Here is a 111592-nt window from a genome sequence, read left to right as displayed (position 1 = left end):
CGCGCAGGCGGAGCACCCGGGGCGATTCGTGGTGGTCGACACCGACGAGGAGAGCGTGGCGCTGCTGCCCGCCGCCCTCGCCACCGAGGAGCCCGAACTCGCCCTCCACGCGGGCACGGTGGCCGCTCCTCGGTTCGTCCGGCACCCTGCCGCCGAATCCGCCGCCTCACCCCTCGACCCGAACGGCACCGTCCTCATCACCGGCGGCACCGGCGGCCTCGGCGCGCTCGCGGCCCGCCACCTGGTCACCACGCACGGCGTGCGGCACCTGCTGCTCACCAGCCGCCGGGGCCTCGCCGCCCCCGGTGCGTCCGAACTCCGTGACGAACTGACCTCCCTGGGTGCGAGCGTCACCGTCGCCGCCTGCGACGTCGCCCGGCGCGAGGCGCTCGCCGAGCTGCTCGCCTCGATCCCCTCCGAGCACCCGCTCACCGCCGTCGTCCACGCCGCGGGTGTCGGCGACAACGGCCTGGTCGACGCGCTCGGCCGGAAGCAGTTCGAGGGCGTGCTCGGGGCCAAGGCGGATGCCGCCTGGCACCTGCACGAGCTCACCCTTGACCTGCCGCTGGCCGCGTTCGTCCTGTACTCCTCTGCGGGTGGCATGGTCCTCGCCGCCGGACAGGCCAACTACGCCACCGCCAACGCCTTCCTCGACACCCTCGCCACCCACCGGCGTGCGGCCGGGCTGCCCGCCACGGCGGTCGTGTACGGGCTCTGGGACACCCGGACAGGCCTGAGCGAATGGCTCGCGGAGTCGGACCTGGAGCGCATGCGCCGCCAGGGGCTTCCGCCGCTGACCGCCGAGCAGGGCCTCGCCGCACTGGACACTGCACTCACCGCCGAACGGCCGGTCCTGGTCGCGCTCAAGGTCGACCCGGCGGCGCTGCGGCACCGTACGGACGACCTGCCCGCCCTCCTGCGCGGCCTCGTCGGCCCCCGCCGGGCGGCCACCCGCGAGGCCCGCTCCTCCGTGAACCTGGCCTCCCAGCTCGCCGGCCTCTCCGCTGCTGAGCGGCAGGAGCACCTGCTCAAGCTCGTCCGGGGCCAGGTGGCGACGATCCTCGGGTTCGCGGACGCGTCGGAGATCAACCCGGAGAAGCCCTTCCAGGACTTCGGCTTCGACTCGCTGACGGCGCTGGAGTTCCGCAACCAGCTCACCACCGCGACTTCCCTGCGCCTCCCCGCCACTCTCGTCTTCGACTACCCCACCGCAGCCACCCTGGCCGCTCACCTCGCCACCCGCTTCGGCGACCCCGACGGCCAGCCGGCGGACGGGCTGCGCCTGTTCGCCGACCTCGACCAGCTCCAGCGCTCGCTGGCCGATCTCCCCGCCGACCCGGTCCTGAGGACCCGTCTCACCACCCGCCTCCGCGAGTTGCTGACCACCCTCGATGCCCAGCCCGCCGCCACGGCGGACGTCTCCACGGCGAGCGACGACGAACTCTTCAGCTTCATCGAGGACCTCGGCGTCTGAGCCCCTCGTGCTCGGCGCCAGAAGTCGGTCCCCCCGACTTCTGGCGCCGACCTGCTTGGGCTCCCATCCCGTACGCGCGCAGGAAGTCGGCCCCACCGACTTCCTGCGCGACGCCGCCTGGAGGTTCGGCGGCTCCCAACCAGCGCGCGGGCCTGCCGCGAGCAGCTGATCGTCCCCGTCTGGTCGGCCAACGCTTCCCTGCGGGCTGGCTCTGTGCCCTAACCCGGCCTCCCCACGCGCCCACACCAGGAGAGGTGGTTGCACGCCCCAACCCAGTCGGCCTCCTCAACCCAACACCCCGCACCAACAGCTGCGCTGGCCCGCCACAGCGCTGCTCATCACCCCAACCCAACCAGCCCGAAAGCCCCACGCCCCCACATCTGTCGGCGTACACCTGTGTTTGCCCAGGGTGGTACAGCCAGAGGTGCTCAGCTCCCACACTGGTTCAGGCTCAGCAGAATCAAAGCGGCCCAGCGCAATCGGGTGGCGTCATGGGAGGGCGCTGCGGAACACTGCGTCGGGTGATCGTGATGCAGCCCGTCCTGGAGATCCGCGCCCCTGACGGCTTCGACCTCTGGCCTGTCGCCACGATCGAGTCGACTGGCTTCCTGCCCCTCAGCGGCGGGCTCTCACCCGCGGAGGTCGGGACGGCGGTGATGCGCATCGCCGACTGCAACGACATCGATCCTGACGACGACCGCCCGCCCCGGCCCACCGACCCGCTCGGCTCCTTCCTTCACGGACTGCTGACCTTCGACACCCCTTTCGCAGCCGGCGGCCTGCGGGTCATCGACGACTCCACCGGCATCACGTTCCTGCCCGGCTGCTGCGACGGGTTGGACGAGTGGCGCGACTGGCATCGGCTCGTCGACAGCGGTGGCCTGCTCGGCTTCGGCCACGACCCCGTGGAACCGGTCGCCGAGCGTTTCGGCGATACCGTCCGGCTCACGGTCGACGCCGAGCAGAGCGACAGCCCGGTGATCGAACTGCCCGTCACCGAACTCCGCTGCCTGCTCGCCGGTGCCGAGCGCGACCTGGTCGACTTCCTCACGCTGGCCGCCGACTGGGCCCTTCGGCACCTGCCCGGTTGCCGGGCTCCCGTCATCGGCGCCCTCGCCCGGGTCCTCGACCTGCCCGCGCCGGCCATGCCGCCGGAGCAGTAGAACAGCGGGCACGGTTCCGCCGGCCAACGCGGACCGGACCCGGGACAGCCATCATGCCTGCCGCAATGAGCACGTTCGTGTGTACCCGGCTGGGCACTTCGACCTGTACGCCGACAACACCAACAGCTTCGCCAACCCGGCGCAGAGCTGCTGAGTGCCCCAACTCAGCCCCCAGCGCCCCACACCAAGAAGTGCTCCAGCCCGCCGCAGGCGGATGCGCGCCAGACATCGGCGAAGCCGATGGATGGCGCTGGACTACAGCAACCACCGCCCAGCGCGAGAAGTCGGGCCCTCCGACTTCTCGCGCTCACGCTGCCCACGGGCCTGGTGCCCGCAAGGGCAGCCCGGCTCACTTTGACGGCAGGACGATGCCAGCGATCAGCCTGTCCGATGGCGGCATGTCTGGACCTGCGGACTGCGGATCATCTCCAGCGAAGCGACCTTCAACTGCACTTCCACCTGGAGCTGGTGGAAGTCCCGCTCCCAGGCCCGAGCAGGCTGCTTGTCCCTTGCGAGCAAGCCGCGCAACTAGGTTCTGTCCGGCCGATCTTGAGCTGTGGGAGGATGTCGTCCATGACTTGCATCCGAAGGGGCCGTGCCTCGTAGAACACCAGCTTCACTTCGGCCGCAGGAACGCGGCTGGGGTATGCCCTGGGTGCGGTATCGCGACGTCCCAGGTCTGTCAGGAGCGGCGAATGCCTCTGTCCGTGTGCTCGAACGAGAGCGGTTGTCTCCGGGCATCGTGGCAGTGGCGCTGAGCGTCTGGTCCGTGCGCGTCCACGGCACGAGGCGCCGGTGGAGGCAATGGGAGGCGGAGTTCACTTGCCCCTGCTGCGGCGAGGGTTGGGCCCGGGACACGCTGCAAGACGCTCTGTTCATGCTTCCGCCAAGGGCCGCCGGCGAACTCCGTGTGCAGGTCGAGCGCCTGGACGCGGTGCTCCTCGGACGGACGCATCACGAGCCGACGGAAGACCCGGAGTTGGCGTGGTGGCATCGCAGGTGCTGACCGTAGCCATGTCACCCACTGGTTCGTCGGCTCTTGCGTGACTGGCCGGGGGGATCTGACAGAGGCGGAGTGACGACTCCTGGAGCCGCTCCTACCAACGGGCAACAACCGCTGCGGGCAGTGGCGCGATTTGCTCCGGACGTGATCGGCGGGACAGAACCCAGGTCCTCTCTTTTGGATCTTGTCGGATCAGCGTGCGGCACTCCCGGCTCCTGAGGAGCTGGGCGATCCCCTTTGCCGTGCGTTCTCCGAGTCCTGAAGGTGAAGTCCTGGGGCGTGTCCGGCGGGTAGGAGAGGGCAAATCCGGTGGCCGCATGCTCAGCGGAAGATGGCTGCCCGGATCCGCACGCGGCGCGTCGATGAGGACTTCTCCTGGCGCGCCGTGGCCCAGGCTGCGTCCGACCTGTGGGGCTCCGGCTGGGGCAGTAACCGGCTCTACGGTGAAGACCTCTGCGTGGCCGCGGCGAAGGCGCTGCACGAAAACCCCTACCGCGAGCTGTGGGACTGACGCCCGCCGGGTGGCTTCCCTCTGATCAGCGAGCGGACCGGACAATGCCGCCGGCCATGTGCAGTCCGGCTCGGAAGGCTATGGCGGTCTGCTCGTACAGGGCTGTGAAGACCCGGTCCCACGTTTCGTCGATCACCAAGTTCCGCAAGCTCATGCAAACGCCCTTCCAGGAGCCGTACTCGGCGGGCAGATGCACCCACTGCGAGCCGGTCTGGAACATCCACGCGATCGCGTCGATCACCTGCCGGTGATCCCGCCACCGCCCGCCCGCTTCGGCGTCCGGTCCGGCAAAAGCGGCTCCATCTGCGCCCACTGCGCGTCGGTTAACGGCACGACCGGACCAACGATCCGATGATCGGAAAGAAACGGCCGAGCACTTCGAGTGTGCCAGGAGAAACGCGAAGAAGCAGCGGCGCAGGAAGTCGGCGCGGCCGACTTCCTGCGCCGGGAGCAGCCGCTCAATAGTCCTGGCGTGTGGCAGCTGCATGCATGGCGGGCCACAACAGATCGAGCACGTGAGCCCAGTTGCAAGTGTCACGGCCACCACCGGACTTCGGCTTGTGGGGGACGCAGTCACCGATGAGTACATCCGTCGCCCGGAGCCGAGCCAAGCTCTCGGCACAGGCAGGGTGAGCGGCTTGGGCGGAGTTGAGGTAGGGCTGTACAGCCACCGGGATTCCCAACCCGTACGCCTCGCACAGGATGCCGAGCGCGAGCGTGTCGGAGATTCCGGCGGCCCATTTGTTGATGGTGTTGAACATGGCAGGAGCCACAACAATGGCGTCAGCCCGTGGCGCCGGCTTCGATCCGCTCGGCGTGGTCCACGCCGAGCGGATCGGATGGCCGGTCTGAGACTCGACGGCGTCGTGGTCTACGAAGTCGAGAGCGCTGGGAGTAGCAACCGCGACAACCTCCCAGCCACCCAAGTGGGCGGCTGCGATCAGCTCGCCCACGCCATCGGCGATTCCCGCTGCGCAGACAACGACGTAGAGGGTGGGCGCTTGGCTCTCCATCAAGTCGGGACTCCCAACTCCTGGCAGAAGCAGTGCAATTCCGGAACACAACCGCGCCGATCACGCGTGGCCATGCCACCGGGGAGGTCCCAACCTTCCCTGTAGGGCGGTTTAACCGTGAGGATGCCGCCCGCACGGTCGCGAACAATCACATCCACTGAGACCCGCCCGGCAGGACGGTACCGGCGAACAGCCCGTCCCACAGCGGCTTGTGTGGAGTCGGCCCCCGTCCGGCTGGGCGGGGGCCGACTCCGGACGGCGTGCTCGGCTCAGATCTCGCCGAACTCGCCGTGCTGGACGGCGGCAACGAACGACTTCCAGGCATCGGCCGGGAAGACGAGAGCGGGGCCCTGCGGGTCCTTGGAGTCCCGAACGGGGGCCAGGCCGGGGAAGTTGCGAGCCACCTCGACGCAAGTGCCGCCGTTGTTGCTGTAGCTGGACTTGAACCACGCGGCGCCGGACAGGTCTGCAGGAGGGATCATGACGTTCCTCTCACGCCTTGCGGACCATCTCCGCCGACCATACTCGACTCCGCCTCTCGGCCTGGTCCTCGATGCCATCGAGGACCAGGCCGAACCACCAATGCGAAGAAGCCGCAGCGCAGGAAGTCGGCCCAGCCGACTTCCTGCGCAACGGCGTTCTCCGTGTTCGGGCCCGAGCCATGCGGGGGCGGGTGAACAGGGTGCTGGGGGTATGGATGGTGCAGCGTGGGCATCCGGCTACTCCTCGGGGCCGGACCGCACGAGGAGTTCGCGGGGTCCGGTGGCCATCGTCTGGCGGATGCGGTCGGCATGACGGCGGACGGCGGTGGGTGGGAGGCCGGTTGGGGGTGGGGGCGGGATCGGGGTGCTGCGGCAGGTGCGGCAGAGGCCGCCGAGGAGGGCGGGTGGGCGGCAGGGGGTGCGGCAGTTGGTGCACTCGATGATGCGGGCAGCCGTCACGGGCCGCTCCGGGGGAAGTTTGTCGACCAGGCGCCGCCGGGTGAAGGCCACCGGGCTGTGGACGTCCGGCGGCAGGCCGGACGCGAGGGCCGCGGTGAACAGGGCGGGGGTGGCACCCCGGGCGAACCATGCGGCGGCGAGGGGCTCAAGGGCGGAGCAGTCGGCGGCGGAGAGGGTGAGCCGGGGATCGGCGAGCCCGAGGCCGGCGAGGGCTGCATAGGCGGGGGTTTGCGCGCTCCGTCGCTCTTCAGGGGGATCTGGCGCTTCGGGCGTTGACGCCTCCCCGGTGGCGATGAACCGCGCCCACCAGGCGTCGCTGCGCGGTGTCCGGGAGAAGTAGGTGCGGAACACCCACCGGCAGTCGGTGGAGTCGATGCGCTCGCGCACGCGGCGCAGGTGACCTGCGGCGGAGAGCTTGTTGAGGGCGGTGCGGACGGCCATCTGCCCGAAGAGGGGCTGGTGCGCGGCGAGGGTTTTGACGTCCATCGCCGCGCCGTCCGGGAGGCGGTCGATGAGCGTGGCGAGGTACGCCTCGCGGGTGGGGAGGCCGGAGAAGTCGGCTGCCGAACGCGGAAGTTGCTCCGGGGCGGACCGCTTGCCGTATCCGGGGGCGGCCATGGCGGTAGAGTCGTGGATAGCCATAGATCGAGGTCTTTCGATCGAAGCGGTCAGACCCCCGTTCGGTGTTCGCAGCACCGGCGGGGGTTGTTTCGTTGGTGCGCACGCTACACGGCGCGACCAGCGGTGGAGAAGTCGTGACGATAAGTCATATCGGCTGCCCAGGAGGGCGGTTGGTAGGTGGTTTCCCACCCGTTCAACTAAGGGGTCACTCGACCCGCGTCCCTTGAGCTTCGGGCTTGTCTTCGTTCCCCACACCTCCGCGCCACCCAGCCGGGCGGCGCCGCGCCACCGGCCGGGGTGGGGGGTGGATGGTGGGGAACGGCGGTGGACATTTGCAGCAGAGCGGATGATGCGCGGCACACGAAGGCCCGGCCGCTCCTCGGGGAAGCGGCCGGGCGGTGAAGGCGGGGGTCAGATGTGTTCCGCGACCCGAGATTCGGGGACGGCAGCCCCAGCGGGTCGGGAGCCCAGGAGCAGGACGGCCGCGATCGCCGCGACGGCGCACGCGCACGCGCCGGCGGTGTAGGCGAGGTGGGTGCCGTCCATGAAGAGGGTGCCGACCTTGGGGAGGACGAGGGGGCGGAGTTCGGCGGGGAGTTTGGCGGCGTCGGAGAGGTCGCCGGCGGCGAGCTTGTCGACGGCGGAGGGGGGCAGGGGCAGGCCCGCCAAGGCGGTGCTCGCGGAGGTGGCGAGGTGGTGGCTGACGATGGTGCCGCAGGCCGCGACGCCGAACACCGAGCCGACCTGCCGCGCCGTGTACCCGACGCCCGAGCCCGTGCCGGCGCGTTCCTCCGGTACGGCGCTGAGCAGGGCGGCGGTGACGGGCGGCCCGGCGAGGCCGGCGCCGAGGCCGAGGAGCAGGAACTGCCACCAGTAGGCGCCGAAGCCGTCGTGATAGCTCACCAGCCGCAGGCCGAGGAGGCCGCCGCCCATGGAGAGGGCGCCGGCCAGGGCCGTGATGCGGACGCCGATCCGCTCGGCGACGACGACTCCGACGATGGACGCGATCGTCACCATCGCCGTCATGACGACCGTCCGCACGCCCGCCTGCACCGGGCTGAGCCCGTCGACCTCCTGGAGGGTGAGCATCAGCAGGAACACCGCGCCGAACATGGCCCCGAACACGGTGAAGTTGATGATCGCCCCGGCGCTCACGTGCGGGTGCCGGAAGAAGTCGAGCGGCAGCATCGGCTGCGGGTGCCGCGCCTCCCGGAGGACGAAGAGGACGAGCAGCAGGGCGGCGCCCGCGAAGCAGCCGACGATGCGCGCCGAGCCCCAGCCCGCCGAGTTCCCCTCGATGAGGGCGTAGGTCAGCAGGCCGACGCCCGCGACGAACAGCAGCTGCCCCAGCAGGTCGACGGCCTGGCCCCGGTCGGGCCGGGCGGCGGGCAGCAGCCGGGCGAGGACGGCAACGGCGAGGACGCCGACCGGCAGGTTGACCCAGAACACGCTCTGCCAGCCGTACGCCTCGACCAGCGCGCCGCCGACCAGCGGGCCCGCCGTGAGGGCGAGCCCGGCGACCGCCGACTGGATGCCGACCATCCGCCCGCGCGCCGTCGGGTCGGGGTACAGCTGGGTGATGATCACCATGGAGACGGGCATCAGCGCGGCCCCGGTGACGCCCTGGGCGGCGCGGGCGACGAGCAGCATGCCGACGGAGCCGCTGAGCGCGCACCACACCGAGGTGAGGACGAAGCCGGCCAGCGCGCCGACGAAGAGCCGCTTGGCCCCGATCCGGTCGGCGAGGGCGCCCGCGCCGAGCAGCAGGCAGGAGAAGGTGAGCAGGTAGGAGTCGACGACCCACTGGAGCCCGCTGACGTCGGCGCCGAGCTTCTCCCGCAGGTCGGGCAGGGCGACGTTGACCACCGTCGTGTCGAGGAAGACCAGGAACAGGCCGCTGAACAGGGCGATCAGCAGCAGCGGGCTCACACGGGCGGGCGGCCCCGGTGCCTCAGACACGCTGCTTCGCCCGCTTCCGGTACTCGGTGACGTCGTGGGCGCTGAACACCTCGGCCTCGCCGCTGCGCCGCAGTTCGCGCAGCCGGGCGACGTTGGGCGTGCGGTCGGGGACGGTCTCGACCTTCTGCTGGAAGGCCTTCAGGCCGGGGGTGCACCAGGGCCGGTCGGCGATCTCGCCGTGGAACATGTACGCGTCCCCGGCGTGCAGCAGCCAGTGGTCGCCGGTGTCGACGGCGACGCCGATGTGGCCGCGGGTGTGGCCGGCCAGCGGGACGAGCAGGATCTCGGGCGGCAGGCCGGGTATGTCGCGCACCGACTCGAAGCCGAACCACCGTTCGCCGTCCGCGAGTTCGTGCAGGACCCAGTTCGGCCGGTGGGCCCACTGGCTCTGCCGGTAGCGGTTGCGTTCGAGCTTGGTGGGCGGGTTCATGGCGGCCCGGTGCTCGGGGCCGAAGGCGTGCACCTGAGCCTCGGGGAAGTCGGCGAGGCCGCCGGTGTGGTCGCGGTCGAGGTGGGTGAGCACGATGTGCCGCACGTCGCGGGGGTCGTACCCGAGGGCCTTGACCTGGTGCAGGGCGGTCTCCTCGGGGCGCAGCACGGGCCGGGAGCGCAGCAGGAAGGCGCGGCCGAGGCGGCCGACGGGGTCGGCGATGTCGCGGGTGCCGAAGCCGCTGTCGATCATCACCAGACCCTGGTCGGTCTCCAGCAGCAGGCAGTGGCAGAGCATGTGCGCGGCCTGGAAGTAGCCACCCTCGCCGTTCACCAGTCGGCGCGAAGGCGGCCGGTAGGTGCCGAAGTTGAGGTGCCGGACGAGCATCTGTCACTTTCCTTTCGCTGAACTGAACTGACCTGACACGACGTCAATATGGCTGCTTCCCCGCCTGGTTGGCCAGCACTCTCAGGTATCCGCGGATCAGCGCCCCGGCCGGCCCGTCGACGGGCAGCCAGGGGGCGCGGTCGCGGTGCCAGGGCCGCGGGGGCGGGGCGTCCCCGGTGAGGGCGGCGGCGAGGTGGGCGCCGGTGGCGGTGGCCAGGGCGAGGCCGTGGCCGCAGCAGCCGCCGGCGAACCAGGTGTTCTCGTCGGTGCGGCCGACGACGGGCAGGCCGTCCCCGGTGTAGCCGACGCGCCCGGTCCAGCGGTGGGTGATCCGGGCCCGGACGGGCAGGCGGCGGGCGAGCCAGTCCCAGGCGTGGAGGTGGGAGGAGGGCCTGCTGGTGGGCGGGATGCGGACGGGGCCGCCGCCCATGACCAGCCGCCCGTCGGGGGTGAGCCGGTGGTACGGGGCGAGGGTGGTGGCGTCGATGACGGCTTCCGCCCCCAGGGCGGCGCGGTCGGCGGCGGCCAGTGGCTCGGTGGCGACGGCGTGCAGTTGCAGCGCCGCGACGGTGCCGACGGGCAGCCGCAGGGTGCGGGCCCAGCCGTTGACGGCGAGCACGGTCTGCCGGGCTCGTACGGTGCCGCCGGGGCACTCCAGCAGGCCGCCGCCGGCGCTCAGCACGGGGCTGCGGTCGTGGCGGCGCACGCCGCGCCGGGCGAGGTCGGCGGCGAGGGCGGTGGTGAGCGCCGCCGGGTCGAGGGTGGCGGCGACGGGGTAGCGCAGGGCGGCCCGGTAGCCGTCGGGGTGGGGGACGGGGCGGACGTCGAGGTCGAGGCGGCGGTAGGCCTCGGCGCGGCGGGCGAGGCCAGCGGCGGCCTTGTCCGTCCGGGCGACGACAAGCTGCCCGGCGACGTCGAGGCCGCAGTCCACGCCGGGTTCGGTCTCCAACTCCCGTGCCAGGGCGATGGTCTGGCGCACCCACTCCTCGCTGGCGAGGTGGCAGGCGCGCGCGGTCTGCTCGCCGAAGCGCTTGACGGCGCGGTCGACGGGCGGGCCGATCCGGGGGCCGACGAGGCCGGTGCCCCGGCCGCTGGCGCCTCCGGCGGGGCCGGTCGCGTCGAGGACGACCACCGACAGCGAGGGGTCGCGGCGCAGCAGGTGGTGGGCGGTGGCGAGGCCGGTCAGGCCCGCGCCGACGATCGCCACGTCCGCCCGGACCTCCCCGCGCACGGGCGGCGCGGAGGGCAGGTCGAGGGGCCGCCAGGGCGGGGCTGCCACCACGTGCGTCACGGGGCCTCCCCCTCGGCCAGGGCCCGGAAGCCCCGCTCGAACCACACCAGCGGCGAGCCGGGCGGTTCGTCGGCCGACACCGCGACCACCCGCCCCACCACCACGCTGTGGTCCCCGTACACCCGCTCCTCCACGAGCCTGCACACCGCCCGCCCGAGGGTGCCCTCCAGCACCGGCACCCCGAGCTCCCAGCCGAACGCCAGCCGCGCGAACTTGGCGCTGCCCCCGGGCCCGGCGAAGGTCGTGGCCAGCGCCTCCTGCCCGCCGTGCAGCAGGTGGACGGCGAAGGCCCGGCGGGTGCGGAGCGCGGCGAGCGTCCCGGACCCGCCGGACAGGCAGGCCAGCATCATCGGCGGCCGCAGCGACACCGTGGTGACGGCGGAGGCGGTCAGGCCGAGCGGTTCGCCGTCCGGGCCGCAGGTGGTGACCACGGTGACCGCCCCGGCGAGGCGCCGGTAGAGGTCGAGGCAGTCCTGCGGGTCGGGTTCGGCGGTGCCGGTGCGGGCGAGCGTCAGTTTCACGGCCGCGCGGCTCCGGCGGTCTCGTCGGCGACGATCTCCTGGGCCTCGCCGAGCAGGCCTTCGAGGATCTTGAGGATGTTGGTGCGCAGGGCGCTCTCGGCGACGGGGTCGAGGATCGCGGCGAGGGTGGGGATGCCGAGGTCGAAGTCGGCGACGAAGCGCACCAGGGTGCCCTCGCCGTCCGGCTCGATGCGCCAGTCGCCGCCGAACTCGGCGAAGTCGCCCTTGGTCTGCTCGAAGGAGATGGCCATGTCGGCGGGGTGGAAGGTGTCCCGCTCGGACCACTTGAGCAGGCCGTTGCGGAAGTGGACGGTCCACTCGGACAGCACCGAGCCGTCGGCCTCGGGCTCGTGCACCTCGACGTTCTTGACGGTCTCGGTGAGCTCCGGGTAGCGGGCGAAGTCGCTGATCCGGCGGTAGGCCTCGGCGGGCGCGACGGCCGGGGCGAGCACGTGGATGGTCACGTTGGGCATGGGGTGGTTCCTTTCCGGTACGCGGGAGTGAGAACGGCTCAGGCCCGCTCGGCGACGGCGGTCAGCGCCTCGGCGAGGACGGTCAGGAACAGCTGGACCTCGTCCTCGGTGAGCGTGGCGGGCGGGGTGAAGCGCAGGACCTCGGAGGCGTTCAGCGAGTGGTTGAGCAGCACTCCGCGGTCCATCAGTTCCAGCAGCAGCTCGCCGACGAAGCGCTGTTCGACGGGCTGGATCGCGATCAGCAGGCCGCGCCCCCGGACCTCGGAGATCAGCCAGGGCGCCCGGGCGGCGACGGTGCGCCGCACACCCGCGATCAGCCGCTCGCCGAGGGCGGCGGCACGGGCGACGACATCCTCGTCCCGGATCGCCTCGACGGCGGCGAGGGCCGCCGCGCAGGCCAGCGGGGAGGCGCCGAAGGTGGAGGTGTGCAGGATCGGGTCCCGGCCGAAGGGCTGGTAGACCTCGGGACGGGCGAGCATGGCGGCGGCCGGGACGACCCCGCCGGACAGGCCCTTGCCGACGAGCATGATGTCGGGGACGACGCCCTCGACGTCGCAGCCCCACCAGGTGCCGAGCCGGCCGAGGCCGGTCTGGATCTCGTCGACGATCAGCAGCGCGCCGAACTCCTGGCAGGCGTCGGCGACTTCGCGCAGGTACCCGGGCGGCGGCATGCGCACCCCGCCCTCGCCCTGCACCGGTTCGAGGATGACGCAGCCGCGACCGGGCCGGGCGGCGAGCGCCCGGCGCAGGGTGACGGCGTCGCCGTACGGGACTTGACTGGTGTCGGGCAGCAGCGGCTTGAACGGCTGCTGGTACTGCCGGTTGGCGGTGACGCTGAGCGCGCCGATGGTCTTGCCGTGGTAGCCGCGCTCGGTGGTGATCAGCGCGGTGCGCCCGTGCGCCCGTGCGAGCTTGATGCCCGCCTCGGTGGCCTCGGCGCCGGAGTTGACGAAGTGCACGCAGTCCAGGTCACCGGGGCTGACGGAGGCCAGCGCCTCGGCGGCGGCGGCCGTCACGGGCTCCAGGAAGACGCGGGTGGCCAGCGGGTGCCGGTCGATCTGCCGCTTGACGGCCTCGACGACCCGGGGGTGGCGGTGGCCGAGGATGAACACCCCGTACCCGCCGAAGTCCAGGTAGCGCTTGCCGTCCGCGGCGGTGACCCAGGCGCCCTCGGAGTGGGTCTCGACGACGGCGCCGAGCATCCGCGCCAGCGAGGCCTTGCCGTGGCCGAAGTGCCGCTCGTACCGCTGTCCGATCAGCTCGGCGTCGACGCCCTCCGCAGCCTCGACGTCGGTACTCATGCCGCCGCCTTGCGGGCCGTCATCTTCTCACGCACCCAGTAGTCGGAGCACTTGCCGAAGGCGTCCTTCAGCTTCGCGTGGGTGACCTCCTCGGCCATGCCCAGCTCCCCGAAGGAGGACTCCATCTTGGCGGAGACCTGGAAGAGCATCATCAGCTCGGCGAACACCCGGAAGTTGTGGCGCACCGAGCGCGGCAGGGTGTCCTCCAGGAGCGGCAGCAGCAGCCGGTCCAGCGCCTCGGTGGGCATCAGTCGCGGCGGGTGCTCCGGCGGGAAGCCGGCCCGCTCGGCGGCCAGCATGGCCTGCTCCACGCACTCGAAGAGGGTGAGGGACTGGCGGCCGGCGGTGAGCCAGAACTCGCCGGTGGTGGTGCCGCGCCGGATCAGCCTGCCGACGGCGCGGGCGGCCACGTCCGAGGGGACGGTGTCGATCGGCGCCTCCGGGCCGGCCGGCAGGACCGGGATGATCCCCATGGCGACGCCGCCGATGACCCGGTGCAGGCCCTGGAAGGCCGCGATGTAGCCGGTCTCGGAGTGCCCGCAGACCACCGAGGGGCGCACGATCACGGCGGGCACGCCGCTGTCGCGCACCAGCTGCTCGGCGGCGGCCTTGGAGTCCACGTACGCGGCCGGGCCGACCTCCTTGTGCTCATCGCCCTGCGGGCGGGCCACGAAGGCGGTGCTCACGAAGGTGAACGGCACGTCGGCGCGGCGCACCAGGCCGAGCAGGTGCTCGGTGCCGGTGACGTTGGCGTGGAACAGCTCGTCCCGGGTGGCCTTCCAGCCGGTGTGGGCGGCGGAGTGCAGCACCCCGTCGATCCGGCCGGCGAGGTGCCGCAGGCCGTCCGCGCCGAGGCCGAGGTGCTCGTCGCCCAGGGTGCCCGGCAGCTCCTCGATCCGCGGGTCGTCCACGGGGGTGCGGTGCCGCAGGCACACCAGGTGGTGGTCGTCGGCGAGTTCGTCGATGAAGGCCCGGCCCAGCACACCGGTGGCACCGGTGAGCAGCAGAGTCGGCTTGCTCACGTTCTTCTTCTCCCTAGATGTACGAAGTCAGGCTGGTGGAGGGGCGGTTGGCCTAGACGATGGCCAGCGCGCCGCCGGCGAGGTAGTCGGCGAGCGGCTCGGCCATCCGGCCGCGCGCCGGCGGGTGCAGGCCGAGCCCGTTGACGGCGGCGGCCAGGTAGGCGATGTCGTCGGAGCTCATGAAGTTGAGGCCGCCGAGGAGTTCGACGGCGCGCGGCACGACCCGGGCGATGGTGTCCTGGGCGGCGTAGCGCACGTGCAGCGAGTCGACCAGCAGGCCGGGCTCGCAGCGCTCGGCGCCGGTCTGGCGGGCGATGTTCTCCACCCCGGCCATCGCCGCCTCCAGCTCGGTGACCAGCCGCACCCTGTCCCCGGCGGGGACCTTCGGGCTGGCCAGCAGCCGCTCGACCAGGGCGCTCGCCGCGCCCAGGTAGCTGGCGGTCATCAGCAGTTCGAACCAGACGAAGCCGGTGGTCTGGATGTCGTCCAGCAGCTCGCCCTCGGGCACGTCGGTGCGCACCACCAGGTCCTCGGGGACGAGCACGTCGGTGACGGTGACCTGGTCGCTCTCCGCCCCGGCCAGCGCGAAGCTGCCCCAGAACGGCGCCACGCTCAGGCCCGGGTCGGTGGAGGGGATCAGCACCACGGCGAGCTGCTCGCCGGGGCCGTCGGTGCGGGGCACCATGACGCTGGCGGTCAGCAGGTCCATCGAACGGGCCAGGCTGCAGGGGCGCTTGGCGCCGCTGACCCGCAGGCCCTGCTCGGTGACCTCGGCGGTCATGCTGGGGCTCAGGATGCTGCCGCCGGGCCTGCCCTCGGCGAAGCCGGAGGCGAGCAGCAGCCTGCCGTCCACGATGCCGGTGAGCAGCATCCACTCGAAGCCGTTGCCGGTCTCGCTGAGCACGACCAGGCTGGCCAGCGAGAAGTGGTGCATGGTGGTGGCCACGGCCAGCGAGGGCGAGCGGGCGCCGATGGCCCGCTGGACCCGTACGGCGCTGAGCGCGTCGGCGCCCAGGCCGCCGTGCTGGGCGGGGATCAGCAGCCCGGCGCCGCCCGCCTCGCGGAACAGCTTGACGCCGGGGTTGCCCTGGGCCTCCAGCGCGGCGAGCGGCAGGGCGGCCAACTCGGCGTCCAGGCCCGGCAGCAGTGCTTCCAGGGCGGCGCGTTCCCGGTCCAGGAATCCCATCTGTACAACCCTTCGGTGCGGTTCGGTGCGGTTCGGTGCAGGGCTACGGAGTGCCGGCGGGGCTCAGATCGCGTTGGTGAGCCGCATCAGGCCGAGGATGGCGCCGAGGCTCGCCCCGCCGTCGAAGGCGAGGTACTCGGGCAGCACGGTGTGCGGGTCCCACTTCTCCTTGTAGGCGACCTGCGTCGCGGAGGGGTACACCTTCTCCCCGTGCTCGGCGAGGAAGCGGACGACCTTGGCGACCATGGGGCTGGCCGAGGCCACCTCGTGCTGCGGGTCGAGCCCGGTGAACGGGGTGAACCCCAGGTGCAGCCAGCCGGCGCCGTCCTCGCAGAAGGTCTGCACGGCCTGGGCGTTGATCGCCTCCATCACCCCGGGCGGGGCCTCGCGGCGGCGCCGGGTGAGGTCGTGCAGCCAGCCGGGCCGGGTGCCGTAGACCGGCGAGTACGAGATGTAGCCGATCACCTCGCCCTCGATCCGCCCGACGAACAGCCGCCGCAGCGGGGCGGCCTCGCCGGTGCGCTCGCCGATCAGGAAGGCCAGTTCCTTGGCGAAGCGGCCCTTGCCGCGCAGCCAGTCCCGGTCCAGTTCGGTGAGTTCGGCGTCGACCTCCAGCGGGTCGGCCTCGGCGACGACCAGCCCGCTGCGCTTGGCGCGGGAGATCTTGTTGCGCAGCCGGACGAACTTGGAGCCGCGCAGGGTGAAGCGGGCCAGGTCGATCGCGTAGGAGGCGCCGATCTGGTTCACGGTGAAGCCCTGCGTGGCGTACAACTCGGCGTCCTCGCACTGGAGTTGGACGGCCATCAGCTTGCGCCGGGTGGTGCGGGCGTGCTCCTGGAAGGCGGCGAGCAGCGGGGCGCGGTCCTCCTCGGCGGCGAAGGGGCCGCCGAACTGGACGAGCCGGCGCCCGGCCGTGCGGTAGGCGATGACGCCGTCGAGGCCGTCCGCGCGGAAGTACTCGGTGCGCGTGTTGAGGGCCAGGAAGGCGCTCGGGTTGTCGGCGTGCCGCTCCAGCGCGGAGCGGACGTCCTCAAGCCGAGACGGGGCTGACGGCATCGGCGGCGCTCCTCTCTCCCGTGGAGCCCTCGGCCGAACCCCCGGCCGGACGCGGCGAGGGGGCCGCGGCGTACGCGCCCTCGAACGCGGCGAAGGCCGGGTGCCGGATCGGCTCGAAGGACGTACCCAGCGGCTTGAGCGAGTTGCCGAACAGGCCCCGGTCCCCGAAGAGGTGGACGGGCAGCGCCAGCAGCGCCCACTCGGGCTCGACCAGCCACGCCCACAGGCCGGCGACGACCATCGAGGTCAGCAGGCTGTGCATGACGTTGTAGGCCACGTAGTAGCCCCTGGCGATGTCGCCCCCACCCGCCCGCCGGTACGCGATCGCGCCGGGGATGTATCCGACGAGGTCGATGACCAGGAACAGGGCGATGAAGACCGGCCAGCGGATCTCCCCCAGGTGCGTCAGGGTCAGGAATACCGCGACGCCGAGGCCCGCCAACCATTCCAGGCGGGTCCAGAGGAACGTTTTCTTCGTTTCGAAACGATTCAGTGCATCCATTTCAACCCCACCTCAGTGCCCGTCCGGGCGGCGTGCCGGGAAAAGTCTGCGTCAAGTACGCGGCCCCGGCGGGGGTTGGCGCCCCCCTATCACTCCCCTGTCTTTCGACCCCCCGGGGTAGCGGCGGGGTGGCCGCGGAGTAGGGGTGCACCCGGCCCTCCGGGAGGCCGGCCCACCCCCCGAAACCGGAACGCCACACTCCCGCCGACCCCTCGACATCTCGCCGCCGGAAACCGCCCACACGGGCCGACACGCCCGCCGCACGCCACCCCGGCCGCGATCGAATCGTGACCTTCCGCCGCCGCGCGCTGGCTCGACACGGGGATGGTAGGGGGGCGCACCATCCTCCACCCCTGCTCAGCGGCCCCGGGCCGCCCGCTCCGGCCGGGCTCCAGGGCGCCTCGAGCCTCCGGGCCTACGGGCGGGTAGCGAGAGGTCTGTCACATAAGGAGCACCTAAGCACTCAGATACGCTCCCGTAGCGTATGGAAATCCTCTAAAGTCCGGCTCAGTGCTCGGACCACCCGCCGCACGCGCCCCCGCGGGCGACGGGTGCCCGAGGGGTCCGACCCGGGGGAGCAGTAGGGGTCGGGCCGTCACTGGGTGGCCTGCACGTCGCTTATCGGGGACACGAGTCGACACCGGAAATCGCTGGCTGCGGTCAATATGGGGGAAGAGCGCGATGGCTCTGATTGAAATGGGTGACGCGCTGATCACCCTGAGCGATATCTTTTCCGAGATCAAAGACAGACGGGGACGAACTGTCGTGGTCAGCGGCTCGCTGGCCACCGGCGGAACCGAACTGCTCCATTCCTTCTGCGAACTGGTCCAGGAGTCCGAGGCACTCCTTCTCACCGCCACCGGCTCCTACTCCGAGCGCGACGTCCGGCTGGGCGCCCTCAGCCAACTCGTCCACCACTCCCCCCTGCCCGCCGACGTCCTGCGCCGGCTCGCCGAGGCCGTGGCCGAGCAGCCGCGCGGCGAGGGCGGCGCGCCGGCGGACGTCGCACCCCGCCGGGAGACCGGCATCATCCAGGAGGTCTGCGACGCCGTCCTCAAACTGGCCGAGCAGCGCCGCGTCGTCCTCGCCGTCGAAGACCTGCACTTCGTCGACCAGGCCTCGCTGCGCGCCCTCCTCTACCTACGGCTGCGCATGCGCTCCACCTGCAGCCTGCTCGTCCTCACCGAGTGGACCGAGTCCTTCACCACCCCGCTGTCGCTGCGCGTCGAGCTGACCCGCATGCCGCACCAGCGGATCACCCTCGACTCGCTCTCCACCAGCGGCGTCGCGCGCCACCTCACCGGCCCGCTCGGCGCCCGCGCCGCCGCCCGCATGGCGGGCACCTACCACCGGTTAACGGCCGGGAACCCGATGCTCGTCGACGCCCTCCTGGAGGACAACGCCACCGCCGACGAGAACAACGCCGCCCTGCCCGTCGTCGGCCCCGCCTTCGAACGGGCCGTGCTCACCTGCCTGCACCGCTGGGAGCTGGGCCTGGTCGACATCGCCCGCGGAGTCGCCGTCCTCGGCTCCCACGCCTCCCCCCACCTGATCGGACGGCTGCTGAGCTCTCCCCCGGACGGCGTCGCCCGGGGCCTCACCGTCCTCGCCGAGGCCGGCCTGCTGGAGGACGGGCGCTTCCGCCACCCGGCCGTGGCCGCCCTCGTCCTCAAGAACCTCCCGCCCGAGGAGGCCGGCGGACTGCACTCCCGCGCCGCCGAACTGCTCTACGAGAACGGCGCCGCCGCCGGCGACGTCGCGCACCACCTGATCGCCCTCGACGACGTCCCCGGGCCGTGGGCGGTCACCCTGCTGCGCGAGGTCGCCAAGGAGGCCCTGGTCGTCGCCGACGACGCCCGCCTCGCCACCCAGTGCCTGGGCCTGGCCCTGCGGCACTGCGCCGACGGCCCCCAGCGGATCTCCGTCGCCGCCGAGCTCGCCATGGCCCGCTGGCGCACCAACCCGTCCGCCGCGATCCGCCTGACACCCCTTCACACCGTGCTGGACGAGCGGGAGCTGAACGACCGCGACGCCGCCATGGTGGTGCGCAACCTGCTCTGGCGCGGGGACCACGACCAGGCCGTCAACGCCCTCGACCGCCTCCACGGCAGCGCCACCGCCCCCGAGCCCCAGGCCGCCGCCGAACTCGACCTCACCTACCTGTGGATCTACGGCCCCCGGCTCGTCCGGGCCGGCCGCCAGGACGCCGAGGCCGTCCGCAGCGCCGCGGCCGCCGACAGCGACCCCTGGAGCCGCGCCGCCGCCCTGCTGTACGCGGCCCTGCACGACTGGCAGCGCGACGACCTCGTCGAGAGCTCCTGGCACCTGCTCAGCAGCTCCCGCCTCAGCGAGACCTCCCTCGGCGTGCTCGCCTCCACCCTGCTCTGCCTCACCTACGCCGACGAACTCGAGTGCGCCGCCTCCTGGTGCGACAGCCTCATGGCCGAGGCCGCCCGCCGCCGCGCCCCCGCCTGGCAGGCCATGCTCGGCTGCGTGCGCGCCGACCTCGCCCTCAGGCGCGGCAAGCCCGCCCTGGCCGGCGGCTACGCCCGCGACGCCCTCGACCAGGCCAACGACCAGAGCTGGGGCCTGCTCGCCGGGTACGCGATCTCCACCCTCCTCCTGTCCGCCACCGCCACCGGCGCCTACGAGGAGGCCGAGGCGCTGCTCCAGAAGTCCTCGCCCGGCAACCTGTACGAGACCGTCTTCGGGCTGCGCTACCTGCACGCCCGGGGCCACTTCTACCTGGAGACCAACCGGGTCCTCGCCGCCTTCAGCGACTTCCAGAAGTGCGGCAACCTCACCCGGGAGTGGGGCATCGACATCCCCGCGATCGTGCCCTGGCGCGGCGACCTCGCCCAGGCGCACCTGCGGCTCGGCCACCAGGAGAAGGCCCGCGAGCTGGTCACCGAGCAGCTGGCGCTGCCCGGGGCGATCGGCACCCGGCTGCGCGGCACCTCGCTGCGCGTCCTGGCGGCGAGCAGTCCCCAACCGGACAAGGTGCCCCTCCTGCGCGATGCTGTCCGTCTTCTACGCGCGTCCGGCGATCTCCTGGAGGCCGCCCGGGCCACCGCGGACCTCGCCAACGCCTATCAAGCCGCAGGTGAGACGGGTCGCGCCCGCCGCGTGGCCCAGCGGGCGCAGGAGGAGGCCGAGTCCTGCCAGATCCCGGCCCTCGTCACCGGCCTGCTCGACTACGAGCAGGAGAGCCCCGTCGAACCGGAGCCGCCCCGCCCGGCCGCCGAGCCCGCCCACCCGACCGCCGACACCCGCTTCTCCGACCTCAGCGACGCCGAACTGCGGGTCGCCGCCCAGGCGGCCCTCGGCTACACCAACCGCGAGATCGGCATGCGGCTGTTCATCACCCCCAGCACCGTCGAGCAGCACCTGACCCGCGTCTACCGCAAGCTGCGCATCAACGGCCGCCGGCACCTGCCCCTGGAGCTCCTCCAGACGGCCACCGCCGACGCCCCCCGCAGCCCCGTCCCCGCCGGGGCCGGCGCCGGGGCCACGCCCGCCCAGCGCCAGGCCGTCTAGCGGCAAGCCCGGGAAGCACGACGAAGGCCCGGCCGAGGGTGATCCCCCGGCCGGGCCTTCGTCGTGCGGTGCACTGTGCCCCAGGCAGGATTCGAACCTGCGACACCAGCTTTAGGAGAGCTGTGCTCTATCCCCTGAGCTACTGAGGCCCCGGTGGCCGGCCTCTGGAGGTGGCCACCGAGGGCTCAGTGTAGCGGGTCGGGGACAGCGGAGTCGGGCGGTTGGTGATCTTGCCGTCCGGGCGGGGTCAGTTCTGGTTGTCGTCGCCCTGGTTGTCGTTGTCCTCGGAGAGGGCCCGCGGGTTGATCGACCAGATGCCCCGTCCGAAGGTGGCGGCGTAGAGCCGGCCGTCGGGGCCGGTCTTGAGCTGCTGCACCGAGGTGGTGGGCAGGTTGCGGCCGAGCACCGAGAAGTTCCTCTCGCCCGGGGCGCGGTAGAAGGCGGCGAGGTCGCTGCCGAGGGCCAGGCCGCCGTCGGGGAGGAGCTTGACGGAGGTGGCGGGGACGTCGGGCAGGTTGGCGGAGACGTCCGTCCAGGTGGCGCCGCCGTCACGGGTCTCGAAGAGGTGGCCGATGCCCGCGCCGGGGCCCTCCGTCCAGGTCCGCGAGAAGCCGTTGAAGGCGACGAGGACGTGCTTCGCGTCCTTCTCGTCCACCGCGAAGGAGGAGATGTAGCGGTTCGGCAGGGCGCCGTCCACCGGCAGGTTCAGCTGGTGCCAGCCGGTGCCGTCGGTGTTGCCGACGGCGATGCCGCGGCTGAAGCCCTGGTTGTTGCACGGGCCGCACCAGCCCGCGTACACCGTGCCGTTCACCGTCGCGACGGCGGTGGCGACGTGGCCCGCGCCGAGGTCGTACGCGGAGGTCCACTCGCTGCCGCTGCGGATCGCGTAGCCCTTGTGCTGGACCCAGACGTGCTGGCCGCCGGCGATCCAGGTGTTGCCGTCCTTCGGGTCGGCCGTGATCGGCGCGATGAAGCGGGCGGCGTTGGTGTTCTTGTCCGGCGGGGCGATCTCGAAGGAGGTGGCCTTGCTCGGGTCCTTCGTCCAACTGCCGTCGTTGACGGCGCAGTTCTGGGTCACCCACATGTCCAGGTAGACGTACTCCTGGGCGATGTCGCAGCCGTTGGCCGGGTCGACCAGGGTGTCGGCCCCGTCGCCGCCGAAGTTGGAGCCCATCACCTTGTCGTGGGCGCGCAGGATGGACTGGCCGTTGTCCTGGAGGCCGCCGCTGACGATGACGCCCCGGCCGGACGGGTCGGCGAGGTCCTTGCCGACGCCGACCGAGTAGTACTGCAGGGTGTCGATGGTGCCGTCGGCGAGGGACTTCCAGTCCTTGCCGTGGCCCCACTGGTCCAACTGGCCGTTGGCCGGGCGGCTGTAGATGCCGCCGTCGTTGCCGACGTAGACGTTCGGCTTGCCCTGGTAGCTGCCGAAGGCCACGGCGTGCTGGTCGGAGTGGGTGGTCGGCGAGCAGTCGCCGGTCTGCTTCGCCGGGTCGATGCTCCAGCAGGGGAAGCCGTTGTTCCAGTACGGGCCGACGGTGTTCCAGTCGGCGCCGGCGTCCTTGGTCTCGAATACCTCCTCCAGCCCCATGTACACGTGGTCGGGGTTGGCCGGGTCGACCTGGAGCGACTGGTTGTACCAGGCCTGGATGCCGGGCTGGTAGCCCGGGTCCTGGAGCGCCGAGCCGGAGCCCTTCAGCTTGTCCTTGTCCGCGATCAGCGTCCACGGGCCGGACGGGGAGCCCGACTTGGAGACGTAGACGCCCTTGAGGCCGGTGTCCGGGTTGTGGGCCATGACGTCCGGGGACTGGTCGATCGCGTAGTAGCGCGAGCCGTCCGCCGAGCGGGCGAAGGTGACGTTGCCGACGTTCGCCGCGTCGGTGGGCAGGTCGCCCAGCGAGGCGACGCGCTGCCAACTCCCCCCCGCCGCCTTGCTGTAGAAGCCGTTGTAGGTGTCGCCGCCGCGCCAGCCGACGGCCAGGATCACCTTCGACGGGTCCTTGGGGTCGATCGCGATGTCGTTGGCGATGTTCCTGTACGGCGCGCTCGGGTCCGCCGCCTTCGAACCCCCGGGCAGGTACTCGGGGTTGGGCGCGAACTCCAGCTTCCACGGGCCGGTCAGGTCCGTGGTCGAGTGGCTCCACACCCCGCGGCTGGTCGCCGCCCAGGCCTTGCCGCCGCCGAAGCGCAGCGCGTGGATGATGGTCGACTCCAGCTCGTTGCCGCCGATGCGGTCCCCGGGCTTGAAGCTGCCGTGCTTCGGGTCGGCCAGCACGTACACGCCGGTGCCGACGTACGAGGTGGCGCCGGTGTTGGACTCGCCGGTGGCGTACCAGAGCCGGCCGCCCTCGTCGAGGTCCAGCGTGCCGGTGGACAGGGTGGGCAGCCGGTCGGCGATCGGCTGCCAGTCGCCGCCGCCGGTGCGGGAGCGGAACACGCCGCCGTTGGCGCCGCCCGCGTAGACGTAGCCGTCCTGGTCGGCCGCGATGCCGGTGATGCGGCCGGTGACGAAGCCGGCGCCGCCGCTGGAGTTGGAGTTGACGTCGCGGTAGCGCGGGTCGTCCGAGTTGTACGGCTTGGTGGTGACGTGCTTCCAGGAGCCGTCGGTGTGCGGCATCGACTGGAGCTGCGACCAGGCCGCCCCGTACGCGCCGGGGGCGACGACGCCGGGCGCGGTGCGGGCCTCGGTGTACTGGGCGACGCCCTCGGCGGAGTTCTCCGCCTCCGAGCCGCCGTCACCGGCGCTCTCGGCCTTCGCGGCGAAGGTGTGGGGGGCGGCGGCGGCGCCGAGGACCTGGGCGGCGTGCTTCCGGCCGACCTCGGTCAGGTGGCGGGCCTGCTTGTTGCCGGAGGCCGGGGCGGGCGCGGCCAGGGCCTGGGTGGTGGTCAGTCCGAGCACGGTGAGCGTGACGGCGGGCAGCAGCAGCCGACGGCTTCGCCTGGTGGGCACGGTGTGGGTCCTCCCCTTGCGGACGGGCGGCGCGGTCGCGCGGCCCGGTGGAAAGCCGACCGAAGCCTGTCGTCCCGGAAGGGCCGCTGGATAGGGCAACCGGGTAAGAAAACGTCAAAACCCTTATCGGTGAAAACTGTTGACGTTCAACTGAAAGGCCCCTCCCCTCCGCCGGGGGCGGAAGGGAGGGGCCCGAACCGTTCGGGGCCCGCGGCGCTCAGAGGGTGCGCAGCAGCCGGGACTGGATGGACGGCGGCTTGAGGTCCCCCTGGAGGGCCACCGGCACCTCGGTCTTCGTGTCGCCGGCGCCGACCCGCAGCACGCCGATCTCCTTGCCCGCCGTCATCTGGTGGTCGAGCTTGGACGGGTCCAGGGTGACGGTGCCGGTGATGCCGGGGAAGCCGGCCACCACGAGGTCCTTGGTCGCGACGACCGGGGCCTTCCCGCCGAGGCCGTCGTCGACGGTGCCGACCACGTCGCCCTTCTTGACGAGCGTCTGGCCGGTCACCCCGTTCTGCGCGGCCTGGATCTGCTTGCCGCTGACCTTGAGGACGGTGGGCAGGATGCCGTCGTTGGGCCCGGAGCCGGTGGCCTGCTGGCCGAGGGTGACGCCAAGGATCAGCCGCTTCACTCCCCCGACCTCCTTGTACGCGGCCCACATCAGGCAGCCGCCGGCCGGGGTGCTGGAGCCGGTCTTGACGCCGATCACGCCGGTCTTCGGGTTGATCAGGTTGTTGGTGTTGGGGATCTTCGTGTTGTTGAAGTTCGTCTCCGGCGTGGACACGAGCTGCCGGAAGACCTCGTTCTGCATGACCTGCTCGGCCAGCTTCAGCTGGTCCTTCGCCGTGGACTTCGTCTCCGGCTTGATGCCCGCCGCGTCGGTGTAGGTGGTGTTGGTCATCCCGAGCTTGGCCGCGGTGTCGTTCATCTCCTTGACGAACGCCTCCTCGGAGCCGGAGTGGAAGCGGGCCAGCAGCCGGGCGACGTTGTTGGCGGAGGGCAGCATCAGCAGCTCCAGCGCCTGGTACTCGGTGAGCACCTGGTTCTCGGTCAGCGTCACCCGGGACTCGTCCACGCTCCCGGACTCCTGCGCGGCCGGCTTGTCGACGGTGATCTTCGGGCCGGCCTCCCCCTTCTTCAGGGGGAACTTCTGCAGGATCAGGTAGGCGTTCATCACCTTGGTGACGCTCGCGATCGAGGCGGGCTTCTCCTCCCCGGAGCTGCCCAGGCTGCCGAGGCCGACGACCTCGGCGGCGGACTGGCCCTTGGCCGGCCAGGCGAGGTCCAGCTGCTCGCCGCCGAAGCTGTAGCTGCCGGCCGTGGTCGCCTTCAGCTTCGGGTCCGGCAGCGGGCGCAGCAGCTGCGCGACCACGACGGCGCCGAGGACCACGGCCAGGAAGACCGTCCAGATGGTGATCCGCTTGAGCGCGCGCCGCATCGGCGAGACCGGGCGGGCGTTGAGGGTGGCCAGGACCTCCATCGCCTCGGAGGTGTTCTCCGGCGAGGGCAGCGGCTCGGGCGCCGGGAGCGGCGGCGGTACGGGCAGCGGCGGGAGCGGTGGCACCGGGCGCGGGTCGGGCTCGGGCAGGGGCTCGGGGGCCGGGGTCGGGTCCGGCAGCGGCTTCGGCTGGGGCTTCGGCAGCGGCTCGGGGACGGAGTCCGGCTCCGGCAGCGGCGCGGGGGCCGGCGGCTCGGGGACGGTCCCGGCGGCGGCGAGCGCCGTGCTCCCGGCGGCGGCCGGGCGCAGCGGCGCCGGCTTCTCCAGCTTCTCGGCCTTGTCAGCCGTCTCCGTCGTCTTCGTCTTCTTGGTCAACGCGACGGACGCGGCGGCGGGGGCGACAGCGGGGACGGCGTCACTGCCCCTGTCCCCTTCTACCTTCTCCCCCGCGGTGCTCCCGGCGACGCTCTCCGCGACCGCCGAACCCGTCCGCATGGCGAGACGGGGATCAGCCGCCGGCGGCTTCGCGGGGGCCGTCTCCGACTCCTTCTCCTCCGCCTTCTCCTCCGCCTTCGCCCCGGCCTTCTTCTCCCCGATGGCCTTCACCAGCTCCTCGGGCAGCCGCAGCGCCGTGGTCCGATTGTCGACCGGCATCCGCAGCGAGGTGGTCCGGTTGTCCGCCGGGAGCCGCAGCGAGGTCGTGCGGTCGTCCGCATCCTGGACGCGCAGCTGCACCGTCGAACCGCCCTGCGGGCCCTGGCCGACCGCCTTCGCGGGGGTCGGCAGCGGGCTCTCCGCCGGGGCCTCCACCGGGGTCCGTGACGATTCCGACGCAGGGGCCCCGGCCGTCCCGGCTCCGGTGGCGGCACCGCCCCGTTCGCGCTCGCCGTCACCCTCCCGCTCGCCGTCCCGCAGCACCCTGTCGGCGGACTCGCCCACGTATCCCAGCCTCCTCAACGCCCGGCGGGGCACCGGCAGACCCGATTTCGGGAAGCCGACGCCCCGCCCCGTGTACCCGTACAGTCTCCGCCACCGACGGCCGATCCGGCCGCGCACACCCCGCCCGACCGGCCCGTTTCGCCGTCGCAGGGGCGCACCGCGGCCCGTTCACCGCTCAGACGCCGCGCCCGCGGCCGCCGGTTCCGCCCCGCCGGTCCAAGGTCACGATTCGGAGGCGTACTCGACAAGCCCGTGTGAGAGGCGTCACCCTGTCTCTCATCCACGCGGGGAGGCTTGGATGGGCAAGAGCCGCAGAACTGTTCCCGAGGAACTCTTGCTGCTCGCCTTGGACCCGACCACGGGTACCACGGCGCAGCCGCAGACCCTCGACCTCGGACTCGCCGGGGCACAGCTCGTCGAGCTGTCCCTGGCCGGACGGATCGTACCTGAGGGTGACCGGATCGCCGTCGTGCTCGCACGACCGACCGGTGACCCGACCCTTGACCACGCACTGGAACTGCTGCGCCGTCGCGGCAGCCCGGTCCGCGCGGCGCACTGGATCGGCGGGCCCAGGCTGGGCCTGAGGCAGACGTACCTGGCACACCTGGAACGCTGCGGCATGGTCACGGCCGTGCCGGGCCAGATGTGCGGGGTCCTGCCGACGATCCGCTACCAGGCGTCCGACGACTGCACCAACGCCGCGATCAAGCAGCGGCTGGACACCGCGATCCGCACCGGCGTGCCGCCGGACCCGCGGACGGCCGCGCTCGCGGCCCTCGCCCACGCCGTGGGCCTGGGCAAGCACCTGTACCCGGGCAACGAGGGCCGGTCCTCGCGGTCGCGGCTGCGCGACCTGATCCGGTACGACCCCCTGGGCGGGATGGTCGCGCACGCCGTGATGGACGTGCAGAACGGCCTGCCGGCCCAGCAGAACCGTTCACCCCAGGGCACCGGGCCGGCCCCGAGCCGCTCCGGCGCCCGCGCACCGGGCCGGAGCACGGGCGGGCGGGTCGCCGCCTCCCGGGTGGGCGCCCGCTGACCGGCGCGGCGCCCGCGCCGGGCGCTGTACGGAGGCGCTGAGCGCCCCCTCGCGCACCAGGTTCCGCCGGGGCGCCGACGGAGCCCTCGAAGAGCACCGAGAAGCGCTGAGAAGCACCGAGAAGCACCGAGAAGCACGACGGAACAGCACACCACGCAGCACCGAGGGGCGGTCGCCCGCGACGCGAGTCGCGCGGCGACCGCCCCTCAGGCGTCCCCGGGGACGCCCCCGAGGCGTCCGCGTGCACGTGCCAGGGGCAAGAGCGCCGCCACGGGGTAGAGGCAGGTAGCAACAGGTAGCAACACTGTTCCGTGCAAGCCCAGCCGCATTACCACCACAACGCCCGTGCTGTCCCGCAGAAGCGGTTTTCCGACGATCTGTTCTACCCCGCTCCTGCGAATCCGCGGCACCGGCCCGACCGAGGTGTCATGCTGCTCCGAGTCAGGGGGGTAGGTCCCATTGTCCGAAGTGTCCCGAGGGCTGCCGTTCCAACGTTCAGCAGAGGTACGGCCGGAGGTCGACGTGTCCGCGAACATCAACCCGACGGTGCGCCGCCGTCGCCTCGGATCGGAACTGCGCAGGCTCAGGGAGTCGCGCGGCATGACGGCGGAGGAGGTCGCCGGCCGCCTCATGGTCTCCCAGTCGAAGATCAGCCGCCTGGAGAACGGACGCCGGAGCATCAGCCAGCGGGACGTCCGCGACCTGTGCGACGTCTACGAGGTCGTCGACGACCAGATGCGCACCAGCCTGATGGACATGGCCAAGGAGTCCCGCCAGCGCGGCTGGTGGCACGACTTCAACGACATGCCGACCCCGTACAGCGTCTACATCGGGCTGGAGGCCGAGGCCTCCTCGATCCGCGCCTACGAGTCCTCGTTCGTCCCCGGCCTGCTCCAGACCGAGCAGTACGCGCACGCCGTCGTCGAGGGCACCCAGCCCGACACCGACGCCCTCGCCGTGCAGCGCCGCGTCCAGGTGCGGATGAAGCGCCAGGAGCGCATCAACGGCGAGAACCAGCTGGGCAGTCTGTGGACGGTCATCGACGAGGCCGTGCTGCGCCGCGAGGTCGGCAGCCACGAGGTCATGGCCCAGCAGCTCAAGCACATGCTCGAGTTGAGCCAGCGGCCGAACATCACCATCCAGGTGATCCCGTTCTCGCACGGCGCCCACCCCGGCATGACCGGGACATTCTCCCTGCTGGAGTTCCCCGAGTCAGCCGATTCGACGGTCGTCTACTTCGAAGGTGTGACGAGCGATCTCTACCTCGAGAAAGAGGCCGACGTGCGTCGTTATACCGGTCTCTACGACTACTTGAGGGCCGCGGCCCTCGGGGTCGCGGAGAGCCGGATGCTGATAGCCCGTATTGGAGAGGAATACCGATGAACACCACCCCCGAGTACCAGCCGCGTTGGCGCAAGAGCAGCCACAGCGGCGGCGCCGGAGCCTGTGTGGAGATCGCCGTCCCGTCTGCGGGGGCGGTGGCCGTGCGCGACTCCAAGGACCCGTCCGGTCCGCAGCTGCGCTTCTCCGCCGACGCCTGGCGGGCGTTCGCCTCGGCGGCGGCCGTGGACGGCTTCGAGACCGCCTGAAGGCCGCGGCCTGACGAGGCCCGCCGCTGAGCCCGGTACGACCCCCGTACCGGGCTCAGCCCTTCACCGGTCGGCCCTTCAGCGGCCGACCCTTCACCGGTCTGCCTTTCGCCGGTCAGCCCTCCACCGGGTAGCGCCGCGCCCACACGGCCCCCGCGGCCGTGCGCGGGTCGTGCAGTTCGGAGCCGTGGACCAGCTCCAGCACGAAGTCGTCGGCGAGTTCGAGGATCGCCCCGCGCCCCTCCAGCCCGGCCACCAGGCCCGGCGGCAGCGCGGTGTCCCCGTGCAGCACCCCGAGCAGGCCGCCGCAGACGGCGCCGGTGGAGTCGCTGTCCCCGGAGTGGTTGACGGCCAGCAGCAGCCCCGAGGTCACGTCGTGGGCGACCAGCGCGCAGTACACCGCGATCGCGAGCGCCTCCTCGGCGACCCAGCCCTCCCCCAGCGCCTCGACCCGCTCGGCGGACGGCTCCCCGGCCCGTACGGCGTCCAGCGCGGCCCGCAGCGCGGCCGTGGTCTCCTCGTGCCCCACCCGCTCGGACAGCAGCGCCAGGGCCAGGTGCACGCCCTCCTCCAGGGTCCCGCCGCGGGCCACGGACTGGACGATCACCGCGTAGGCGCCCGCCGCGAGGTAGCCCGTCGGGTGGCCGTGGGTGAGCACCGAGCACTCCACCGCGAGTTGGAACACCAGGTTGGGCTCCCAGGTGGTGAGCAGCCCGAAGGGCGCCGCCCGGACGACCGTGCCGCAGCCCTTGGAGTGCGGGTTCTTGGGGCGCTCCAGCGTTCCGAGCCGCTCGCCGTCCGGGCCGCTGAGGCCGGTCAGGCAGCCCTGGCCGGGGGCGCGCTGGGCGTAGAGCCACTCCTCGCGGCCGAGCCAGCCGAGGTCGGGGCGGCGCTCGTCCGGGCCCCAGTCGCGCTGGGTGGCGGCCCAGCGCAGGTAGGCCAGGTGCAGGTCGGTGGGCGGGTGCCAGGCGCCGGACTCGCGCCGGACGTGGGCCCGGATCAGGCCGTCCACGGTGAAGAGCGTGAGCTGGGTGTCGTCGGTGACGGCCCCGCCCTCGGCGCGCCCGTACGCCGGGAGGTAGCCGGTGACGCCCTGGGGGCCGTGGCGGTCCCGGATCTTGTCCAGCGTCTCGAACTCGACGCCGGCGCCGAGCGCGTCCCCGATGGCTCCGCCGAGCAGACAGCCCCGCACCCTGCTGCGGTAGTCCTGCTGCTGCGCGCGGGACCACAGTGGCATCACGAGGGGCGCCTTTCGTCGGGGGCGGGGGCAGCGCGCGACGCCTCGGCCGCGGCGCGCGCCCTCGCACTGTACTTCGAGGAGTCGAACGGATCGACGGTTCCCTCGGAGTCCCCTCGGAGTCCCCCCGGTGCCTCCTTCGTACCTCCGGCTCAGTCCAGGACGGGCAGCAGCTCCGGCAGGTGCCCGTCCGAGGCCAGCGCGGCGGCCAGCCGCTCGGCCGGCACCTCCCCGTACACGGTGGTGCGCTGGCGGTGCGGACGGCCCGCGGCCTCGGCTATCGCCTGGAGGTCGCGCACGGACTTGTAGCTGCCGTACGAGGAGCCGGCCATCCGGGAGATGGTCTCCTCCATCAGCGTGCCGCCCAGGTCGTTGGCGCCCGAGCGCAGCATCTCGGCGGCGCCCTCCGCGCCGAGCTTGACCCAGCTGGTCTGGATGTTGCGGATGTGCGGGTGCAGCAGCAGCCGGGCCATCGCGATCACCGCGCGGTTGTCCCGGGCGGTGGGGCCGGGGCGGGCGATGCCGGCCAGGTAGACCGGGGCGTTGGTGTGGATGAAGGGGAGCGTCACGAACTCCGTGAACCCGCCGGTGCCGTTTTCAAGAGATCGCTGCTGGATCTCGGCGAGCAGCCGCAGGTGGCCCAGCCAGTGCGCCGGGGTGTCCACGTGCCCGTACATCATGGTGGACGAGGAGCGGATGCCCAGCTCGTGCGCGGTGGTGACGACCTCGACCCAGGTCGCGGCCGGCAGCTTGCCCTTGGTGAGCACCCAGCGGACGTCGTCGTCGAGGATCTCGGCGGCGGTGCCGGGGATGGTGTCCAGGCCCGACTCCTTCGCCTGCTGGAGCCAGTCGCGGATCGAAAGCCCGGTCCTGGTCGCGCCGTTGACGACCTCCATCGGGGAGAAGGCGTGCACGTGGATGCCGGGCACCCGCTCCTTCACCGCGCGGGCGATGTCGAAGTAGGCGCTGCCGGGCAGGTCCGGGTGGATGCCGCCCTGCATGCACACCTCGGTGGCGCCCACCTCCCAGGCCTGGGCGGCCCGTTCGGCGACCTGCTCCAGGGAGAGGGTGTAGGCGTCGGCGTCGGTGCGGCGCTGGGCGAAGGCGCAGAAGCGGCAGCCGGTGTAGCAGACGTTGGTGAAGTTGATGTTCCGGGTGACGCAGTACGTCACCTCCTCGCCGACGGCGTCGCGGCGTACGTCGTCGGCGATCCGGCACAGGGCGTCCAGGGCCGGGCCGTCCGCGTGGAACAGGGCCAGGGCGTGGTCGTCGGTGAGCCTCGTCGGGTCGTCGGCGGCCACGGCCAGGGCCTCGCGCAGGTCCCCCGCCAGGCGTTCGGGGGCGCCCTTGGCGAGCACCTGCTCGCGCAGCACCTCCCAGTCCCCGTACACGTCCTCGAAGTCGGCCCGGCGGTCGCCGGTGCGGCCCTCGGTGTCGATGCTCGCGTGCAGGTCGGTGCGACCGTACGACTCCGGCAGGTCCTCGGGTTCCTGCCAGGGCAGGCCGCGCACCACGGCCCGCGGGTTCGCCAGGCCGGTGGCCGGGTCGGCCAGGGCGCGCACGTGCGGCAGCACCCTCGGGTCCAGCCAGGGCTCGCCGCGCAGCACGTACTCGGGGTAGACGGCCAGGCGCTCGCGCAGCTCGAAGCCGGCGGCGGCGGACCGCTCGGCCAGGCGCTCGATCTGCGGCCAGGGGCGCTCGGGGTTGACGTGGTCGGGCGTCAGCGGGGAGACGCCGCCCCAGTCGTCGATCCCGGCGCCGATCAGGCGCTCGTACTCCCCGTCGACCAGGTTCGGCGGGGCCTGGAGGCAGGCGGAGGGGCCCATCAGGTGCCGGGCGACGGCCACCGTGGCGACCAGCTCGTCCAGTTCGGCGTCGGGCATGCCGCGCATCGCCGTGTCCGGCTTGGCGCGGAAGTTCTGCAGGATCAGCTCCTGGACGCCGTGGTAGGCCCGGGAGACCCTGCGCAGCGCGAACAGCGACTCGGCGCGCTCCTCGTACGTCTCGCCGATGCCGATCAGCAGGCCGCTGGTGAACGGCACCGAGCTGCGGCCCGCGTCCTCCAGCACCCGCAGGCGGACGGCCGGTTCCTTGTCCGGCGAGCCGTGGTGCGGGCCGCCGGGCTCGCTCCACAGCCGGGTGGCGGTGGTCTCCAGCATCATGCCCATGGAGGCGGAGACGGGCTTGAGGCGCTGGAAGTCCGTCCAGCCGAGCACCCCGGGGTTGAGGTGCGGCAGCAGGCCGGTCTCCTCCAGGATGCGGATCGACATCGCCCGCACGTAGGCGATCGTGTCGTCGTAGCCGTGGGCGTCCAGCCACTCGCGGGCCTCGGGCCAGCGGTCCTCGGGCTTGTCCCCGAGGGTGATCAGGGCTTCCTTGCAGCCGAGTTCGGCCCCGCGCCGGGCCACCTCCAGCACCTCGTCCGGGGACATGAACATCCCCTGGCCCTCGCGGCGCAGCTTTCCGGGGACGGTCGCGAAGGTGCAGTAGTGGCACTTGTCGCGGCAGAGCCTGGTCAGCGGGACGAAGACGCTCTTGGAGTAGGTGATGACGCCCGGCCGACCGGCCGCCTCCAGGCCCGCGTCGCGCACCCGGGCCGCGCTCGCGCACAGGTCCGTCAGGTCCTCGCCTCTGGCCTGGAGCAGCACGGCGGCCTCGGCCCGGTCGAGGGCCACGCCGTCCCGGGCGCGGCGCAGGGCGCGCCGCATCGAGTTCGCGGTCGGGGGGTTGGGCGAGGACGGTGCGGGTGCGTCCGGGTCGGTTGCGTCCATGGCGCGACCCTACGCCAGGGGTCGTACCTGCGGAGGTGCCAACCCTGAGACGTCTCAGGGTCGCGGTAGCCGAGAGACCCATCCCGATCTGGCCCCGGGGGGCGATGACGGGGGCCCGGCGGCGGGCTCTAATGGGAGCACAGAACCAATCGCTGGTTTTCGCAGAGGAGTTGAGGACGCCATGACGAACGACACGGCTGCGGTGCACGGCGTGGACGGGGGCGACGGCGCCCCGTACCGCTCGCGCCGCCGCACCCTGGTCCGGGCCGCGGTTCCGCTGGCGATAGCCGCCACCATCGCCGCCGGGGTCGGCCTGGTGCCCGCCCTGGCCGCCGACTCCCCGCCCGACCTGCCCTCGCTGACGGCCGAGCAGCTCGTCGCCAAGGTCCTCGGCTCCGACGCCCAGAGCGTCTCCGGCACCGTCAAGGTCTCCACCGACCTCGGCCTGCCGAGCGGCCTGCTCGGCGCCGCGGGCGGCCTCGGCGCGGCCTCCGGCCACGGCTCGGGCAAGGCCGGCGCCGACCCGCAGGCCAACGTGCTCGGCCTGCTCGGCGGGGACCAGACCCTGCGCGTCGCGGTGGACGGGCCGGACCACCAGCGGGTCGACCTGCTCAAGGACATGGCCGGCTACACCCTCGTCCACAACGGCGACCAGACCTGGGCCTGGGACAGCGCCACCAACACCGCCGTCCACCGCACCGGCAAGCCGGCCGCCGAGCACGCGAAGGCGCCGCTCACCGGGGTCCCGAGCACGCCGCAGGAGGCCGCCAAGCAGTTCCTCGCCGCCGGCGCGGGCACCACCTCCGTGACCGTCACCGGCACCACCACCGTGGCCGGGCAGAACGCGTACAAGCTGAGCGTCAAGCCGACCCAGTCCGGCTCGACGATCTACGAGGTGCGCATCTCGGTGGCCGCCGAGAACGGCGTGCCGCTGGCCGTCCAGGTCCGGGGCGTCGACGGCTCGACCGTCCTGGACGTCCACTTCACGGACGTGTCCTTCGCCAAGCCGGACGCCAAGACCTTCGACTTCACCGCCCCCAAGGGCGCCACGGTGACGGAGGGCAAGGCCAAGGGCGAGCACGCGCAGGGCGCCACCGGCCTCCCGGGCGTCGGCAAGGCCGAGGACCTCAACGTGATCGGCGAGGGCTGGACGACGGTCCTCACCGGCAAGGTGCCGGACGCCCCGGCGCCCTCCGCCTCCTCGAAGGACGGCAAGCACCACGGGCCGACGATCAACCCGCAGGGCCTGATCAAGTCGCTCGGCAAGCCCGTCAAGGGCGGCACCCTGATCAGCACCAAGGTCCTCAACGTCCTGCTCACCGACGACGGCCGGGTCTTCGCCGGCGCCGTCACCCAGAGCGTCCTCGAGCACGCCGCCGGGGTGAACTGACGCATGACCGAAGCACCCGTAACGGGGGACGTTACGGGCCCGGCCGGGGGTACGGGCGCCGCCGGGCGCCCGGCCCCCGGTCCCGCTCCCACTCCCTCTGCCTCTCCCTCCCGCACCTCCCCCTCCGACGACGTGATCCGCACGCGCGGGCTCACCAAGCGCTTCCCCGGCGGCCAACTCGCCGTCGACTCCCTCGACCTGACCGTGCCGCGCGGCTCCGTCTTCGGCTTCCTCGGCCCCAACGGCTCCGGCAAGACCACCACCATCCGGATGCTGATGGGCCTGATCGCCCCCACCTCCGGCGTCGCCGCCGTCCTCGGCTCCCCCATGCCGCAGTCCGTCGCCACCGTGCTGCCCCGCGTCGGCGCGCTCATCGAGGGCCCGGCCCTGTACGGGTTCCTCACCGGCCGCGACAACCTCGTCCGCTTCGACGCCGCCGACCCCACCGCCGACCCGCGCACCCGCCGCGACCGCGTCGAGGCCGCGCTGGAGCGGGTGGGCCTGGGAGCGGCCTCGGGCAAGAAGGCCCGCGCCTACTCGCTGGGCATGAAGCAGCGCCTGGGCCTGGCCTCCGCGCTGCTGCGCCCGCGCGAGCTGCTCGTCCTGGACGAGCCCACCAACGGCCTGGACCCGCAGGGCATGCGGGAGATCCGGGCGCTGGTGCGGGAGGTCGCCGCCGAGGGCACCACCGTCTTCCTCTCCTCGCACCTGCTGGACGAGATCGAGCAGGTCTGCACCCACGCCGCCGTGATGTCCCGGGGCCGGCTCCTCGTCCAGGGCACCGTCGCCGAGCTCGCCGCCCGGGCCCAGGGCCGGTTGGTCGTCCGGACGCCGGACACGGCGCGGGCCGCCGAGGTGCTCGGCGCGTACGAGGTGGGGTCGCTGGTCGTGGAGGAGGACCGGATCGTCGGCGAGCCCGCCGGACTGGCTGAGGACGGGCTGCCCAAGCTGTGCGCCGCCCTGGTCGAGGCCGGGGTGCGGGTGCACGGGTTCGGGCTGGAGCGCGGGACGTTGGAGGACGCCTTCGTGGCGCTGACCGGGGAGGGATTCGATGTCGCGGGCTGAGACCCTGCCGATGCCGACGGCGAGCGCGGGCGGGTTCCTCGCGCTGTTCCGCAACGAACTGCACCTGACCTTCCGGCGGCTGCGCACCCAGGTGCTGCTCGGCATCCTGGCGCTGCTGCCGGTCCTGATCGGCGTGGTGGTCAAGCTCAACACCGACAGCCCCCACGAGGGCGGCGGCGGCCCGAGCTTCATCGCCCAGACCACGCAGAACGGGATCTTCCTGATCTTCACCGCGCTCGCGGTGGCCCTGCCCGTCTTCCTGCCGATGACGGTCGGCGTCGTCGCCGGGGACGCGGTGGCCGGCGAGGCCGCCACCGGCACCCTGCGCTACCTGCTCGTCGCCCCCGCCGGGCGGACCAGACTGCTGGCCGCCAAGTTCACCGCCGGGATGGCGTTCTGCTTCGCCGCCACGGCCGTCGTCACCGCCTCGGCCCTGGCCACCGGCGCCCTGCTCTTCCCGCTCGGGGACGTCACCCTGATCTCCGGGGACACCATCGGCTTCGCCGACGCGCTGCCCCGCGCCCTGCTGGTGGCCGCCGTGGTGGCGCTCTCGCTGGCCGGGCTGGTGGCGATCGGCCTGTTCGTCTCCACCCTCACCGGCAGCGGCATCGCCGCCATGGCGGCAACCGTGGGCCTGGTCATCACCGTCCAGATCCTGGACGCCTTCCCGCAGCTGGACGCCGTGAGGCCGTTCCTCTTCCCGCACTACTGGCTGAGCTTCGCGGACCTGCTGCGCGCCCCGATGTACTGGGACGGCGTGCTCAAGGACCTCGGGCTCCAGGCCGCCTACGTCGCCGTGTTCGGCTCGGCGGCCTGGGCCCGGTTCACCAGCCGGGACATCAGCGCGTGACGGCCGCCGCTTCCTCTGTCCGGACGGGCTGCGCCACGGCTGCGGCCCGTCCGGCGCGGTCCGCCCGCACCTGGCGCAGCGCGTCCCAGGTGAGCAGCGCCAGCGCGACCCACACCAGGGCGAACCCGGCCCAGCGCGCGGGCGGCATCGACTCGTGGAACCAGAGCACGCCGCACAGGAACTGGAACACCGGCGCCAGGTACTGCAGCAGCCCGAGCATGGTCAGCGGCACCCGCACCGCCGCCGCGCCGAAGAACAGCAGCGGGATCGCCGTGACGACGCCGCTGAGCATCAGCAGCCCGGAGTGCCCCCAGCCGTAGCTGCCCGCCACGGTGTGCCCGAAGGTGCCCCGGCCGGAGACCTCCAGGTAGACGAGGTAGGCGAGGGCGAACGGGAACATGAAGGCGCTCTCCGCCGCCAGGCTCTCCAGCCCGCTCAGCCCGACCTTCTTCTTCAGCAGGCCGTACGTGGCGAAGGAGAACGCCAGCACCAGCGCGATCCAGGGCAGCCGCCCGTACGCCACGCTCAGCACCGCGACGGCGGCCGCGCCGATGCCGACCGCCGTCCACTGCACGCCGCGCAGCCGCTCCTTGAGCACCAGGACGCCGAAGGCGATGGTGACGAGCGGGTTGATGAAGTACCCGAGGCTGGTCTCCACGACGTGGCCGGCGTTGACGGCCCAGATGTAGACGCCCCAGTTGACGGAGATCACCGTGGCGGCGCCGGCCAGCATCGCGAGGCGGCGGGGCTGGCGCAGCAGCGGGCGTATCCAGCCCCAGTGCCGCTGCGCCACCAGCAGGAGGACGACGGCGACGAGGGACCAGACCATCCGGTTGGCGAGGATGTCGTCGGCGGCGCCGGGCTCCAGCAGCGGCCAGAAGAGGGGGAAGAGCCCCCAGATCCCGTAGGCCGCGACGCCGTACCAGAGGCCTCTGCCGTTGTCCTGCTCCGTCGTGTCCGGCATGGCCTGCCACCCTCCCGCGCGCGTGTGTCGAGCCGACGGTAGCGGGCGGGAAGGGCGGCTGTCACGTCCGTTTCCGGATTTTGGTCATGACATTGCTTGAATGCTGGACGGTTCGCCCGGTTTCAGCGCCTGTTTCAGCTGTTCAGCGCCGCCTTGACGGACTCGGCCAGCGGGACGGTCGGGCGGCCGATCAGCCGGGCCAGGTCCCCCGGGGTGCCGGCCAGCTCGCCGCGCGCGATGCCCGCGTCCACGTCCACCAGCGCGCCGGCGAAGCCCTCCGGCAGGCCCGCGCCGACCAGCGCCGCCAGGTGCTCGGCCGGGGCCACGTCCTGGTGCTCCACCGGGCGGCCCGAGGCCTGCGCCAGCTCGGCGGCCAGCTCGCGCAGGTGCCAGGCGGCGTCGCCGCTCAGCTCGTACGTCGCGTTCACCTCGTCGCCCAGCAGGGCGGCGACGGCCGCGTCCGCGTAGTCCCGGCGCGGGGCGGTGGCGACCCTGCCCTCGCCCGCGCTGCCCAGCACCACGCCGCGCTCGGCCGTGCCGGCCGCGTCGCCCAGGTAGTTCTCGGTGTACCAGCCGTTGCGCAGGAACACGTACGGGAGGCCGGCGGCGAGGATCATCTCCTCCGTCGCCCGGTGCTCGTCGGCCAGGCCGAAGGTCGCCGAGCCGGGGATGCTCGTGTACGCGAGCAGCGCGACCCCGGCCGCCTTCGCCGCGTCCACGACGGCCCGGTGCTGCGGCAGGCGGCGGCCCACCTCGCTGCCCGAGACGAACAGCACCCGGTCTCCCGCCGCGAAGGCGCCCGCGAGGGACTCCGGGCGGTCGTAGTCCACGACGTGGACGGTCACGCCGCGCGCGGCCAGGTCGGCGGCCTTCTCCGCCGAACGGACGGCGACGGCGACCTCGCTCGCGGGGACCTTGGCGAGCAGGCTCTCGACGGCGAGACGGCCGAGCTGGCCGGTGGCTCCGGTGACGACGTACACGGGGGTGCTCCTCGGGTTGATGGCTTCTGACCTCGTCACTCACTCTAGGGAGGGCACTAACCTTCCGAAAGTACGCACTTCAAAGTAGGGTACTGACATGAAGGTAAGCGAGCTGCCCCCGCCGAACGTCTTCGACCGGATGTGCCCGTCGCGCGGCGTGCTGGAGCACGTCACCAGCCGGTGGGGCGTCCTCGTGCTCGGAGCGCTCGGCGAGCGCGGGTACCGGTTCAGCGAACTGCGGCGCCGGGTGAGCGGCGTCAGCGAGAAGATGCTCGCGCAGACCCTCCAGACCCTCGAACGCGACGGCTTCGTCCTGCGCGAGGCCCACCCGGTGATCCCGCCCCGGGTCGACTACAGCCTCACCCCGCTCGGGCGGGAGGCCGCCGAACTCGTCGCGGCGCTGGCGCACTGGTCGGAGCAGCGCGTCCCGGCCGTCGAGGCGGCGCGGGAGACCTACGACGCGCGTGCGTCGGTGGCCACCGCATGACCGCCCCCGAGCCGCTGCCCGGCACCGACACGCCCGAGGCGCTGCGCCCCCTCGTCACCTGCCGCCGCTGCCACCGCCCCCTCCACGACCCCGAGTCCCGCACCCTCCGCCTCGGCCCCGAATGCCGCGACCCCGACCCCCACACCCGCCGCTACGACGTCCCCCAGGACCCCCTCCCGGGGCTCACGCCGTAGGGCCGGGGGTTCGCGCGGGGCGCAGGGCCTGGCCACCCGGCCCGAGAACCACAGCCCTCGGACCACAGCGGCCAACACCCCGTGCCCGGGCTACAGCGCGGCCAGCCCGCCCGTGGCGGCTCGGGCGGCCACCACCTGTGATCCCCTGCGTGGGCGGGGTCCTGCCATCCCCCTCATCCCCTCCGGAAGAGCCTCCGCAGGAAACCCTTCCGGGGCGCGGGTGCGGCCGCCGGGGGCGGGGTGGGGTCGGTGGGGTGGAGGAGGGTGGTGGCGAGGGTGCGGTCCGGGGCCGGGAGCCAGGGGGCGGCGAGGGCCAGCGCCGCGAAGGAGCGCTGGATGGTGACGACCCGGGTGCGTCGGGCCGCGTCGACGTGGTGCAGGCGCCTGCCCAGCAGGTCGGCGATGTCGGGCCGGGTCTCCGGGTGCGTCCAGCCGATGGCGAGGAGGGCGAAGCCCGCCGCCTCGACCGTCCAGTCCTCCGGCCCGAGCAGCAGGTCGCCCAGCAGCCGCCGCCGGTCGGAGGCGGCCCAGGGCTGGTCCGTCCGGTGGTGCGCGAGCCCGAGGCAGGCGAAGGTCTGCACCGCCCGGACCCACAGTTCGGGCTGGTGCGCGAGGAGCGCCCGCCCGAGGTCGTCCTCGCGCGGGCGCGGCGGGTGGACCAGCACGCCCAGCAGGTCCGCCACCGGCAGCCCGGCGAGCCGGACGGCATGGTCGTACGCGGCGGGGACGGTCGGCCAGACGATCTCCGTCGTGGCCCGTACGAGTTCCGCCCCCTCCACCGAGGGCGGCTCGACGGCGGGCCGCGCCTGCGTCCCGTCCCACGCCCACAGGCACGCGCCCGGGGTGATCGGGACCCGGGGGTCCGGCTCGCCGACGGCACGGTACGACACCGTCGATCGCGGCAGCGCGAGCCTCAACGCCAGCACCGCGCTGGGCGGTTCGAGCGCCGAGGAGCTGCAGTCGATCGCGGTGTCCGGACCGCTGCCCTCCTCCGCGAGGACCTGCCGCATCACGTTGACCGTGGCCTCCGTCGCCCCGGCGACCATGCCCAGCCACGTCTCCCGCCGGCTGAGCCGTTCCAGCAGCTCGTGCGCGTACTCGTGGTCCGGGTGCGCCCGGTGGTGGTCGGCGAGGGCGAGCAGGTGCGCCGGGGAGCCGTCGACGGCGTGCCGCAGGGCGTGCCGGGCGGGCCCGGCCTTGGGGTGCTGCGGTTCGGCGGCGAGGACCCGGTCGAGCCAGGGCAGGCCTTCGGCGGGGCGGCCGAGGGCGCCGTACAGTTCGGCGACGTCGACGGCGAGGTACCCGCTGGAGTCGTCCTCCTCGGGCGGGGTGCGGCCGAGTTCGGCCTCCCAGACGGCGAGGGCCTGTTCGGGGCGGCCGTCGGCGCGCAGGGCGTTGCCGAGCATGACGGACGGCAGGTAGCCGGGGGCGAGCCGGTGGGCGCGTTCGGCGAGTTCGACGGCGCGGGTGGTGGCGCCGAGGCGGCGGGTGAGGCCGGAGGCCATGGCGAGCAGCAGCGGGTGGTGGGCGTGCAGGCCGACGACGGCCTGGACGAAGCTGTGGAACGGCCGTACGGTCTCGGCGAGTTCGCCGGGCAGGGGGTCGGGCAGCGGGCCGGCGGCGCGGGCGACGGCCTGGGCGACGGCGTCGGGGTCGACGAGGGCGGGGAGGTCCTCGCGGGCGAGCCAGGCGGCGTGGGCCCAGGGCTGGGCGGGCTCGTACTGGATGGCGGAGGCGAGCAGGCCGACGGCACTGTTCCAGTCCCCGGCGGCGGCCTCGACGTGGGCGCGGCAGACGACGGTACCCAGGTACACCTGGCCGTCGAGCGGGAACAGGTCGCGGGCGGCGACGGGGCCGCCCGCGGCCGCGCACAACTCGGCGAGGGCCTCGTGGAGTTCGGGCAGCTGCGGGTCGGCCACGATGGCGTCGGCGAGGTGGTCGGCGGCGTGCGTGAGGTCGCCGGAGTCGATGGCGAGCCGGGCGACGGCCACCTCCCCCTCGGCCGCCAGTCTCGGGTCGTCCTCGTCCTCGGCGTGCCCCATGCTCTGTCCCCGTCCCCGTCGTGTTCCCGCGCCCGCTGCCGCACGGTGCGCGGACGAGGCTATCCCGCGCGTACGACTGGCGGATGATCACCCTGTCCGTGTGTCGGACGGGCCTACTGCGGGAACTCCGCGCCGGGCGGCGCCTGCTGGACCGGGTGCGGCTCGACCTCCCGCCGCTCGGGCAGCCACCGCGCGTCCGGCGCCTCGCCGAGGGCGATCGCGGCGGCGAGCAGCTTGTCGGGGTCGAGGTGCCGGTACCCGCCGTCCTCGGGCTCGGCGCCCATCACCGCCCCCGTGACCGGCACGAAGACGTAGGCCTCCTCAACCGTGGTGCGTTGCAGGCGAATCGAGATCGAGTAGCTGGTCACGTGTCCCCCCGGGCATCGGCTGTACGACAGCCTAGTGACCGGGCGGTTACGGCGCGCGCGCATTTGCGTCGACCGCGCTGTCGGTGCCGTCTGCTGTGCTGTCCGGTGGGACAGCACAACGGACGAGCGGAGCGGGCTACCACGATGGGCGTACTGACCGACTACTTCCGGGCCCCCGACGCGGCCGTCGTCGTGCGGGAGCTGGAGGCGCGCGAGGGCTTCCGGCCCGACTTCGACGGCGTGCAGGCCAAACGCATCGACCCCGGCGTGGTGCTCGGCGGCCTGGTCGCCGCCCTGAACGGAGAGCCGTGGCGGGTCGACCTGGTGGAGGAGACCCTGGTCTGGCCCACCGAATCCGCCGACCCGGCCGACCAGCAGGACGGCCCCTGGGTCACCGAACTCGGCGACGCCACCCGCGACACTCTCGCCGGGGCCGACGAGGGCCGCCTCCCGGCGGCCGTCGAGGAGTGGTCCCGCAGCGAGGAGCTCGACGGCGCCGACCCCTCCGACCTGCTCCCCCTCGCCGAGGAGCTGATCGCCCTCGCCCGCCGGGCGCGGGAGGCGGGCGAGCGGCTGTACTGCTGGATCTGCCTGTAGCGCTCCCGCGCGGGAAGTCGGCCCGGCCGACTTCCCGCGCGTCACCCCCCGATCGGGGTCGCGCCCGTCGCGGCCGTCGACAGCTCCCACAGGCGCTCCGCCGCGCCGGGGTCGACGGCGTGGGCGCGGACGCCGCCCGTGTCCATCGAACCGTCGGGAGTGGCGACGGGGGCGACCTCGCAGTCCTCCAGGTAGAGGCCGCCGAGGCCGTCCAGCAGCGGGGAGGTCGCGGCCCACAGGCCGGTGGCGGCGCCCTGGGCGGGGGACTTGAAGTCGGCGCCGACGACTCTCCCCCGCTCGTCGATCCACCCCCGGTCGACCTGCTCGGCCCGCGTCATCCCGCGCTGCAGCCCGGTGATGATCTTGCCCGGGTGCAGCGAGAACGCCCGGACGCCGTCGGCCCGTCCGATCGCGTCGAGGTGCACGGCGAACAGCGCGTTGGCCGTCTTCGACTGCCCGTACGCGAGCCACCTGTCGTACCCGGTGCGGAAGTGCGGGTCCCGCCAACGGATGCCGGTGAGCATGTGCCCGGCGGAGCTGTACGCGACCACGCGCGCCCCGCCCGAGGTGCCGGCGGCCCGCAGCAGCGGGTACAGCTCGCAGGCCAGCAGGTGGTGCCCGAGGTGGTTGGCCGCCAACTGCCCCTCCCAGCCCGGCCCGACGTACCGCTCCGGGGTGGCCATCACCCCGGCGGCGGCGACCAGCAGGTCCACCCGGTCGACGACCCGGGCGATCCGCGCGGCGGCGGCGCGCACGGAGGCCGGGTCGGTGAGGTCCAGGGGCAGCGTCTCGACGCCCTCCGGCACGGGCGCCGCCGTCCGGACGGGCGCGAGGACGCGGGCCCCGGCCGCCGCCAGGGCGCGGACGGTCTCCAGGCCGAGGCCGGAGGATCCGCCGGTCACGACGGCGGTGCGGCCGGTGAGGTCCCGGCCGGCCAGGACGTCGCGGGCGGTGCTGGCGGCGGAGAAGGGTGAGCCGACGGGCTGCTGCTGCTGAGCGGTGGTCATGCCCCGGAGGCTAGGAGCTGGAGTGCGGTCCAGCTCAAGCCCGCGCCTAGGGTGGCCGCATGGCAGGCACCGGAAGCGGACTCGGCATCGGCGACGTCGCCCGGAGCACCGGGCTGAGCATCGACGCGCTGCGCTTCTACGAGCGCGAGGGCCTGCTCGTCGGCCCCGTCGAGCGCGACACGGCGGGGCGGCGGCGCTACCGGCCGCTGGACGTCGAGTGGTTGGGCATCTGCGTGCGGCTGCGCGAGTCCGGCATGCCGCTGGCCGACCTGCGCGCGTTCGCCAGGCTCGTCCGGCAGGGCCCCGGCAACGAGGCGGAGCGCCTGCGCCTGCTCGACACCCACCGGGAGCGCGTGGACGAGCAGATCCGGGCGCTGGAGGAGTGCCGCTCGCTCATCGCCTGGAAGACGGCCGTCTACGCCGAGCACCTCGCCCGGGGCGAGGCCGCCGGGCTCTGGGACCCGACGGCGCCCGGCCCCTCACCAGAGGTCTGACAGCCCGCCCGACCGCCACCGCTCGACCCACTCCGCGAAGCCCGTCCGGCCGCGCGCAGCGTCGCCGTCCGCACCGGCGCCGGGCGTGGGCATCGCCACGGCGTCGGCCACCATCCACACCTCACCCCGGCAGGGCCCCGCCGTCACCAGCAGCCAGAACGAGTCCCCGTCCTCCGAGCCGAGCACCACCGACCCGTGGGTGAACAGGGTGTCGCCCGGGTCCTCCTCCTCGTCCTCCCCCGGCCAGGCGTCGACCAGCGGGAACGGCTCGCCCGGCCGGCGCGGCCCCGACTCCGGCCACCCGTCGGGCAATCGGCCGAGCGGCTGCAGCCCGCCCTCCCCGGGCGGACCGAGGCTGCTCCCGTTCGCGACCTCGGCGACGAACGCCCGGTACGGCTCCGGGAGCACCACCCCGTTCTCGGCCTCCCACCGCTCCACCTCCTCCTGCCCGAGCGCGGGTTGGCGCCCCTCGGGTGCGAAGGCCGCGCGGAGCGCGTCGAGGACGGTCGAGTCGGAGCCGGCCGCGTCGGAGACGGTCGCGTCGGGGCGGGGGTCGGGCGTCGCGGTCATGCGAGGGACTCTCGCAGGGCGGGCCGACATTCGAGCATTTCCTAGCGGCGCTAGACAATCGAGCGCCAGCAGGTCTAGCGTTGACCCGTGACCTAGCGACGCTAGATCCCGACGGCCGGCCCGCCTCGCCGCAGCCGTCGCCCGCGCTCCCGCCAGGAGAGAACCATGTCGCTCAAGACCGTCAACACCGCCCTGACCGCCGCCCTGGTCCTCTTCGTCCTCTGGTTCGGGACGCGCTTCATCGTGAGCCCCGAGACCATCGCGCCGACCTTCGGCCTGCCGAGCTGGCCCTCCGGCGACGGCGACGGCTTCCTGCGACTGAAGGGCATCCGTGACGTCGCCGGCGGCCTCCTCGTGGCCGCTCTGCTGCTGACCGGCCAACGCCGCGCCCTGGGCACGGTCCTGCTGGTCGAGGCCCTCATCCCGATCGGCGACATGACCGACGTGCTCGCCCACCACGGCTCCACCGCCGCCGCCTACGGCGTCCACGGCCTGACGGCGGTGGTGGTGGCCGCCACCGGCCTGATGACGCTGCACGAGGCGCGCCGGGCCACGGCCGCCGTCACCACGGCCGTCACCCCGGCCGCCGCTGCCCGTTGAGTTCCGAGCGCGTTCGACCCGGCACCCTTCGGTGCCGGGTCTCGGCCTACCGCCGGGTCGCCGCGAACCCGCCCGTCGCGTCCCGCAGCCACCCCAGCAGCGGCGGCGCCAGCACCACCACCACCTGGTTCGCCGCCATCGCCAGCCCCAGCGCCGACCCCGTCCGCCCCGCCGGCGCCGACTCAGCGACGTGCGCGACCCACGGCCCGTACCAGCCGATCCCCACGAACCCGAGCAGCACGAACAGCGGGCAGGCCGTCACCGAACGCTCCCCCAGCGGCGTCGCGAGGGCCGCCGCGCAGACCGCGACCCCGCCAGGCACGCCCGTACGGTCGCGTGGCGCCCGGATCGCGCCCGGTCGCTCCACGCCGCCAGGCAGATCCGGCCCGCGATGCCCGCCGCCTGCGCGGCCATCAGCGCCAACGCGGCGGAGGCGACGCCCAGGCCCGCCGCGTCGTGCAGGTGCAGAACGGTGAGCATGAGGACGCCGGTCTGCGCCGCGACCAGCCCGGCGCCGGAGAGCACGATCCGCAGCATCACCGGTTCGCGCAGCATCCGCAGCCCGCCCGGCGCCCGCGTGGCCGCCGGCGCCTGTGCGTCCCCCGGTGGGCGGCGGTAGAGGCCGACGAAGACGGACGCCCCCGCCGCCGCGACCAGTGCCCCGCACACCAGCGTCGCCCGCCAGCCGAACTCCCGTACCGGCCAAGGCTGGACGGCCGCCGCGAGCGCCCCGCCCAGCGGCAGCCCCGCCTGCCGGATGCCCATGGCCAGGCCGCGCTGCGAGCCGTCGAACCAGGAGGCCACCGACTTGCTGCCGCCCGGCTGCGCGCTGCTGTACCCGGCGCCGACGACCAGCAGCGCGAGCAGCAGCGCCCCGTACCCCGGCGCGGCCGCGCCCAGGGCCAGCCCGACGGCGACGACCAGCGCACCGGTGCCGACGATCCACCTCTCGTCGTAGCGGTCCAGCAGGCGGCCGACCACCAACAGCCCGACCAGCGGCATGAACTGGGCGGCGGAGAGCAGGAGCCCGAGCTGCCCGGTGGAGAGGCCGAGCCCGTTCTGCAGGGCCGGCCCGAGGGAGCCGACACCCTGGACGAAGAAGCACGTCGCGGCCTGGGTGAAGGTGGCGATGCCGAGGACGGCCCAGCGGTAGCGCGGCCTCTCGACGGCGATCACGGAAACGGCGAACTCCGGCTTCGTCAGGGGTGTTTGTTCCCCCATCACGGTGCTGTCATGCCCTTGTGCACCTCAACCCTTACGGCGCAGACGCCGTCGAACTGGCCACCGCACCCGGGCCGATGCTGACCGCGCTGATCGCCACGGGCACGGCCCTGCACCTGGTCGGGCGCGGCATGCACCGGCTCGGGCGGTGCGCGGTCGCGGAGTGCCGGGAGGCCTTCGCCGACACCAGCCGTACGGGGCGGCGGCGGTACTGCTCGCAACGGTGTACGAACCGGGACGCCGTCCGACGGCACCGGGAACGGGCGGGGGCATCCCGAAGTTCACCGATTATCGGATTGGCCCAAACATGACAGCGGTCTTTGCCCGAACCGCCTACGCAGTGTCAGGCTCTGGGCACTGTCCGTACGAGCCGCTGGGAGAAACCCATGAGGATGCGTACCGCTCTGCCCGTCGCCCTGCTCGCCGTCGCCGGCCTGTTCGCCGGTGCCAACACCGCCACGGCGGCCGGGTACCCCGGCTACCAGTGCTTCAAGACCGCCGACCGCGACCAGTACTGCAGCGACTCCAAGGTGAAGAACCACGCGGCGGGCGACGCGTGGATCAAGACCTGTCCCGCCGACGTGCAGAAGCAGATCTCCGGCAAGCCGTACATCCTGGCGAGCCGGCCCTCCTCGGCGCACAGCTGCTGAGGTGAGGGGGTGGAGCAGGAAGTCGGTGGGGCCGACTTCCTGCTCCACCGACGTCATACAGCCGCTACGCGGTGGGGCATCTTCCACCCCTCGGCGAGACGCGACGGGTGCACGTTCCGGCCGCCGCCGAAGAACTCGCAGAACTTCATGATCAGCGGATCCCAGCCGATCGGGTCCACGTGGTGCGTGCCCGGGATGACGAGTTCCTCCTCGACGTGCGCCCGCAGGACCTCCACCTCGAAGGCGGTCGCATGCCGCTCGGGGCCGCCGAACGGGTTCACCGTGACGAGGCGGCACTCCAACTGGACGGGGCACTCGGCCACCCGTGGGGGCTTGACCAGCTCCGAGGCCTGCTCGGTGAGTCGGGCCGCGCCGAACTTGTCGGGCTCGTGGCGGTAGCCCTGCTCCACCTTGTAGTCCACCAGGGTGCGCTTCCCCGTGGTGAGCGCGATCCGGTCGACGGCGTCGACCATCGCGGAGGAGGGAAGGTTGAGCACGCACTCGCCTTCCCGGAGCAGGTTCGCGGTCGTCTGCGCGTTGTTGCCGAGCCCGATCATGCAGTGCTGCCCGAGCCACCAGGCGGAGGAGATCGGCGCGAGGTTCGGGGTGCCGTCCTCGTTGAGCGTGCTGACCAGCACCACCGGGGTTCCGAAGTACAGGACCTTGAGCCCGGGGACGACGTGCATGTGCGGAGCCTTTCGAGGGGACGGGGGCGAACGATCCGACTCTCCTTGAGTCACACTGTCGAGGCTGGCGGGATTCCGACGCCGCGTTCGGCACGGTTGAGGCACGGGGGGAGACGAGTCGTGGACACAGCACGCGGCGTTGCCACACGTGAGGACCTGGAAGGGGTCGCGCGCGCGGCCCTGGGCGCCGGGCACCGCCTCGCCGGTGTGTCACGGCTCCGGGGCGGCAGCAAGAAGGGCGTGTACCGCCTCGCCTTCGACGACGGCTCCACCGCCATCGCCTACATCTGGGACGACGCCGAGAACTACTGGCCCGCCGCCGCGAAGGTGGACGACGCCGCAGATCACGCGGACCCGTTCTCGCACGCCTCCGGCCTCGACCTGTTCCAGGCCGCCAACGCGCGCCTGGACGCCCTCGGGGTTCGCACGCCCCGCATCCTCCTGGCCGACCGGAGCCGGAGCCACTACCCGGCGGACATCGCCGTCGTCGAGGACGTGCCCGGCGAGAACCTCGAAGCGCTGCTGCGCCGCGACCCGAAGGGTGCGGAGACGACGCTGGCGCTGCTGGCCGAGGCACTCGACGTCATGCGGCGGCATACGGCGCCGGGCTTCGGCAAGGTGGCGTTGATCGACAGCGGCGGCACCTCCCGGGGGCGTTCGTGCGAGCAGGTCGTCCTCGACCGCGCGCTCGCTGACCTCGCCGAGGCCGCGGCGCGGGACACCCGGGTCGCGCGCGTGCGCGATCACCTGGAGCAGATGGCGCGTGAACTGGCGTCTTTTGTACGCCCACGCTCGGAGTTCGGGCTGATCCACGGGGAGTTGGGGCCGGACCACGTGCTGGTGGACCGGCTCGGGCGGCCGGTCCTCATCGACATCGAGGGCTTCATGTTCTTCGACGTCGAATGGGAGCACGTGTTCCTGCGGATTCGGTTCGGCGAGCACTACCGGTGGCTGGGCGGGAGTGGTCTCGATGAGCGGCGCCTGGCCTTCTACATGCTGGCGATGCGGCTGTCGCTGGTAGCCGGACCGCTGCGGTTGTTGGACGGCGACTTCCCCGATCGTGAGGCGATGGCGGGGATTGCCGAGTACAACCTCCAGCAGGCGCTGGCCTTTTGCTTCGAGGAGTAGGAAGTCGGGCGGGCCGACTTCCTACTCCTCGGGGTGCTGGCGCAGGTTGAGCCGGGCGGGGCCCCAGGGAGAGTTGCGGCCGGCGCCCTCGCGGTAGGCGATGCGGTGGACGGCGAAGAGCAGGCGGTAGAGGTGCTGGGCGGCGTCGGACTCGTCGGCGGTGAAGCCCAGGTGGTGGACGAAGGCGTCGAGTTCGGACCAGTCGAAGTCGTCGGGGACGGCGGGGGCGACGGGGACCGGTGCTCTCGGGTAGGCGCTGGTGATGGCGGCCGCGATGGCGTAGTGCGTTGCGGCGAGGGCGTTGGCGAAGGCTTCGGGGGTGGTCACAGGTCAGGCTCCTCATCGTCGGACTTTGCAACGTTGAGTGCGGTGATGACACCGAGGGCGACGGTGGCGAAGGCGAGCGCCAGGAGGGTGAGGAAGGCGATGGCGATCAGGAATCGCACGCGTGCTCGCGGTCGACGTCGAGGAGGAGGGTGAGGAGGTTGAGGAGGGTGGAGGCGGGGGCGGAGTTGAAGCAGACGAGGACGCGGCCGTCCATGGAGACGTCGGTGGTGGAGGAGGGGAAGATGAGGCCGAACTTGCGCCCGCGCTCGTGGAGTTCGCCGAGCAGCGTGCGGATGTGGTCCTCGCTGTAGCCCTTGATGCGGGGGTCGTTCGGTTTCATGGGGTAGCGCCTCATGCTGCGGTCATCTCCAGTTCGAACCAGACGGCCTTGCCCTGCTTGCGCAGGTCGGCGCCGAAGCGGTGGGTGAGGGAGCGGACGAGGTGGAGGCCCCGGCCGGAGAGCGAGAGCGGGTCCGAGGGGATGCGCGGCTCGGCGGGGAGGACGGGGCTGTCGTCGCACACGGAGACGCGGAGCCGCTGGTCGCGGAGGGAGACGATGACGAGCGGAGCGAGGCTTCCCGCGTGGCGCCAGGCGTTCACGAAGAGCTCGTGGAGAGCGAGTTCCGCGTCGGAGATGGTGGAGGCCGGCCACCCGGCGGAGGAGAGGAGGGAACAGAGCTCGACCCGAGCCGGCGTCCAGTCGGGAGGGATGAGGGCACACATGAGAGACCCCGGGGAGGAGGAGGGGAATCACTGACCATCCGTCATGTGATCGGTGCAACACTGAGAGTAGGGGAACTTTCGGCATCTCTGCAATCGAACAGGCAACCATGCATACGATGCCCTCGCATCACGGTGGCGAGCAGCTCACCCCTTGCGAAACACTGCACCGATGAGGAGGGACCGGTAGTGGCATACAAAGGACCGATCAGCCAACGGCAACGACGCTTCGGCGAGGAACTCCAACGCCTGCGCACGGCAGCAGGGTTGTCAGCGCCGGAGGCGGGAGCCCTGGTGGGGATGAAGGGTCCGGCGGTGAGCCACACCGAGGCCGGTCGGATCACCCTCAACTCGGAGCGCCTTGAGATCTGGCTCGACGCCTACGGCTGCACGGACCCGAGCTTCCGCGTCAAGTTCGCCGACATGGGGCGGAGCAACGGGAAGGGCTGGTGGTCCGACTTCGCGGACCGAGTCCACCCACTGCTACTCGACCTCGCAGAGGCCGACCACAGCGCGGCCTCTATCGACAACTTCGAGACCTTCTACGTGCCTGGGCTACTCCAAGTACCCGCCTACATCGAAGCGATCTACGCGGATGCCGGTCAGGATCGAAAGCTGGACGCCGCAGCTGAAATCGAGTTCCGGAAGCGGCGGCAGCGCATTCTCACAGACTTGCCACGCCGCGAGTTCCGATTCGTCATCCACGAGACAGCGTTGCGAATGCGATTCGCTGGCGATGTGGCCATGCGAGAACAGCTCGTACATCTGCTGGAGATTTCAGAGCTGCCGAACGTCAGCATTCAAGTCCTGCCGTTCACCATCACGCAGAAGCCGCCTTCGACCGGCCCGTTCGTCCTATTCGACCCCGGGGCTCCGGAGCTCTCCACCGTCGTCGTGGATCACCCAAGCCACACCGAGTATCTTGGCGACCAGCAATCGATCCAGACCTACCGAAGGACCTTCAACCAGTTGACTGAGCTGGCCCTGCCGCCAGTCGACACGAATCAGTCCCTGACCACGCTTTCGTCCCGCGACTCGTGGGGACTGATTCGACATCTCCTCTATCTGTTGCAAGTTTGAAAGGCGCTCCGATGTCCGGACTCCATTGGCAGAAGTCATCGTTCAGCGGCTCGAACGCAGGCGGCAACTGCATGGAACTCGCGGTCGACACTGAAGGCGTCCGCCACCTTCGCGAGTCCGACGAGCCCGGCATCGTGATCACCACCGCAACTCACCAGCTCCGCGACCTCATCCTCAGCGCCAAGGCTGGCGAACTCGACAGCCACGCCTGAACGGCCCGCTCGCCGGGGCGGCGAGCGGGCCTCGTTTCAGTCCTGGGCGGGGAGGGCGATGCCGCGTTCCTTCAGGAACTCCTCGGCCTCGGAGTCCCACTCCCACTCCAACCCGCCCCAGGCAAGGGGATCATCGAGCCAGCCGCCCCACGGGCTCTCCCCCTCGAACGCCGCTGGGTCGAGGTCCATCAGCTGCTCGGTCATCTCCTCCAGCAGCTCGTACGCCAGCTCGTCGTCCTCCAACTCGTCGAGCGGCACGCCCTTGTGGAACCTCTGCCGCTCGATCTCCGCGAGGAACGTCACGAGTTCAGCGACCCCTCCGTTCACCACGCTCGGCACCTTCTCCCAACCGAGCGGGAAGCAGCGCACCACACCGCTCTCCGGGTCCAGCCACAGCGACTCCGAATCTGCGCTGTGCCCGATCCTGAGCAGCCGCCCCCACTCCCCGGCCGCCTCGGAGGCGTACTCCCCCAGCACCACCGGCCGGTCCAGGAACTCAACATCGAACTGGAAGAACGGCGCCCTCAGCGGCACCCCCACTTCCTCCAGGAACCGCCGCGTCGGCTCGTGCCCGATCCCTCCCCCGACCTCCGCCGACTCCAGTCGGCACATCGCCCAATCCCCGAAGGCCGTAACGGCCTTCCCCCGCACCTCTTCGCTACTCAACACCCCGCCACCCAACCAGACCTCACCCCACCTCACCACCGACCACCGTGTGAACGATCAACGGCCGCCCCCACAGCGCCAGCAACTCGTTCGCCACCCCCACGACCCCCACGACGTCCTCGTCCCTCCCCGCCTCGACGCTCGCCGCCACCAGACCCCGGGGCACCGCCCCCGCGTCCAACAGCGCACGCCACTCCCCCGTCCCCACCGCCAGGTACTCCAGCGCCGGCAGAGCAGCCACCTCCAACGGGTCGGCGAGCGCGCCGGGGCTCGCCTTGAGGGTCCGCACCCGTGGCAGCCCGGCGATGGGGGCGAGGCTGAGGGGCTCCCCTCCCCCTCGGAAGATCTCCACGACCTCCAGATCCGGATGGGCGGCGGCCGTGAGGTCGGCCGGCTCGAACCCGGCACCGACCCGCACGCCGAGCGGCAGCTCCGGCTCCTCGACCTCGGCCACCCGACACGTGCGTTCGAACTGGTTCAGCACCATCTCCGTCAGGGACTCGCCGTACGGCTCGGCTCCGAAGCTGCACTCGTGGTCGATGAGGATGACCTGCCCGAGGTGCCCGCGCGGGCCGGGCGTCAGGTCGATCGCGAAGATGTCACCGCCGTTGGTTCCGAAGCCGATCCAGCCCGGCGAGCCTGCCAGCCCCTGGACCACGGCATCCGGCGGGGTGCGCACCGCCTCGGTCGCCCCGGACCTCCACCGAGGCGCCCGCATGGCCGCGTCGGCAATGAACAGGCCCTCCAGGTTTCCGAGTTCGCAGCCCACCGCATCACCGGCCTCCTGCGACTCCGCGTGGGCGGCCTCCCAGTCCTCCCACGAACCGTCCAGTCCGCTCGGGCTCACCCTCGTCACGCGGTAGAACGCCTTGAGCTCCTCGGGCAGCGTGACGCCGAGGCGTTCCTCCGCCGCCGCGATCTCCTCCTCCGTCGCCCCGACGGCGTCGGGGAGCCGCTCCCGGAGCGTCCGCTCCAGCAGCGCCGGGTCCGCGGACGGCGCCGGCACCGCCGCCGGCGTCGGACCGGGGAGGCGGCGCCACGGCTCGGGCACGGCGCCGTCGACCAGGCGGATCGTGCCCAGGCCCGAGAAGCCGTACTCGGGCGTCACCGCCGAACTGGACTCGAACACGTGCAGCGTCGTCCGCCCGTCCGGCTCGATGTCCGCCGCGAACCTCACGTCCGGCGCTTCCGAGCCTGCGAGGGACCGCTGCACCAGCTCGGCGGCCCGGCTCAAGGCCTCCCGGTCCCGAAGGCCGATGCCGCTCCACCCCGTCGTGCTGATCTCCCCCGTCACGCGCCCGGCGGCGACGGCGAAGTGGTCGGCGTACTCGGCCCGGAAGAGCCTCAGCAGCGGTTCCCAGGTGGCGAATGCGTGGAGTGCGGACACAGCTGTCCTCCGGGCCGGTGAGACTGTCGTACGTATGCGGTCCCAAGGACCGTACCGACCGTCACCGACACCCCCACGAGCGGGATGATGGGTGCTCGATCACCGCACCCACGAGCGGAGGACCTCATGAGCGGCACGATCCCGCCCGAGCGCCAGGGCCGGTGGCGGGAGCAGCGGCGGCGCGGCGGCCCGGGGCCGAAGCGGATGCCGCTGCCTCCGCCCGTACCGCAGGAGGACGAGGAGAAAGAGGAAGGGTAGGACGACGCCGTCAACGCCCGCTCCCGGCCTGCTGGTAGAGCGTCACCAGGAGGCCGTGCACCGGCTCGCCCTCCGGGTCCTCCTCCGTCTCGTCGACCAGTGCGGCCAGCGCCTTGGCGAGCCGCGCCGCCTTGGCCGGGCTGAGGTGGATGTGGCGCAGGGTCAGGAGGTGGCCGACGGGAGAGCGGTCCAGCTCCTGGGCGACGGCGCCGAACAGTGCGGCCGTTCCGTCGGCCCGCGGGTGGGCGACGGCGAGTCGCTCGGCGCTCCGGCGGTAGTACTTCTCGGTTCCGCCGCGCACCGTTCGCGTTCCCGCGTCCTGGACGAGCCCCGCCTCGCACAGCACCTTGAGGTGGTGGGAGACGCTGCCCTTGTTCACCCCCAGTTGCACGGCGAGGCGGCTGATCGTGGACGGTCCGCCGCTCAGGGCGAACAGCAGGCGCTGGCGCGTCGGGTGGGCGAGTGCGGTGTGCTGGTCGGAGGTGCTGATCCGCTGGACGTCTTCGTCGGGTTCGTGGCTCACAGATCAAGCGTTAAGTGTGATTGACGCTTTTGCAAGGCCGCTGGTCTACTCCCTGCCATGACCTCCACCACCGCGTCACCCGCACTGGACACCGTCGCCCTCGCCGAGTCGATCGCCGAACTCGTCGCCGGGAACTACGTCTTCCCCGACGTCGCCCGTCAACTCGCCTCCCTGATACGGACCAGGAGCGCCGAGGGCGGCTACCGGACCACCTCCGCCGAGGAGTTGGCGCAGGCCGTCACCGCCGACCTGCGATCCGTCAACGGGGACCTGCACCTGGCCCTCAAGCACCATGCCGAGCAGGTGCCGCGCGAGCAGGGCGCGGCCGTGCTCGCCGCGATGCGGAGGGACTTCGACGCCAACCTGAGCGGCGTGCCGCGCGTGCAGCTCCTCGACCACGGCGTCGCCGTCCTGGAGATCGGGCCCAAGGTCTTCCCGCTGGACTGGGCGGCACAGCCGCTCGCGGCGGCTCTCTCCCTGGTGGCCCCCGCCCGCGCTCTCATCCTGGACCTGCGCGGCAACACCGGCGGCGACCCGGACACGGTCGCCTTCATCTGCGGCTACCTGCTCGACCGCCGTACCCACCTCAACACCATGCTCTGGCGGCAGGGAGAGGTGGCCGAGCAGTCCTGGACGCCCCCGTTCGTCCCGGGCGACCGCTTCGGCGGCAGCAAGCCGCTCTACGTGCTGACGAGCGGGAACACCTTCTCCGCGGCCGAGGAGCTCGCCTACGACCTGCAGCAGCTCGGGCGCGCCGAGATCGTCGGCGAGACCACCCGCGGCGGCGCCCACCCGCGCGAGGGCTGGACGGTCCACCCGCACCTGGAGCTCAGCGTGCCCGTCGGCCGCGCGGTCAACCCGGTCTCGGGCACCAACTGGGAGGGTACGGGCGTCCGACCCGACGTCCCCTGCGACGCCGGGTCGGCCCTCGACCGCGCCCTGCTCCTGGCGTCCGAACGGCAGTGACCACCGCCCCGCCCGGGCGGGCCCTCCCCCTGCCGACCTAGACGGCCTCGCGCAGCGAGGCCGACAGGGCCCGGTACTCGTGCTCCGTCATCCGCACGGTCTCGAACGGGACGGCGTTGACCCAGCGCTGGGTGAGGGTCGCGATGCGCTCGCCGTAGCGCTCCGCCGTGATCAGGTCGCCCCGGGAGGCGGCCTGGTCGGCGTCGAGGTCGCCGTGGCTCTGGCTCATCAGGCCGAGGAAGGAGCCGAGGCGGTTGATGTCGTCGCGGGTGCCGCCGCTCCAGTTGTTGCCGGGGAGGTCGCCGAGGCCGATCCACGGCATGCCCATCTGGGTGGCGAAGACGACGAGTTGCTCCAGGACGGTCATCTTGTCGCCGCTCTGCGAGGCGGACATGGTGAAGCCGCCGGCGAGCTTGTCCTTCCAGCCCTGCCGGAGGAACGGGTGGAAGGCCTGCTCCATGAAGGCCTTGAACACCGCCGACACTCCGCCCATCAGCGTCGGGCTGCCGAAGACGACGGCGTCGGCGCGGTCGAGCAACGCCATCACCTCGTCGTCGCGCCAGCGGCCCGCGTTGACGTCCTCCGCGCGGAGCCCGATCAGGTGCACCTCGGCGCCCGGGACGGCCCGGGCCCCCGCCGCGACGTGCTCGGCAAGGACGCGGGTGTGGCCGTGCAGCGAGTGGTAGACCACGGCCACGGTGACGGTAGGGGTGTTCTGGTGCGCTGACATCGGCGTTCACTGCTTCCGAATCGTGGGATCAATCGTGGGATCAACTGCCTGCCCACTCATCTCAGCCCGCCCCCGCCCCGCCATCAACGCCGAACTTCGGCGCGCAGCGATCGGTGGAACCGATCGATCGCCGCGAGAGGGCCTAGCCTGGCCCCCATGGACAGGATCGAGCTGGAGGCGTTCGTCGCCGTCGCCGAGGAGCTGCACTTCGGCCGCGCCGCCGCCCGCCTGCACCGGGGGCAGCCCACCGTCAGCGAGGCCGTACGGCGACTGGAGGGCGGCCTCGGCGGGCGGCTGTTCCACCGCACCAGCCGCCGCGTCTCGCTCACCGACCTCGGGGAGGCGCTCCTGCCCGACGCGCACGCCGCCCTCGCCCAGCTACGCCGCTTCCAGCAGCGCGGCCGCGCCCTCGCCGCCGGGGAGGGCGCCTCCACCACACTCGTCGTCGCGCACGCCGAATACACCTGCTACCACCTGCTGTTGCGCTGCCTGCCCCGGCTGCGCGAGCGGTTCCCGGACGTGACGATCGTCCCCGAGCCGATGCCGACCACGGCCCAACTCACCGCCGTGCGAACGGAGTCGATCGGCCTGGGCATCGGCTGGGCGACGGACGGCATCACCGGCGTACGGGCGCGGGTGCTGTCCACCGAGCGGTTCATGGCGCTCGTACCGGAGGCCCACCCCCTCGCCGAGCGCGCCGAGTTGAGCGCCTGCGAGCTGTCCGCCTCCGACCTGCTCACCTGGCCGCACCAGATCAACAGCGGCCTCTGCGACCGCCTCCTGGCCGCCTTCCGGATCGGCGGGGCGGACCTGCGGATCATCCGGACCGCCGGCAGCGTGCACGACATCGCCGCCCATGTCGCCGCCGGGACGGGCATCGGCATCACCGTCGAGTCCGCGCTCGACCACCGGCCGCCCGGCCTGCGGGTCGTCCCGCTGACCGGGCCGTCCACCACCGCCGACCAGGTCATCCTCACGCCGCCCGAGCCCTCCGAGACGGCCGCCGCCCTCCGCGACCTGCTGCTGGAAGCCTCGGAGGCCTCAGCCGGGTAGCCCGTACACGGCGCGCACGTGCTCCAGGTACCCGGCGCCGCCGTGCGCCCGGTCCTGCGCGCCCGCCCGGTGCAGGTCGAGCCGCCCGTCCGGGTGCAGCCGCAGCGTGGTGGTCGCGGCCCGGGCCGCGTTGCCCGTCCCGGAGCCCGCCCCGGTGGCCCCGGGCAGCGAGCCCGGCCCCAGCACGGGCACGCCCAGCTCCGCCGCCCCGGCGGCCGTCGCCGCCGGGGCACGGCCGGTGCGGTTGGCACTGCTCACGTACAGGACGGGGTGGTCGGCGAGCACGGGCAGCAGCGGGGCCCAGCGGGCGCCGAAGAGCAGCGTCCAGCCGTCGCGCGTGGCGGGGGCCAGCCAGGCGGGCGGGGCGGCGTCGGGGCGCAGCGGGAGGAGGAGCGTCACCCGCTCCTCGACGAGGAGGCGCCGGGCGACGGCGGCGAGGCCGGGCTCCAGGCCGAGGACGGTGTCGAGCTCGGCGAGGACGCCCGGGTCGTGGGCCCACAGGGCGACGGCCTGGTCGGCGGGGCGGCCCTTGGCCGTGTTGACGGCGCGCGGGTCGGCGCCCGCGACGACGAAGGTCAGCGGGGCCGGGTTCGGCAGCGCCACCGCCCCTTCGCGCAGGGCTGCGCGGGCGGCGTCCGCGTCGACGGTGCCGAGGTCGGCGTCGGAGGCGCCGTCGAGGAAGGCCGCGAACGCCGCGTCCTCGACGACCGCCCGGCCCGTACGGAAGGCGCGGGCCTTCACCCAGGCCAGCGCGGCGGCCGTCCGCTCCTCGTCGTGGTCGAGGTCGTGGCCGAGCCGGGCCGCGACCGCCCGGACGACGCGGGCGCTGGCCAGCTGGGTGAGCACCACGCGCGGGGCCGTGCCGAGGACGGCCTGCGGGTCGTAGGGCTGGAACAGCTCCGGGTGGACGAACGGCGTGCCGGTGGAGATGGTGCCCACCCCGGTGCCGACGACGGGGGTGGTGACGCCCAGCGGCACGCCGGTCGCCCCGGAGACCAGGGCGGCGAGGCGGGGCAGCGCGGTCAGGTCCGGGGCCGTCCACCAGAGGCGCTCGGCGTCGGGGCCGAGCAGCCGGGCGGCGCGGTCGCCGTCCTGGGCGAGCAGGAGGAGCAGCTGCTCGGTGGCGGCCATGCCGCTGCGCTCGGCGATGCCCAGCCAGGACGTGGCCGCGACCCGCACGCCCGCGCGCAGGGCCTCCAGGGTGTTGGCGAGGCCGAGGCCGAGGTCGTTGTGCAGGTGGGAGGCGAGGACGGTGTCGTGGCCGGCCCCGGCCCGTACGCGGGTGAACATGTCGGCGGCGTCGGAGGGGAGTTGGAGCCCGACCGTGTCGGCGAGCACCACGACGCCCGCTCCGGCCGCGGTGAAGTCGGCCGCGGCGTCGGCCATGAGGCCGTGGTCGGCGCGGGAGGCGTCGGCGAGGCAGAGGTCGACGGCGACCCGGTCGTCCACGGCCCGGGCCTCACCGATCAGGGCGACCGCCGCGTCCAGGGCCTCGCGGGCCGTGCGGTGCGTCATCGTCGAGGCCATCGCCTCGGAGGCGGGGACGACCACCATGACGCGGGCGTGCGCGCTGCCCCGGACGGCGGCCACCGCCTGCCGTACGTCCGCCGCCCTTCCCCGGCACACCGCCGCGACGGAGACCGCGCCCTCCGCCTCCACGGCGACGCGGCGCACCGCCTCGAACTCCTCGGCGCACACGGCCGGGAACCCCGCCGCGAACACCACGTGCCGGGGGCCGTCCTCGCCGAACACCCGGCCCTGCTCCCGCGCCAGCCGCGCCCGGACGGCGGCGGGCATCAGCGTCTTCGCCTGCGCGCCGTCCCGCGCCGACTCCTCCCACACCACCAGCCGCCCCGCCCGCGCGGACTCCCGTACGACGTCCCGCCCCATCGCCCCACCGCTCCCACCCGGCCCCGCCGAACGGGGCGTCCGGAAGCGCACTCTGGCACCGGGGGTCGGGCCGGGGGCGGCGATCGGGGGTTCCGCCCACCCGGAGGATCGATTCACCGATAATGCCGACCCGCCCGACGGGAAGATTCACCGACAAAGCCCCTCGCCCCTCGCCCGGCTCGGGCAAGGGGCGAGGGGGCGAGGCCGGGAGTGGCCGGCAGCCCTGCTCAGCTCGCGAGTTGGGCGCTGAAGATCGCGCTGTTGAAGTACGCCTTCGCCTCCCGGATGAGCCCGCTCCCCTCGTCCAGCTCGTACACGTTGATGCCCGACCAGTTCACCGGGCTGCCGTCCAGCGCCACCACCGCCCCCCGCCACGAGACGGCGACGTGACGGCCGACGGTGTGCGCCTCGATCGGGGTGAGGCCGAGGAAGGGCTGGAAGTTGGGCACGATGCCGGCGATGAAGTCGCGGATCGCGTCGCGGCCGGTGATCGGGTCCGTCCCGATCGGGTCGTGGAAGACGCCGTCCTCGGTGAAGGAGGCGGCCCAGGTGTCGGCGTCGGCCTCCTGGGAGGCGCGGAAGAACTGCAGGACGGCGGCGGGCATGGCGGGGAAGGTCATCGGACGGCCTCCTTGATCGCGGGGGTGACGGTGACGGACGTACGGACGAGGTGGACGGTGAGCGCGCACCCGGCGGCGAGGCCGACGAGGCCGCAGACGCCGGGCCAGCCGAGCAGCGCGTGGGCGCGGACGCCGAGCCAGGAGCCGGCGCTGCCGCCGAGGAACGAGCAGGTCATGTAGGCGGTGTTGAGCCGGCTGCGCGCCTGTGGCCGCAGCGCGAAGATGCGGGCCTGGTTGGCGACCTGGCTGCACTGCACGGCCACGTCGAGCAGCAGCAGTCCGGCCGCGAGGGCGGCGAGGCCGAGCGCGCCGCCCGCCGTGCCGAGCGCCAGGACGGCCGCGGCGGCCAGGACGGCGGCCATGCACCAGGTGCTGACCCGGTCGGGGCCGTCGCGGTCGACGAGGCGGCCGGCGGCGGGGGCGCCGAGCATGCTGGCGGCGCCGATGAGGGCGAGGACGCCGACGGCCTGGGCGTCCATCCGGTAGTGCGGGCCGGTGAGCAGGAGGGCGAGGGCCGTCCAGGCGGCGCTGAACCCGGCGAACAGGGTGGCCTGGTAGAGGGCGGAGCGGCGCAGGGCGGGTTCGTCGCGCAGCAGCCGCAGGGTGTCGGCGAGCAGGGTCGGGTACCGGTCGCGGGTGGCGGGCGGTACGGCGGGCAGGGCGAGGCCGAGGACGAGGGCGAGCAGGCCGGTGAGCGCGGCGGCGACGAGGTACGGGGCGCGCCAGCCGAGGTGTTCGCCGAGGACGCCGCCGAAGGTGCGGGCGAGCAGGATGCCGCCGATGAGGCCGCCCTGGAGGGTGCCGATGACGGAGCCGCGCCGCTCGGGGGCGACGAGGCCGGCGGCCATGGGCAGCAGCAGCTGGGGCACGACGGTGGCGACGCCGACCACGGCGCCGGCGGTGACGAGGGCGCCGGTGGAGGGGGCGAGGCCCGCGGCGAGCAGGGCGAGGCCGGTGAGGGCGAGCAGGGCGGTGACGAGCGGGCGCCGGGGCAGCCGGTCGCCGAGCGGGACGAGCAGGAAGATCCCTGCGGCGTACCCGAGTTGGGTGAGCGTGACGACGCCGGCGGCGGCGTCCGAGGTGATGCCGAAGGCGTCGGCGACGAGCGGGGTGAGGGCCTGCGGGAAGTAGACGTTGGCGACGCTGACGCCGCAGGCCAGGGCCATCAGCAGCGGCAGCCTCCCGCCTGTGGCTGAACCCGTGGCCGGAGGCGGGGCGGTTCGGGACGTGGAAGACACGGAAGGACTCCAACCGAACGAACTGGATGGTTCGGAACGACGAGAACGAGACTGACAGACCTCCGCCCGCCCGTCAATCGAGAACGAACCGGTTCGTTCCCACCCCGGCTACCATGGCCCCATGGCGTACGACTCCACAGCGACCAAAGAGCGCATCCTCACCGCCGCGGCCACCGAGTTCGCCGCCCACGGCGTCGCGGGCGCCCGCGTGGACCGCATCGCCGCCGCCGCCCAGGCCAACAAGCGGGCCATCTACGACTACTTCGGCGACAAGGACGGCCTCTTCGCCGCCGTCCTCGAACGCCTGATGAGCGACCTCGCCGAGGCCGTCCCGCCCGGCGACGACGACCTCCCCGCCTACGCCGAGCGCCTCTTCGACTACCACCGCGCCCGCCCCGAGGCCCTGCGCCTGCTCCTGTGGGAGGCCCTCGAACTGGGCGACCGGCCCGTCCCCGGCGAGGACACCCGCACCCGCCACTACCAGGACAAGCTCCAGGCCGTCCGCACCGCCGAGGGCGGGGAGGACCCGCGCACCCGCCTCTTCCTCGCCCTCGGCCTGGTCGGCTGGAGCCTCGCCATGCCCCAGGTCCGCCGCATGATCCTCGGCCCGGACGAGGACCTCGACCGCCTGCGCACCGACGTCTCCCGCGCCGTCCGCGCCCTCCCCGCCGACTGACCCGGACCACCTCCGCGACCGGCCCGGACCGCCCCCGCGCAGGCCGATCGTGCGTCCACAAGCCGTCTGACCTGGCAGATCACGACTCGGCATCGCTTGTCACGATCATGCGAGAGAGTCGTCACGACCGCGCCAAAACGGGACGGACCGCATGGCGCCGACGGATGAGAGTGCGCTAAGAACGTCCCCGGAGGCCGCGACCCTGCGGCCCCACGAGACGGGGGACGTCACTTGAAGCACATCTCCACACACCGCCGCACCCTGGCGATCGCCGCCCTGGCCGCCGTCAGCGCCCTGAGCCTGACCGCCTGCAACGACGACGCCTCGAACGGCGACACCGCCGCCACCACCGCGCCGGCCGCGCCCACCACCGCCGCCGTGCCGACCGCGGCGCCCACCACCCCGGCGGCCCCGGCCACCTCCGCCGCCCCGGCCACCGGAGGCACCACGGGCGGTGCGACCGGCGGCGGCGCGGCCCCGGCGGCCGGCACCACGGTCAAGATCGGCGAGCCGATCCAGTTCCCGTACAAGTACGGCAAGACCGAGGGCGCCGTGTCCCTCGTCGTCACCGACATCACCAAGGGCGAGGCGGCCGACCTGGCCCCGCTCAACCTCGGCGACAAGGCGAAGGGCCAGGTGCCCTACTACATCAACTTCAAGGTGACCAACACCGGTTCCACCGACATGTCCTTCGCCAGCCTGACCCAGATGAAGGGCCTGCTCGCGGACGGCACCGAGGCCAACCAGGTGTCGATCATCGGCAAGTTCGCCAAGTGCCCGAACAACTCCTTCCCGAGCGGCTTCACCAACGGCAAGTCGGTGACCTCCTGCGTGCTGGCCCTGGCGCCGGAGGCCTCCAAGGTCGCGGGCGCCGAGTACTGGGGCGACCCGTACACCCTGGGCAAGGGCCTGAACTGGAAGTAAGCCACACGGCAGGACACCGCAGGGCGGGGAGGAGGGGCAGGCGGCCCCGCCTCCCCGCCCCGCGCGCGTCACAGCGCCGCCACCTCCCGTACGGCCTCCGCGCCGTGCAGGCGCCAGAAGGCGTCCACCCCGGCCGCGACCGTCCGCTCCACCGCCTCCTCCGGCACCGGCAGCGCGCCCCAGAAGGAGCGCTCGGCCACGCCCTGGTACGTGAGCAGCGTGAAGCGCTCGGCGACCAGCTCCGGCTCGTCCGCCGTCAGCAGTCCGCGCCGCGCCCAGACGGCGAAGCGGGCCGCGAGGGCGCGCCGTTCGGCGTCGGGGCCCGCCTCCAGCCAGGCCTCCAGCACGTCGGCGGGGATGTTCACCACCTCGGCGCGGATCGCCCGGGCGACGGCGCCGTGCTCGCCCGAGGCCAGCAGCGCGCGGGCCCGCTCCGCGGCGAAGGCGGCCAGGGCCTCGCGCACGGCGGCGCCCTCCTCCCCCGCCGCGTCCAGCCGTGCGGCGGCCAACCGCTCCAGCCGCAGGGTCAGTTCCGCCGCGCTCTGCAGCGCCACCGTCAGGAAGAGGGTCTCCTTGTCGGCGAAGTGGTTGTAGACCGTGCGCTTGGACACGGCGGCCTCCGCCGCGATGGCGTCCATGCTGGCCCGTACGAACCCCTCCCGCCCGAAGACCCGCGTCGCGGCCTCCGTGATGGCCCTGCGCTTCTCCGGCCGTCTCGCCCCGCCCGTCGCCGTCACACCGCTCTCCTTCGTTCCCACGACTTCGCTCCCACGATCCGTCCGTCCCGGCCGCCCGCCCGCCCGCCGGACGGCACGTGAACCGGCCGGTGTACCTTGTCCCTGCCCCGGACGACCGGGGCTTGTCACCGAACAGCTGTGCTCTATGCTGCGTGTGATCTCTACACCCGTGTAGAGGAAATCCGAAAACGGGCCTGCCCCCGATCGGCGGCGGGAAACCGCCGCGGGAACCGGCCGGCCGACAACGGCGTCCAGAAATGGCAGCGCCGCAACCGTGGTTCGCACGGCTCCCGGCGACGGCGCCGACCGGCGCGTGGGGACGCGGAACCTTCCGGGGGTGAGTACGTGGCGGGGCAGCGAGGACGGACGTCCGAGCAGGGACAACGGCGACGGGCGGCGGGCAGACCCGCCGAGCCGCCGGCGCCCCGGCGTTCCTCCGGACCGACATCGCCGGGCAGGGCCGCCCAGCCGCCCGCCCCCCGGCGCTCCCCCGGCGCCGCCGCCGTCCCCGTGCTGCTGGCCCTCGGCCTGCCGCTCGTGGGCGCCGGCATCGACGAGGCCTCCGGCCCCGGCGTGGGCTGGGCGTTCGCCCTGTGCGCGGTGCTCGGCACCGGCGCCGCCGCGGCCGTCTGCACCCGCAGGGGCTGGTGGTGGGTCCTGGCCTGCTCGCCCGTGGTGGTCCTCGGCGTGACGGCCGTCGTCGAACTGCTCGCCAACCGCGACAAGTACCAGGGCAAGGCCCTGGCCACCGGCGCGGCCAAGTGGCTGGTGCACGGGTTCCCCGTGATGGCGCAGGCCGCGACCGCGGCCGTCCTGGTGATCGCGGTCCGGGCGATCCGCAACCGCAGGAGGCAGCAGGCATGAGTGAGCACGCCGACCGCAGCGAGGCCGACGGCGGCGAGACCAACGGCGGCCCCGAGCAGCCCGAGGGCCGCCGCGCCGCCCGCCGTACGGCGCCCCCCGCGCGCCGCCGCTCCCCGCTGCTGGTCGCCGGGCGGACGATCGCCTGCACCGCCGGGTTCGCGGTCTTCGCCGCCAGCGGGGTGGCCTGGTACGAGGTGACCTCCCTCACCGACGGGATGACCACCTCCAACGCCATCTCGGAGACCAAGAAGGACGCCCCCAAGCACCTCGACAACTCGGTCAACCTGCTCCTGATCGGCCTCGACAGCCGCAAGAACATGGACGGCTCGGACATCCCCGGGCAGTTCATCCAGGACGAGCTGCACGCCGGGCACAGCTCCGACGTCGGCGGCTACAACACCAACTCCCTGATCCTGCTGCACATACCGGCGAACGGCGGCAAGGTGCAGGCCGTCTCCATCCCGCGCGACGACTACGTGATGACGTACAAGGGCGACGGCACCGAGATGGGCATGGGCAAGATCAAGGAGGCGTACGGCAACGCCAAGGACAAGGCGGACTCCGGCCTGCGCGCCAAGGGCCTCAAGGGCGCCGACCTGGAGAAGGCCGGCCGCGACATCGGCCGCGCCGCGACCATCCGCACCGTCCAGACCTTCCTGAACCAGCCGATCGACCACGTCGCCGAAGTCAACCTGATGGGCTTCTACGACATCGCCAAGCAGGTCGAGCCCATCGAGGTCTGCCTCACCCACGACACCAAGGACCCGGCCATCGAGGGCCAGGGCTCGGGCGCGGACTTCAAGAAGGGCATCAACAAGCTCAACGCCTCCCAGGCGCTCTCCTTCGTCCGCCAGCGCCACAACCTGGACGGCCCGGACGGCAACACCGGCGACTTCGCCCGCACCCACCGCCAGCAGGCCTTCATCTCCTCCGTCGTGCACAAGCTCAAGCAGGACGGCATCATCAGCGACATCGGCAAGCTCAAGGGCCTGTTCGGCGTCATCCAGAAGGACCTGGTGATCGACAACGAGTGGAACGTCCTCGACTTCGCCGAGCAGGCCCCGGCCCTGACCGGCGGCAACGTCGAGTTCAACACGCTCACCTTCGACGGCTTCGGGCGCAAGAACGGCCAGGACGTGAACCTGGTGACCCCGTCCAAGATCCAGAAGGTCGTCAAGCAGATCTTCGGCTACGCCGACGCGGCCGCCCCGGCCGGGGGCGCCACCGACACCCCGAGCGCCCCGGCGCCCGCCGCCGCCACCACCACGGCCCCGCCCAAGGCGGCCTCCCCCGCGACCGTGGACGTCTACAACGCCTCCACCGCCGCCGGGGTCTCCTCCACCGCCGAGTCCAAGGCGCTGGTGGCGATGGGCTTCAAGGAGGGCAACACCGGCGCGGCCCGCTCCAAGCCCAAGACCACCACGGTCACCTACGGCAAGGGCGCCAAGGAGGCCGCCGACCAGATCGCGGCCCGCTACGGCGTGACGGCCACCGAGTCCGCCTCGACCACCGCCGACCACGTGACCGTCGTCCTGGGCACCTCGTTCACCGGCGCCTCCGCCGACAAGACCGACAAGCCCGCCGCGCCCGCGCCCGGCGGCGACCCGGCCGCCAACGTGCCCGTCCAGGGCCCCAGCGTCGACGCCCAGTCGGACGGCGGCATCCCCTGCGTCTACTGACGCGCGGGCCCCACGCGTGAAGGCGCCCCCGCCCGGAACTCCCGGGCGGGGGCGCCTCGTTCGCGCACACGGGCCTCCCGGGCGGCGTCAGCCCACCGTCCAGGTGTCGCTCCCGGCGAGCAGCGCCGCCAGGTCGCCCCGGCCCCGGCCGGCCTCGGCCGCCTCCAGCTGCCCGGCCATCAGCTCGTCGTACACCGGGCGCCGCACGTCCCGCAGCACCCCGATCGGGGTGTGGTGCAGGGTGTCCGCGTCCGCGATCCGCGACAGGGCGAACGCCCGTGTGGGGCTTGCCGCGTGGGCGTCGTGGACCAGCACCTCGGCCTCGTTGGCGGCGGTGACCGGCGCCGTGAACAGCTCGCCGTCCGGGCCCCGGAAGACGCCGTTGCCCAGGTCGGCGCCGAAGCGCACGGGCTGCCCGTGCTCCAGGCGGATCAGCGCCTCGTCCCGGGTGCCGGGCTCCTTGAGGACCTCGAAGGCGCCGTCGTTGAAGATGTTGCAGTTCTGGTAGATCTCCACCAGCGCCGTGCCCTCGTGCTCGGCCGCCGCCCGCAGCACCGACTGCAGGTGCTTGCGGTCGGAGTCGATGGTGCGCGCCACGAAGGAGGCCTCCGCGCCGATCGCCAGCGAGAGCGGGTTGAACGGCGCGTCCAGGGAGCCCATCGGCGTGGACTTGGTGATCTTGCCGACCTCGCTGGTCGGCGAGTACTGGCCCTTGGTGAGGCCGTAGATACGGTTGTTGAACAGCAGGATCTTCAGATTGACGTTGCGCCGCAGCGCGTGGATCAGGTGGTTGCCGCCGATGGACAGCGCGTCGCCGTCGCCCGTCACCACCCACACGCTCAGGTCGCGGCGGGCCGTGGCCAGCCCCGTCGCGATCGCCGGGGCGCGGCCGTGGATCGAGTGCACGCCGTAGGTGTTCATGTAGTACGGGAAGCGCGAGGAGCAGCCGATGCCCGAGACGAACACGGTGTTCTCCCGCCGGATCCCCAGCTCCGGCATGAACGCCTGCACCGCCGCGAGGACCGCGTAGTCCCCGCAGCCGGGGCACCAGCGCACCTCCTGGTCGGTCTTGAAGTCCCGGGCGCTCTGCGGCGCTTCGGCCTTCGGCACCAGCTTCAGGGACGGGAAGCCGTTCTCGCTCATCGGTTGTCCTCCTCGTCCAGGGTGCCGATCGCCGCCCACAGCACGTCCGCCAACTGCGCCGCCTTGAACGGCAGTCCGCGCACCTGGTTGTAGGACTCGGCGTCCACCAGGTACTTGGCGCGCAGCAGCATCGCCAGCTGGCCCAGGTTCATCTCGGGCACGATGACCTTGTCGTAACTCCTGAGCACCGCACCGAGGTTGGCCGGGAACGGGTTGAGGTTGCGCAGGTGCGCCTGGGCGACCTCGCCGCCGTCCGCGCGCACCCGGCGCACCGCGGCGGTGATCGGCCCGTACGTCGAGCCCCAGCCGAGCACCAGCACCCGGGCCTCGCCGCTCGGGTCGTCCACCTCCAGCGGCTTGACGGCGATGCCGTCCACCTTGGCCTGGCGGGTGCGGACCATGAAGTCGTGGTTGGCCGGGTCGTAGGAGATGTTGCCCGTGCCGTCCTGCTTCTCGATGCCGCCGATGCGGTGCTCCAGGCCCGGGGTGCCGGGCAGCGCCCAGGGCCGGGCGAGGGTCGCCGCATCCCGCAGGTACGGCCAGAAGGAGCCGTCCTCCCGGTTCGGCCCGGTCGCGAAGTCCGGGTCGATGGAGGGGAGTTCGCCGACCTCCGGGATGCGCCAGGGCTCCGAGCCGTTGGCCAGGTACCCGTCCGAGAGCAGGAAGACCGGGGTGCGGTAGGTGACGGCGATCCGGGCCGCCTCCAACGCCGCGTCGAAGCACTCGGCGGGCGTCGCGGGAGCGACGATCGGCACCGGCGCCTCGCCGTTGCGCCCGAACATCGCCTGCAGCAGGTCCGCCTGCTCGGTCTTGGTCGGCAGGCCCGTGGAGGGGCCGCCGCGCTGGATGTCCACGACCAGCAGCGGCAGTTCGAGCGAGACGGCCAGGCCGATCGTCTCCGACTTGAGCGCCACGCCCGGGCCGGAGGTGGTGGTCACGCCCAGCGCCCCGCCGAAGGCCGCGCCCAGGGCGGCGCCGATCCCGGCGATCTCGTCCTCGGCCTGGAAGGTGCGCACCCCGAAGTTCTTGTGCCTGGACAGCTCGTGGAGGATGTCGGAGGCCGGGGTGATCGGGTACGAGCCCAGGTACAGCGGCAGCCCGGAGCGCTCGGCGGCGGCGATCAGGCCGTAGGAGAGCGCCAGGTTGCCGGAGATGTTGCGGTAGCGCCCGGCGGGGAGCTTCGCCGGCGGCACCTCGTAGGAGACGGCGAAGGCCTCGGTGGTCTCGCCGAAGTTCCAGCCGGCCCGGAAGGCGCTGACGTTGGCCTCGGCGATCTGCGGCTTCTTGGCGAACTTCGTGCGCAGGAACGCCTCGGTGCCGTGGGTGGGCCGGTGGTACATCCAGGACAGCAGGCCCAGGGCGAACATGTTCTTCGCCCGCTCGGCGTCCTTGCGGGCCAGCCCGCTGTCCTTGAGCGCCTCCACCGTCAGCGCCGTGAGCGGCACCCTGTGCAGGCGGTAGGCGTCCAGCGAGCCGTCGTCCAGCGGGTCGGCCTCGTAACCGACCTTCGCCAGCGCCCGCTTGGTGAACTCGTCGGTGTTGACGATGATCTCCGCGCCGCGCGGCAGGTCCTCCAGGTTCGCCTTGAGCGCCGCCGGGTTCATCGCCACCAGCACGTCGGGGGCGTCCCCGGGCGTGAGGATGTCGTGGTCGGCGAAGTGCAACTGGAAGGACGAGACGCCCGGCAGGGTGCCGGCGGGTGCCCGGATCTCGGCGGGGAAATTCGGCAGCGTCGACAGGTCGTTGCCGAAGGACGCCGTCTCGGAGGTGAAGCGGTCACCTGTGAGCTGCATGCCGTCACCCGAGTCGCCGGCGAACCGGATGATCACCCGATCGAGTCTGCGAATGGGCTTTGCCCTCGGCGGACCGCCCGGGGCGGGAGGGCCGGCGGGCGAGGCGGAACCGGGGCGGACTCCACCGCTGCCGGTCCGGCCTTCGCCGCTGCCCGAGCCGTCCACTGCTTCTGACTGATCGACCTGACTGGTCACTGCCGCGGACCTCCTCGTGGGCGCACCACCGCGGGCGCGGCCCTGTGCCCCGTCCGCTTGGTGCACCTCTCGCATACTAAGCGCGCGAGGTCGAACCGGACTGGAACTCCCGCGTGCGGCGGGAAATCGCCGGAACACGGGGCGTACCGCGCACTGGGGACAACACCCGGGAGGAGGCGGCCATTCCTAGGGCCCTGCTCCCCTAGGAGTTGAGGTACGTGAGCACCGCGAGCACCCGGCGGTGGTCCTCCGGGCTCTGGGCCAGGCCCAGCTTGAGGAAGATGTTGCTGACGTGCTTCTCCACCGCGCCGTCCGAGACGACCAGTTGCCGGGCGACGGCCGCGTTGGTGCGGCCCTCCGCCATCAGGCCCAGCACCTCGCGCTCGCGCGGGGTCAGGCCCGCCAGGACGTCGCCCTTGCGGCTGCGGCTGAGCAGTTGCTGCACCACCTCCGGGTCCAGCGCGGTGCCGCCCTCGGCCACCCGCACCACCGCGTCGGCGAACTCGCGCACCTCGGCGACGCGGTCCTTGAGCAGGTAGCCGACGCCCCGGGTGGAGCCGGCCAGCAGCTCCGAGGCGTAGCGCTCCTCCACGAACTGCGACAGGACGAGCACACCCAGCTGCGGGTAGCGGCCGCGCAGCTCCACGCAGGCGCGCAGGCCCTCGTCCGTGTGGCTCGGCGGCATCCGCACGTCGGAGACCACCACGTCCGGCAGCGCGTCCTGCGCCGCGAGGGCGTCCACGGCGCGCAGCAGCGCCTCGCCGTCCCCGACGCCCGCGACCACCTCCAGGCCGCGGTCGGTGAGCAGCCTGGTCAGGCCCTCCCGCAGCAGTACGGAGTCCTCGGCGATGACGACGCGGCGCATGGCGACCTTCCCGGCAGGGCTGTGGCTGACGACAGCCAGTCTCCCCCATGCCGGAAGAGCGCCGGGAGCGGGTCACATGGTGCGGATGGCCACCGAGTCGCACAGCGCTTCCAGCGCCGCCTTGGCCGGGCAGTCCGGCAGCGGGGCCAGCAGCGCCCGGGCCTCCTCGGCCTGGCGCAGCGTCTCGCGGCGGGCCCGCTCCAGCGCCGGGTGGCGGCGCAGCAGGCGCAGCGCCTCGGCGTGCAGGGCGTCGTCCGCGAGGTCCTGGTCGAGCAGTTCGCGCAGCCGGGTGTCCGCCTCGTCGGCCGGGTCGGCCGGCATCTGGCGCAGCAGCAGGGTCGGCAGGGTGGGCACGCCCTCGCGCAGGTCGGTGCCGGGCGTCTTGCCGGACTCGTCGCCGTCGCTGGCGATGTCCAGCACGTCGTCGGCCAGCTGGAAGGCGATGCCGATCCGCTCGCCGAAGTCACCGAGGGTGTCCACCACCCACTGCTCGGCGCCGGCCGCCTGTGCTCCTATCCGGCAGGAGACGGCGATCAGCGAGCCGGTCTTGCCGGCCAGCACGTCCAGGTAGTGCAGCAGCGGGTCGACGTCCGGGCCGGGGCCGCGGGTCTCCATGATCTGGCCGGTGACGAGCCGCTCGAAGGCCTCGGCCTGCATCCGCACCGCTTCGGGACCGAGGTCGGCGAGGACCTGGGAGGCGCGGGAGAACAGGAAGTCGCCGGTGAGGATGGCCACCGAGTTGTCCCAGCGGGAGTTGGCGCTGGGGGCGCCCCGGCGCACGGGCGCCTCGTCCATGACGTCGTCGTGGTACAGCGTGGCCAGGTGGGTCAGTTCGACGACGACGGCCGCCGGCACCACGCCAGGCGCGCCCGGGTCGCCGAACTGGGCGGCCAGCAGCAGGAGCAGGGGGCGGAAGCGCTTGCCGCCGGCCTCGATGAGGTGACTGGCGGTGACGGTGATGAACGGGACGTCGCTCTTGACGGTCTCGGCGAGCGCCGCCTCCACCGCGTCCAGTCCGGCCTGGACGTCCCGGGTCAGGTCGCGGTCCTGCACGCTGAGCCCGAAGGGTCCCACGACGGTCACGAAGACCACTCCTCTGTCCCTGGTCGATCTAGCGGCCTGGTCCCTGAGTGCCGCCGCTGGCCATACAGGCAGGGTATCCGGTCGTGAGTGGATCACTGCACGGGCGTGCTGGTCCCGTTGTGACCGGGCCTGAGGCCCAGGTCAGACGGGCTGCGCGGGGGTCGCGGCGGTGGGGGCGAATTCCGGCCCGGATAAAGGCCCGTGCAGGGAACCGGACAAGATCCGGCGGCCGGCGCCCGCCGCACGCCTCGGGCCGGCCCGGGTGTCCGGACCGGCCCGCGACGGGCGCCGGCGAGAACGGTCAGTACGCGAACAGCGAGGCCTTGGACGCGAGGTCCAGGAAGTACTGCGGCAGCAGTCCCAGGCCCAGCGTCACCAGCACCCCGACCCCGATCGCCGTCGCCGTGAAGGGGCTGGGGATCGCCACCGTCGGGCCGCCGGGCTGAGGATCGGAGAAGAACATCAGCACGATCACCCGGATGTAGAAGAACGCGGCCACCGCCGAGCTCAGCACACCGACGATCACCAGCGGCGTCGCCCCGCCGGCCGCCGCCGCCTGGAACACCGCGAACTTCCCCGTGAACCCCGAGGTCAGCGGGATGCCCGCGAAGGCCAGCAGGAACAGCGCGAACACCGCCGCCACCAGCGGCGAGCGCCGCCCCAGGCCCGCCCAGGAGGACAGGTGCGTCGCCTCGCCCTTGGAGTCGCGCACCAGCGTCACCACCGCGAACGCGCCCAGCGTCACGAAGGAGTACGCCGCCAGGTAGAACAGCACCGAGGAGACGCCCTGCCGGTCCAGCGCGATCACGCCGGTCAGGATGAACCCGGCGTGCGCGATCGAGGAGTACGCCAGCAGGCGCTTGACGTCCTGCTGGGTCACCGCGAGGACGGCGCCGACCACCATCGTCAGGATCGCCACGCCCCACATCACCGGCCGCCAGTCCAGCTTCAGACCGGGGAAGGCCACGTAGAACAGCCGCAGGAACGCCCCGAACGCGGCGACCTTCGTCGCCGAGGCCATGAAGCCCGTCACCGGGGTCGGCGCGCCCTGGTACACGTCCGGTGTCCAGGCGTGGAACGGCACCGCGCCGACCTTGAACAGCAGGCCGACCGCCAGCATCGCCAGGCCGATCAGCAGCAGCACGTCGCTCTGCGTCGAGCTCAGCTGCGCCGGGGTGGACATCGACTTGCCGGAGATCACGTCGGCGATGTCGACCAGCTTCACGCTGCCCGCGTACCCGTACAGCAGCGCCGTGCCGAACAGGAAGAACGCCGAGGCGAAGGCGCCGAGCAGGAAGTACTTGACCGCCGCCTCCTGCGACAGCAGCCTCCGGCGCCGGGCCAGCGCGCACAGCAGGTACAGCGGCAGGGAGAAGACCTCCAGCGCCACGAACATCGTCAGCAGGTCGTTGGCGGCGGGGAACAGCAGCATGCCGCCGACCGCGAACATCGTCAGCGGGAAGACCTCGCTGGTCGTCCAGCCGGCCCGGTTCGCGGCGCGCTCCTGCTCGCCGCCCGGGGTCGCGGAGGCCTGCGCGGCGAACGCGTCGGCGGGCAGGCCGCCCGCCACCGGCTCCAGCCGGCGCTCCGCGTAGGTGAGCACCGCGACGACGGCGACCAGCAGGATCACCCCCTGGACGAACAGGGCCGGGCCGTCCATGGCGACGGCCTCCATCGCCAGCAGGTCCAGGTGCGGGCCGTGGCCCTGCGCGGCCAGCACCACCACGGCGACGAAGGCGCCGGCCAGCGCCGTCAGCGCCAGGCCGACCTGCGTCCAGTGCCGGTAGCGGCGGGGCACGAAGGCCTCCACCAGGATGCCGGCCACGGCCGCGCCGAACACCACCAGCATCGGGGAGAGCTGGCCGTACTCGATGTGCGGCGCCGGGATGCTGGGCGTGTTGCCGCCAGCGGCGACGAGCACTGCGGGGGCGCTCACTTCTGCTCACCTCCGGAGCTGGCGGTCACCGGGTGGGCCGGCGCCGGGTCGGTCCGGTGGATCTGCGAGAGCGTCGCGTCCACCGAGGGGTTCACCAGGTCGGTGAGCGGCTTGGGGTAGACGCCGAGCAGGATCGTCAGCGCCACCAGCGGGGCCACCACGGCCAGTTCGCGCACCTTGAGGTCCGGGATGGCACGCACGCCCTCCTTCACCGGGCCCGTCATGGTGCGCTGGTACAGCAGCAGCGCGTACAGCGCGGCCAGCACGATGCCGAAGGTCGCGACGATCCCGATCGCCGGGTAGCGGGTGAACGTGCCCACCAGCACCAGGAACTCGGAGACGAACGGCGCCAGCCCCGGCAGCGACAGCGTCGCCAGCCCGCCGATCAGGAACGTCCCGGCGAGCACCGGGGCGACCTTCTGCACACCGCCGTAGTCGGCGATCAGCCGCGAGCCGCGGCGCGAGATCAGGAAGCCGGCCACCAGCATCCACGCGGCGGTGGAGATGCCGTGGTTGACCATGTAGAGCGTCGCGCCGCTCTGCCCCTGGCTCGTCATCGCGAAGATCCCCATGATGATGAAGCCGAAGTGGGAGATCGACGCGTACGCCACCAGGCGCTTGATGTCCTTCTGGCCGATCGCCAGCAGCGCCCCGTAGACGATCCCGATCAGGGACAGCACCAGGATCGCCGGGGCGAAGGCCTTCGAGGCGTCCGGGAACAGGCCCAGGCAGAAGCGCAGCATCGCGAAGGTGCCGACCTTGTCGACCACGGCGGTGATCAGCACCGCCGTCCCGGCCGTCGACTCGCCCATCGCGTTGGGCAGCCAGGTGTGCAGCGGCCACAGCGGGGCCTTCACGGCGAAGGCGAAGAAGAAGCCGAGGAACAGCGCCTTCTCGGCGGTGCCGCCGAGCTGCAGCCGGCCGTCCGCGACGGCGGAGGTGAGGGCCTGCAGGTCGAAGGTGCCGACGCCCTGGTCCTGCGCCACCACGTACAGGCCGATCACGGCGGCCAGCATGACCAGGCCGCCGAGCAGGTTGTAGAGGAGGAACTTCACGGCGGCGTAGGAGCGTTGGCGCGCCGAGTCCGGGCCGCCCGCGCGGTCGCCGAAGCCGCCGATGAGGAAGTACATCGGGATCAGCATGGCTTCGAAGAACACGTAGAAGACGAAGACGTCGGTGGCGTAGAAGGAGACGAGGACCATCGCCTCCACCGCGAGGATCAGGGCGAAGAAGCCCTGGGTGCGGCGCCTGCTTTCGAACGTCGCGGCCTCGGTGCCGGCGTCCCTGGGCTCGGGGTCGGCGTCGTGCCAGGAGGCGAGCATCACCACCGGCACCAGGACGGCGGTGAGCAGCGCGAGGGCGGCGCCGATGCCGTCCACCCCCAGCGAGAAGGTGATGCCGAAGGAGCGGATCCAGCTGTACGACTCCGTCAGCTGGTAGCGCGCGCCGTGCGGGTCGAAGCGGGCGGCCGCCACGGCGGCCAGGACGAGGGTGACGGCGGAGACGGCCAGCGCCACCGCCTTGGTGGTGCGGCGCCGTGACTCGGTGGAGCCGGCCGGCAGGGCCGCGGTCAGGACCGCGCCCACCGCCGGGACGGCGCAGGTGGCGGACAACAGAGCACTCACGGCGTCTCGCCTCCCCCGCGGGTCGTGGATCGGATGCCCATCAGACGGACCTCATCAGGAGAGTGGAGGCGACGAGCACCAGCGTGCCGCCGAACATGGAGAGCGCGTAGGTGCGGACGAAGCCGTTCTGCACCCGGCGCAGCCGGCTCGACAGGCCGCCGATCGCGGCCGCCAGGCCGTTGACGAAGCCGTCCAGGCCGCGGCTGTCGAAGTACACCAGCGTCGCGGTGAGCGCCGAGCCGGGGCGCACCAGGACGGCGTGGTTGATCTCGTCCTGGAGCAGGTCCCGGCGGGCGGCCCTGGTCAGCGGGGAGCCGACCGGGGGCGTCACCGGCACCGGGGAGCGGCCGTACATGACGTACGACAGGCCGACGCCCGCCAGCATGCAGGCCGTGGCCAGGCCCGTGATCGTCCAGGCGCCGAGCGGCGGGTTGCCCTCCGCGTGGCCGGTGACCGGCTCCAGCCAGTGCAGGAAGCCGCTGCGGAAGTCGAACAGCCAGCCCGCGGACACCGAGCCGACGGCCAGCAGCACCATCGGGATCGTCATCGTCCTCGGCGACTCGTGCGGGTGCGGGAGGTCGCCCTTGGCGTCCGGCTGCCAGCGCTTCTCGCCGAAGAAGGTCAGCAGCACCACCCTGGTCATGTAGAACGCGGTGACCGCCGCGCCGACCAGGGTGCACAGGCCCAGGATCCAGCCCTCGGTGCCGCCCTTGGCGAAGGCGGCCTCGATGATCTTGTCCTTGGAGAAGTAGCCGGACAGGCCCGGGAATCCGATGATCGCCAGGTACCCGAGGATGAACGTCACGGCCGTCACCGGCATGTACTTGCGCAGGCCGCCGTAGTGACGCATGTTCACCTCGTCGTTCATGCCGTGCATGACCGACCCGGCGCCGAGGAACAGCCCCGCCTTGAAGAAGCCGTGCGTCACCAGGTGCATGATCGCGAAGGCGTAGCCGATCGGGCCCAGGCCCGCCGCGAGGATCATGTAGCCGATCTGCGACATCGTCGAGCCGGCCAGCGCCTTCTTGATGTCGTCCTTGGCGCACCCGACGACCGCACCGTAGAGCAGCGTCACCGCTCCGACCACCACCACGGCGGTGCGGGCGTCCGGCGCCAGGTCGAAGATCGCCGAGGAGCGGGTGATCAGGTACACCCCGGCCGTCACCATCGTCGCCGCGTGGATCAGTGCCGAGACGGGGGTCGGGCCCTCCATCGCGTCCCCGAGCCAGGACTGCAGCGGCACCTGCGCCGACTTGCCGCAGGCCGCCAGCAGCAGCATCAGGCCGATCGCCGTCAGCTTGCCCTCGCTCGCCTGCTTCGCGGTGTCGAAGACCGGGCCGAAGGCGAAGGAGCCGAACTCCGCGAACATCAGCATGATCGCGATGGACAGGCCCATGTCGCCGACCCGGTTGACGATGAAGGCCTTCTTGGCCGCCGTCGCCGCGCTCGGCTTGTGCTGCCAGAAGCCGATCAGGAGGTACGAGGCCAGGCCCACGCCCTCCCAACCGAAGTACAGCAGCAGGTAGTTGTCCGCGACGACCAGCAGCAGCATCGCCGCCAGGAACAGGTTCAGGTACGCGAAGAAGCGGCGCCGGCGCTCGTCGTGCGCCATGTAGCCCACCGAGTACAGGTGGATCAGGGTGCCGACCCCGGTGATCAGCAGCACGAAGGTCATCGACAACTGGTCGAGCCGGAACGTGAAGTCGGCCTGGAAGCCGTTCACCGGGACCCAGCTGAACAGGTGCCTGGTCACCGCCCGGTGCTCGGCGTCGCGGCCCAGCATGTCCGAGAAGAGCGCCAGGCCGAAGCCGAACGAGAGCGCGGCGAGCGCGGTGGCCAGCCAGTGGCCGAACCGGTCGAGGGCCCGGCCGCCGAGCAGCAACAGGGCTGCTCCGGCCAGCGGGGCCGCCACCAGCAGCGGAATGAGAGAGTTCACCGAAGGCCCTCCGCCTACAGCTTCATCAGATTGCTGTCGTCGACCGAAGCGGTGTGCCTGGTCCGGAAGATGGAGACGATGATGGCCAGCCCGACGACAACCTCCGCCGCGGCGACCACCATCGTGAAGAAGGCGATGATCTGGCCGTCCAGCGTCCCGTGCATCCGGGAGAAGGTCACCAGCGCCAGGTTCGAGGCGTTCAGCATCAGCTCCACGCACATGAACAGGACGATCGCGTTGCGGCGGATCAGCACCCCGGAGGCGCCGATGGTGAACAACAGGGCCGACAGGTACAGATAGTTGACCGGGTTCACTCCGCGCCCTCCTCGTGGTGGGGAACCGGCTCCAGGGACTTGCGGGGGCCCGCGACCGCGGGGCGCTCCGAGGACGGACGGCCCAGCCAGTCGGCCGTGCTGTTCTCCAGCTCCGCCATCCGCCGCAGCATGTCCCCGCTGACGTCACGGACCTGGCCGCGCTCGCGCAGCGTCGCCATCACCGAGTCCTCGGCCACCGTGCCGTCCGGCAGCAGCGCCGGCACGTCCACCGCGTTGTGCCGCGCGTACACGCCCGGCGCCGGCAGCGGCGGCAGCTGCAGGTTGTCGCGCACCCGCTGGGCCGCCAGCTCCCGCTGCGTCTTCGGCGCCTTCACGTGCTCACGGTGCGTCAGCACCATCGCGCCGATCGCCGCCGTGATCAGCAGCGCGCCCGTCACCTCGAACGCCCAGACGTACCGGGTGAAGATCAACCGGGCCAGGCCCGGCACGTTGCCCTCGGCGTTCGCCTCCGACAGGCCCGTGAAGTGCCCCAGCTTCGCGTGGGCGATCCCCGCGATCAGCAGCACCCCGAAGCCCAGCCCGCACAGCACCGCCGCGACCCGCTGGCCCTTCAGCTGCTCCTTCAGCGAGTCCTCGCTCGTCACGCCGACCAGCATCACCACGAACAGGAACAGCATCATGATCGCGCCGGTGTACACCACGATCTGCACCACGCCCAGGAACACCGCGCCCTGCGCCATGTAGCAGACCGCCAGCGCCAGCATCGTCGCCGCCAGGCACAGCGCGCTGTGCACCGCCTTGCGCATCAGCACCATGCCCAGCGCGCCGCCCACCGCGACCACCGCCAGCACCCAGAACTGGACGGCCTCGCCCGTGGAGGTCGTCGCGGCCCCGGCCGCGAGGTATCCGATCACGGCCGCACCTCCTTCTCCCGGTCGGTGCGCTCCTGCTGGACCGTCCCCGGCGCCGCCGCCGTGATCTCGCCCCGGTAGTACGCGCCCTCGTCGGTACCCGGGAAGATCGCGTGCGGGGAGTCGACCATGCCCTCGGACAGGCCCACCAGCAGCTGCTCCTTGGTGAAGATCAGGTCCTTGCGGGAGGAGTCCGCGAGCTCGTACTCGTTGGTCATCGTCAGCGCCCTCGTCGGGCAGGCCTCGATGCACAGGCCGCACAGGATGCAGCGGGCGTAGTTGATCTGGTAGACCGCGCCGTAGCGCTCGCCGGGCGAGTAGCGCTCCTCGTCCCGGTTGTCCGCGCCCTCCACGTAGATCGCGTCCGCCGGACACGCCCACGCGCACAGCTCGCAGCCGACGCACTTCTCCAGGCCGTCCGGGTGCCGGTTCAGCTGGTGGCGGCCGTGGAAGCGCGGGGCCGTCGGCTTCTTCTGCTCCGGGTACTGCTCGGTCAGCCGCTTCTTGAACATGGCCTTGAAGGTCACGCCGAAGCCGGCGGCCGGGCCGAGGATCGACGGCCGCTCGGGCCGGTCGCTCTGGTCGGAGGACATCTCGGTTCAGCTCCCCTCGGAATGGTCGGCGCCGCTGCGGGCGTCCTGCAGTTGCTTCTGCGCGCGGGACGGGCGGCGCGGCACCGGCGGCAGCACCTGCCCGGGCAGCGGCGGCACCGGGTAGCCGCCGGCCATCGGGTCGAACTCGCCCGCCGGGGGCGCCGGTTCGGGCTCGGGCTGCTTCTTGAGGAAGTCCCGCAGCAGCGCCAGCAGCAGCACCACGCCCACCGGCGCGCCCACGTACAGGACCACCTCGCCGAAGCCGTAGCCCTCGTTGCGCAGCGCCCGCACGCTGGCGATCAGCACCAGCCACACCAGCGAGACCGGGATCAGGACCTTCCAGCCCAGCTTCATGAACTGGTCGTAGCGCAGCCGCGGCAGCGTGCCGCGCAGCCAGATGAAGAAGAACAGCAGCAGCTGGATCTTCAGAACGATCCACAGCATCGGCCACCAGCCGTGGTTGGCGCCCTCCCAGAAGGTCGACACCGGCCACGGCGCCCGCCAGCCGCCCAGGAACAGCGTCGAGGCCACCGCCGAGACCGTCACCATGTTCACGTACTCGGCCAGCATGAACATCGCGAACTTCAGCGAGGAGTACTCGGTGTTGAAGCCGCCGACCAGCTCGCCCTCCGCCTCCGGGAGGTCGAACGGCGCCCGGTTGGTCTCGCCCACCATCGCGATGATGTACACGATGAACGACACCGGCAGCAGCGCCGCGAACCAGGTCGGCTGCTGGTGGGAGACGATCTCCGAGGTCGACATCGAGCCCGAGTAGATGAACACCGCCGCGAAGGACAGGCCCATCGCGATCTCGTAGCTCACCATCTGCGCCGCCGAGCGCAGCCCGCCCAGCAGCGGGTACGTCGAGCCGGAGGACCAGCCCGCCAGCACGATCCCGTAGATGCCGATCGAGGCCGTCGCCAGGATGTACAGCAGCGCCACCGGGAAGTCCGTCAGCTGCAGCGGGGTGCGGGTGCCGAAGATCGACACCTCGTCACCGGCCGGGCCGAAGGGGATCACCGCGAAGGCCATGAACGCCGGGATCGCGCAGACGACCGGGGCCAGGACGTAGACCACCTTGTCGGCGCCCTTGACCACCAGGTCTTCCTTCAGCGCCAGCTTCACGCCGTCCGCCAGCGACTGCAGCAGGCCCCAGGGGCCGTGCCGGTTCGGCCCGATGCGCAACTGCATCCAGGCCACCACCTTGCGCTCCCACACGATCGCGACCAGCACCGTCCCGACCAGGAACGCGAAGCAGAACACCGCCTTCAGCAGCACCAGCCACCACGGGTCCTGCCCGAAGAAGTGCAGCGTCTCGTACGGCTGCGGAGTCATCGCGCCTCCCCTTCGGCTTCGACGGCCTCGACCTCGGCGACAGGCGCCGGGCCGGCCGCGGCGATCGTCACCAGATGGCCCACCGTCGTGCCGAGGGCGCGCTGCGCGCCGCCCGGCGTCGAGTTGAGCGGCACCCACACCGTCCGCTCCGGCAGCGAGTCCGCCACCTCCAGCGGCAGCGTCAGCGAGCCCACCGGGCCCGTCAGCCGCAGGCCCTCGCCCTCCACCGCGCCGATCTCCCGGGCCGTCGCCGAGGACAGCCGGGCCACCGCCGCGTGCCGGGTGCCCGCCAGGTGCGGGTCCCCCTGCTGCAGCGAGCCCTCGTCCAGCAGCAGGCGCCAACCCGCCAGCACCGCCTGGCCGGTGGCCGGGCGGGGCAGCACGCCCGGGTGCGCCGACGGGGCCGCCGGGCGCTCGCCCTCCCAGGGGGTGAAACGGTCCAGCTCCAGCCGCGCCGCCCGGACGTCCGGCAGGCCGAGCCTGTGGCCCAGCGCGTCCGCCAGCATGTCCAGCACCCGCAGGTCCGACTGCAGATGACGGGTCGCCTGCTGGTCCGGCTTCAGCGCGGCCTCGAACATCCGCACCCGGCCCTCCCAGTCCAGGAAGGTGCCCGCCTTCTCCGCCACCGCCGCCACCGGCAGCACCACGTCCGCGTGCGCCGTCACCGCCGAGGGCCGCAGCTCCAGCGACACCACGAACGGCACCGCCGCCAGCGCCTCCTCGGCCAGCGCCACGTCCGGCAGGTCGTCCACACCGACCCCGCCGACCAGCAGCGCGTCCAGATCACCGCGCGCCGCCGCCGTCAGCAGCCCGCCGGTGTCCCGGCCCGGGCGGGAGGGCAGCTCCGCGACCCCCCAGACCTCCGCCGCCTCCGCCCGCGCCGCCGCCGAGGCCACCGGGCGGGCGCCCGGCAGCAGCGAGGGCAGCAGGCCCGCCTCCACCGCGCCGCGCTCGCCCGCCCGGCGCGGCACCCAGGCCGTCCGGGCGCCCGTCGCGTGCGCCAGGCGCAGCACCGCCGTCAGCGCGCCCGGCACCGCGGCCAGGCGCTCGCCCACCAGGACCACCGCGCCCGGGCTGCGCAGCAGCTCCGCCGCCCGGCCCGCCTCGTCCGTCAGCGGCTCCTCCGAGGCCAGCGCCCCGAACCACTCCGCCTCCGTCCCCGGCGCCGCCGGCAGCAGGACGCCGCGCAGCTTCGCCAGGCCCCGGGAGGCGAACGCCGCCACGGAGAAGACCCGCCGGCCCTTCGCGCGGGAGGCCTTGCGCAGCCGCAGGAAGACGATCGGCGACTCCTCCTCCGGCTCCAGGCCCGCCAGCAGCACCACCGGGGCCTGCTCCAGCTCCTCGTACGAGAGGCCGGTGCCGTCCACGTCCACCCCGCGGCCGGCCACCGCCGCCGCCAGGAACTCCGCCTCCTCGCCGCTGTGCGGGCGCGAGCGGAAGTCCACGTCGTTGGTGCCCAGCACCACCCGAGCGAACTTCCCGTACGCGTACGCGTCCTCGACCGTCACCCGGCCGCCCGCCAGCACGCCCGTACGGGCGCCGCGCAGGCCCTCGGCCGCGCGGGCCAGCGCCTCCGGCCAGGAGGCGGGGACGAGTTCGCCCTGGGCATCGCGCACCAGCGGGCTCGTCAGGCGGTCGCGTTGCTGGGCGTAGCGGAAGGCGAAGCGGCCCTTGTCGCAGTTCCACTCCTCGTTCACCGCCGGGTCCTCGCCCGCCAGGCGGCGCAGCACCTTGCCCCGGCGGTGGTCCGTGCGCTGCGCGCAGCCCGCCGAGCAGTGCTCGCACACGCTCGGCGAGGACACCAGGTCGAACGGGCGGGAGCGGAACCGGTACGCGGCCGAGGTCAGCGCGCCCACCGGGCAGATCTGGATGGTGTTCCCGGAGAAGTACGACTCGAAGTCGTCGCCCTCGCCGGTGCCGACCTGCTGCAGCGCGCCGCGCTCCACCAGGTCGATGAACGGGTCCCCCGCGATCTGCTGCGAGAAGCGGGTGCAGCGCGCGCACAGCACGCAGCGCTCCCGGTCCAGCAGCACCTGGCTGCTGATCGGCAGCGGCTTGGCGTAGGTGCGCTTCATCCCGTCGAAGCGGGAGTCCGCGGCGCCGCTGGACATCGCCTGGTTCTGCAGCGGGCACTCGCCGCCCTTGTCGCAGACCGGGCAGTCCAGGGGGTGGTTGATCAGCAACAGCTCCATCACGCCGCGCTGCGCCTTCTCGGCCACCGGCGAACTGAGCTGGGTGCGCACCACCATGCCCTCGGCGACGGGGATGGTGCAGGAGGCGACCGGCTTGCGCTGGCCCTCCACCTCGACGATGCACTGCCGGCAGGCGCCGGCCGGGTCGAGCAGCGGGTGGTCGCAGAAGCGCGGGATCTGGGTGCCGATCGTCTCGGCGGCCCGGATCACCAACGTCCCCTTGGGGACCTGCACTTCGACGCCGTCGATGGTGAGCGTGACCAGTTCGACCGCCGTCCCGGAGGCGTTTGGCTCTGTGATCGTCACGCGTGCACCTCCCTTTCGGTGGCGGACGGGTGGCCGGGGCGGGGGCCGTCGGCCCAGACGGTGGAGGCGGCCGGGTCGAACGGGCAGCGGCGCTCGGCCAGGTGCTGCTCGTACTCGGCCCGGAAGTGCTGCAGCGAGGAGACGATCGGGCTGGCGGCGCCGTCGCCCAGGGCGCAGAAGGACTTGCCGTTGATGTTGTCGGCGATGTCGAGGAGCTTCTCGAGGTCCCCCTCGACGCCCTCGCCCGCCTCGATCCGCTTGAGCAGCTGGACGAGCCAGTAGGTGCCCTCGCGGCAGGGGGTGCACTTGCCGCAGGACTCGTGGGCGTAGAACTCCGTCCAGCGGGTCACGGCCCGCACCACGCAGGTGGTCTCGTCGAAGACCTGCAGCGCCTTGGTGCCGAGCATCGATCCGGCCGCGCCGACGCCCTCATAGTCCAGGGGGACGTCGAGGTGCTCGTCGGTGAACATCGGGGTGGAGGATCCGCCCGGCGTCCAGAACTTCAGCCGGTGGCCGGCGCGGACGCCGCCGCTCAGCTCCAGCAGCTGGCGCAGGGTGATGCCGAGCGGGGCCTCGTACTGGCCGGGGTTGGTGACGTGGCCGGACAGCGAGTAGAGCGTGAAGCCGGGGGACTTCTCGGTACCCAGGCCCTTGAACCACTCCTTGCCGCGGGCCAGGATCGGCGGGACCGAGGCGATGGACTCCACGTTGTTGACCACGGTCGGGCAGGCGTAGAGGCCGGCGATCGCCGGGAACGGCGGCCGCAGCCTCGGCTGGCCCCGGCGGCCCTCCAGGGAGTCCAGCAGCGCCGTCTCCTCGCCGCAGATGTACGCGCCGGCGCCGGCGTGCACGGTGATGTCGAGGTCGATGCCGGAGCCGAGGACGTTCCGGCCCAGCAGCCCGGCCTCGTACGCCTCGGCGACGGCCGTGTGCAGGCGGCGCAGCACCGGGACGACCTCGCCGCGCAGGTAGATGAAGGCGTGGTCGCAGCGGATGGCGTAGGAGGCGATGATCATGCCCTCGATCAGGGCGTGCGGGTTGGCGAAGAGCAGCGGGATGTCCTTGCAGGTGCCCGGCTCGGACTCGTCGGCGTTGACCACCAGGTAGTGGGGCTTGCCGTCGTTCTGCGGGATGAACTGCCACTTCATCCCGGTGGGGAAGCCCGCGCCGCCGCGGCCGCGCAGGCCGGAGTCCTTGACCAGGGCGATCACGTCGTCCGGGGCCATGGCCAGGGCCGCCTTGAGGCCCTCGTAGCCCTGGTGGCGGCGGTAGGTGGCGAGCGTCCAGGGGCGCGAGTCGTCCCAGGAGGCGGACAGGACGGGGGTGAGCAGCTTCTCGGCCGGCTCGGCGGAGGTCATCACGCTTCGGTCCCTTCGCTGGTGCCGCCGGTCTCGGGGCGCGGGGAGACGATGCGGGCGCCCGGGGTGCCGGGCAGGGCCTCGCCGCGGGCGAGCCGCAGGCCGGCGAGCGAGGGGTCGCCGCCGGCGCCGGACTCGTCGTTGGCACCCGGGCGTTCGTCCGGGAAGCCGGCCAGGATGCGGGCGGTCTCCTTGAAGCCGCAGAGCCGGGCTCCGCGGGTGGGACGGACCTCGCGGCCGGCCCGCAGGTCGTCGACCAGCCGCTTGGCGCTCTGCGGGGTCTGGTCGTCGAAGAACTCCCAGTTGACCATCACCACGGGGGCGTAGTCGCAGGCGGCGTTGCACTCGATGTGCTCGATCGAGATCGCGCCGTCCGCGGTGGTCTCGTTGTTGCCGATGCCCAGGTGCTGCTGGAGCTCGGCGAAGATCTGGTCGCCGCCGAGGACCGCGCACAGGGTGTTGGTGCAGACCCCGACGTGGTACGTGCCGGCGGGGCGCCGGCGGTACATGGTGTAGAAGGTCGCCACGGCCGTGACCTCGGCGGTGGTCAGCTCCAACTGCTCGGCGCAGAAGCGGATCCCCGTCGCGCTGACGAAGCCCTCCTCGGCCTGCACCAGGTGCAGCAGCGGCAGCAGCGCCGAGCGGGGCTGCGGGTAGCGGCCGATCAGCTCGGCGGCGTCGGCGGCGAGGCGGGCGTGCACCTCCTCGGGGTACGGCTTGGCCGGCAGTGCCGGCAGTCCGAGTTCGACATTGGTCACCGGTCCACGCCTCCCATCACCGGGTCGATCCCGGCCACCGCGACGATCACGTCGGCCACCTGGCCGCCCTCGCACATCGCCGCCATCGACTGCAGATTGGTGAACGACGGGTCCCGGAAGTGCACCCGGTAGGGGCGCGTCCCGCCGTCGCTGACCACGTGCACGCCCAGCTCGCCCTTGGGGGACTCGACCGCGACGTACGCCTGGCCGACCGGGACGCGGAAGCCCTCGGTGACCAGCTTGAAGTGGTGGATCAGGGCCTCCATGGAGGTGCCCATGATCGTGCGGATGTGGTCGAGTGAGTTGCCCATCCCGTCGGGGCCGACGGCCAGTTGGGCCGGCCAGGCGATCTTCTTGTCGGCCACCATGACCGGGCCCGGGCGCAGCCGGTCCAGGCACTGCTCGACGATCCGCAGCGACTGGTGCATCTCCTCCAGGCGGATCAGGAAGCGTCCGTAGGAGTCGGCGGTGTCGGCGGTGGCGACCTCGAAGTCGTAGTCCTCGTAGCCGCAGTACGGCTCGGACTTGCGCAGGTCGTGCGGCAGGCCGGTGGCGCGCAGGATCGGGCCGGTGGCGCCGAGGGCCAGGCAGCCGGCCAGGTCCAGGTGGCCGACGTCGACGAGGCGGGCCTTGAACACCGGGTTGCCGGTGGCGAGTTTGTCGTACTCGTGCATTCGGGAGCGGATGGTGCGCACGGCCTCGCGGATCTGGTCGACGGCGCCGGGCGGGAGGTCCTGGGCGAGGCCGCCGGGGCGGACGTACGCGTGGTTCATCCGCAGGCCGGTGACCAACTCGAAGGCGTCCAGGATGAGTTCGCGGTCGCGGAAGCCGTAGATCATCAGGGTGGTGGAGCCGATCTCCATGCCTCCGGTGGCCAGGCAGACCAGGTGGGAGGAGATGCGGTTGAGCTCCATCATCATCACGCGGATGACACTGGCGCGGTCCGGGACGTCGTCGGTGACGCCGAGCAGCTTCTCGACGGCCAGGCAGTAGGCGGTCTCGTTGAACAGCGGGGTCAGGTAGTCCATGCGGGTCACGAAGGTGGTGCCCTGGACCCAGTTGCGGAACTCCATGTTCTTCTCGATGCCGGTGTGGAGGTAGCCGATGCCGCAGCGGGCCTCCTTCACCGTCTCGCCGTCGATCTCCAGGATCAGCCTCAACACGCCGTGGGTGGACGGGTGTTGTGGGCCCATGTTGACGATGATGCGCTCGTCGTCGGCGCGGCCGAGCGCCTCGACGACCTCGCCCCAGTCGCCGCCGGTGACGGTGAAGACCCGGCCCTCGGTGGTGTCGCGGGACCGGGCTTCCCGCGCCTGTTCGTCGTGCGAGGTGTTCATCAGCTGTACGACCTCCGCTGGTCGGGTGCCGGGATCTGGGCGCCCTTGTACTCGACGGGGATGCCGCCGAGCGGGTAGTCCTTGCGCTGCGGGTGGCCCAGCCAGTCGTCGGGCATCATGATCCGGGTGAGCGCCGGGTGGCCCTCGAAGACCAGGCCGAAGAAGTCGTAGGCCTCGCGCTCGTGCCAGTCGTTGGTCGGGTAGACGGCGACCACGGACGGGATGCGCGGGTCCGCGTCCGGGGCGGTGACCTCCAGGCGGATCAGCCGGGTGTGGGTGATCGAGCGCAGGTGGTAGACCGCGTGCAGCTCGCGGCCCTTGTCGCCGGGGTAGTGCACGCCGCTGACGCCCAGGCACAGTTCGAACCGCAGCGCCGGGTCGTCGCGCAGCAGGCGGACGGTCTCCAGGAGGTGGGCGCGGTCGACGTGGAAGGTCAGCTCGCCCCGGTCGACGACGGTCTTCTCGATCACCTCGGCCGGGTCCAGGCCCTGTTCCTCCAGCGCGCCCTCCAGCTCGTCGGCCACCTCGTCGAACCAGCCGCCGTACGGGCGTTCGCTCGGGCCGGGCAGCACGATCGGTGCGGCGAGGCCGCCGAAGCCGGAGGTGTCGCCGCTGCCCTGGGCGCCGAACATGCCCTGGCGGCGGCCGACCACCTCGACGGGGATCTCGCGCACCGGCTGCTCGCGGCGGGTCTCGGGTACCTGGTCGTTCATCGCAGCTGCCCCCGCATCTCGCTGATCGGGGTCGCCTGCAGGGCGAGCGCCTCGCCCAACTCCTCGGCCCGGCGCCGGTTCACGCCCAGCGGCTCGTGCTGGATCTTGTCGTGCAGCTTCAGGATGGCGTCCATCAGCATCTCCGGGCGGGGCGGACAGCCGGGCAGGTAGATGTCCACGGGGACGATGTGGTCGACGCCCTGCACGATCGCGTAGTTGTTGAACATCCCGCCGGAGGAGGCGCAGACGCCCATCGAGATGACCCACTTGGGGTTGGCCATCTGGTCGTACACCTGGCGCAGCACCGGGGCCATCTTCTGGCTCACCCGGCCCGCGACGATCATCAGATCGGCCTGGCGGGGGGAGCCCCGGAAGACCTCCATCCCGAACCGGGCCAGGTCGTAGCGGCCGGCGCCGGTGGTCATCATCTCGATCGCGCAGCAGGCCAGACCGAAGGTGGCGGGGAAGAGTGACGCCTTGCGCACCCAGCCGGCGGCCGTCTCCACGGTCGTGAGCAGAAAGCCGCTCGGCAGCTTCTCCTCGATTCCCATCAGATCCCTCTCAATGCCCTCAAGATGCCCTCAAGTCCTCGGATACGTCGACCGGTCGGGGCGAGCCCTCGGTGGCTCGCCGCCTGGTCGGCTGGTCCGCTTGTCCGCGCGTTCACAAGGGGAGGCGCGGACCGGCGAACGCACCGCCGGCCGACGGGTGGGCGGCCGCCCGCGCTCAGTCCCACTCCAGGCCGCCGCGACGCCAGACGTAGGCGTACGCGACGAAGACGGTGGCGATGAACAGGAGCATCTCGACCAGCCCGAAGATCCCCAGGGCGTCGAAGGTCACCGCCCAGGGGTAGAGGAAGACGATCTCGATGTCGAAGACGATGAAGAGCATCGCCGTCAGGTAGTACTTGATCGGGAACCGACCGCCGCCCACGGGCTGCGGGGTCGGCTCGATGCCGCACTCGTACGCCTCCAACTTGGCCCGGTTGTAGCGCTTCGGGCCGGTGAGAGAGGCCATCACGACGGAGCCGACCGCGAACGCCGCCGCGATGGCACCGAGTACGAGGATCGGCGCGTAGGCATTCATAGCCCCCGCTCCCTCCGTCCAGTCGTCCTTGACTGCAGATCGGAACCGGCGGGTCACACAGAGGTGAACCCGCGCTCCGGTTCCCGTGATCCGCCTCATGTGAGGCAGTTCACAAGGCCCGGAGTGAGCGCATCCTATGCCTGTTGGCTTGTGATCTGCGACACGCAGTTCATGGGCATCTTTGTGATCTACGACACTGTGTGGGGTGGCCTGAATGTGAGCATGCCCATAAATGTCAACGCAAAGAAGTCAAATGGTCACAAGCAGTCGCAATTGCTTGTGGAGTTGCTGGTCGGGGGCGTGCTTCTATATCAACTATGCGTCGGGGGCGGCAAATTTCTGGGCGTCATGTTGACGTGTTATAGCGGCTCACTCTGAGGGGTGGTGGTGGGGGGAACGTGTGCTTGACCCTTCGTTCACAAGCGCGCGAGTGCGCGCGTGGGGGTCCTTTCCCCCTCCCCCTCCCCCTCCCCCTCCCCCACCCGCCCGCCGCCCGCCGCCCGCCGCCCGCCGCCCGCCGCCCGCCGCCCGCCGCAGTGTTGCCCATGCTGGGCCGGCCGGTCCCAGCACGCGGCCATCGCGTGCGCTCGCGCACTCACTCACCTGCGGCGCCGCGCTCCCGCGCGCCCGCACTCCCGCATCCCTCGGTGCCCACGCTCCCGCGTGCCCGGATGCCCTCGCGCCCTACGCAACTCGTGCGCCTCGTGCACCGTGTGCATCTTGTGCACTGTGTGCGCCTTGTGCACCATGTGCGCCTCATGGCCCTGTGCGCCCTCGCGCCCATCGCGCGCGCTCGCGCGGCGCCCATCGCGCCCTGCCCGCTGTCCCTCGGCGGGAGGCCTTCTCCCATTCCGGGCCCGCCCCTTCTGGGCGGGCGGCCCCTACCTGGCGCGTCCCTCTGTTCCCAGCCCTCTTCCGGGGCCTGCCTTCGCTCTGCGGCGCTCCCTCCTACCTCCCTTTCCCTGTCTCCTGTGGGCCGGCCCGCCCTTCTGACGGGTGCCTGCCCTTGAATCCGCCCTCGCCCTTCGGGCTGTGGGCCGGCTACCGGTTGCCGACCGCCTGTTCCCACACCCAGGCCGCGATGCCCACCCGGTTACGGGCCCCGAGCTTGCGCTGGATGTTGGCGAGATGGTTCTTGACCGTCCCTGGTGAGATGAACAACCCGGTGCCGATCTCGGCGTTGGTCGCGCCGTCGGCCACCAGCTCAGCGATCTCCCTTTCTCTCGACGTCAGTTCCTCCTCCGAGCCGGTTATCAGCGGCCCGGTCACGGCCGGACCGGTGCCCGCCCCGGCCTCGGGGGCCTTCTCCCCGACCGCCATGTGCCGCAGCAGCCGCACCGTGACCTGCGGGCTGATCAACGCGTCCCCGGCCATCGCCGCCCGGACCGCCTCGATCAGCAGCACCGGACCCGAGCGTTTGAGCAGGAACCCCGCCGCACCGTGCCGCAGAGCCGTGTGTACGTACTCGTCCAGGTCGAAGGTCGTCACCACGACGACCTTGCACTGGCCCTCCAACTGCCGCGTCACCTCCAATCCGTCGAGCTTCGGCATCCGGATGTCCGCAAGCACCACGTCCGGTTTCAGCCGCCGCGCCTCCTGCACCGCCATCGTGCCGTCGGCCGCCTCCGCGACGACCGTCATGTCCGGCTGGGCGTCCAGGACCATCCGGAACGCGCTGCGGACGTCCGCCTGGTCGTCGGCGATCAGGACCCTGATCGGCCCCACACCACTCCTCATACGTGCAACTCCCCGCTACTCGTCTGCTCTTGCTCCTGCACCGGCCGACCCCGGCCGCCGCGACGGGCCGCTCCCTCCACGGGGAGCGCGACCGCCACCCGCCAGGAGTCCCCCTCGTGCGGACCGGCTTCGAGCGAGCCGCCGAGGGCCTCCACTCGGGCCGTCAGACCGGGCAGCCCGCTCCCGCCGCCGCGCCGCGGCCGCTCCGGGGCCTGGTGCCGGCCGTCGTTGGTCACGGTCAACTCCAGCCACCCGCCTGTGTGTCGGGCCCGGACCGCCACGGTTCGCGCGGCCGGGGCGTGCCTCCTGACGTTGGTCAGTGCCTCGACGACGATCCGGTGGACCGTGCCCTCCACCTCCCGGGGCACCGGCTGCTCCGGGAGGTCCAGGTGGACCGCCGTACCTCCAGCTGCGGTGAACTGCTCTGCCACCTGGACGAGTTCGGCCAGGCCCGGCTGCGGGCCCCGGCCGCCGCCGTCCTCGGTGCGCAGCAGGTGGACCGTCCGGTCCAGCGAGGCCAGGGCCCGCTGGCCGGCCTGCTCTATCCGCTCGAACATCTCGACGGCGCGGGCCGGGTCGATCGCGGCGAGGTAAGCCCCGGCCTGAGCCTGGGCGACCATGCCGCTCACGTCGTGGGCCACGAAGTCGTGCAGGTCGTGGGCCAGTTCGAGCCGCTGGGAGCGCTTGGCCTCGGCCACCGCGCGGTGCCTGGCGTCCTCCAGGCCGCGCAGGTAGAGCCCGATCAGGATGGTCGGCAGCGAGAGGAGTGCCCCGAAGCCGAAGAGGTCCAGCGCATCGAGCGGGCCGTCGGCCAGGCCGAAGCGGGAGGGCCAGAGCGTCACCGCGCCGCAGGCCGACCAGACCGCCACCGCGCAGCGCATCCCCTCCTGCGCGCGCAGGGTGAGGACCACCGCCAGCAGCAGGCCAGCCACCTCGACCAGGCCGACCGCGCCCGGCCAGCGCTCCGCTTCCGTCCAACGGCCGGCGATCCAGACGCAGATCGTGACCGCCGCGGAGACCGCGCCGAGCGTGGCCGTCACAGCCGTCATGCTGTACCGCCGGCTCGCCGGGCGGGCGAGCAGCAGGAACACCGGAAGAACCGCCGACAGGATCTGAGACATGGCCACCTCCTCTCTTCGTGTGCCGACAGATTACGACAGCGGCGTAGGGGTCCGCCTGTGCCGATCGGCATATATCACAGGGGTGTTGAGCTGCGGGGATGTGCCGATCGGCACTGCCGGGAGCTCCGGTTCGGGGGCCAGTCTCGATGCGGCGCGGTCGGCGCCGGGAGTCGGCCCGGGAAGGGGTTCGCAGCATGTCGAAGAACGTGGTCGTGGTCACGAGTGGGGATCGGATCTCCGGGCGGGGAGCCAGGGGCTCCATGGACGGGGTCGCGCCCCCGCCGCAGTGGGTCGAGCTGGCTGCCAAGGCCGCCGCGCTGACCGCGGTGCCCTCGGGGCTGTGGCGGATCGTGTTCGGGTTCGGTGTGCCGCTCGGCTTCACGGGGGCGACGATGGCCGCTTTCGCCGAGCACCAGCCGGGGTGGGGCACGGTCTACTGCGTGGCGCTGAGCGCGCTGGCCGAGGTGCTGACGTTCCTGACCATGGGGTTGGTCCGGCCCTGGGGGCGGGTGGTGCCGCGCTGGATACCGGTGCTCGGCGGCCGGCGCGTCCGTCCGCTCGCCGCGATCGTGCCGGCCCTGGCGGGCGCGGTGGTGCTCACCGTACTGGGGATGCGTGCGTTCTTCGGCGGTTGGGCGCAGGACATGGCCCAGCCGGATTCCCCGCACGGGTTCGCCGGCCTGGTGATGACGGCGGCCTATCTGCCTCTCGTGGCCTGGGGGCCGCTGCTCGGCATCGTCACCCTCGACTACGCGCGCCGCACGCTGCTGCGGCGGCAACGGTGACAGCGGCGGGGGCCGAAGGCGATCACTGCGGTTCGCCGTCCTATCGGCACGGACGACGCCGGCCTTGAGGCCGCCCAATGTGCCGATCGGCCTATTTCTCACGCTGGTTGAGCAGCTGGAACAGCCCGATCGGCACTGCTGCGGAGGCCTCGCGAAGGGTCAGTCTTGAGTCGTCGGACCGGCGGAGGAGCCGGTCCGGGAAGGGAGTTCACCGCGATGACGAAGCTCATGATCAAGGCCCGGCCCGCGCAGCGGGTACGGGTGGCCGCCGCCGGGATGCCGCCCGCGCCGCGGTGGGCCGAGCTGGCCGCCATGGCCGCCGCGCTGACCACGGTGCCCTCGGGGCTGTGGCGGATCGCCTTCGGGTTCGGTGTGCCGGTTGGGCTCAGCGGTGCCACGGCCGCCGCCTACGCCGAGCACCAGCCGGGGTGGGGCACGGTCTACTGCGTGGCGCTGAGCGCGCTGGCGGAGACGCTGGCTTTCCTGACCATGGGGTTGGTCCGACCCTGGGGGCGGGTGGTGCCGCACTGGATACCCGTGCTCGGCGGCCGACGGGTCCACCCGCTCGCCCTGATCGTTCCGGCCGCGCTGGGGTCGGCGGGTCTGACGAACGTGGGCGTCATGGCGCTGACCGGCGGGTGGAGCCGCAACATGGCGGATCCGGACGCCCCGCACGGTCTCGGCGGCGCGGTGATGACTCTGGCCTACCTGCCCCTGGTCTTCTGGGGGCCGCTGCTCGGCATCGTCACCCTCGACTTCGCCCGCCGCGCGCTGCAGCGGTGAGGACCGGGGGCAGGAGGCCGGGGCCGGGCGGCGGTCAGGCGGGGACGGACTGCGGCGAGGCCTCGGCTCCGGTGGCGGGTTCCGGGGCGTGGTCGGGGGCCGGGGCGGTGCGGCGGCCCCACTCCGTCGCCACCAGCACCAGGGCTCCGCCGAGCAGGGCGAGCGGGCCCATCCGGTTGCCGGCGACGGTGATGCCGAAGACGGCAGCCCAGAGCGGTTCGGTGCCGAGCAGCAGGCTGACCCGTGACGGCGAGCTGGCGCGGACCGCCCAGGTCTGAACGAAGAAGGCGAACAGCGTGCAGAACAGGGAGAGGTGGAGCAGCCAGGCCCACTGGCCGGCTCCGTACGAGCGGGCGAGGGTCCAGGGCGCGGGCCCGACCGACAGGGCGACGACGGCGAACACGGAGGTGGCGGTGGCGAGTTGGATCCAGGTGATGGCGAGGGTGTCGGTGGTGCGGATGGCCCTCACTCGGGCGGTGGCGAGGACGAACGCCGAGCGGACGAGGGCGGCGCCCAGGACGAGCAGATCGCCGAGCGTGGGCGGGCGCAGCCCGCCGTCCCCGGTGAGCAGGGCCACGCCGAGGACGGCGAGCCCGGCCGCCGCGAGGAAGGCGCGCGGCGGTGCGGTGCGGCGCAGGGCGCTCTCCCCGAGCGGGGTGAGCACCATCGCGAGGCTGATGATGAGCCCCGCGTTGGTGGCGGAGGTGTGCACCGCTCCGTAGGTCTCCAGCAGGAAGATCCCGCTGAGGCCGAGCCCCAGGCCGGCGCCGCCGAGCCACTCGGCGCGGGTGAGACGGCGCAGTGCGGGCCAGGCGAGGGCGCCGAGGAGCGGCAGCACCAGGCCGAACCGCAGGACGAGCATCGCCACCACCGTCCGGGGTTCGGCGACCCGTTGGACGGCCAGGAAGCTCGACCCCCACACGACCGCCACGAGCAGGACGGGCAGGTCGCGCAGCATCGGCGAGGACGAGGAAGACGACGAGGACACGGACAGGGAGGCAGGCATGAGGAAGAACCCTCCGAGCGGACGGAAGCGGCGGGCGCGAGTACCGTACGGCGTCGGACGGACCCTGGTGTCGGGTGGAAGGCCCGGCAGCGAGCGGGGCGGAGCATGGGGCCGGGGTGCGCCATCTTCGCGCATGGGCCCGCCGGTGATCAATGCCCACGCGGGGCCGCTGCGGGTCAGACAGCGGGCGGGCCACTCGCAGCGGCACAGCGTACGGAGCCGGCAGGGGTGTCAGCCCTGAGGCGCTGGCGGGTCCGGCGACGGGGCCCGTGACGGGTCCGGCGGACGTGTCCGGTGGCGGCGGCGCGGGACACCGCGCCGGTGGTCGGGTCGTTGCTGCGGCCGCACCAACGACCCGACCACCCCCGGACCGCCCGCCGCCCCACCCGTCCACCGGCCCCGCCGGACCCGCCGGACCCGCCGGACCCGCCGGACCCGCCGAGCGGACACCTTCCCCGGCCCTCTACCGGAGGATCACCCGGCCGTGGATGATGCCTCCATGACAATCCAGCCGTCCACCACCCCACGGAAGGCCCGTCACATGAACCGCAGACACTGGGCAGTGGTCGCAGCCGCCACGGTCCTCCCGCTCGCCGTGAGCACGGGTACGGCCGTCGCGGACGCACCCCGGTCCGCAGGCGCGCCCGCCGCCACCTGCACCTACACGCCCGCCGTGCCCGCCGACAACTTCAAGGGCATCCCGGTCTTCGATCCCGAGGAGGCCGCGGAGCCGTACCGCGCGACGCTGAGGACGAGCCAGGGCTCGATCACCTTCGAGGCTCTGACGGACAAGGCGCCGTGCACCACCTTCTCGTTCCGGTTCCTGGCCGAGAACGACTACTTCGACCGCACCCACTGCCACCGGCTCACCACCCAGCGGCTGTTCGTGCTCCAGTGCGGCGACCCGACCGGGACGGGCAGCGGCGGCCCGGGCTACTCCTTCCCGGACGAGAACCTGACCGGCGCCACCTACCCGGCCGGCACGGTCGCGATGGCCAACGCCGGGCCGAACACCAACGGAAGCCAGTTCTTCTTCGTCTGGAAGGACACCAAACTCTCCCCCGCCTACACCCCGTTCGGCCGGGTCACGGCCGGGCTGGACGTCCTGCAGAAGATCGCCGCCGGCGGCGAGGACGACCAGAACAACCCCGGCGACGGCTTCCCCAACCTGCCCGTGAACATCCGCCACGTGAAGATACGCACGCACTGACCGGGCAGGACGGCGCCCGGCCTGCCTCCGCCGCTCCCGTACGGTGGCAGCACCGACCACACCGCACGGGAGCAGCGTTCGCATGGACAGCCGGATCTGGGAGAGCGTCGACCACCTGGTCGCCTGGCTCGACGAGGAGAGTACGCAGTCGCCCCAGGAGGAACGCCTGTTGCGGCTCCTCAAGCTCTCGGAGGAGGTGGGGGAGGTCGGCGCGGCGGTGATCGGCGCGACGGGCCAGAACCCTCGCAAGGGCGTCACCCATACCTGGGAGGACGTCCAGCACGAGCTCTGCGACGTCGTGTTCAGCGCACTCGTCGCCCTGCGGACACTCACCCCCGACGCGCCCCGGGTGTTCGCCGAGCGCCTGGCCTACGTCGAACGGCGCTCCGCGGCCTCCCGCGAGCCTGCGCGGCCGGAACAACCGGAACAACCGCAGAAGTCAGCGACGTCGCGGAAGGCGGAGAAGCCGGAGAAGCCGGAACAGCGAGAGCGGCGGGAGCAGCCGGAAGACTGACCGGGGACGCCGGAAGCACACCCAGGACCGCGGGCCTGCCGACCAGGAACCGGCGGGCCCGCACCCCCGGCCGGCCCGGCCCCGGGCTCCGCGTCTACGCGTTGGGTGCGACCTTCGCCAGCCCGTTGATGATCCGGTCCATCGCGTCGCCGCCCTGCGGGTCGGTGAGGTTGGCGAGCAGCTTGAGGGTGAAGCGCATCAGCATCGGGTGGGTGAGCCCGCGCTGGGCGGCGAGCTGCATGACCTTCGGGTTGCCGATGAGCCTCACGAAGGCGCGGCCCATCGTGTAGTAGCCGCCGTACACGTCCTTGAGGATGCGCGGGTACGCCTGCAGGGCGCGCTCGCGGCCGGTGGCGGTGACGCGGGCGTGGGCCTGGACGATGACCCCGGCGGCGATCTGGCCGGATTCCATCGCGTAGGCGATGCCCTCGCCGTTGAACGGGTTGACCATGCCGCCGGCGTCGCCGACGAGCAGGAGCCCGCGGGTGTAGTGCGGCTGCCGGTTGAAGGCCATCGGCAGGGCGGCGCCGCGGATCGGGTCGGTCATGTTCTCGGGGGTGTAGCCCCACTCCGCGGGCATGCTGGCGCACCAGGCCTTGAGGACCTCGCGCCAGTCGAGTTCGCCGAAGGCGGGAGAGGAGTTGAGGATGCCCAGACCGACGTTGGAGGTGCCGTCGCCCATACCGAAGACCCAGCCGTAGCCGGGCAGCAGCTTGCGCTGGCTGCCGCGGGTGTCCCACAGCTCCAGCCAGGACTCCAGGTAGTCGTCGTCGTGCCGCGGCGAGGTGAAGTACGTCCGGTAGGCGACACCCATCGGCCGGTCCTCACGCCGGTGCAGGCCCATGGCGAGGGAGAGCCGGGTCGAGTTGCCGTCCGCGGCGACGACCAGCGGGGCCCGGAAGACGACCGGCCGCTTCTCGTCGCCGAGCTTGGCGGTGACGCCGACGATCCGCCCGGTGCGCTCGTCCAGGACGGGCCCGCTGACGTTGCACCGCTCGTAGAGCCGGGCGCCGGCCTTCTCGGCCTGGCGGGCCAGCACCTCGTCGAAGTCCGCGCGCTTGCGCACCAGTCCGTAGTCGGGGAAGGAGGCCAGCTCGGGCCAGTCCAGTTCCAGCCGGACGCCGCCGCCGATGATCCGCAGGCCCTTGTTGTGCAGCCAGCCGTTCTCGGTGGAGACGTCGATCCCCATGTCCACCAACTGCTTGGTGGCGCGCGGGGTCAGGCCGTCGCCGCAGACCTTCTCGCGCGGGAAGGCGGTCTTCTCCAGCAGCAGCACGTCCAGCCCGGCCTGCGCCAGGTAGTACGCGGTGGTGGACCCGGCCGGGCCGGCGCCGACCACGATCACGTCCGCCGTGCTCTCGACCACGGCGCCCTCCCCCGAGGCGTCCGGCTTCGTCAGATCGGCTGCTGCGGTCTCGGACACGGTGGGCACTCTCCTGGAAACTGCGGTGGGGAGGACAAGCGGGGCAAGCGAGGAACAGCGGGGTGTAACGGGCAGTCTACGGGCGGCCGACCTCCCCGAACCGCTGGGCGGACGGGGCGACGGGGCTGCGGGCCGACGGGCCGACGGGCCGACCGAGCGACCGAGCGACCGAGCGACCCGGCGACCCGGCGACCGAGCAGCTAGGCGGCCTTGTACGCCCGGTGCACGGCCACGATGCCGCCGGTGAGGTTCCGCCAGGCGACCTTGGACCAGCCGGCCTCCTGCATCAGCGCGGCCAGCGCGGGCTGGTCGGGCCAGGCCCGGACGGACTCGGCGAGGTAGACGTACGCCTCCGGGTTGCTGCTGACGGCGGTGGCCAGCGGCGGCAGGGCGCGCATCAGGTACTCGATGTAGACGGTGCGGAACGGCGTCCAGGTCGGCGTCGAGAACTCGCAGACCACCACCTTGCCGCCGGGCTTGGTGACCCGGAGCATCTCGCGCAGTCCGGCGACGGTGTCCTGGACGTTGCGCAGCGCGAAGGAGATGGTGACCTGGTCGAAGGTGTCGTCCGCGAACGGAAGCTTGGTGGCGTCCCCTGCGGTGAAGGCCAGTTCGGGGTGGCGGCGCTTGCCCTCCTCCAGCATGCCGACGGAGAAGTCGCAGGGCACGACCTTGGCCCCGGCCTCGAGGAAGGGGATCGAGGAGGTGGCGGTGCCGGCGCCGAGGTCGAGCACGAGGTCCCCCGGACCGGCGGCCACCGCCTCGGTCACCGCCCGGCGCCAGGCGCGGGCCTGGCCGAGGGAGAGCACGTCGTTGGTGCGGTCGTACTTGGCTGCGACGTCGTCGAACATCGCGGCGACTTCACGCGGCTGCTTGTCCAGGGAGGCTCGGGTCACGACCCCATTGTTCACCCTGTGACGCGGAGCCCGACCAAGGGGGCACGCCAACGCGGCACACGAACCGCCGGAGACGGACCTAACCGCAGGCACGCGCCCGGCCTCAACCCAGCCCGGCCTCAACCCACCCCCGCCTCACCGCACCCCCGCCTCAGTGCAGCCCGCGCCGCCCGCCCGCCCGTCGGCGCCGCCGGGAGCGCTTGCCCTGCGTTATGGCGGGCATCCCCTCGGCCAGCGCCCCGGTGGCCAGCGCCAGGTTGGCGGCCAGCCGCCCCTGCCCGCTGCGGAAGGCGACGGCGCGCCGGTACCGCCGGATGCGCACCACGCAGATGAGGAAGCCCACGATCGCGACCGGCACGCTGAACCGGGCCAGCCCCACGCCGACGGGCTGGGGGTAGGTGTCGCCGCAGATCCGCACGGCGCCGGGGTCGTCGGCGGCGTGCTCCAGGCAGATGGTGTCGCCGAGCCGGGTGCCGTCCGCGAGCGGCAGCGCGGCCGCGGTGTGCGACTGGCCGGCGGCGCGGTAGCTGACGGCGCTGTAGCTGCCGCCGCCGGTGGGCAGCTGGGTGACGACGCCTTCGACTCTCACCGGGTGGGCCTCGATCCGGTCGGCCTGGTCGGCCTGGCGCCAACCGAGCAGGCACATGCCGACGGCCAGTACGGCGCTGAGCACGGCGGCGAGGTACCAACCACGGCCCAACCGCGGGATGCGCGGCGGGGGGACGGTCGCGGTTCGCATGGTTCCTGTCCTGGCTTGCCTTCGGGGCCTGGGACGGGGCCCCGCCACCCGCGGGCACGGGCGGTGGTGTGGTGAGGGTCGGGCGGGGTGATCTGTTCGGGATCGTATCCGCTGGCGGCCCCTCAGGTCACGGCGAAGCCGCAATCACCCCCCGCTCCGCACACCGGAGTTCAGGAGCACACGAAGGAAGTCCCGGTCACCGCAAGCGAATCCGACTACTGACGAGTACGTCACACTCGCACGCCCCCACGCAGGTCACGACGCCCCCCGGCAGGTCACGACGCCCCTCAGCGCCGCCGGTACACCAGCCGCCCGCCCAGCACGGTGGCCAGGCACCCGCCCGCCGCAGGCTCCACCCGATGCTCCCCGCCGCCGAGCGCGAACACCGCGAAGTTCGCCCGGCCGCCGGCCTCCAGACGCCCGAAGGCGGCCTGCTCGAACGCCAGCCCCTCCAGGGGGTCCAACGGCCCGGAGCCCTCCACTTCCCCCGGCAGTGCCAGGCCCCCCGGCAACGCCAGGACCCCCGACCGCGCCACCGCCGTCCGCACCGAGGCCCGCTCGAAGGGCCCGGCCACCGCCGTCACCCCGTACCCGAGCATCCGCTGCAGCCCGCGCCGCGCGCTGGCCCCGCACCGCACCTCGTCCCCGGAGCCCGCCAGCGCGTCCGCGACCGGCTCCGCCCCGACGCCCTCGCGCGGGTCCGGGTGGTAGTCGTGCTCCAGTAGCCGGTGCCCGTACCGCTGGCGCAGCCCGGGCGCGAGCACCGAGCCCGCACCCCAGTCCCGCACGCGCGCGCCGACGTGCGCGCCCGCCAGCGAGGCGTACGGCCCGACCGCCACCACCGTCTCGCCGCTCACCACGACCGCCCCGTCCGCCAAGGACGACGCGCCCGGATCCGACAGCAGGAACGCCGCCCGGTGCAGGGTCAACACAGCCGCACCGGCCCTCAGTTGTCGAGGATCTTGAGCTCCGGGTGCGCCGTCCCGCCCTCGATCGCCGTGGAGGCGATGTGCGAGGCGACGCGCGGGTCCACCGGGTCGTTGGCCGGGTCGTCCAGCACCCGCAGGTGCTCGTACGTGGTGGCGCGCTGCGCCGGGACGCGGTCGGCGGCGCGGATCAGGTGGATCAGCTCGGTGAGGTTGGAGCGGTGCTTGGCCCCGGCCGCCGAGACAACGTTCTCCTCCAGCATGACCGACCCGAGGTCGTCCGCCCCGTAGTGCAGCGACAGCTGGCCCGCCTCCTTGCCGGTGGTGAGCCAGGAGCCCTGGATGTGGGCGATGTTGTGGAGGAAGAGCCGCGCGATGGCGATCATCCGCAGGTACTCGAAGACCGTGGCCTGGGTCGAGCCCTTGAGGTGGTTGTTCTGCGGCTGGTACGTGTACGGGATGAAGGCGCGGAAGCCGCCGGTGCGGTCCTGCACGTCGCGGATCATCCGCAGGTGCTCGATCCGCTCGGCGTTGGTCTCGCCGGTGCCCATCAGCATGGTGGAGGTGGACTCCACGCCGAGGCCGTGCGCGGTCTCCATGATCTCCAGCCAGCGCTCGCCCGACTCCTTGAGCGGGGCGATGGCCTTGCGCGGCCGCTCCGGGAGCAGCTCGGCGCCGGCGCCGGCGAAGGAGTCCAGGCCGGCCTTGTGGATCCGGGTGATGGCCTCCTCGACGGAGACCCCCGAGATCTTCGCCATGTGCTCGACCTCGGAGGCGCCCAGCGAGTGGATCACCAGCTGCGGGAAGTCGGCCTTGATCGCGGAGAAGGCGCGCTCGTAGTACTCCACGCCGTAGTCGGGGTGGTGCCCGCCCTGGAACATGATCTGGGTGCCGCCGAGTTCGACGGTCTCGGCGCAGCGGCGCAGGATCTCGTCGAGCTCGCGGGACCAGCCCTTGTCGCTCTTCGGCGGCACGTAGAAGGCGCAGAACTTGCAGGCCGTCACGCACACGTTGGTGTAGTTGATGTTGCGCTCGATGATGTACGTCGCGATGTGCTCGGTGCCGGCGTAGCGGCGGCGGCGCACCGCGTCGGCGGCGGAGCCGAGCGCGTGCAGCGGCGCCGAGCGGTACAGGTCGAGCGCCTCCTCCGGGGTGATCCGGCCGCCGGCGGCGGCGCGGTCGAGCACGGCCTGCAGGTCGGTGCTGGACGCAACGAGGGCGGTGGCTGCGAGCTCGGTCACCTGGCGGCCTTCTCTCTTCTCGGGGGCCGGACGACGGGGCGTCCGGGTACGGCCGAACCAGCCTACGCCAGCTCATTTCGGCCACCGGCCCCAGCCCGTCGCCCCTGGCCGGGGCGTCCACCCCGGCGTCTGCGCCGAGGTCCACCCCGGAGTCCGCGCGGGCGTCTACCCCGGCGTCTACCCCGGCGTCTGCGCGGGCGTCTGGGCGGGCGTGCCCCCGTCCACCTTGTGCAGGGTCCCGGACGGGTTGCCGGCGCCCGGGTCGGCGGAGGTGAACCGGAGGGTGCCGTCGCCCTGGAGGGTGAGCGTCTCCGCGTTGCTGCCGCTGGTGCAGGCGCCGGGGATGGAGGAGTGGACGAGCCGGGACTGGAAGACGAGCTTCCCCTCGGAGACGGACTTGAGGGTCCAGGCGCCGTCGCAGCTGATCGAGATCAGCCCGGTGAGGGCGTTGCGGCTGGTGGTGCCCTCCTGGCCGACCGCGACGGGACGGACGGTGACCGTGGTGGTCCCGGCCGCCAGGCCCTTCTCCGTCACCATGTCCCCGCGCCAGGTGCCCACGAACGAGGCCGGCACCGCCCCTCCCCCCGTGGACGCGGAAGGCGAGGACGAACCAGAAGCAGAAGCAGAAGCCGTCGACGTGACCGGAGCCGGCTGCGGCGTCACCGTCGTCGTCGGCCCGGCGAGCGGCCCCACCGGCGCCGGGGCCCGGTGCAGCCAGGCGTACAGCCCGTACCCGCCCCCGGCGAGCAGCGCGACCGCCGCCGCGCAGACCACCGCCACGACCCCGCTCCGCGCGCCCCGCCTCCGCCCCTCGCCCGGCGCCGTGCCCGAAAAACCCGTGCCCGAACCCGCGTTCGAACCCGCATCCGCACCCGAAGCCACCGGCGACTCAGCAGGGCCCTCCCCCTCCAGGTCCAGCAGCCCCACCGCCGCCCGCCCCACCCCGGCCGCGAGCGCGGACGGCAGCCAGGCACCCTGCGCCAGCCGCCCGGCCGCCGAGCCGTCCGGGTCGAGCAGGATCCGCAGCTGCCGCGGGCTGGGCCGGTTGGCCGGGTCCTTGGCGAGGCACCGCAGGATCGTGGCGCGCAGCGGCCCGGTCAGCCCGGAGACGTCCGGTTCCTCGTGCAGCACCCGGTACAGCAGGACGGCCGCGCTGACGCCCTCCCCGAACGGGTGAATCCCGGTGGAGGCGAAGGCGAGGACGGCGCCGAGCGAGAAGACGTCCCCGGCCGGCCCCGGGTTGAGCCCGTTGGCCTGTTCGGGCGACATGAACCCGGGCGAGCCGACCACGTACCCCGACTGGGTGAGCCCGCTGGTCGCGTCGAGGGCCCGGGCGATGCCGAAGTCGATCAGCCGGGGCCCGTCCAGGGTGAGCAGCACGTTGGACGGCTTGACGTCCCGGTGGACGAGGCCGAGCCCGTGGACGTGCCCGAGCGCCTCGGCGAGGCCGACACCGAGGGCCCGGACGGACGGTTCGGGCAGCGGGCCGGACTCCCGGACGGCGTCTCCGAGGGCGGGCCCGGCGACGTAGCCGGTGGCGACCCAGGGCTGGGGGCCTTCGGTGTCGGCGTCCAGGACGGGCGCGGTCCAGGTGCCGCCGACGCGGCGGGCGGCGGCGACCTCCCGCCGGAACCGGGCGCGGAACTCGGCGTCGTCGGCGAGTTCGCCGCGCACCACCTTGACGGCGACGGTGCGCCCGCCGGCGGTGCGGCCGAGGTAGACGCGGCCCATCCCGCCCGCGCCCAGCCGCCTCAGCAGCCGGTAGGCGCCCACCTGGCGGGGGTCGTCCGCCTCCAGAGCCCGCATGCCGTACGCTCCCCTCGCTCGCGTCGCCCCACGGGCGCGCCGGGAGCAGGCCCCCCGCTCCCGGGCAGACCGTACCGGGCCGGGCCGCCCGCGCACCGGCCAACCCGCCAGCCGCACCCCGCCGCGACCGAGCCGTGATCCGAACCCCTGACCCGCGCCGCGATCCGCGCCGTGACCCGACCGGTGATCCGACCGGTGATCCGACCGGTGATCCGACCGGTGATCCGCGCCGGGGCGGCCGGGCGCACGAAAGGGCTACGCCACCGGCAGGGCCACCGGCAGCGCCGCCGGCTCCAGCAGTCGCACCGCGACGTCGGGCGCGAACCCGCTGTCGTGCGCCACCCGGCGCGCGAACTCGGCGATGCCGGCCAGCTGCCGCTCGCCGAGCGAGAAGTCGAGCGCCTCGCTGAAGTACCGCTCCAGCACGTCGGCCCCGAAGCTCTCCCAGCGGGCGGCCTGCTCGGCGACCTTGGCGGCCTCGACGAGGGACAGGTCGCGGGACTCCAGGAAGGCCCGGTGCACGGCGGCGGTCAGCTCGGGCCGGTGCTCGGCGAACTCGCGGCGCACGGCCCAGACGGCGAAGACGAACGGCAGGCCGGTCCACTCCTTCCACATCGCGCCGAGGTCGTGGACGGTGAGGCCGAGCTCGGCGGCCTGGCCGAGGTGGGCGCGCAGCGCCGGGTCGCCGATCAGGACGGCGGCGTCGGCCTCGGCGAGCATCTGGCCGAGCTCGGGCGGGCAGCTGAAGTACTCGGGCCGCACGCCCTCGCGCTCCTCCAGCAGCAGCCGGGCGAGGCGGACGGAGGTGCGGCTGGTGGAGCCGAGGGCGACGCGGCGCCCGTCGAGTTCGCGCAGCGGGACCTTGCTCACGATGTGGCAGGACATGACCGGGCCGTCGCTGCCGACGGCGATGTCGGGCAGGACGAGGAGGTCCTCGGCGTGGCGCAGGTACTCCACGCAGGTGATGGGGCCGATGTCGAGGGAGCCGTTCACGAGCTGGTCGCTGAGCTTCTCGGGGGTGTCCTTGGTGAGGTCGAGGTCGAGGAGGTTCCCGGTCCTGGCGAGGCCCCAGTAGAGGGGGACGCAGTTGAGGAACTGGATGTGGCCGACCCTCGGCCTGACCGGCGCGGCCCCTGCGGGGCCTGCGGGCCCCGGGTGGTCGAGGTCCTCCGGGTGCTCCGGCGATCGTGCTTCCGGTGCTGCCACTGCGCCGCTCCCTTGCTGGTCATACGCTTCACCGCAGCGTATGCCCGGTGTCGGCGGGAGCCCGCAGCGGGCTCGCGACACGCTCGCGACACGCTCGCGACACGCTCGCGACACGCTCGCGACACGCACCCGACACGCACCCGGGACGGCCGTCGGAAGGGCCTCGGGGAACTGTTCGAACACACTCGCGCGCGCTTACGACACGCGCCCCGTGCACCGCAAGTCACCCCTGGTCGTCACAGCGGCCGCATGCTAGCGTTGCCCTCAGTTGCAGTTTGATTCCCCTTGCAGTACTTGAAGCCTGCGGAGCATGTAACCGCGGGCTTTTTGTAGTTTTTCAGCAATATCGAAAAACTTCGGACTCGTCCGAAGGCAGGGCGATCAGCGCAGCGGACCGGGTGCCACACGGTGTGGCCCCCGACACGCCTCGCAAGGAGAACGGCATGGCCACGGGAACCGTCAAGTGGTTCAACGCTGAGAAGGGCTTCGGCTTCATCGCCCAGGAGGGCGGCGGCCCGGACGTCTTCGTTCACTACTCCGCCATCAACGCGAGCGGCTTCCGCTCGCTGGAGGAGAACCAGGCGGTCAGCTTCGACGTCACCCAGGGTCCGAAGGGCCCGCAGGCGGAGAACGTCGTCGCGATCTGACCTTCCTCATGATGTTCTGATCGCTCTGGACCCGTGCGGGTCCGTAGGCGGCTCCCGACAGCCGCCACGATGAGCTCAAGAGCAGTACCCAAGGGGGCCCGCCCATCCCGGCGGGCCCCCTGCCTTGTGCCCGGAACCGTCCGGGCCGCCCCGGGCCGCCCCGGGCAGCCCGGGCAACCCGGAATCGCCCGAGCCGCCGCGACCGTCCCACCGCGCCTATTCCCGCAGTTCACGGAATCCGCCCGCGAAATGTCCGTACGAAAACGGCGCACCGGAATCCCGCGCGCCGGAAAAAGCGAAAGGCCCGGCCCCGAACCGTCGATCGGTTCGGGGCCGGGCCTTTTCGCTACGGGCCTCAGGCGGTCTTCGCCGCCACCGCGCCGACGGCCACGGGGGCGTCGTACAGGTCACCCGAGGGGTTGTTGTACGCGGCGACGTCGAGGATCTTCTCGCGGGAGGCGACGACGATCGGCACGACGACCTGGCCGGCCACGTTGGTCGCGGTGCGCATCATGTCGAGGATCGGGTCGATGGCCAGCAGCAGGCCGACGCCCTCCAGGGGCAGGCCCAGGGTGGAGAGGGTCAGGGTCAGCATGACGATCGCGCCGGTCAGGCCCGCGGTGGCGGCGGAGCCGACGACCGAGACGAAGGCGATCAGGATGTAGTCCTTGATCCCCAGGTCGATGTTGTAGACCTGGGCGACGAAGATCGCGGCGATGGCCGGGTAGACCGAGGCGCAGCCGTCCATCTTGGTGGTGGCGCCGAACGGGACGGAGAAGGAGGCGTACTCGCTCGGGACGCCGAGGCGCTCGGTGACGCGGCGGGTGACGGGCAGGGTGCCGACGGAGGAGCGGGAGACGAAGGCCAGCTGGATGGCGGGCCAGGCGCCCTTGAAGAAGTGCAGCGGGTTGAGCCCGGCGGCGAAGCGCAGCACCAGCGAGTAGACGACGAACAGCACCAGCGCGCAGCCGACGTAGATGTCGAGGGTCAGCGTGGCGAAGGGCTTGAGCAGGTCCCAGCCGTACTTGGCGACGGACTTGCCGATGAGGCCGAGGGTGCCGAGCGGGGAGAGCCGGATGACCCACCACAGGGCGGTCTGGGTCAGCTCCAGCACGGACTCGCTGAGCTTGAGGACGGGCTCGGCCTTGCTGCCGAGCTTGATGATCGCGGCGCCGACCACGACCGCCAGGAAGACGATCTGCAGGACGTTCACCTTGGTGAAGGCGTCGACGATGTTGGTCGGGAAGATCCCGGTCAGGAAGTCGACCCAGGTGCCCTTGGAGTCGAGCGCCTTGAGGCCCTCGGTCTTGAGGTTGGTGCCCTTGCCGGGGTTGGTGAGCAGGCCCAGGCCCAGGCCGATCGCGACGGCGATCAGCGAGGTGATCATGAACCAGAGCAGGGTGCGGGTGGCGAGGCGGGCCGCGTTGGTGACGTTGCGCAGGTTGGCGACGCTGACCACGATCGCGGTGAAGACCAGTGGCGGGACGGCCAGCTTGAGCAGCTGGACGAAGATCTTGCCGATCGTCTCCAGGGTGGTCGCCAGCCAGGAGATGTCGGCGGCGCGGGCCAGGTAGCCCAGGCCGATGCCGAGCACGAGGCCGGCGACGATCTGCACCCAGAACGGCGTCTTGCGGATGCGGGTGAGCACGGACGGCGACGTGGTCGCCTCGGGCGCTGTGGACATGGGGGTGCGACTCCGGGGGAGGGCGTGACGGTGAGGTGGGGGGCGCGTTGGGGACGGCGGCACGGCGCGCGGGCCGGACGGGGAGGGTCTCGGCCCCGGTCAGGGGCGTGCCGCCTGGATACAGCTGGGGTCGGTGCAGCCCATGGCGCGACAACGGCGCGGGCTGTCCACAGCACCGGTCAGAGCGCACGGGCGGGCGGCGCCGGGCTGCGGGCCCGGGCCGTTCGTCCGCAGTGCGTCTGAGGCTGTCATGGCCGACACGTTAGCAGCAAACGTTTGAGATGTTCAAAGTACTTGTTTGAGATGACCTTGACCGCTGAGCAGTTATACGTATAACTTTGCGTTCACACCTCCCCTGCCCACCCACGCCCCGCATCGGAGAAGGAACGCCGATGGGCTACCTCGCCCTGCTCCGCGCCCCGCACGTCACCCGACTGCTGCTCGGCACCCTGCTCGGCCGACTGCCCGCCGGCATGACCGCCCTGGTCATCGCCCTCGCCCTGCGCGACGCCGGGGTGCCGTTCGGCCGGATCGGGCTCGCCACCTCCGCGTACGCGATCTCCGCCGCGATCGGCGGGCCCGTGCTCGGCCGGATCGTCGACCGCACCGGGCAGCCGAGGGTGCTGCTCGCCTCCGCCGTCCTCGCCGGCGGCGGGTACGCGCTGCTCGCCCTCGACCCCGGCTCCGCCGTCGCCGCCCCGCTCGGGGCCGCCGTCGCCGGGCTCGCGATGCCCCCGCTGGAACCCTGCCTGCGCTCGCTGTGGCCGACCGTCGTCGAGGAGGAGCGGCTCGACACCGCGTACGCCTTCGACTCCGCCTCCCAGCAGATCCTCTACGTGGCCGGGCCGCTGGCCGTCTCCGTCATCTCCGGGGTGTTCAGCCCCGTCGCCGCGCTCTGGGTCGCCGCCGGCCTCGGCCTGGCCGGCGCCCTGATCGTGGCCACCACCGCGCCCGCCCGGGCCTGGCGCGCCCCCGCCCGGGAGCACTCCGCCGGGCTGCTCGGGCCGCTGCGCTCCCCCGGACTGGTGCTGCTCGTCGTGGGCCTGGCCGGGGCCGGCTGGGCGGTCGGCGCGCAGAACGTGCTGTTCATCGCCTACGCCGAGCACCACGCCGGGGCCCTGCCCGGCGGCGCGGGCACCCTGCTGGCGCTGGCCGCCCTCGGCGGGCTGCTCGGGGCGCTCGCCTACGGGATGGTCTCCTGGCGCAGCACCACGGCCACCCGCACCTGGGTGATGGCGCTGGCGATGGCCGCCTCCTACCTGCCACTGGTGGCCCTGCCCGGGCCGTACGCGATGGCGGCGCTGGCCTTCCTGTCGGGTGTCGCTCTGGCCCCGCTGCTGGCGGCGGCGTTCGTGCTGGTCGCGGAGCTGGCGCCGACGGGGACGGTGACGGAGGCCTTCGCCTGGCTGGTGACGCTCTTCGCGACGGGCAACTCGCTGGGCTACGCCGTCTCCGGCAGGCTCGCCGAGGACTCGCTGCGCCCGGTGGCGCTCTGCGCGGTCGGCGGGATCGCGCTGGGCGGGGTGCTGCTGTTCGGCGCCCGCGGCTGGTTCCGTACGGCCCCGGCCCCGGCCGCCCCCGCGCCGGCGGCCGCCCTGGCGGGATGACCCCCGCCCCCTGAACGACCGCGTCCGCCGGTGGTCTGGCCGGCGGGCGCGGTCCCCTCTTCTCCGGGCCCGGCCGGTTCGGTTCTCCGGGGCCCGGCCGGTTCGGTTCGCCGGAGCCCGGCCGGTTCAGCCCGGTGCGGCCGTCGAGGCGCGCAGCACCAGCGAGGTGGGCAGCGGCGCCACCGGCGCGGCGGGCTCGCCGCGCAGCAGTCCGGCCAGCAGGGCCGCGCCGACCCGGCCGAGTTCCTCGCCGGGCAGGTCGACGGTGGTCAGCGGCGGGGCGAGCAGCGCGGCGACCGTGACGTTGTCCATGCCGACCACCGACAGGTCGTCCGGCACCCTCAACCCCCGCGCCACCGCGGCCTGGTAGACGCCGGAGGCGACCACGTCGTCGTCGCAGACCACGGCGCGCGGGCGGTCGGGCCGCTCCAGCAGCTCGTCGGCCACGCGCCGGGCGACGGCGTGCCCCTCGTTCAGGCTGACGCCCAACTCGACGACCTCAAGACCGAGTTCGCGCACGGCCTGCTCGAAGGCGGCCTGCCGGACGCGGAAGGTGTAGGCGGAGTGGACGGAGCGCAGGTGCCCGATCCGGCGGTGGCCGAGGGCGGCGAGGTGCTCGACGGCGCGGCGCATGCCGCCGCCGACGTCGAGTTCGACGGTGGGCCGGGCCGGGTCGGTGGAGGGGTCGGCGTCGAGGTACACCGCCGGGGTGTCGGCGGGAAGTTCGCCGAGCTGGCTGTCGTCCGGGGAGCAGATCAGCAGGCCGTCGAAGCGGCTGCTGGTGGCGGCCTCGGCGAGGGTGGCGCCGCCCCAGCCGGAGCTGACGACGACCTCCAGGCCGTGCCGGGCGGCCTCCTCGTGGACGCCCTCCAGCACCCGGCCGAAGAAGGGGCCCTGGAGGTTGGGCACCGCCAGCATGACCATCCCGCTGCGGCCGAGCCGCAGTTGACGGCCGGCGGCCTGCGGGCGGTAGCCGAGGCTGCTCGCGGCCTGGCGGACCCGCTCGCGGGTGGCCTCGGAGACGCGACGGCCGGCCTCGGAGCCGGAGAAGACCAGCGAGACGGTGGCCTGGGAGACTCCGGCGAGCCGGGCCACGTCGCGCCCGGTGGGGCGGCGGGCGGGGGCCGGCCAGGTCCCGGCCGCGGGCTCGTCGGCCCGAAGGGGAACGGGCTCATCGGCCGTACGGGGGGCGGGGTCGGTGGCGGGCAAGGGGGCCGGTGCCGGGGTCAGTTCCGGCGGGCGGCGGCCGCGCGGGCGGCGTCGTCGGCCGCGTCCTCCTCGGCGTTCTGCGCGGCGATCCGCTCGACGGTGCGGCTGCGCATCCCCGTGACCTTGGTGCTGATCTGGGCGGACATCTCGTCGCGCTGGCGGCTCAGCAGCGCGTAGCTGATCGGCGCGGAGGCGATCGCGGCGAGCAGGAACAGGAAGATCATGCCGGCCTCCCCGCTGACCGGGATGACCCCGAAGTGCCCGAGCAGCAGGGCCACCAGCAGGCAGGCGAGGAAGATGCTGACCCGCAGCGAGGTGTAGCGGAGCGTGGCGTGCGACTTCTCCTGGCCGTTGCTGCTCACGGGGGGCACATCCTTCGGGCGGATCGGGGGCGGGGTCTCCCAGTGAAGCATGCCTGACACCCGGCTCCGAGGACGGGTCGGCCGCCCGCGGGCGTCAGCGCAGGTCGAGCCAGAGGGTGATGTCGTCCCGGTCGTCGCCGGGGGCGACGCGGATCGCGGCCGGGACCCGACCGACCTCGCGGTAGCCGCAGCGTTCGTAGAAGCGCTCAAGGCCCTGGCCGCCGCGCGCGGTGAGCCGCAGCGACTCCAGGCCCCAGGCGCGGGCGACGCGCTCGGCCTCGGCGAGGAGGGCGGCGCCGTACCCGAGGCCCTGGACATCGGGGTGGACCATGACGCGCTTGAGCATCCGCCAGTGCTCCATCAGGCCGAAGCGCATCGACTCGAAGAACAGCACCCCGACCAGCCGGCCGGTCCCCTCCTCGTGGGCGACCAGCAGCCGGTCGGGGCCCTGGGGGGCGATCCCGGCGAACTGGCGGTCGGCGGTGTCCCACACCTCGTCCTCGGTGACGGGGGCCACGAAGCCGACCGCTCCCCCGGCGTTGGTGACATCCGTCCAGAGGCGGACCACGGCGGTGCGCAGGTCGGGGTCGGGCTTCGGGTCCAGGGTGAAGGTCAGCGCCATGATCCGGAGCCTAGCCCTCCGCCACGACGGCCCCTCCGACAGCTCCCCCAGCAGCTCCCCCAGCAGCTCCCCCGACGGCTCCTCCGGCAGCCCCTCCCGCGGCCCCGGCCGGGCGGCCGCCGCGCAGCGCCAGGCAGAGCCCGACGGCGACGGCGCACAGCGCCCCGGCGCCGTACCAGGTGAGGTCGTAGGTGCCGAGCGCGTCCCGGGCCAGGCCCGCGAGGCCGGCGACGAGGGCGGCGCCGACCTGGTGGGCGGCGAGCACCCAGCCGAAGACGATCGGCGCGTCCTCGCCGAAGTGGCGACGGCACAGGGCGACGGTCGGCGGCACGGTGGCGACCCAGTCCAGGCCGTAGAAGACGACGAAGGCGAGGATCGGCGGCTGCAGCGAGCCGGCGAGCAGCTGCGGCAGCAGGAGCAGGGACAGGCCGCGCAGCCCGTAGTAGACGGTGAGCAGCACCCGGGAGTCGACGCGGTCGGTGAGCCAGCCGCTGAACACGGTGCCGACCACGTCGAAGAGGCCGACCAGGGCGAGCAGGCTCGCCGCGGTGGTGACGGGCATGCCGTGGTCGTGGGCGGCGGGGATGAAGTGGGTGCCGACCAGGCCGACGGTGGTGGCGCCGCAGATGGCGAAGGTGGCGGCGAGCAGCCAGAACGCCCGGGTGCGGGCCGCGTCGCGCAGCACCCGCAGGGAGCGGGCGATGGCCCGGCGGTCCGGGGCGGGGGCGGGCGGGGCCTCGGTGGCGCCGTACGGGAGCAGACCGAGGTCGGCGGGGCGCTCGCGCATCAGGAGCAGGACGGGCACGGCGACGGCGCTGGCGGCGAGCGAGACCACGACGACGGCGGAGCGCCAGCCGTGCTGCTCGACCAGCCAGGCGCCGACGGGCAGGAAGATCAGGTTCCCGGCGGCCCCGGCGGCGGTGAGCACGCCGGTGACCAGGCCCTGGCGGGCGACGAACCAGCGGCCGGTGATGGTGGTGGCGAAGGCGCCGGCCATGGAGCCGCTGCCGAGGCCGACCAGCACGCCCCAGCAGAGCACGAGCTGCCAGGGCTGGCGCATCAGCATGGTGAGGCCGGCGCCGACGGAGATGGTGAGCAGGGCGCAGACGACGACCAGCCGGACGCCGAAGCGGTCCATCAGGGCGGCGGCGAAGGGGGCGGTGAGGCCGTAGAGGGCGAGGTTGACGGAGGTGGCACTGGCGATGGTCCCGTTGGACCAGCCGAACTCGTTGTGGAGGGCGTCCATCATCAGGCTGGGCGTGGAACGGAATCCGGCCGAGCCCAGCAGGACGAGCAGGGCGACGGCGGCGACGGTCCAGGCGTAGTGCACCCGGGGGCGGCGGCCGGGGCGCCGGCCGGCGGGCGCGGGCGTCGGGGTGGCGGCGAGGGCGCTGCGTTCGGTCACGACGTCGAGTCTCCCGGCGGACCGCGGCGGCGACGAGTGGCCTGAACGACAGCTTTCGCAAGGATCGGGCCACGGCGGGCGCTACCCTGGCCCGGAGCTCCAGGAGGACTCCAGGAGGAGAGGGGACGGCATGGCGCACCTGGTCGCGGTGCTCGCGCTGGACGGCGTGATCGCGTTCGAACTCGGCATTCCCGCACGGATCTTCGGCACGGCCAAGGACTCCGGCGGGCGGCCGCTGTACCGGGTGGCCACCTGCACCGTGGACGGCGAACCGGTCGCCACCAGCGCGGACTTCAGGATCGCCGTCGACCACGGGCCCGAACTGCTGGAGCAGGCCGACACGGTGGTGGTCCCGGCCTCCGCCGACTCCAGCCCGGACTCGGTGGACGCCGCCTTCACCCCCGAACTGGCGGCCGTCCTGGCCCGCATCCGGCCCGGCGCCCGGCTGATGTCGATCTGCACCGGCTCCTTCCTGCTGGCCGCCGCCGGGCTGCTGGACGGCCGCCCGGCCACCACCCACTGGCGCTACACCGAGCGCTTCGCGCAGCGGTTCCCGGCGGTGCGGCTGGACCCGGACGTGCTCTACACCGACGACGGGAACGTGCTCACCTCCGGCGGGGTCGCCGCCGGGGTGGACCTGTGCCTGCACGTGGTGCGCCGCGACCACGGCAGCGCGGTGGCCAACGCGGTGGCCCGCAACTGCCTGGTGCCGCCCTGGCGCGAGGGCGGCCAGAAGCAGTACGTCGAGGCGCCGAGCCCGCCGGAGGCCACCGGGCAGGGCACGGCGGCGGTGCGGGCCTGGGCGCTGGAGCACCTGGACGAGCCGCTGGCGCTGCGGCAGTTGGCGGAGCTGGCGGGCATGAGCGTGCGGACGTTCACCCGGCGCTTCCGGGAGGAGACCGGCTCCAGCCCGGGGCAGTGGATCACCGTGCAGCGCACGGAGCGGGCGCGGCAGCTGCTGGAGCGCACCGATCTGAGCATCGACCAGGTGGCCAGGGAGTCCGGTTTCGGTACGGCGGCCTCGCTGCGGCTTCAGCTGCGCGGCCGGCTGGACGTGGCGCCGAGCGCCTACCGGCGCACCTTCCGCGCCGTCACGGGCTGAACAGCGCTCAGGCCCACGGTTCCTGAGTGAACGCTGGGAGAAGCCTGGCCGGTTGGCCGGATCCCACCGCTCCCCCGCCACCCGCTCGCGGCGCACGGGCCCTGAACCCGCGCCGGGCGCTCCGCACTCGCCGAGGAGCGGTCCGCCCCCGGCGGTCCACGGTCCCCCCTGCTGACGCGATCCCCCATGGACAGCAGCACCGTGGCGGTGGACGGACGACCCCTCGGCGTCCCCTCGCAACGGAGAGCCGCACCCAAGCGTGATCAGTCGGATACGTCACGTCAATGGGTAGTCGGAAATTCGGAATGGTTGCGTCACCTTTCGGCCGGTGATCGGCCGACGGGTTCCGGTGTCCGCGAGGGGGCGGCGTGGAAGCCGCTATTGCGCCAAAGCCGCCCAGTCGACGCCCGCCAGCGGGTCCGCGGGCCGGGCGTCCGCGCCGATCTCGCACCAGACCCGCTTGCCGCTGCCGTCCGGGTACCAGCCCCAGCGCTCGCAGAGCAGCTCGACCAGTTCCAGGCCCCGCCCGTTGGTGGCGTCCTGGTCCGCGCCCGCGTGCCGGGGCGCGGGGGCGACCTGGCTGGCGTCGGCGACCTCCACGCGGAGGGACGGCGCCGCCCGCTCCTGCTCCTGCTCCGTCCGCTCCTGTCCGGGGGCGTCCGGCACCGGCAGACAGAGCCTCAGCACGGCCGGACAGCCCGTGTGCACCACGGCGTTGGTGACCAGCTCGGAGACGACCAGCACCACCGTCTCGGCCATCGGCGCGTCCGGGTCCACCCCGTGGTTCAGCAGCCGCGAGCGCACCCACCGGCGGGCACGGCCCACCTCGGCCGGGTCCGCCTGCACCGCAAGCTGCACTTGAAGAACCTGCACCGCTCCACCACCCGCACTCGCAGTTCGGCCATCGTCCCGATCGGGCCGGACCGGCCGGCCGGCGGGCCCTCGCACCTCGCCCGCGGCCACCCGGCCCGTCGTCTCCCGTGCACCCTCGTGTCCGTGCACCCTGTGCACCTCGTGCACCGTCGTGCACCTCGGGCACCCGCCCGACCGCTCCGCCCTCGCGGACCCGGCCGTGCCGTCCCGACCGTGCCGTCCCGACCGTCCGTCACGCACCGGCCGCGGCTCGAATACGCCTCAGGATGAGTGGGCGGGCCCTCCGCAGCAAGCGCTTCGGGCATATTCCAGCGATCGGGGGACAGGGCGGTGCATACTGTCCCGCTCACTCTCGCGAACCTCGCACCGGCACACGTCCGGCCCGGGCCGACCGGCCGGAATCCCGCATGCCGGGAACCTACCGCCGCACACCCTCCACACCGTCTTCGCCACTCGCGAACCACCCGTGCGACATATGTCCAGCACCTCTCGAACAGGGGCGCCGACGGACCGTCCCACCAGCGGATCGTCCCATCGTCCGACGAAGCCGCCGCACCCCGGCCCGAACACCCCGGCGGCGCGCGGCGATCCGCGAGAGCGGGTTCCGTTCTTGACCGATTCACGCCCGCCGCGCCCGGCCCCGGGATACCGTGGGAGGCGCCAGCGAACCCGGGCAGGAGAGGGTGGTTCCCGATGGCCGCCCCGGACGAGAACCCGCGCTGGGACGAGCAGTTGCAGCGCCGCCTCGCACGGGGCGAGGAGACGGCGCTCGGCGAACTCTACGACCGGCTCTCGCCGATGGTGCACGGCCTCGCCGGGCGCGTCCTCGGCGACCAGGCCGCCGCCGCCCAGCTCACCCGGGAGATCTTCGCCCACGTCTGGGAGCACCCCGAGGAGTTCGACCCCGCCCAGGGCTCGATGCGCTCCTGGCTCGGCGCCCTCACCCACCGCCGCGCCGTCGACCGCCTCCGGGCCGCCCGCGCCGCCGAGTTCGTGCCCGCCGGTGCGACCGGCCCCGGCGCGGCGGGCGGCGGACCGGGCGCCGCCGAGG

105 protein-coding genes, 1 tRNA gene and 3 pseudogenes (2 of these 109 running past the window's edge) are annotated in these 111592 nt (G+C 72.8%); 35 read left to right on the top strand and 74 right to left on the bottom strand.

Going from position 1 to position 111592, the window contains the following annotated elements; genetic code table 11:
• From ACIRRS_RS12060 to ACIRRS_RS12050, 3 genes and pseudogenes are all read left to right on the top strand, one after another.
• Positions 1 to 1474, top strand: a pseudogene (locus ACIRRS_RS12060) (type I polyketide synthase); its annotated part reaches 3908 nt to the left of the window's first position; the annotation flags it as partial.
• Positions 1475 to 2004: 530 nt separating this feature from the next.
• A complete protein-coding gene (locus tag ACIRRS_RS12055) occupies positions 2005 to 2637 on the top strand; it encodes a hypothetical protein (RefSeq protein ID WP_402968808.1) in 633 nt (210 codons plus the stop codon).
• A 1334-nt stretch (positions 2638 to 3971) separates the two neighbouring features.
• Positions 3972 to 4151: a hypothetical protein gene (locus ACIRRS_RS12050; RefSeq protein ID WP_402968546.1), complete on the top strand. Its 180-nt coding sequence runs from the start codon at positions 3972 to 3974 to the stop codon at positions 4149 to 4151.
• 25 nt (positions 4152 to 4176) lie between these two features.
• On the opposite strand, the gene ACIRRS_RS12045 is transcribed toward ACIRRS_RS12050, so the two are convergent.
• From ACIRRS_RS12045 to ACIRRS_RS11980, 14 genes are all read right to left on the bottom strand, one after another.
• Complete coding sequence (locus tag ACIRRS_RS12045) at positions 4177 to 4638, bottom strand: transposase (RefSeq protein WP_402968543.1); 462 nt, start codon at positions 4636 to 4638, stop codon at positions 4177 to 4179.
• A complete protein-coding gene (locus ACIRRS_RS12040) occupies positions 4610 to 5164 on the bottom strand; it encodes a flavoprotein (RefSeq protein WP_402968540.1) in 555 nt (184 codons plus the stop codon). Before ACIRRS_RS12040 ends, ACIRRS_RS12045 begins: the two co-directional genes overlap by 29 nt.
• Positions 5165 to 5433: 269 nt before the next feature.
• Positions 5434 to 5646 (bottom strand): DUF397 domain-containing protein, encoded by a 213-nt coding sequence (locus ACIRRS_RS12035; RefSeq protein ID WP_402968537.1) that lies wholly within the window; start codon positions 5644 to 5646, stop codon positions 5434 to 5436.
• A gap of 237 nt (positions 5647 to 5883) precedes the next feature.
• Positions 5884 to 6723 carry a hypothetical protein gene (locus ACIRRS_RS12030; protein ID WP_402968534.1) on the bottom strand — a complete coding sequence of 280 codons (840 nt, stop codon included), beginning with the start codon at positions 6721 to 6723 and terminating at the stop codon, positions 5884 to 5886.
• Positions 6724 to 7137: 414 nt separating this feature from the next.
• Positions 7138 to 8685 (bottom strand): MFS transporter, encoded by a 1548-nt coding sequence (locus tag ACIRRS_RS12025; protein WP_402968531.1) that lies wholly within the window; start codon positions 8683 to 8685, stop codon positions 7138 to 7140.
• Entirely contained in the window at positions 8678 to 9502 is an 825-nt protein-coding gene (locus ACIRRS_RS12020; protein WP_402968528.1) for an MBL fold metallo-hydrolase, read from the bottom strand. Before ACIRRS_RS12020 ends, ACIRRS_RS12025 begins: the two co-directional genes overlap by 8 nt.
• A 43-nt stretch (positions 9503 to 9545) precedes the next feature.
• Positions 9546 to 10793: an NAD(P)/FAD-dependent oxidoreductase gene (locus tag ACIRRS_RS12015; RefSeq protein ID WP_402968525.1), complete on the bottom strand. Its 1248-nt coding sequence runs from the start codon at positions 10791 to 10793 to the stop codon at positions 9546 to 9548.
• Positions 10790 to 11314 (bottom strand): flavin reductase family protein, encoded by a 525-nt coding sequence (locus ACIRRS_RS12010; protein WP_402968522.1) that lies wholly within the window; start codon positions 11312 to 11314, stop codon positions 10790 to 10792. The genes ACIRRS_RS12015 and ACIRRS_RS12010 overlap by 4 nt, the downstream gene beginning before the upstream one ends.
• On the bottom strand, positions 11311 to 11787 hold the full coding sequence (locus tag ACIRRS_RS12005) for a type II toxin-antitoxin system RatA family toxin (RefSeq protein ID WP_402968519.1): 477 nt from the start codon (positions 11785 to 11787) through the stop codon (positions 11311 to 11313). Before ACIRRS_RS12005 ends, ACIRRS_RS12010 begins: the two co-directional genes overlap by 4 nt.
• Positions 11788 to 11825: 38 nt before the next feature.
• Entirely contained in the window at positions 11826 to 13088 is a 1263-nt protein-coding gene (locus tag ACIRRS_RS12000) for an aspartate aminotransferase family protein (RefSeq protein WP_402968516.1), read from the bottom strand.
• Positions 13085 to 14110 (bottom strand): SDR family oxidoreductase, encoded by a 1026-nt coding sequence (locus ACIRRS_RS11995; protein WP_402968513.1) that lies wholly within the window; start codon positions 14108 to 14110, stop codon positions 13085 to 13087. The genes ACIRRS_RS12000 and ACIRRS_RS11995 overlap by 4 nt, the downstream gene beginning before the upstream one ends.
• Positions 14111 to 14162: 52 nt before the next feature.
• Positions 14163 to 15296 (bottom strand): acyl-CoA dehydrogenase family protein, encoded by a 1134-nt coding sequence (locus tag ACIRRS_RS11990; protein WP_402968510.1) that lies wholly within the window; start codon positions 15294 to 15296, stop codon positions 14163 to 14165.
• Positions 15297 to 15359: 63 nt separating this feature from the next.
• On the bottom strand, positions 15360 to 16352 hold the full coding sequence (locus ACIRRS_RS11985) for a bifunctional lysylphosphatidylglycerol flippase/synthetase MprF (RefSeq protein ID WP_402968507.1): 993 nt from the start codon (positions 16350 to 16352) through the stop codon (positions 15360 to 15362).
• Positions 16327 to 16854 (bottom strand): hypothetical protein, encoded by a 528-nt coding sequence (locus ACIRRS_RS11980; protein WP_402968504.1) that lies wholly within the window; start codon positions 16852 to 16854, stop codon positions 16327 to 16329. Before ACIRRS_RS11980 ends, ACIRRS_RS11985 begins: the two co-directional genes overlap by 26 nt.
• 765 nt (positions 16855 to 17619) lie before the next feature.
• On the opposite strand from ACIRRS_RS11980, the gene ACIRRS_RS11975 reads away from it, so the two are divergent.
• Positions 17620 to 20391 (top strand): LuxR C-terminal-related transcriptional regulator, encoded by a 2772-nt coding sequence (locus ACIRRS_RS11975; protein ID WP_402968501.1) that lies wholly within the window; start codon positions 17620 to 17622, stop codon positions 20389 to 20391.
• 76 nt (positions 20392 to 20467) lie between these two features.
• On the opposite strand, the gene ACIRRS_RS11970 is transcribed toward ACIRRS_RS11975, so the two are convergent.
• The 3 genes from ACIRRS_RS11970 to ACIRRS_RS11960 all read right to left on the bottom strand — a co-directional run bounded on the left by ACIRRS_RS11970 (position 20468) and on the right by ACIRRS_RS11960 (position 25718).
• Positions 20468 to 20540 (bottom strand) — tRNA-Arg (locus ACIRRS_RS11970).
• A 98-nt stretch (positions 20541 to 20638) separates the two neighbouring features.
• Positions 20639 to 23341: a glycosyl hydrolase gene (locus tag ACIRRS_RS11965; protein ID WP_402968498.1), complete on the bottom strand. Its 2703-nt coding sequence runs from the start codon at positions 23339 to 23341 to the stop codon at positions 20639 to 20641.
• A 217-nt stretch (positions 23342 to 23558) separates the two neighbouring features.
• Positions 23559 to 25718, bottom strand: a complete 2160-nt coding sequence (locus tag ACIRRS_RS11960; protein WP_402968495.1) for a D-alanyl-D-alanine carboxypeptidase — start codon at positions 25716 to 25718, stop codon at positions 23559 to 23561.
• A gap of 298 nt (positions 25719 to 26016) precedes the next feature.
• Between ACIRRS_RS11960 and ACIRRS_RS11955 the strand changes: the two genes are divergently transcribed.
• The 3 genes from ACIRRS_RS11955 to ACIRRS_RS11945 all read left to right on the top strand — a co-directional run bounded on the left by ACIRRS_RS11955 (position 26017) and on the right by ACIRRS_RS11945 (position 28346).
• Complete coding sequence (locus ACIRRS_RS11955; RefSeq protein WP_402968492.1) at positions 26017 to 26757, top strand: GPP34 family phosphoprotein; 741 nt, start codon at positions 26017 to 26019, stop codon at positions 26755 to 26757.
• A 522-nt stretch (positions 26758 to 27279) separates the two neighbouring features.
• Complete coding sequence (locus ACIRRS_RS11950) at positions 27280 to 28140, top strand: helix-turn-helix domain-containing protein (RefSeq protein ID WP_402968489.1); 861 nt, start codon at positions 27280 to 27282, stop codon at positions 28138 to 28140.
• Positions 28137 to 28346 (top strand): DUF397 domain-containing protein, encoded by a 210-nt coding sequence (locus tag ACIRRS_RS11945; protein WP_402968486.1) that lies wholly within the window; start codon positions 28137 to 28139, stop codon positions 28344 to 28346. The genes ACIRRS_RS11950 and ACIRRS_RS11945 overlap by 4 nt, the downstream gene beginning before the upstream one ends.
• A 115-nt stretch (positions 28347 to 28461) precedes the next feature.
• Here ACIRRS_RS11945 and ACIRRS_RS11940 read toward each other — a convergent pair whose 3' ends face one another.
• Entirely contained in the window at positions 28462 to 29583 is a 1122-nt protein-coding gene (locus ACIRRS_RS11940; protein WP_402968483.1) for an ADP-ribosylglycohydrolase family protein, read from the bottom strand.
• A 152-nt stretch (positions 29584 to 29735) separates the two neighbouring features.
• Complete coding sequence (locus ACIRRS_RS11935; RefSeq protein WP_402968480.1) at positions 29736 to 32354, bottom strand: bifunctional FO biosynthesis protein CofGH; 2619 nt, start codon at positions 32352 to 32354, stop codon at positions 29736 to 29738.
• Between the two features lie 181 nt (positions 32355 to 32535).
• Between ACIRRS_RS11935 and ACIRRS_RS11930 the strand changes: the two genes are divergently transcribed.
• Genes ACIRRS_RS11930 through ACIRRS_RS11920 form a run of 3 tightly spaced genes read left to right on the top strand, consistent with a single transcriptional unit; the run spans position 32536 to position 35659 of the window.
• Positions 32536 to 33744, top strand: coding sequence for an outer membrane lipoprotein carrier protein LolA (locus ACIRRS_RS11930; protein ID WP_402968477.1), 1209 nt, complete (start codon positions 32536 to 32538; stop codon positions 33742 to 33744).
• Positions 33745 to 33747: 3 nt separating this feature from the next.
• Positions 33748 to 34809, top strand: a complete 1062-nt coding sequence (locus tag ACIRRS_RS11925; RefSeq protein ID WP_402968474.1) for an ABC transporter ATP-binding protein — start codon at positions 33748 to 33750, stop codon at positions 34807 to 34809.
• The gene (locus tag ACIRRS_RS11920) at positions 34796 to 35659 is read left to right on the top strand and encodes an ABC transporter permease (RefSeq protein ID WP_402968472.1); all 864 of its coding nucleotides are present in this window, start codon (positions 34796 to 34798) and stop codon (positions 35657 to 35659) included. The genes ACIRRS_RS11925 and ACIRRS_RS11920 overlap by 14 nt, the downstream gene beginning before the upstream one ends.
• Here the strand turns inward: ACIRRS_RS11920 and rarD are convergent.
• Complete coding sequence (gene rarD, locus ACIRRS_RS11915; protein ID WP_402968469.1) at positions 35649 to 36623, bottom strand: EamA family transporter RarD; 975 nt, start codon at positions 36621 to 36623, stop codon at positions 35649 to 35651. The two genes, ACIRRS_RS11920 and rarD, sit on opposite strands and share 11 nt — an antisense overlap.
• Before the next feature lie 134 nt (positions 36624 to 36757).
• A complete protein-coding gene (locus ACIRRS_RS11910; RefSeq protein ID WP_402968467.1) occupies positions 36758 to 37603 on the bottom strand; it encodes an SDR family oxidoreductase in 846 nt (281 codons plus the stop codon).
• A gap of 97 nt (positions 37604 to 37700) precedes the next feature.
• On the opposite strand from ACIRRS_RS11910, the gene ACIRRS_RS11905 reads away from it, so the two are divergent.
• Together ACIRRS_RS11905 and ACIRRS_RS11900 are read left to right on the top strand one after the other, a co-directional pair.
• A complete protein-coding gene (locus ACIRRS_RS11905) occupies positions 37701 to 38090 on the top strand; it encodes a winged helix-turn-helix transcriptional regulator (protein ID WP_402968464.1) in 390 nt (129 codons plus the stop codon).
• A complete protein-coding gene (locus ACIRRS_RS11900; RefSeq protein WP_402968461.1) occupies positions 38087 to 38284 on the top strand; it encodes a DUF6011 domain-containing protein in 198 nt (65 codons plus the stop codon). The genes ACIRRS_RS11905 and ACIRRS_RS11900 overlap by 4 nt, the downstream gene beginning before the upstream one ends.
• 173 nt (positions 38285 to 38457) lie before the next feature.
• Here the strand turns inward: ACIRRS_RS11900 and ACIRRS_RS11895 are convergent, their stop codons facing one another.
• Positions 38458 to 40326: a tetratricopeptide repeat protein gene (locus ACIRRS_RS11895; RefSeq protein ID WP_402968458.1), complete on the bottom strand. Its 1869-nt coding sequence runs from the start codon at positions 40324 to 40326 to the stop codon at positions 38458 to 38460.
• 113 nt (positions 40327 to 40439) lie between these two features.
• Positions 40440 to 40694, bottom strand: a complete 255-nt coding sequence (locus ACIRRS_RS11890) for a hypothetical protein (RefSeq protein ID WP_402968456.1) — start codon at positions 40692 to 40694, stop codon at positions 40440 to 40442.
• Between the two features lie 144 nt (positions 40695 to 40838).
• Here ACIRRS_RS11890 and ACIRRS_RS11885 point away from each other — a divergent pair, with 144 nt between their 5' ends.
• A complete protein-coding gene (locus ACIRRS_RS11885; RefSeq protein WP_402968453.1) occupies positions 40839 to 41291 on the top strand; it encodes a hypothetical protein in 453 nt (150 codons plus the stop codon).
• 41 nt (positions 41292 to 41332) lie between these two features.
• Here ACIRRS_RS11885 and ACIRRS_RS11880 read toward each other — a convergent pair whose 3' ends face one another.
• Entirely contained in the window at positions 41333 to 42298 is a 966-nt protein-coding gene (locus ACIRRS_RS11880; RefSeq protein ID WP_402968450.1) for an oxidoreductase, read from the bottom strand.
• A 59-nt stretch (positions 42299 to 42357) separates the two neighbouring features.
• On the opposite strand from ACIRRS_RS11880, the gene ACIRRS_RS11875 reads away from it, so the two are divergent.
• A complete protein-coding gene (locus ACIRRS_RS11875; protein ID WP_402968447.1) occupies positions 42358 to 42792 on the top strand; it encodes a MerR family transcriptional regulator in 435 nt (144 codons plus the stop codon).
• Here the strand turns inward: ACIRRS_RS11875 and ACIRRS_RS11870 are convergent.
• Positions 42778 to 43362, bottom strand: a complete 585-nt coding sequence (locus tag ACIRRS_RS11870) for an SMI1/KNR4 family protein (protein WP_402968444.1) — start codon at positions 43360 to 43362, stop codon at positions 42778 to 42780. The genes ACIRRS_RS11875 and ACIRRS_RS11870 overlap by 15 nt on opposite strands.
• A gap of 165 nt (positions 43363 to 43527) precedes the next feature.
• On the opposite strand from ACIRRS_RS11870, the gene ACIRRS_RS11865 reads away from it, so the two are divergent.
• Positions 43528 to 43962, top strand: coding sequence for a DUF4267 domain-containing protein (locus ACIRRS_RS11865; RefSeq protein ID WP_402968441.1), 435 nt, complete (start codon positions 43528 to 43530; stop codon positions 43960 to 43962).
• A gap of 46 nt (positions 43963 to 44008) precedes the next feature.
• On the opposite strand, the gene ACIRRS_RS11860 is transcribed toward ACIRRS_RS11865, so the two are convergent.
• Together ACIRRS_RS11860 and ACIRRS_RS11855 are read right to left on the bottom strand one after the other, a co-directional pair.
• A complete protein-coding gene (locus ACIRRS_RS11860) occupies positions 44009 to 44224 on the bottom strand; it encodes a hypothetical protein (protein ID WP_402968438.1) in 216 nt (71 codons plus the stop codon).
• Positions 44221 to 45138 carry an MFS transporter gene (locus ACIRRS_RS11855; RefSeq protein ID WP_402968435.1) on the bottom strand — a complete coding sequence of 306 codons (918 nt, stop codon included), beginning with the start codon at positions 45136 to 45138 and terminating at the stop codon, positions 44221 to 44223. The genes ACIRRS_RS11860 and ACIRRS_RS11855 overlap by 4 nt, the downstream gene beginning before the upstream one ends.
• Positions 45139 to 45254: 116 nt before the next feature.
• On the opposite strand from ACIRRS_RS11855, the pseudogene ACIRRS_RS11850 reads away from it, so the two are divergent.
• Together ACIRRS_RS11850 and ACIRRS_RS11845 are read left to right on the top strand one after the other, a co-directional pair.
• Positions 45255 to 45494, top strand: a pseudogene (locus ACIRRS_RS11850) (CGNR zinc finger domain-containing protein); the annotation flags it as partial.
• A gap of 75 nt (positions 45495 to 45569) precedes the next feature.
• Positions 45570 to 45833: a hypothetical protein gene (locus ACIRRS_RS11845; RefSeq protein WP_402968432.1), complete on the top strand. Its 264-nt coding sequence runs from the start codon at positions 45570 to 45572 to the stop codon at positions 45831 to 45833.
• A 53-nt stretch (positions 45834 to 45886) separates the two neighbouring features.
• Here the strand turns inward: ACIRRS_RS11845 and ACIRRS_RS11840 are convergent, their stop codons facing one another.
• A complete protein-coding gene (locus ACIRRS_RS11840; RefSeq protein ID WP_402968430.1) occupies positions 45887 to 46519 on the bottom strand; it encodes a flavin reductase family protein in 633 nt (210 codons plus the stop codon).
• Positions 46520 to 46639: 120 nt separating this feature from the next.
• Between ACIRRS_RS11840 and ACIRRS_RS11835 the strand changes: the two genes are divergently transcribed.
• Positions 46640 to 47647, top strand: a complete 1008-nt coding sequence (locus ACIRRS_RS11835; protein WP_402968427.1) for a phosphotransferase — start codon at positions 46640 to 46642, stop codon at positions 47645 to 47647.
• A 21-nt stretch (positions 47648 to 47668) separates the two neighbouring features.
• Here the strand turns inward: ACIRRS_RS11835 and ACIRRS_RS11830 are convergent, their stop codons facing one another.
• The 4 genes from ACIRRS_RS11830 to ACIRRS_RS11815 are packed head-to-tail and all read right to left on the bottom strand — an operon-like array spanning position 47669 to position 48697.
• Entirely contained in the window at positions 47669 to 47974 is a 306-nt protein-coding gene (locus tag ACIRRS_RS11830; RefSeq protein ID WP_402968424.1) for a hypothetical protein, read from the bottom strand.
• On the bottom strand, positions 47971 to 48093 hold the full coding sequence (locus ACIRRS_RS11825) for a hypothetical protein (protein ID WP_402968421.1): 123 nt from the start codon (positions 48091 to 48093) through the stop codon (positions 47971 to 47973). Before ACIRRS_RS11825 ends, ACIRRS_RS11830 begins: the two co-directional genes overlap by 4 nt.
• Positions 48081 to 48314 carry a hypothetical protein gene (locus ACIRRS_RS11820; protein WP_402968418.1) on the bottom strand — a complete coding sequence of 78 codons (234 nt, stop codon included), beginning with the start codon at positions 48312 to 48314 and terminating at the stop codon, positions 48081 to 48083. Before ACIRRS_RS11820 ends, ACIRRS_RS11825 begins: the two co-directional genes overlap by 13 nt.
• Before the next feature lie 11 nt (positions 48315 to 48325).
• Positions 48326 to 48697, bottom strand: coding sequence for an ATP-binding protein (locus ACIRRS_RS11815; protein ID WP_402968415.1), 372 nt, complete (start codon positions 48695 to 48697; stop codon positions 48326 to 48328).
• Positions 48698 to 48883: 186 nt separating this feature from the next.
• Between ACIRRS_RS11815 and ACIRRS_RS11810 the strand changes: the two genes are divergently transcribed.
• Both ACIRRS_RS11810 and ACIRRS_RS11805 read left to right on the top strand, forming a co-directional pair.
• A complete protein-coding gene (locus ACIRRS_RS11810) occupies positions 48884 to 49774 on the top strand; it encodes a helix-turn-helix domain-containing protein (RefSeq protein WP_402968412.1) in 891 nt (296 codons plus the stop codon).
• An 11-nt stretch (positions 49775 to 49785) separates the two neighbouring features.
• Entirely contained in the window at positions 49786 to 49986 is a 201-nt protein-coding gene (locus ACIRRS_RS11805) for a DUF397 domain-containing protein (protein ID WP_402968409.1), read from the top strand.
• 36 nt (positions 49987 to 50022) lie between these two features.
• On the opposite strand, the gene ACIRRS_RS11800 is transcribed toward ACIRRS_RS11805, so the two are convergent.
• Positions 50023 to 50637 (bottom strand): SUKH-4 family immunity protein, encoded by a 615-nt coding sequence (locus ACIRRS_RS11800; RefSeq protein ID WP_402968806.1) that lies wholly within the window; start codon positions 50635 to 50637, stop codon positions 50023 to 50025.
• Between the two features lie 37 nt (positions 50638 to 50674).
• A complete protein-coding gene (locus tag ACIRRS_RS11795; protein ID WP_402968406.1) occupies positions 50675 to 52039 on the bottom strand; it encodes an SMI1/KNR4 family protein in 1365 nt (454 codons plus the stop codon).
• Between the two features lie 126 nt (positions 52040 to 52165).
• Between ACIRRS_RS11795 and ACIRRS_RS11790 the strand changes: the two genes are divergently transcribed.
• A complete protein-coding gene (locus tag ACIRRS_RS11790) occupies positions 52166 to 52297 on the top strand; it encodes a hypothetical protein (protein ID WP_402968403.1) in 132 nt (43 codons plus the stop codon).
• Between the two features lie 10 nt (positions 52298 to 52307).
• Here ACIRRS_RS11790 and ACIRRS_RS11785 read toward each other — a convergent pair whose 3' ends face one another.
• Positions 52308 to 52820 (bottom strand): ArsR/SmtB family transcription factor, encoded by a 513-nt coding sequence (locus tag ACIRRS_RS11785; protein WP_402968400.1) that lies wholly within the window; start codon positions 52818 to 52820, stop codon positions 52308 to 52310.
• Positions 52821 to 52877: 57 nt separating this feature from the next.
• On the opposite strand from ACIRRS_RS11785, the gene ACIRRS_RS11780 reads away from it, so the two are divergent.
• Positions 52878 to 53786 carry a S41 family peptidase gene (locus tag ACIRRS_RS11780; RefSeq protein ID WP_402968397.1) on the top strand — a complete coding sequence of 303 codons (909 nt, stop codon included), beginning with the start codon at positions 52878 to 52880 and terminating at the stop codon, positions 53784 to 53786.
• 37 nt (positions 53787 to 53823) lie between these two features.
• On the opposite strand, the gene ACIRRS_RS11775 is transcribed toward ACIRRS_RS11780, so the two are convergent.
• On the bottom strand, positions 53824 to 54516 hold the full coding sequence (locus ACIRRS_RS11775) for a flavodoxin family protein (RefSeq protein WP_402968394.1): 693 nt from the start codon (positions 54514 to 54516) through the stop codon (positions 53824 to 53826).
• Positions 54517 to 54672: 156 nt separating this feature from the next.
• Here ACIRRS_RS11775 and ACIRRS_RS11770 point away from each other — a divergent pair, with 156 nt between their 5' ends.
• Positions 54673 to 55569 carry a LysR family transcriptional regulator gene (locus ACIRRS_RS11770; RefSeq protein WP_402968391.1) on the top strand — a complete coding sequence of 299 codons (897 nt, stop codon included), beginning with the start codon at positions 54673 to 54675 and terminating at the stop codon, positions 55567 to 55569.
• On the opposite strand, the gene ACIRRS_RS11765 is transcribed toward ACIRRS_RS11770, so the two are convergent.
• The 3 genes from ACIRRS_RS11765 to ACIRRS_RS11755 all read right to left on the bottom strand — a co-directional run bounded on the left by ACIRRS_RS11765 (position 55558) and on the right by ACIRRS_RS11755 (position 59245).
• Positions 55558 to 57459: a hypothetical protein gene (locus ACIRRS_RS11765; RefSeq protein WP_402968388.1), complete on the bottom strand. Its 1902-nt coding sequence runs from the start codon at positions 57457 to 57459 to the stop codon at positions 55558 to 55560. The two genes, ACIRRS_RS11770 and ACIRRS_RS11765, sit on opposite strands and share 12 nt — an antisense overlap.
• 227 nt (positions 57460 to 57686) lie before the next feature.
• Positions 57687 to 58079 carry a nuclear transport factor 2 family protein gene (locus tag ACIRRS_RS11760; RefSeq protein ID WP_402968385.1) on the bottom strand — a complete coding sequence of 131 codons (393 nt, stop codon included), beginning with the start codon at positions 58077 to 58079 and terminating at the stop codon, positions 57687 to 57689.
• Entirely contained in the window at positions 58076 to 59245 is a 1170-nt protein-coding gene (locus ACIRRS_RS11755) for an MFS transporter (RefSeq protein ID WP_402968382.1), read from the bottom strand. Before ACIRRS_RS11755 ends, ACIRRS_RS11760 begins: the two co-directional genes overlap by 4 nt.
• Before the next feature lie 193 nt (positions 59246 to 59438).
• Between ACIRRS_RS11755 and ACIRRS_RS11750 the strand changes: the two genes are divergently transcribed.
• Entirely contained in the window at positions 59439 to 59993 is a 555-nt protein-coding gene (locus tag ACIRRS_RS11750) for a TetR family transcriptional regulator (protein ID WP_402968379.1), read from the top strand.
• A 231-nt stretch (positions 59994 to 60224) separates the two neighbouring features.
• Positions 60225 to 60917 carry a hypothetical protein gene (locus tag ACIRRS_RS11745; RefSeq protein ID WP_402968376.1) on the top strand — a complete coding sequence of 231 codons (693 nt, stop codon included), beginning with the start codon at positions 60225 to 60227 and terminating at the stop codon, positions 60915 to 60917.
• A gap of 68 nt (positions 60918 to 60985) precedes the next feature.
• Here ACIRRS_RS11745 and ACIRRS_RS11740 read toward each other — a convergent pair whose 3' ends face one another.
• On the bottom strand, positions 60986 to 61675 hold the full coding sequence (locus ACIRRS_RS11740; RefSeq protein ID WP_402968373.1) for a TetR/AcrR family transcriptional regulator: 690 nt from the start codon (positions 61673 to 61675) through the stop codon (positions 60986 to 60988).
• 489 nt (positions 61676 to 62164) lie between these two features.
• Here ACIRRS_RS11740 and ACIRRS_RS11735 point away from each other — a divergent pair, with 489 nt between their 5' ends.
• Together ACIRRS_RS11735 and ACIRRS_RS11730 are read left to right on the top strand one after the other, a co-directional pair.
• Positions 62165 to 62518, top strand: coding sequence for a DUF6542 domain-containing protein (locus ACIRRS_RS11735; RefSeq protein ID WP_402968370.1), 354 nt, complete (start codon positions 62165 to 62167; stop codon positions 62516 to 62518).
• Complete coding sequence (locus tag ACIRRS_RS11730) at positions 62515 to 64197, top strand: LCP family protein (protein ID WP_402968367.1); 1683 nt, start codon at positions 62515 to 62517, stop codon at positions 64195 to 64197. The genes ACIRRS_RS11735 and ACIRRS_RS11730 overlap by 4 nt, the downstream gene beginning before the upstream one ends.
• 87 nt (positions 64198 to 64284) lie before the next feature.
• On the opposite strand, the gene ACIRRS_RS11725 is transcribed toward ACIRRS_RS11730, so the two are convergent.
• The 20 genes and pseudogenes from ACIRRS_RS11725 to ACIRRS_RS11630 form a co-directional block, all read right to left on the bottom strand.
• On the bottom strand, positions 64285 to 65340 hold the full coding sequence (locus ACIRRS_RS11725) for a 2-oxoacid:ferredoxin oxidoreductase subunit beta (RefSeq protein WP_402968364.1): 1056 nt from the start codon (positions 65338 to 65340) through the stop codon (positions 64285 to 64287).
• A complete protein-coding gene (locus ACIRRS_RS11720; protein ID WP_402968361.1) occupies positions 65337 to 67328 on the bottom strand; it encodes a 2-oxoacid:acceptor oxidoreductase subunit alpha in 1992 nt (663 codons plus the stop codon). Before ACIRRS_RS11720 ends, ACIRRS_RS11725 begins: the two co-directional genes overlap by 4 nt.
• A 202-nt stretch (positions 67329 to 67530) precedes the next feature.
• Positions 67531 to 68193 carry a response regulator gene (locus ACIRRS_RS11715; RefSeq protein ID WP_402968358.1) on the bottom strand — a complete coding sequence of 221 codons (663 nt, stop codon included), beginning with the start codon at positions 68191 to 68193 and terminating at the stop codon, positions 67531 to 67533.
• A 72-nt stretch (positions 68194 to 68265) separates the two neighbouring features.
• On the bottom strand, positions 68266 to 69276 hold the full coding sequence (locus ACIRRS_RS11710) for a polyprenyl synthetase family protein (RefSeq protein ID WP_402968355.1): 1011 nt from the start codon (positions 69274 to 69276) through the stop codon (positions 68266 to 68268).
• Between the two features lie 301 nt (positions 69277 to 69577).
• The gene (gene nuoN, locus ACIRRS_RS11705; protein WP_402968352.1) at positions 69578 to 71212 is read right to left on the bottom strand and encodes an NADH-quinone oxidoreductase subunit NuoN; all 1635 of its coding nucleotides are present in this window, start codon (positions 71210 to 71212) and stop codon (positions 69578 to 69580) included.
• Positions 71209 to 72837, bottom strand: a complete 1629-nt coding sequence (locus ACIRRS_RS11700) for an NADH-quinone oxidoreductase subunit M (protein ID WP_402968349.1) — start codon at positions 72835 to 72837, stop codon at positions 71209 to 71211. Before ACIRRS_RS11700 ends, nuoN begins: the two co-directional genes overlap by 4 nt.
• Before the next feature lie 40 nt (positions 72838 to 72877).
• Entirely contained in the window at positions 72878 to 74773 is a 1896-nt protein-coding gene (gene nuoL, locus ACIRRS_RS11695; protein WP_402968346.1) for an NADH-quinone oxidoreductase subunit L, read from the bottom strand.
• 14 nt (positions 74774 to 74787) lie between these two features.
• Positions 74788 to 75087, bottom strand: coding sequence for an NADH-quinone oxidoreductase subunit NuoK (gene nuoK / locus ACIRRS_RS11690; protein ID WP_402968343.1), 300 nt, complete (start codon positions 75085 to 75087; stop codon positions 74788 to 74790).
• A complete protein-coding gene (locus ACIRRS_RS11685) occupies positions 75084 to 75959 on the bottom strand; it encodes an NADH-quinone oxidoreductase subunit J (protein WP_402968803.1) in 876 nt (291 codons plus the stop codon). The genes nuoK and ACIRRS_RS11685 overlap by 4 nt, the downstream gene beginning before the upstream one ends.
• On the bottom strand, positions 75959 to 76552 hold the full coding sequence (nuoI, locus tag ACIRRS_RS11680) for an NADH-quinone oxidoreductase subunit NuoI (RefSeq protein ID WP_402968340.1): 594 nt from the start codon (positions 76550 to 76552) through the stop codon (positions 75959 to 75961). Before nuoI ends, ACIRRS_RS11685 begins: the two co-directional genes overlap by 1 nt.
• Positions 76553 to 76558: 6 nt before the next feature.
• Positions 76559 to 77887, bottom strand: coding sequence for an NADH-quinone oxidoreductase subunit NuoH (gene nuoH / locus ACIRRS_RS11675; RefSeq protein WP_402968338.1), 1329 nt, complete (start codon positions 77885 to 77887; stop codon positions 76559 to 76561).
• Entirely contained in the window at positions 77884 to 80385 is a 2502-nt protein-coding gene (locus ACIRRS_RS11670; protein ID WP_402968335.1) for an NADH-quinone oxidoreductase subunit G, read from the bottom strand. The genes nuoH and ACIRRS_RS11670 overlap by 4 nt, the downstream gene beginning before the upstream one ends.
• Positions 80382 to 81743 carry an NADH-quinone oxidoreductase subunit NuoF gene (nuoF, locus tag ACIRRS_RS11665; RefSeq protein WP_402968332.1) on the bottom strand — a complete coding sequence of 454 codons (1362 nt, stop codon included), beginning with the start codon at positions 81741 to 81743 and terminating at the stop codon, positions 80382 to 80384. The genes ACIRRS_RS11670 and nuoF overlap by 4 nt, the downstream gene beginning before the upstream one ends.
• Positions 81743 to 82501 carry an NADH-quinone oxidoreductase subunit NuoE gene (nuoE, locus tag ACIRRS_RS11660; protein WP_402968329.1) on the bottom strand — a complete coding sequence of 253 codons (759 nt, stop codon included), beginning with the start codon at positions 82499 to 82501 and terminating at the stop codon, positions 81743 to 81745. Before nuoE ends, nuoF begins: the two co-directional genes overlap by 1 nt.
• On the bottom strand, positions 82498 to 83838 hold the full coding sequence (locus tag ACIRRS_RS11655) for an NADH-quinone oxidoreductase subunit D (RefSeq protein WP_402968326.1): 1341 nt from the start codon (positions 83836 to 83838) through the stop codon (positions 82498 to 82500). The genes nuoE and ACIRRS_RS11655 overlap by 4 nt, the downstream gene beginning before the upstream one ends.
• Before the next feature lie 14 nt (positions 83839 to 83852).
• A pseudogene (locus tag ACIRRS_RS11650) lies at positions 83853 to 84551 on the bottom strand (NADH-quinone oxidoreductase subunit C); the annotation flags it as partial.
• Complete coding sequence (locus ACIRRS_RS11645) at positions 84548 to 85102, bottom strand: NADH-quinone oxidoreductase subunit B family protein (RefSeq protein ID WP_196952813.1); 555 nt, start codon at positions 85100 to 85102, stop codon at positions 84548 to 84550. The gene ACIRRS_RS11645 and the pseudogene ACIRRS_RS11650, both read right to left, overlap by 4 nt.
• A 175-nt stretch (positions 85103 to 85277) precedes the next feature.
• Entirely contained in the window at positions 85278 to 85637 is a 360-nt protein-coding gene (locus ACIRRS_RS11640) for an NADH-quinone oxidoreductase subunit A (RefSeq protein WP_030060100.1), read from the bottom strand.
• A gap of 1041 nt (positions 85638 to 86678) precedes the next feature.
• Positions 86679 to 87302 (bottom strand): response regulator, encoded by a 624-nt coding sequence (locus ACIRRS_RS11635; RefSeq protein WP_402968800.1) that lies wholly within the window; start codon positions 87300 to 87302, stop codon positions 86679 to 86681.
• Between the two features lie 68 nt (positions 87303 to 87370).
• Entirely contained in the window at positions 87371 to 88495 is a 1125-nt protein-coding gene (locus ACIRRS_RS11630; protein ID WP_402968322.1) for a sensor histidine kinase, read from the bottom strand.
• 194 nt (positions 88496 to 88689) lie between these two features.
• Here ACIRRS_RS11630 and ACIRRS_RS11625 point away from each other — a divergent pair, with 194 nt between their 5' ends.
• Positions 88690 to 89280 carry a hypothetical protein gene (locus ACIRRS_RS11625; RefSeq protein WP_402968319.1) on the top strand — a complete coding sequence of 197 codons (591 nt, stop codon included), beginning with the start codon at positions 88690 to 88692 and terminating at the stop codon, positions 89278 to 89280.
• A 216-nt stretch (positions 89281 to 89496) separates the two neighbouring features.
• Positions 89497 to 90063, top strand: a complete 567-nt coding sequence (locus ACIRRS_RS11620; RefSeq protein WP_402968317.1) for a hypothetical protein — start codon at positions 89497 to 89499, stop codon at positions 90061 to 90063.
• 34 nt (positions 90064 to 90097) lie between these two features.
• Here ACIRRS_RS11620 and ACIRRS_RS11615 read toward each other — a convergent pair whose 3' ends face one another.
• A complete protein-coding gene (locus ACIRRS_RS11615; protein WP_402968314.1) occupies positions 90098 to 91069 on the bottom strand; it encodes a DMT family transporter in 972 nt (323 codons plus the stop codon).
• A gap of 499 nt (positions 91070 to 91568) precedes the next feature.
• Between ACIRRS_RS11615 and ACIRRS_RS11610 the strand changes: the two genes are divergently transcribed.
• Both ACIRRS_RS11610 and ACIRRS_RS11605 read left to right on the top strand, forming a co-directional pair.
• Positions 91569 to 92279 (top strand): peptidylprolyl isomerase, encoded by a 711-nt coding sequence (locus ACIRRS_RS11610; RefSeq protein ID WP_402968311.1) that lies wholly within the window; start codon positions 91569 to 91571, stop codon positions 92277 to 92279.
• Between the two features lie 82 nt (positions 92280 to 92361).
• Positions 92362 to 92793 carry a MazG-like family protein gene (locus tag ACIRRS_RS11605; protein ID WP_402968308.1) on the top strand — a complete coding sequence of 144 codons (432 nt, stop codon included), beginning with the start codon at positions 92362 to 92364 and terminating at the stop codon, positions 92791 to 92793.
• A 94-nt stretch (positions 92794 to 92887) separates the two neighbouring features.
• Here ACIRRS_RS11605 and ACIRRS_RS11600 read toward each other — a convergent pair whose 3' ends face one another.
• The 7 genes from ACIRRS_RS11600 to ACIRRS_RS11570 form a co-directional block, all read right to left on the bottom strand.
• Positions 92888 to 94159 (bottom strand): geranylgeranyl reductase family protein, encoded by a 1272-nt coding sequence (locus ACIRRS_RS11600; RefSeq protein WP_402968797.1) that lies wholly within the window; start codon positions 94157 to 94159, stop codon positions 92888 to 92890.
• A 257-nt stretch (positions 94160 to 94416) separates the two neighbouring features.
• Positions 94417 to 95112, bottom strand: coding sequence for a demethylmenaquinone methyltransferase (locus ACIRRS_RS11595; protein ID WP_402968305.1), 696 nt, complete (start codon positions 95110 to 95112; stop codon positions 94417 to 94419).
• A gap of 151 nt (positions 95113 to 95263) precedes the next feature.
• On the bottom strand, positions 95264 to 95851 hold the full coding sequence (locus ACIRRS_RS11590) for a hypothetical protein (RefSeq protein WP_402968302.1): 588 nt from the start codon (positions 95849 to 95851) through the stop codon (positions 95264 to 95266).
• Between the two features lie 287 nt (positions 95852 to 96138).
• Positions 96139 to 96783 carry an imidazolonepropionase-like domain-containing protein gene (locus ACIRRS_RS11585; RefSeq protein WP_402968299.1) on the bottom strand — a complete coding sequence of 215 codons (645 nt, stop codon included), beginning with the start codon at positions 96781 to 96783 and terminating at the stop codon, positions 96139 to 96141.
• 14 nt (positions 96784 to 96797) lie between these two features.
• Positions 96798 to 98018, bottom strand: coding sequence for a cyclic dehypoxanthinyl futalosine synthase (gene mqnC, locus ACIRRS_RS11580; RefSeq protein ID WP_402968296.1), 1221 nt, complete (start codon positions 98016 to 98018; stop codon positions 96798 to 96800).
• 177 nt (positions 98019 to 98195) lie between these two features.
• The gene (locus tag ACIRRS_RS11575; protein WP_402968293.1) at positions 98196 to 99824 is read right to left on the bottom strand and encodes a serine/threonine-protein kinase; all 1629 of its coding nucleotides are present in this window, start codon (positions 99822 to 99824) and stop codon (positions 98196 to 98198) included.
• A 255-nt stretch (positions 99825 to 100079) separates the two neighbouring features.
• Complete coding sequence (locus ACIRRS_RS11570; RefSeq protein ID WP_402968290.1) at positions 100080 to 101030, bottom strand: menaquinone biosynthetic enzyme MqnA/MqnD family protein; 951 nt, start codon at positions 101028 to 101030, stop codon at positions 100080 to 100082.
• Between the two features lie 443 nt (positions 101031 to 101473).
• On the opposite strand from ACIRRS_RS11570, the gene ACIRRS_RS11565 reads away from it, so the two are divergent.
• Positions 101474 to 101677, top strand: coding sequence for a cold-shock protein (locus ACIRRS_RS11565; RefSeq protein WP_031063656.1), 204 nt, complete (start codon positions 101474 to 101476; stop codon positions 101675 to 101677).
• A 355-nt stretch (positions 101678 to 102032) separates the two neighbouring features.
• On the opposite strand, the gene ACIRRS_RS11560 is transcribed toward ACIRRS_RS11565, so the two are convergent.
• Positions 102033 to 103361 carry a dicarboxylate/amino acid:cation symporter gene (locus ACIRRS_RS11560; protein WP_402968287.1) on the bottom strand — a complete coding sequence of 443 codons (1329 nt, stop codon included), beginning with the start codon at positions 103359 to 103361 and terminating at the stop codon, positions 102033 to 102035.
• Between the two features lie 392 nt (positions 103362 to 103753).
• Between ACIRRS_RS11560 and ACIRRS_RS11555 the strand changes: the two genes are divergently transcribed.
• The gene (locus tag ACIRRS_RS11555) at positions 103754 to 104968 is read left to right on the top strand and encodes an MFS transporter (RefSeq protein ID WP_402968285.1); all 1215 of its coding nucleotides are present in this window, start codon (positions 103754 to 103756) and stop codon (positions 104966 to 104968) included.
• Positions 104969 to 105094: 126 nt separating this feature from the next.
• On the opposite strand, the gene ACIRRS_RS11550 is transcribed toward ACIRRS_RS11555, so the two are convergent.
• The 4 genes from ACIRRS_RS11550 to ACIRRS_RS11535 form a co-directional block, all read right to left on the bottom strand.
• Entirely contained in the window at positions 105095 to 106063 is a 969-nt protein-coding gene (locus tag ACIRRS_RS11550; RefSeq protein ID WP_402968282.1) for a LacI family DNA-binding transcriptional regulator, read from the bottom strand.
• Positions 106064 to 106194: 131 nt separating this feature from the next.
• Positions 106195 to 106539 (bottom strand): DUF4229 domain-containing protein, encoded by a 345-nt coding sequence (locus ACIRRS_RS11545; RefSeq protein WP_402968279.1) that lies wholly within the window; start codon positions 106537 to 106539, stop codon positions 106195 to 106197.
• 94 nt (positions 106540 to 106633) lie between these two features.
• Complete coding sequence (locus tag ACIRRS_RS11540) at positions 106634 to 107161, bottom strand: GNAT family N-acetyltransferase (RefSeq protein WP_402968276.1); 528 nt, start codon at positions 107159 to 107161, stop codon at positions 106634 to 106636.
• Between the two features lie 10 nt (positions 107162 to 107171).
• Positions 107172 to 108566: an MFS transporter gene (locus ACIRRS_RS11535; protein WP_402968273.1), complete on the bottom strand. Its 1395-nt coding sequence runs from the start codon at positions 108564 to 108566 to the stop codon at positions 107172 to 107174.
• A 130-nt stretch (positions 108567 to 108696) separates the two neighbouring features.
• Between ACIRRS_RS11535 and ACIRRS_RS11530 the strand changes: the two genes are divergently transcribed.
• A complete protein-coding gene (locus ACIRRS_RS11530; RefSeq protein ID WP_402968270.1) occupies positions 108697 to 109668 on the top strand; it encodes a GlxA family transcriptional regulator in 972 nt (323 codons plus the stop codon).
• A gap of 378 nt (positions 109669 to 110046) precedes the next feature.
• Here ACIRRS_RS11530 and ACIRRS_RS11525 read toward each other — a convergent pair whose 3' ends face one another.
• The gene (locus ACIRRS_RS11525) at positions 110047 to 110541 is read right to left on the bottom strand and encodes an ATP-binding protein (protein WP_402968267.1); all 495 of its coding nucleotides are present in this window, start codon (positions 110539 to 110541) and stop codon (positions 110047 to 110049) included.
• Between the two features lie 693 nt (positions 110542 to 111234).
• Between ACIRRS_RS11525 and ACIRRS_RS11520 the strand changes: the two genes are divergently transcribed.
• Positions 111235 to 111592, top strand: partial view of a sigma-70 family RNA polymerase sigma factor gene (locus ACIRRS_RS11520; RefSeq protein WP_402968264.1) — the 5' portion only. Its footprint extends 308 nt past the window's final position; the window shows 358 of its 666 coding nt (coding positions 1-358); its start codon is at positions 111235 to 111237; its stop codon lies off the right edge, out of view.

Origin of the sequence: Kitasatospora sp. NPDC101183, from assembly GCF_044767945.1 — a bacterium.
Taxonomy (GTDB): domain Bacteria; phylum Actinomycetota; class Actinomycetes; order Streptomycetales; family Streptomycetaceae; genus Kitasatospora.
This window is presented reverse-complemented; position numbering and strand designations above follow the sequence as displayed.

What these genes read in the sequence shown, in the direction of transcription:
- ACIRRS_RS11760 (WP_402968385.1), bottom strand. Translation starts at nt 58,079, where the DNA reads ATGACCTTCCCCGCCATGCCCGCCGCCGTCCTGCAGTTCTTCCGCGCC.
- ACIRRS_RS11655 (WP_402968326.1), bottom strand. Translation starts at nt 83,838, where the DNA reads ATGAACACCTCGCACGACGAACAGGCGCGGGAAGCCCGGTCCCGCGAC.
- nuoH (WP_402968338.1), bottom strand. Translation starts at nt 77,887, where the DNA reads ATGACTCCGCAGCCGTACGAGACGCTGCACTTCTTCGGGCAGGACCCG.
- ACIRRS_RS11925 (WP_402968474.1), top strand. Translation starts at nt 33,748, where the DNA reads ATGACCGAAGCACCCGTAACGGGGGACGTTACGGGCCCGGCCGGGGGT.
- ACIRRS_RS11555 (WP_402968285.1), top strand. Translation starts at nt 103,754, where the DNA reads ATGGGCTACCTCGCCCTGCTCCGCGCCCCGCACGTCACCCGACTGCTG.
- ACIRRS_RS11540 (WP_402968276.1), bottom strand. Translation starts at nt 107,161, where the DNA reads ATGGCGCTGACCTTCACCCTGGACCCGAAGCCCGACCCCGACCTGCGC.
- ACIRRS_RS12030 (WP_402968534.1), bottom strand. Translation starts at nt 6,723, where the DNA reads ATGGCCGCCCCCGGATACGGCAAGCGGTCCGCCCCGGAGCAACTTCCG.
- ACIRRS_RS11870 (WP_402968444.1), bottom strand. Translation starts at nt 43,362, where the DNA reads ATGACCGCGACGCCCGACCCCCGCCCCGACGCGACCGTCTCCGACGCG.
- ACIRRS_RS11780 (WP_402968397.1), top strand. Translation starts at nt 52,878, where the DNA reads ATGACCTCCACCACCGCGTCACCCGCACTGGACACCGTCGCCCTCGCC.
- ACIRRS_RS11575 (WP_402968293.1), bottom strand. Translation starts at nt 99,824, where the DNA reads ATGCGGGCTCTGGAGGCGGACGACCCCCGCCAGGTGGGCGCCTACCGG.
- ACIRRS_RS11820 (WP_402968418.1), bottom strand. Translation starts at nt 48,314, where the DNA reads ATGAAACCGAACGACCCCCGCATCAAGGGCTACAGCGAGGACCACATC.
- nuoI (WP_402968340.1), bottom strand. Translation starts at nt 76,552, where the DNA reads ATGTCCTCCGACCAGAGCGACCGGCCCGAGCGGCCGTCGATCCTCGGC.
- ACIRRS_RS11945 (WP_402968486.1), top strand. Translation starts at nt 28,137, where the DNA reads ATGAACACCACCCCCGAGTACCAGCCGCGTTGGCGCAAGAGCAGCCAC.
- ACIRRS_RS12050 (WP_402968546.1), top strand. Translation starts at nt 3,972, where the DNA reads ATGGCTGCCCGGATCCGCACGCGGCGCGTCGATGAGGACTTCTCCTGG.
- ACIRRS_RS12045 (WP_402968543.1), bottom strand. Translation starts at nt 4,638, where the DNA reads ATGCAGCTGCCACACGCCAGGACTATTGAGCGGCTGCTCCCGGCGCAG.
- ACIRRS_RS11865 (WP_402968441.1), top strand. Translation starts at nt 43,528, where the DNA reads ATGTCGCTCAAGACCGTCAACACCGCCCTGACCGCCGCCCTGGTCCTC.
- ACIRRS_RS11770 (WP_402968391.1), top strand. Translation starts at nt 54,673, where the DNA reads ATGGACAGGATCGAGCTGGAGGCGTTCGTCGCCGTCGCCGAGGAGCTG.
- nuoF (WP_402968332.1), bottom strand. Translation starts at nt 81,743, where the DNA reads ATGACCTCCGCCGAGCCGGCCGAGAAGCTGCTCACCCCCGTCCTGTCC.
- ACIRRS_RS11590 (WP_402968302.1), bottom strand. Translation starts at nt 95,851, where the DNA reads ATGCGAACCGCGACCGTCCCCCCGCCGCGCATCCCGCGGTTGGGCCGT.
- ACIRRS_RS11940 (WP_402968483.1), bottom strand. Translation starts at nt 29,583, where the DNA reads ATGCCACTGTGGTCCCGCGCGCAGCAGCAGGACTACCGCAGCAGGGTG.
- ACIRRS_RS11715 (WP_402968358.1), bottom strand. Translation starts at nt 68,193, where the DNA reads ATGCGCCGCGTCGTCATCGCCGAGGACTCCGTACTGCTGCGGGAGGGC.
- ACIRRS_RS12035 (WP_402968537.1), bottom strand. Translation starts at nt 5,646, where the DNA reads ATGATCCCTCCTGCAGACCTGTCCGGCGCCGCGTGGTTCAAGTCCAGC.
- ACIRRS_RS11790 (WP_402968403.1), top strand. Translation starts at nt 52,166, where the DNA reads ATGAGCGGCACGATCCCGCCCGAGCGCCAGGGCCGGTGGCGGGAGCAG.
- ACIRRS_RS11905 (WP_402968464.1), top strand. Translation starts at nt 37,701, where the DNA reads ATGAAGGTAAGCGAGCTGCCCCCGCCGAACGTCTTCGACCGGATGTGC.
- ACIRRS_RS11620 (WP_402968317.1), top strand. Translation starts at nt 89,497, where the DNA reads ATGACGAAGCTCATGATCAAGGCCCGGCCCGCGCAGCGGGTACGGGTG.
- ACIRRS_RS12020 (WP_402968528.1), bottom strand. Translation starts at nt 9,502, where the DNA reads ATGCTCGTCCGGCACCTCAACTTCGGCACCTACCGGCCGCCTTCGCGC.
- ACIRRS_RS11630 (WP_402968322.1), bottom strand. Translation starts at nt 88,495, where the DNA reads ATGTCTCAGATCCTGTCGGCGGTTCTTCCGGTGTTCCTGCTGCTCGCC.
- ACIRRS_RS11560 (WP_402968287.1), bottom strand. Translation starts at nt 103,361, where the DNA reads ATGTCCACAGCGCCCGAGGCGACCACGTCGCCGTCCGTGCTCACCCGC.
- ACIRRS_RS11875 (WP_402968447.1), top strand. Translation starts at nt 42,358, where the DNA reads ATGGCAGGCACCGGAAGCGGACTCGGCATCGGCGACGTCGCCCGGAGC.
- ACIRRS_RS11530 (WP_402968270.1), top strand. Translation starts at nt 108,697, where the DNA reads ATGGCGCACCTGGTCGCGGTGCTCGCGCTGGACGGCGTGATCGCGTTC.
- ACIRRS_RS11610 (WP_402968311.1), top strand. Translation starts at nt 91,569, where the DNA reads ATGACAATCCAGCCGTCCACCACCCCACGGAAGGCCCGTCACATGAAC.
- ACIRRS_RS11625 (WP_402968319.1), top strand. Translation starts at nt 88,690, where the DNA reads ATGTCGAAGAACGTGGTCGTGGTCACGAGTGGGGATCGGATCTCCGGG.
- ACIRRS_RS11750 (WP_402968379.1), top strand. Translation starts at nt 59,439, where the DNA reads ATGGCGTACGACTCCACAGCGACCAAAGAGCGCATCCTCACCGCCGCG.
- ACIRRS_RS11985 (WP_402968507.1), bottom strand. Translation starts at nt 16,352, where the DNA reads ATGCCGTCAGCCCCGTCTCGGCTTGAGGACGTCCGCTCCGCGCTGGAG.
- ACIRRS_RS11635 (WP_402968800.1), bottom strand. Translation starts at nt 87,302, where the DNA reads ATGGTCCTGGACGCCCAGCCGGACATGACGGTCGTCGCGGAGGCGGCC.
- ACIRRS_RS11955 (WP_402968492.1), top strand. Translation starts at nt 26,017, where the DNA reads ATGGGCAAGAGCCGCAGAACTGTTCCCGAGGAACTCTTGCTGCTCGCC.
- ACIRRS_RS11900 (WP_402968461.1), top strand. Translation starts at nt 38,087, where the DNA reads ATGACCGCCCCCGAGCCGCTGCCCGGCACCGACACGCCCGAGGCGCTG.
- ACIRRS_RS11885 (WP_402968453.1), top strand. Translation starts at nt 40,839, where the DNA reads ATGGGCGTACTGACCGACTACTTCCGGGCCCCCGACGCGGCCGTCGTC.
- ACIRRS_RS11615 (WP_402968314.1), bottom strand. Translation starts at nt 91,069, where the DNA reads ATGCCTGCCTCCCTGTCCGTGTCCTCGTCGTCTTCCTCGTCCTCGCCG.
- ACIRRS_RS11645 (WP_196952813.1), bottom strand. Translation starts at nt 85,102, where the DNA reads ATGGGAATCGAGGAGAAGCTGCCGAGCGGCTTTCTGCTCACGACCGTG.
- ACIRRS_RS12005 (WP_402968519.1), bottom strand. Translation starts at nt 11,787, where the DNA reads ATGCCCAACGTGACCATCCACGTGCTCGCCCCGGCCGTCGCGCCCGCC.
- ACIRRS_RS11605 (WP_402968308.1), top strand. Translation starts at nt 92,362, where the DNA reads ATGGACAGCCGGATCTGGGAGAGCGTCGACCACCTGGTCGCCTGGCTC.
- ACIRRS_RS12040 (WP_402968540.1), bottom strand. Translation starts at nt 5,164, where the DNA reads ATGGAGAGCCAAGCGCCCACCCTCTACGTCGTTGTCTGCGCAGCGGGA.
- ACIRRS_RS11980 (WP_402968504.1), bottom strand. Translation starts at nt 16,854, where the DNA reads ATGGATGCACTGAATCGTTTCGAAACGAAGAAAACGTTCCTCTGGACC.
- ACIRRS_RS11755 (WP_402968382.1), bottom strand. Translation starts at nt 59,245, where the DNA reads ATGGCCCTGGCCTGCGGCGTCAGCGTCGCCAACGTCTACTTCCCGCAG.
- ACIRRS_RS11565 (WP_031063656.1), top strand. Translation starts at nt 101,474, where the DNA reads ATGGCCACGGGAACCGTCAAGTGGTTCAACGCTGAGAAGGGCTTCGGC.
- ACIRRS_RS11845 (WP_402968432.1), top strand. Translation starts at nt 45,570, where the DNA reads ATGAGGATGCGTACCGCTCTGCCCGTCGCCCTGCTCGCCGTCGCCGGC.
- ACIRRS_RS11730 (WP_402968367.1), top strand. Translation starts at nt 62,515, where the DNA reads ATGAGTGAGCACGCCGACCGCAGCGAGGCCGACGGCGGCGAGACCAAC.
- ACIRRS_RS11725 (WP_402968364.1), bottom strand. Translation starts at nt 65,340, where the DNA reads ATGAGCGAGAACGGCTTCCCGTCCCTGAAGCTGGTGCCGAAGGCCGAA.
- ACIRRS_RS11880 (WP_402968450.1), bottom strand. Translation starts at nt 42,298, where the DNA reads ATGACCACCGCTCAGCAGCAGCAGCCCGTCGGCTCACCCTTCTCCGCC.
- ACIRRS_RS11640 (WP_030060100.1), bottom strand. Translation starts at nt 85,637, where the DNA reads ATGAATGCCTACGCGCCGATCCTCGTACTCGGTGCCATCGCGGCGGCG.
- rarD (WP_402968469.1), bottom strand. Translation starts at nt 36,623, where the DNA reads ATGCCGGACACGACGGAGCAGGACAACGGCAGAGGCCTCTGGTACGGC.
- ACIRRS_RS11990 (WP_402968510.1), bottom strand. Translation starts at nt 15,296, where the DNA reads ATGGGATTCCTGGACCGGGAACGCGCCGCCCTGGAAGCACTGCTGCCG.
- ACIRRS_RS11920 (WP_402968472.1), top strand. Translation starts at nt 34,796, where the DNA reads ATGTCGCGGGCTGAGACCCTGCCGATGCCGACGGCGAGCGCGGGCGGG.
- ACIRRS_RS11815 (WP_402968415.1), bottom strand. Translation starts at nt 48,697, where the DNA reads ATGTGTGCCCTCATCCCTCCCGACTGGACGCCGGCTCGGGTCGAGCTC.
- ACIRRS_RS11805 (WP_402968409.1), top strand. Translation starts at nt 49,786, where the DNA reads ATGTCCGGACTCCATTGGCAGAAGTCATCGTTCAGCGGCTCGAACGCA.
- ACIRRS_RS11935 (WP_402968480.1), bottom strand. Translation starts at nt 32,354, where the DNA reads ATGGACGCAACCGACCCGGACGCACCCGCACCGTCCTCGCCCAACCCC.
- ACIRRS_RS11775 (WP_402968394.1), bottom strand. Translation starts at nt 54,516, where the DNA reads ATGTCAGCGCACCAGAACACCCCTACCGTCACCGTGGCCGTGGTCTAC.
- ACIRRS_RS11840 (WP_402968430.1), bottom strand. Translation starts at nt 46,519, where the DNA reads ATGCACGTCGTCCCCGGGCTCAAGGTCCTGTACTTCGGAACCCCGGTG.
- ACIRRS_RS12000 (WP_402968516.1), bottom strand. Translation starts at nt 13,088, where the DNA reads ATGAGTACCGACGTCGAGGCTGCGGAGGGCGTCGACGCCGAGCTGATC.
- ACIRRS_RS11765 (WP_402968388.1), bottom strand. Translation starts at nt 57,459, where the DNA reads ATGGGGCGGGACGTCGTACGGGAGTCCGCGCGGGCGGGGCGGCTGGTG.
- ACIRRS_RS11895 (WP_402968458.1), bottom strand. Translation starts at nt 40,326, where the DNA reads ATGGGGCACGCCGAGGACGAGGACGACCCGAGACTGGCGGCCGAGGGG.
- ACIRRS_RS11930 (WP_402968477.1), top strand. Translation starts at nt 32,536, where the DNA reads ATGACGAACGACACGGCTGCGGTGCACGGCGTGGACGGGGGCGACGGC.
- ACIRRS_RS12055 (WP_402968808.1), top strand. Translation starts at nt 2,005, where the DNA reads ATGCAGCCCGTCCTGGAGATCCGCGCCCCTGACGGCTTCGACCTCTGG.